We start from the raw sequence: 112329 nt of genomic DNA, 5'->3' as shown, positions 1-112329 counted from the left end.
AGCGGGGCGACCTCGACCGGTTCCTGTTCGAGCCGCACGACCTGGTGGTCGTGGTGGGGCAGGACGGGCTGGTGGCCAATGTCGCGAAGTACCTCGACGGCCAGCCGGTCATCGGCGTCGACCCCGAGCCGGGCCGCAACCCCGGGGTGCTCGTGCGGCACCGGCCCGCCGACGTCGGGCCCCTGCTGCAGGGGCGGGGGCGGATCGAGCCGCGCACGATGGTCGAGGCGCGGACCGACGACGGGCAGGTGCTGGTCGCGCTCAACGAGGTGTACGTCGGCCACCCCAGCCACCAGACCGCGCGCTACACGCTCGCCGCGCCCGGCGGTGCGCCCGAGCGGCAGGCGTCGTCGGGGCTGCTGGTGGCGACCGGTACGGGCGCGACCGGCTGGTGCCGCTCGGCCTGGCTCGAGCGCCGTTCGCAGCTGGCCCTGCCGGCGCCGACCGAGGCGCGGCTGGCGTGGTTCGTCCGCGAGGCCTGGCCCTCGCCGGCGACGGGCGTCTCCGCGACCGAGGGCGTCGTCCTCGTGGACCCGCTGTTGGTCACCGTCGAGACCGACGGCCTGGTGGCCTTCGGCGACGGGATGGAGGCCGACCACCTCGTGCTGCGGTGGGGACAACAGGTGAGCATCGGGGTGGCGGAGCGGGTGCTGCGGCTGGTGGTCTGAGGCCGCGGCCATAGCGAGACGAGTGCCGCCGAGGAGGCATGCGATGACGCTGGAGTTCGTCGACGACACCAGCGAGGCGACGTGGCTGCTGACGTGCACCACCGACCGCACGGCCGCCGAAGCCGTCCTGTGGTTCGGACCGCCGACGTTCGAGTCGTACGCCCGCGTGCTCCAGCTGCCCGACCCGCAGTTCGACCGGCAACCCGAGTCGGAGGTGGCTGACGAGGTGATCGACCACATGCTCACCGACGCCGAGGTCATCGGACGTACGGTCGCTGCTCTCCGGTCGCGCCCGGATCCACGACAGGTCCTGTTCTTCCTGCTGTGGGAGGGGTATCCGTACCGCCCGGCCCTCCCTGCCACCTCGCGGTTCGACGTCGCTGGTCTCCGGGTCTGCGCCCTCGCCATGGGGGCGCTGGACGACTGGACGGACTGGGGCGGCATGCCCGACGGGGGCCACGAGCGCGGCTTCGCCCCCGCGCTCGTCTGGCCGGCGGATCGGGCGTGGTGCATCGCTTTCGACGTCGAGTCGCACTTCGCCGGCGTGGGTGCGTCGAGCGGGGCGATCTCTCGTTTGCTCGAGACCGACGGGCTCTCGGCCGAGCGGGCGGCGTACGGCGTGCCTCGCAGGACCTACGGCTAGGACTCCCCTCCGCCGCGGTGGGGAGTCAGACTCGGGCGTGCCCGTGCGGCGGCGGCCGTGCGCCATGGGCGCACTGCTCCGGCTGGCGGTGTGAGACCCGGGAACCTCGTAGACGCGCGGACACAAGTGCTGGTCGGGCGACAGCCGCAGGCGTGGCCGGGATGCCGGGAACGCACTTGTGTCCGCGCGTCTGCGCCGGCTCCGCGCGACTGAGAGCGCGGTGTGGTCAGCTCAGTCGCAGTAGTCGCAGATGCCGGTCGCGGGCACGGCGGTGAAGCAGTTGGGGCAGAGCCGGATCGGCTTCTCCTCCGGCGCGGGGGCGGCGGTCTTGGAGGGGGCGACCTTGCGCGGGGGTGCCGACGATCCGGGGACGCGGGCGGGGGCCCGCTTGGCGGCGGCGGGCTTGGCCGCGGGGGCCTTGCGGGCCGGCTTGAAGTGGGCGGTGCGCAGCGGCGTGCCGCCGTCGCGGGGCAGGCCGACGGCCTCCCAGTGGCGGTAGCACGCGAGGCGCTCCTCTGCGGCGTGGCCGTCCGGGTCCTCGGGGCGTACGCCGCGGGCCCGCTCGACCGACTCGGCGTACCCCTCGCCCACGCTGCCCTGGATGCTCACGCACAGCGACGACAGCAGCGGCTCGTCGCGCGCGTGCGACTCCTGGGTGACGACGTCGAGGACGCCGCCGATCCACTGCGCCACCGGGCGGGCCGTCGTGATGCCGGTCGCGGCCTGCACGGCCGTCGAGAGCTGCTTGTAGGTCACCGTCGCGCGGTAGCGCCCCGCCGCCTCCAGCAGCACCGGTCGAGCGGCCTCGGCCCACGCGGCACGGGACGCCTCGGGCCCGACCTCGGAGGCATCGCGGGGCTCGGGGGCAGGGTCGGCGGGGGCGTCACTCACGCGTCCATGTCTACTCGACGCCCGGCCGTGGCCGTACGACGGGCCGCGGTCCGGCCCGCCCCGCACGCGGCCGCCAGCACCGCGACGCCGGCCAGGAGCACGAACGCCGCGGCCAGGTCGAGCCGGTCGGCGAGCAGGCCGGCGACGGCAGCGCCGGCCGACTGGCCCAGCACGAGGGCGACGAAGAGGGCGGCCGTGCCCTCGCCGGCGCGGTCCGGCAGCACGGCGGCCGCCCAGGCGATGAGGGCCGACGTGGCGGCGACGAACCCCCACCCGAACGCGGTCGCCGCCACCAGCGCCACCGGCAGCGTCCCCGCCCCGAGGCCGAGCGCGACGGTGGTCGCGGCGACCACCGAGGTGGTGAGCCGCCAGGCCAGGGTCGGGGGCAGGCCGCTCAGCCGGCGGGCCGTCACGACCGTCGCGGAGCCGCCGACCCCGATCGCGATCCAGACGGTCGTGGAGGCGCCCGCGCCGAGGCCCTGCTCGACCACGTGGGTGCGGGCGTAGGTCCACACCACCGCGGACGAGGTGCCCAGGAGGACGGCCGCGAGCGCGGGGGCGGCGAGGGCGGCGACCCTTCGAGACGGGACGTCGTCCCTCCTCAGGGACCGAGGGGGGCGGGTCCGACCTCCCGCGCCGGCGGTCGGACGGGGACCGCCGTCGAGCAGCAGGACGGCCGTGCCCGAGGCCGCGGTGGCGGCGGCCGCGACCACGAACCCGAGGCGCCAGTCGGGCAGCAGCGCCAGGGCGAGGAGGCCGGCGGCGACAAGGCCGGGGCCGGTGCCGGAGTTGACGACCGCCTGGGCGGCGTCGCGGCGCCTGGCAGGGACCGATCGGGACACGACGGTCACCAGGGCGGGGGAGGCGAGGCCGGCGCCGGCCGAGCTGACGACGGCGGCGGGCACGAAGAGCGCGACCCCGGGTGCCAGGGCCATGGCCAGCGAGCCGAGCGCAGCGGTGGCGACCGCGCCCACCACCAGCCACCGGGGGTGCCGGCCCAGGAGCGCCGCGACGACCGCGCCCGCGCAGTAGGCCATCGAGGCCCCGGACGCGACGTACCCCCCGGCCGCCGGCCCGAGGTCCAGCGAAGCGCTGACGTCGGGCAGGTAGAGGCCGTAGGCCAGCCGCACCAGCCCGTACGTCGCCGCCACCAGGCCGGTGCCCGCGACGACGAGGGCGGGCTCGCGACGCTCCCTCAACGAAAACGACCGTTTCATGTTGGCCACCCTAGGCTGTCCCCATGTCCGTGCGCCCCAGCAGCGAGAAGAAGCTGCTCGACGCCGCCGACGAGCTCCTCTTCACCCGGGGCGTCGCCGCCACCCCGGTTGACCGGGTCCTGGAGCGTGCGGGGGTCTCGTCCGCGACCCTCTACCGCGCCTACGGCAGCAAGGAGGGCCTGGTCGCCGCGGCCCTCGAGCGCCGCCACCGGTCCTGGCTGGAGGTGTGGGACGAGGTCGTCGCCGAGGCCGCCGACGACCGGGGCCGGCTGCTCGCCGTCTTCGAGGCGCTGGGCCGGTTCCGCAGCCGGCCCGACGGGGCCCGCTGGTGCGCCTTCCTCGGCACCGCGGCGGAGTACGCCGCCCCGCCGCCCGAGCTCGCCGCCGCCCTGGCGCGCGAGTCCGACTCGCTGCGCACGCGCCTGCGCGAGCTGGCCGAGCCGGTCGTGGGAGCGCGCGCCGAGACCGTGGCCGACGCCTTGGTGCTGCTGGTCTCCGGCGAGCTGGCGATGCGGCTGCGCGACGAGCACCACGACGCCACGGTCGCGCGCGAGGTCGCGGCGGCGGTCCTCGACGCCCCCCGGTCTACCCCACCTCGACGCTGACCGGTCGGACCCTGGTCGGCGGACGCCTGCGGGCCTAGTGTCCCGCGAAAGACCACCTTTCGGGAGGCGACATTGGACGTCAAGGACCTGGTGGGACGCGGGTACGCCAAGCTGTTCGCCCACGAGCGGACGCAGCCGGTCAACCACGCGCTCTACCACCTGGCGCTGCGCGGCATGGGCTACAACAACGGCTGGCAGCCGGAGCTGTCGGGCGAGGAGTGGTTCGTCCGCGAGGTGCTCGCCCCCGCCCGACCGCGGACCTGCTTCGACGTCGGCGCCAACGTCGGCGTCTACTCCGAGCTGCTGCTCCGCCACACCGACGCCGAGGTCGTGGCCTTCGAGCCACTGCCCGAGGCTGCCGCCCGGCTGCGGGCGATCAAGGCCGCCTCGCCCGACCACGACCGCCGCCTCACGATCCTCAACACGGCGGTGGGCTCGGTGGCCGGCACCGAGGAGCTGAGGTACGGCGACCCGACCACCGAGCACGCGTCCCTCTCGGAGAACGCGACGCGGATCGACTACGTGGCCGCGGGCAACACCCGCTCGATGCAGGTGGACGTCATCACCCTCGACGGCCTGCTCGAGACCGGCCCCTACGACCGGCTGCTCGAGACGCGGGCGCTCGACTTCGTCAAGATCGACGTCGAGGGCTACGAGTACGAGGTGCTCACCGGTGCGCAGCGGATGATCGCCGCCTGTCGGCCGAAGTTCGTCCAGATCGAGTGGAACCTGCACCAGCTGACGTCCAACACCTCGTTCCTCTCGGCGTGCGGGCTGCTGCCGGGCTACACGCCATACCAGCTGCTCCCGCACGGCATGCGGCGCGTCGATCCGATGACGCCGGACGCCAACACCTTCTGCTACGCCAACTTCGTGTTCGTCGACGACCGGGAGTCCTAGGGCCCCCGGCGCCGCTCCCCCCAGGACCGCGCGCCACCGCCTTCGGGACCGAGGTCCCTGTCACGGTCTTGGCGCGGGCCGGAGACTCGTGGTGGGAGTCGGGGCGAGGGGACCAGGGTTTGGACACGGGTGCGGTGCACGAGCAGTACGCCGGGTGGGTCGAGCGCGAGCTCAGCCGGATCGCGCGCGCGCTCGAGCGCGAGGCCGCTCGGGCCGAGACCGTCGACGAGGGCTCGGCCGCGACCGTCCTCGCGGCGGCCCTGGGCCGGGCCAGGCGGGAGGTGGCGCTGCTCGAGGCCACGGTGGCCGACCTGCCGGACGTCGAGGCCGCGGTCGGGGCCCTGGTGGACCGCTACGACCTCGACGTCGCTGCCGCCTTCTCGACCATCGCCTCGGCGTCGGCCAACTTCGGTCAGGGCCTGGGCGAGGTCTCCCGCCGGGTCCTGGAGTCCTCCCGCAGCGCCTCCGTCACCTGCGGACGCGGGCCCGGACGCGACGACGGCCCCGAGGAGTGATCCTCGGGGCCGTCTCGGTCCTGCGCGCCTGTAGGGATTCGAACCCCAAACCTTCTGATCCGTAGTCAGATGCTCTATCCGTTGAGCTACAGGCGCCCGTCCGCGCTCTCGCGAGGACTGGACAACCTTAGCGGACCCGCTCCGGGGGAGCGAATCGGGCCGGTGCGCGGGGGTGGGCGGCCCTTCGAGACGGGACTTCGTCCCTCCTCGGGGACCGAGGCCGGCCGGGGATGGGCGGCCCTTCGAGACGGGACTTCGTCCCTCCTCAGGGACCGAGCTCAGGGACCGGGGCCGGCGGGACTTCGTCCCTCCTCAGGGACCGAGACCACGGTCCTCGGTTTGTTGTCCACCTGCCAGTTACCGTTGAGTAAGCCGCACCACGACGGGGCAAAGTCCCTCCCCTATTTGTTGGGGGAGGGGCGCAAACCCCGCCCAGGCGTGGCTGGATCGATCAAATACCCGTGCTGTCAAGAGCGAGTTACATTTCCCGGCACAGCACGTCACGGGTGGTGCAACGGAGCGGCACCCAGCACCGACTCATTCGTCACACCCGTCGACCGCCGTCGACGGTCGGTCGGCCCTCGGAGCCGGCCGAGCACCGAGAGGGGCCACGCCCATGACCGCCGAACTGACCGACACCGCCGCACCCACGACCCACCAGGGCATCCTCGACTTCGTCTCCGAGGTCGCCACGATGACCACGCCCGACCGGGTCTACTGGTGCACCGGCTCCGACGAGGAGTGGGTCGAGCTCACCGACGCCCTGGTGGCCACCGGCACGTTCACGCGCCTGGACCCCGAGAAGAAGCCCAACTCGTTCCACGCGGCCTCCGACCCCACCGACGTGGCGCGCGTCGAGGACCGCACCTACATCTGCAGCGTCGAGGAGAAGGACGCCGGCCCCACCAACAACTGGATGGAGCCGAGCGAGATGAAGGACCTCATGCGCGGGCTCTACGCCGGCTGCATGAAGGGCCGCACGATGTACGTCATCCCCTTCGTCATGGGCCACCTCGAGGCCGAGCACCCGATGTTCGGCGTCGAGGTCACCGACTCGGCGTACGTCACCGCCTCGATGCGCGTGATGGCCCGCATGGGCACCCACGTGCTGGAGAAGATGGAGGAGCTGTCGGCCGACTTCGTGCCCGCGATCCACTCGGTCGGGATGCCGCTGGCCGAGGGCGAGGCGGACGTCGCGTGGCCCTGCAACGACACCAAGTACATCGTGCAGTTCCCCGAGGAGCGCGCGATCTGGTCCTACGGCTCCGGCTACGGCGGCAACGCGCTGCTCGGCAAGAAGTGCTACGCCCTGCGCATCGCCAGCGCCATCGCGCGCGACGAGGGCTGGATGGCCGAGCACATGCTGATCCTCAAGCTGACCAACCCCCAGCAGGTCACCAAGTACGTCGCCGCGGCCTTCCCCAGCGCCTGCGGCAAGACCAACCTGGCCATGCTCGAGCCCACCATCCCCGGCTGGAAGGTCGAGGCCATCGGCGACGACATCGCCTGGATGCGCATCGGCGACGACGGCCGGCTGTGGGCGGTGAACCCGGAGTACGGCTTCTTCGGCGTCGCCCCCGGCACCAACGAGCACACCAACCCCAACGCGATGAAGACCATCAACAAGGGCAACTCGGTCTTCACCAACGTCGCGCTCACCGAGGACGGCGACGTGTGGTGGGAGGGCCTGGAGAACATGCCGGCTCGCGCCACCTCCTGGAAGGGCCAGCCCTGGACGCCCGACTCCGAGGAGCTCTCCAGCCACCCCAACAGCCGCTACTGCACCCCGATCAAGCAGTGCGACATGCTGGCGAAGGAGTACGACGACCCGCGCGGCGTCCCGATCGACGCGATCCTGTTCGGCGGTCGCCGCAAGACGACCATCCCGCTCGTCACCGAGGCCCGCGACTGGACCCACGGCACCTTCATGGGCGCCACCCTGTCGAGCGAGACGACCGCGGCCGCCACGGGTGCGGTCGGCGTCGTGCGCCGCGACCCGATGGCGATGCTGCCGTTCATCGGCTACAACGCCGGCGACTACTTCAGCCACTGGATCAACATGGGCAAGCAGAACGACGCCGCCAAGATGCCCAAGATCTTCTACGTCAACTGGTTCCGCCGCGACGACGAGGGCGGCTTCCTGTGGCCCGGGTTCGGCGAGAACAGCCGCGTCCTGAAGTGGGTCATCGACCGCCTCGACGGCCAGGCCGCCGCGGTCGAGACCCCGATCGGCCACGTGCCGGCGCCCGGCGCGCTCGACGTGGAGGGCCTCGACGTCACCGAGGACGACCTGGCGCGGGCATTGGCCGTCGACGTGGACGAGTGGAAGGCCGAGATCCCGCAGATCACCGAGTGGTTCGAGAAGTTCGGCGACGACCTGCCGACCGTGCTCTGGACCGAGCTCGACGGCCTCAAGGCGCGCCTCGGCGCCTGAGCGACGCTGCTGACCCACCACCGCACCACCACGCCGGACCCGCGCCCCCAGGGGTGCGGGTCCTCGTGCGTCTTGTCCACCGGGGCGCCATGATGGCGTCCATGGACGGCGAGGGCGGGACCGGCAGGCGGACGCTCCTCGACGCCGAGGCCGGCCAGCTGTTCCGCGACGTGGTCCGCGAGGGCGTGCTGCGCCCCGACGACGAGCGGCTCGCCGAGGAGCACCCCGCCCACGCCTCGGTCCAGCTGCTGGTCGAGCTGGGGCTGCTGCGCCTCGACGACGAGCGGGGCGGCTGGCTGCCCGTCGACCCCGCCACCCTCCAGGCGGGCCTGGTGGCGCCGATGGGGCGCCAGGCCGTCGAGCTGCTGGCCGAGTCGGCGGCCTGGGCGGACACCCTGTCGTCGCTGGCCAGTGCGTTCCGGCGTACGCCCTCCAGCAGCGCGACCCACGAGGAGATCCGCGGCCTCGACGCCATCAACCGCTTCCTCGAGGGGGCCGTCGACGACGCCGAGGAGGAGCTGCTCACCGCGCAGCCGGCCGGACCTCGCCGGGCCCAGGCGCTGGCGATCGCGTCCTCGCGCGACCTGCGGGCGCTCGAGCGGGGCGTGCGGATGCGCACGCTCTACCAGCACACGGCGCGACGCAGCCGCTCGATGCGCGACTACGTCGACGTGATGCGCCAGAAGGGGGCGGAGATCCGCACCCTCGACGAGTTCTTCAACCGCCTCATCGTCATCGACCGGCGGCTCGCGATGATCCCCGGCGAGACCACCCAGACGGCGGTCATCATCCACGACCGCTGGCTGGTGGAGTACCTCATCGACGTCTTCGAGCGGTCGTGGGAGCGGGGCCGTGACTACGACAAGACCACCCGGACCACCGAGAGCGAGATCGCCGCGGAGATCCGGCAATTGACGGTGCGCATGCTGACCGAGGGCCACAGCGACTCGGCCAGCGCCAAGCGGGTGGGGGTCAGCACGCGCACCTATGCGTCGTACGTCGCCGCGCTCAAGGAGGAGTACGGCGTGCAGACGCGCTTCCAGCTCGGACTGGCGATGGGGCAGAAGGACACGGAGTCGGCCCCCGACAATTGACCGACTCGGCGATCCTTCCGCCCCGCGCCGTCCCGAGATCAGCGCCCGCCAGGCGACCCGGGATCAGTCCCAGGCGGTGTCGCTGGTGTGGGCGCCGCCACCCACTTTGGTGACGGTCGCGGCACCGGCGGGTGCGACACCGACGGAGAAGACCCCGACGGCGAGCAGAGCGGCGGCAGTGGACTGGGCGATGCGGCGAAAGCTCATGGGAAACTCCTTCTCGAGGGGGCGAGAAGATGATCCCCCGTTGCGCAGGCGTGCAACCCCGCCGACGGGCTGCACGAGTGCGCATTGCATGTTGATGCAGACATGGCCCGGCGGGGCACTGCCGAGCCGCCGGGCTGTTGGCACCCGACGATAGCCTCACCTGCGACGATCTTCACCACTCCACGACGGGGGACCCGTGAGCGCCGACCCAGCACCCGGAGCCGACGCACTGCCCTCGCTCAGCGTGGTGATGGCCTGCCGCAACGGTGCGGACGCCCTGCCCGAGACCCTCGAGGCGCTCGCGGCCCAGGTCTACCCGGGCTGGTGGGAGGTCGTGTTCGTCGACAACGGCTCCACCGACGACACGGTCGAGGTCGCGGGCCGCTACGCCGACCGCTTCGAGCGCTGGACGCTGCGCCGCAACCCCGACCCGGGCTACCAGCCCTCGGCCATCAACCACGGCATCGCGACCAGCACCGGCGAGGTCATCGCCTTCCTCGACGCGGACGACCTGGTCGAGACCGACTACCTGCTCCACCTCGGACGGGCCCTGCGCACCGCCGAGCTGGTCGGCGGCAAGGTCGACATCACCCGGCTCAACAGCCCCGAGGTGCAGCGTCGACGGCGTCCGCTCCAGACCGAGCGGATCGAGACCTACGACGACTACCTGCCCGCCGTGGTGGGGGCCGCGATGGGCTCGACCCGGGCGGCGATGGAGCTGGTGGGCGGCTGGGACGCCTCGCTGCCGACCCAGCACGACCTCGACGTCTGCTGGCGGCTGCACCGGGCCGGCGTACGCGCGGAGTTCGTGCCGGAGGCGGTGCTGCACTACCGCTACCGCGAGGGCGCCTCGCAGGTCTGGCACCAGGAGCTGGGCTACGGCGAGGGCGAGGTCGCGCTGTACCGGCGCCACCGCGCGCACGGCATGCCGCGCCGGGGGCCGGCGCAGGTGCTCGTCAGCTGCGCCCGGGTGCTGCTGGCGGTGCTCACCGCGTGGCGGCCGGGTGGCCGCGAGCGCGTCGCGACGCAGGTCGGGCACCAGGTCGGGCGGGTGCGGGGCAGCCTGCGCTACCGGACGCTGTTCCTCTGACCCGGGACGCCGCTCAGGCGGACTCCGCGGACTCCTCGGCCGCCTCGCGGGCGAACCGCTCGACGGTCCTGCCGGCCTCGCGCACGACGAGGAAGCCCCAGATCGGCAGCACCACGGTGAACGCCGCGGCGAAGCCCCACGCGGCACCCTGGGCACCGTGGAGGACGGCGCCGCCCACGCCGAGCAGGAACATCAGGGTCGCCTGCGGGACGTGGACGATCATGGTCAGCGGGGCGCGGTCCATGGCGTAGAGCGCCGAGGCGAAGCCGACCCCGAGGGCGGCGGAGAAGCTCTGCACGATGCCCGGGACCAGCACCGTCTGGGTCCCCGGCCAGGTGCTGCCGAGCAGGGTCTCGCCGACGACGTCGGGGGCGAGCAGGAAGAACAGGCCCCAGGTCAGGCCCAGCAGGGCCACCACGAGCGACATGCTGCCGGACCACACCAGCCACTGCCGGCGGTTGAAGCGGCGCCGTTGTCGTGACAGCTCGGGCACCGCGAAGCCGAAGGCGGCGACGGCCAGGATCGCCACCGGTCCCAGCAGGACCTGGGCGCCGCGCAGGGCGCCGATGGTGGCCAGCGAGCCGATCGTGGCGATCACCAGCAGCGCACCCTGCTGCAGGAACTGCAGGGTCGCGAACTCGGCCGCGACGTAGCCCGTGAGGTCGCGGTGGTCGCGCAACCAGCTCCTCGCACGCCGCACGTGCGGCCAGCTGCGGCCCTGGCGCACCCCGAGGAGCGCGGCCGCGGCGGCGGAGACGCCCCACGCCACGATCAGCAGGGCGACCGAGGAGGCGCCGGCCGTCACCAGGGCCACGACAGCCGCGATCTGGACGACCGCCCAGGCGCCGTCGTTGACCACCGCCGCCGCCGGACGCCCGGCGGCGATGAAGACGTAGCGCCAGGCGTCCTGGGCGAGCAGGCCCGGGAGCACGACGGCCAGGGCGAGCAGGCTCTGGCCGGCCACGCCGTCGACGAGCGCCGCTCCCACCAGCGCCAGCACCGAGCCGATGAGGCCCATCGTGACGGCGGTGCCCACGGCCGCGCCGGCGGCCGCCCGGTAGTCCCCCTCGGGGACGTCGCTGAAGCGGATGGCGAGCGGCGAGGTCGAGAACGCCCTGCTCAGACCGATGGCGAGCGAGAACACGGTGAAGGCCACCGCGAAGCCGCCGAAGCTGGTCTCGTCGACCGAGTTGGCCACGATGAAGGACAACGCGGCGTTGGTGCCGGCGGAGATGACCTGGTCGAGGAGGTTCCAGCCCGCCCGCCGAGCGGTGGGCGGGAGACGCAGGAGTCTGCCGAGGTGCATCTAGGCAGTCTGAGCGATGCCCTCCGCGCCGTCGGCAGCGGCCTCGAAGAACGACCGGATCCCCGACACCACCCGGTCGAGGGTCGCGGTGTCCATGTAGGGGTGCAGCGGCAGCGTCAGCACCTGCTGCGTGGCCAGCTCCGTCACGTCGAGCGGGCCCCGACGGGCGTCGGCGTAGAAGCTGAACTCGTGGGCGCCCAGGAAGTGGATGCCGGTCGCGACGCCGCGGCTCTTGAGGTGCTCGACGAGGTCCTGGCGCAGCTCGGGGTCGCGCACCCGCACGACGTAGATGTACGGCGCGATGCCCTCCCAGTCGGTCTCGAACAGCTGCAGGCCGTCGAGGTCGCCGAGCTGCGCGTCGTAGTAGCGGCAGTAGTCCTGGCGGTTGCCGATGAACTCGTCGACCATCGCCAGCTGGGCCAGCCCGATCGCGGACGGCACGGACCCGAGGTGGCAGCGGTAGCCCTGGCGGACGACGTCGAAGTCCCAGTTGCGCTGGTTGCGGTAGCGGGCGTCGGTGTCGGAGTCGATCCCGAGGTGGCGCAGCTCGCGCAGCACCTGGGTGTCGGCCGGGTCGCCGGTCACCACCGCGCCGCCCTCCAGGGTGGTCATCATCTTGACCGGACCGAAGCTGAAGCAGGTGATGTCGCCGAAGGAGCCCACGGGCCGTCCGTCGCTGAGGGTGCCGAAGGCGTGGGCGGCGTCCTCGATGACGCGCAGGCCGTGCTCGTGGGCGATCTGCATCAGCTCGTCGAGCTTGCAGGGCAGCCCGAGGTAGTCGACGGCGAGGATGGCGCGGGTGCGGTCGGTGATGAGCGCCCGCACCTGGTCGGGGTCGATGCACAGCGTGTCGGGCTCGACGTCGCAGAACACGATGTCGGCGCCGGTGCGGCTCAGCGCCTGGTGGCCCGCGACGTAGGTGAAGGAGGGGCAGATGACCTCGTCGCCGGGACCGAGCCCGATGAGGCGGGCCGCGATGTGGAGCGCCTCGGTGCAGGAGTTGGTCGACACCACGTGCCGGTCGGTGAGGCCGAGGTAGTCCTCGAGGCCGGTCTCGAAGTCGCGGCTGAGCTTGCCCATCCCCAGCCAGCCGGCCTCGAGGGCGGCGCGGGCGGCCTCCTGGACCTCCTCGCCGAGGTAGGGCCGGTAGACCGGGACGTGGACGGACGCGGTGGTGGCGGCGGTGGCGGTGATGACTGGCCCCTCACGTCGTGGTGGCCGCTCCAGGCCACGCCCGAGAAGGCGCCAGGCCGGAAGCATGACGCCGCGTCAATGATAGGCGTCTGTGAGCGCCCTGTGCGTGATTGGTCTGGACCACCTGGACGACATCGGCAGCCCCCTGGCCTGCGACAACAGGCACTGGGTGGACGGGTGTGCCGGCCCTGCGGCCCCACCGGAGGGGTCCGGGAGGCGCGGTCAGGTGGCGGTCAGGTGAGCGGTGCCTGCGCGACCGGCCCGGGACGAGGTCCGCCCCGGGCCCTCACGAGGAGGACCCGGGGCGGGGCTGGCGGAGGTGGCGGGATTTGAACCCGCGAGAGGGCACAACCCTCAACCCGCTTAGCAGGCGGGCGCCATAGGCCACTAGGCGACACCTCCCGAACAGCAGACGACAGGCTACCCATGCCGGGGCTGGCCGGGCGAATCGGGCTCGCCGGACCTTCCGGGACGCGTGCTCAGCGCAGCCGGCGGTAGCCGTGGCCGCGGTCGAGGTGGGCGGTCATCAGCTCGGTCAGCTCCTCGCGGTCGCCCTCGAGGGCGTCGACGGGCAGCGTGGTGGTGCGGCCGTCGCGCAGGCGCAGCACGAGGCACCGCGCGCCCTGCACGGTGGCGGCCTGGAGGTCCAGCACGTCGGTCCAGCGCGAGGACCGGGCCTGCGCCGAGCGCAGGCCCCGGACGCGGTAGCCGTCGGCGTCCATCCGCAGCACCCAGTGGCGGGGGCCCAGCAGTGCCAGCAGGGCGACGACGCCCAGGACGCCCAGGGCCACCAGGACGGTCACCGCGGCACCCGGGAGCGACACCAGCCAGCCGAGCAGCACCGCGACCAGCACCACCACCCCCACGACGACCAGGCCCGCGCCCAGGAGCCGGGCCCGCAGGGCGGGCGCGAGCGCGCGGCGCACGACGTCGTCGGTCAGGGGGGCGGGGGAGGGGGCCACGGTGTAATTGAACGCGCCGGGCGTGCCCACCCCAAATCCACCCTTGCCGGACGCACCCGCCGGGACCAGACTCGACGCACCGTCGGTGCGTCCGGCCGACGGGACCTCGGGGGAGGGGAGCAGCCATGAGCGACACCTCAGGACTCGAGGCAGCGGTCCGCGAGCTGCGGCACATCCTGGCCGCCGACACCACCTCGCCCGAGTGGCGGTGGAACGTGCGTCGCCGGCTCAGCGAGGTCCGCGACGCCCTCGGTCCCGACGCGGTCGCGGGCGAGGCCGGTCGGGTCCCCTCCCAGCAGCCCGAGCAGGGCGAGGAGTGGCTCACCGCCCGGGCGGTGGGCAGCGAGCGCCGCACCCGCCAGCTGCAGGCGCGGGCCGGCATGCTCGCCGTGGCGGTCCTCGACCGGCTCGACGCGCCGACGATCGTGCGGCAGGTGACCCGGCTGCTCCACGACCTCGAGCACCAGCTGCAGCGCGACCACGACCTGGCCTACGACGCCGTGGCGCTCGACCTCGGCGGCTCGGAGTAGCCGGCTCGGCTCAGCGCCGTGGCAGAGGGGGCGGGATTCGAACCCGCGGCTGACATCTCTGCCAGCGACCGCTTTCAAGGCGGTTCCGATCGGCCACTCCGGCACCCCTCCTCGGTCCCGGAGGACCGGACCCGAGTCTAGGGCGCGGCCTGCTCACATGCGGCGGTTGGCCAGCGACGGGTTGGTCCGGCGCACGTCGGCCACGGCGGAGCGCGTCAGCACCGCGTCCAGCTCGGCCTCGTCCGGGCCGGCCTCGACCACCACGTCGCCGTCGGGCGCCACCACCATCGAGTGACCGGTGTAGCGCGGTCCGGGCTGGCCCACCCCGACGACCCACACGGTGTTCTCGATCGCGCGTGCCCGCAGCAGCGTGCGCCAGTGCTCGACCTTGCGGTCCCCGGCGACCCAGGCCGCGGGCACGACCAGCGCCTCGGCCCCGCGCAGGGCCAGGGTGCGGGCCAGCTCGGGGAAGCGCAGGTCGTAGCAGGTCATCAGGCCGAGCGGGAAGCCCGCGACGTCGACCACGCTCGGCTCGAGCGCGCCGGGGCTGACGGTGGCCGACTCCTGGTAGCCGAAGGAGTCGTAGAGGTGGATCTTGCGGTACGCCGAGGTGGCCCCGCGCTGCGCCAGGACCAGCGTGTTGAGGGGTCGTGCCGGGTCGTCGGCCCGCTCGAACATTCCGCCCAGCCAGGCCGTGCCCGTCTGCTCGCCCAGCCGTCCCAGGTGGGTCGCGAACGGCCCGTCGAGGTCCTCGGCGAAGGGCGAGAGGTCCGAGCCCGCCTGGCCGAAGTCGCGCGCAAAGGCCTCGGGCAGCACCACCAGGTCGGGCGCTGCGGTCGCACCGTCGACGCGGAGCCGCTCGGCGACGGCGTCGAGGGTGGCCCGGTTGGCGGCGGGGTCCAGCGCCGAGGCCCGCTGGACCAGGTGCACCCGCAGGGATGCAGGATCGGCAGACGTCGGCATGGGCACCAGCGTGCCAGCCCGGCTGCCACACTTCGAGCCGTGAGCCCGGCCGCGTCCCCCAGCCGTCCCCCCAGCAGCCCCGACCTCGTGGCCGTCCTCCTGACCGGCGGCACCGGTCGCCGCCTCGACGGCGCCGACAAGTCCGCCCTGGAGCTGGGGGGCGCCACCTTCCTGGAGCGGGCGCTGGCGGCGCTCGCGGCCGTGCCCGACGTGGTGGTGGTGGGCGACGAGGTCGCGACGTCGCGACCGGTCCGCTTCGTCCGCGAGGACCCGCCCGGAGGCGGACCGGCGGCGGCGCTGCTGGCGGGCCTCGACGCCGTGGTCGGCGACCCCCCGACGGTCGTGGTGCTGGCCGTCGACATGCCCCTGGTGAGCGCGGCCACGGTCGACCGGCTGCTGCTCTCGGCGACCGGTGACGGCGCCCTGCTGGTCGATGCGGACGGGCGCCGGCAGCTGCTCTGCGGCGTCTACTCGACCCTCGCGCTGCGGGCGGCCGCCGGCGCGGTCGAGGGGCGCGACGGGCTGCCCGTGCGGCGGCTGCTGGCCGACCTCGACCTCGTGGAGGTCCCGGCGCTCGCGCACGAGGCGAGCGACGTCGACGAGTGGGCCGACCTGGAGCGGCTGCGTGCGGAGGTCGGCGAACCGCCGGCCTGACGCACCTGTGCCGAGCAGATCCGCCGAACCGGTTGCACAGGCGTCCGGGGCGTGCCGAGACTGGTGGGGTGAACCTGCACGACTGGATCGACGAGCTCTGCGACGAGCTCGACGTGGAGATCGACCTCGACGAGGCGCTGGTGCTCGACCTGGCCCGCGACGTGGCCCACCAGGTCGAACGACCCGCGGCGCCGCTGACCACCTTCCTGCTGGGGTACGCCGCGGCGTCGGCCGGGGGCCGCCCCGAGGAGGTCGAGCGGCTCGCCGGCCTGGCGACGGCGCTGGCCGCGCGGTGGGACAAGCCGGCGGGCGTCGACGACGACGAGGTGGCAGACCCCGTCGAGGCCGAGGACGACGCCGTGGTCGAGGAGGACGTCCTCGCCGACGAGGACTGACCGACGGGGACGGCCGACCAGGACCGGGCCGGCCGCTCGGCCGGGTCCTAGGGTGGCGTCATGCGTGCCGTCATCGCCCCGGAGCCCGGAGGGCCTGACGCCCTCGTCGTCGCCGACCTGCCCGACCCCGAGGCGGGTCCCGGCGAGGTCGTCATCGAGGTCGTGGCGAGCGCGGTCAACCGTGCCGACACGATGCAGCGCCAGGGCTTCTACCCGCCGCCGCAGGGTGCCAGCGACGTGCTGGGCCTGGAGTGCTCGGGCCGGATCAGCCAGGTGGGCGCCGGCGTCGAGGGCTTCGCGGTCGGTGACGAGGTGTGCGCGCTCCTCGCCGCCGGGGGGTACGCCGAGCAGGTGGCCGTCCCCGCCGGCCAGGTGATGCCGGTGCCGTCGGGCGTGGACCTCGTGACCGCGGCGGCGATCCCCGAGGTGGCCTGCACGGTGTGGTCCAACGTGTTCATGGTGGCCGGCCTGCAGCCCGAGGAGACCCTGCTGGTGCACGGCGGGGCGGGTGGGATCGGCAACGTGGCGATCCAGCTGGCCAAGGCGCTGGGCGCCCGGGTGCTGGCCACCGCCGGCTCGCCCGAGAAGGTCGCGTTCTGCGAGTCGCTGGGGGCCGACCGCGGCATCGACTACCGCGAGGAGGACTTCGTCGAGGTCGCCCGGGCCGAGGGCGGGGTCGACGTGATCCTCGACAACATGGGCGCCAAGTACCTCGACCGCAACGTCACCGCGCTGGCGACCGAGGGCCGCCTGGTCGTCATCGGCATGCAGGGCGGCACCAAGGGCGAGCTCGACCTGGGCAAGCTGCTGTCCAAGCGGGGCGCGGTCATCGCCACCTCGCTGCGGGCCCGACCGACCGAGGAGAAGGCCGCGATCTGCGCGGCCGTCGTCGAGCACGTGTGGCCGCTGGTGGCCGAGGGCAGGATCCGCACCACCGTGCACGAGACCGTCCCGCTGGAGGAGGCGAGCCGCGCCCACGCCCTCATGGAGTCCGGCACCCACAGCGGCAAGATCGTCATCACGGTCGCTCGGTAGGGTCGAGCGCATGTCGAACCACGACCACGAGTCCCCGCTGCAGCCCGGAGCCGGGCAGGCCGGTCATCCCGGCGCCGAGCACGTCATGGTGATCGGGCCGGACGGCCAGCCGGTCGCCGTGCCCGCTCCGGTGGACGACGAGGAGGGCGGCGAGCGCAACCTCACCGACCTGGTCGAGCAGCCCGCCAAGGTGATGCGCATCGGGCGCATGGTCCAGCAGCTGCTCGAGGAGGTGAAGGCCGCGCCGATCGACGAGGCCGGCCGCAAGCGCCTGGCCACGGTGGTCCACACCTCGATCGAGGAGCTCAAGGACGGCCTGGCCCCCGAGCTCGACGAGGAGCTCGACCGGCTGATCCAGCCCTTCGAGGGCGGCACCCCGAGCGAGTCGGAGCTGCGGATCGCCCAGGCCCAGCTCGTGGGCTGGCTCGAGGGCCTCTTCCACGGCATCCAGACCGCGATCTACGCCCAGCAGATGGCCGCTCGCGGCCAGCTCGAGCAGATGCGCCGTGCGCTGCCGCCCGGCGCGGTCCCCGGCCAGGCCCCCGGCCAGCCGGGCCAGCCCGGCGCCGAGGAGGACGACGGCTCCCACGGCAACCGCGGCGGGATGTACCTCTAGCCGAGCAGCTGCTCGACGACGACGGCCACGCCGTCCTCGTCGTTGCTCAGCGTGGTGCGGTCGGCTGCGTCGAGGACGCTGGGGTGGGCGTTGGCCATGGCGTAGCCGACGCCGGCCCAGCGCAGCATGGCCAGGTCGTTGGGCATGTCGCCGAAGGCGACGACGTGCTCGGCGCCGAGGCCGCGGGTCGCGCAGAGCCGCTCCAGCGTGGAGGCCTTGGTGACCCCGGGCGCGCTGATCTCCAGCAGCGAGTCGCTGCTGGACCACGTGACGACGGCGGCGTCGCCGACGGCCTCCACCACGCGGGCGGCGTAGTCCTCGGCGGTGACGCCCTCGTGGCGCACCAGCAGCTTGAGCACCTCGGCGTCGGCGATGTCGTCGAGCTCGCCGCGACGGGCGTCGACGGCCAGCGGGTGACGGGGCAGGAACCGGTGCTCCAGGGCGAAGCCGTCGACGGTCTCCAGCGCGAAGGCGACCTCGGGCACCTGGTCGCGGATCGTGCGGGCGACCTCGACCGCGACGTCGGGCGCCATGCCGCGGACCAGCTGGGCGCGGTCGCCGTCGACGTCCCACAGCAGGGCGCCGTTGGCCACGATCGCCAGGCCGTGGCCGCCGACGTGGTCGAAGACCTGGGCGGCCCAGCGCAGCGGACGACCGGTCACGAAGACGACGTCGAGGCCCTCGTCGTGGGCCCGGGCCAGCGCCGCGACCGTGCGCTCGGACAGGGTGCCGTCGCTGCGCAGCAGGGTGCCGTCGAGGTCGGTGGCGACCAGGCGGGTGCCGTCCGGCAGCGCGTCGCGGGCCGCGGTCATGCGGGCAGCGGCCGGACCATGACCAGCTCGCCCTCCAGGCCGGCGCCCCGCAGCTGGGTGAAGCCGCAGCGGGCGAGCACCTTGAGGGCGCGCGCGTCGGTGGGGGCGACCCCGGCGCGGACGCGGGTGCCGAGCCGGTCGGTCTGGGCGAGCAGTGCCGAGAGCGCCTCGGTCGCCGCGCCGTGACCGCGGGCGTCCGGGACCAGGCCGAAGCGGACCTCCACCTCGGGCACCTCGTCGTCGGCGGGCTCGGGCGGCCCGAAGAAGCCGATGGAGCCGACCGTGGTGCCGTCGCCGGCGCGCACCAGGTGGCGCATCCCCCAGCAGGCGTCGCCCTCGGGGGCCGTGCGCCGGACCATCGCCGCGGCGTCCTGGTCGGCACGCGAGGGGTAGTCGGGGTGCCAGGAGACCCGGCGCCTGCCGGCGAGCATGCCCTCGGCGTCCTCGGGGCTCACCAGCGGCAGTCGCAGCCGCGAGGTGGCGACCACGTCGGGCAGCCCGGGGGCGGGCAGCCCGGTGGCGGGCTGATCGGGGCCCGGCAGGGGGCTCACGAGCCGAAGTAGCGGGCGAGCTCGACGGCCACGCCCTCGTCGTGGACGCTCTCGGTCGTCGCGTCGGCGGCCTCGTGGACCTCGGGCACGGCCTGGCCCATGGCCACGCCGCGGCGGGCCCAGCGCAGCATCTCGATGTCGTTGCGGCCGTCGCCGATGGCGAGGACGTCGTCGGAGGTCAGGTCGAGGTGGCGGCACACGTGGTCGAGCCCGGACGCCTTGGAGACGCCGATCGGCTGCAGGTCGAGCCAGGCGGTCCAGCCGACGACGTAGTCGGTGCCGTGCAGCCCGAGCCGGCGTCCCAGGGCGACGAAGTCGTCGACCGAGGCCGAGGGGTCGCGGATGATGACGCGGCTGACGGGCTCGCCGACGATGTCGTCGATGGAGGTCTCGATCATGTCGCCGGACAGCTCGCCCTCCGGGAAGGGCCGGTTGACCTTGTAGCCGACGCCGCGCTCCTCGACGGCGACCAGCGCCTCGGGGTGCTCGCGCAGCACGGCGGCGACCGCGGCGCTGGCGTCGAAGGTCTCCTCGTGGAGGATCTCCAGCGGGGGGTAGCGGAACACCACCGCGCCGTTGGAGGCCACGACCCAGAGCCGGTCGGCGCCCTCGCGGGGCAGGTCGAGCAGGTCGGCGATGCCGGTCATGCCGTGCGGCGAGCGCCCGCTCGAGAGCACCACGTGGGCGCCGGCGTCGACGGCCCGCTGGATGGCGTCGTGGACCGGCGCCGAGATCTGCTCGTAGTGCTGGCCGGTGCCCTCGACCCACTTGAGGAGGGTGCCGTCGATGTCGAGCGCGACCAGCTTCGGCTGCCAGTCGTGGGGGACGGGGTCGACCACCCTCAGCCGCCGATCGGGGCGACGGGCTCGATGACCGTGCGGCCCTGGAGGTAGGGCTGCAGCGCCGCCGGCACGCGCACCGAGCCGTCGGCCTGCTGGTGGGTCTCGAGCAGCGCCACGATGGTGCGGGGGATCGCGGTCAGGGTGCCGTTGAGGGTCGCGATCGGGGCGACCTCGCCCTGCCCGTCGGCGCCCTCGGCCGCGGGGAAGCGGCCGCGGATGTCGAGGCGGCGGGTCTGGAAGTCGGTGCAGTTGGAGGTCGAGGTGAGCTCGCGGTAGCGGCCCTGGGTCGGGATCCACGCCTCGCAGTCGAACTTGCGCTGCGCCGAGAGCCCCAGGTCGCCCGCGGCGACGTCGATGACGCGGTAGGCGAGCTCGAGCTTGTCGAGCCACTCCTGCTCCCACCCGAGCAGCCGCTCGTGCTCGGCGGCGGCGTCCTCGAGGGTGGTGTAGGTGAACATCTCGACCTTGTCGAACCAGTGCACCCGGAAGATGCCGCGGGTGTCCTTGCCGTGCGAGCCGGCCTCCTTGCGGAAGCACGGGCTGAACGCGACGTAGCGGCGCGGCAGGGTGGCCGCGTCGAGGATCTCGTCGGAGTGGTACGCCGCGAGCGGCACCTCCGAGGTGCCCACGAGGTAGGTGTCCTGGCCCTCGATCCGGTAGACGTCGTCGGCCGCCTGGCCGAGGAACCCGGTGCCCTCCATGGCCCGCGGCCGGACCAGCGCCGGCGGGATCATCGGGGTGAAGCCGGCCGCGCGGGCCTGGTCCATCGCCATGTTGACCAGGGCGAGCTCGAGGTCGGCACCGACGCCGGTCAGGTAGTAGAACCGCGAGCCGGACACCTTGGCGCCGCGCTCGATGTCGATGGCGCCGAGGATCCGGCCCAGGTCGACGTGGTCGCGCGGCGTGAAGCCCTCGGCCTCGAAGTCGCGCTTGGTGCCGTGCTCGGAGAGCACGACGTAGTCGTCCTCCCCGCCCGCGGGCGCCTCGTCGGCGGCGGGGTTGGGGATGGCCAGCAGCGCCTCGCGCCACTCCTGCTCGGCGGCGGCCTGGTCGGCCTCGGCGCTCTTGACGCCCGCGGCCAGGGTCTTGGTGCGGGCCAGGAGGTCGGCCTTCTCGTCGCCCTGCGCCTTCGGGATCAGCTTGCCGAGCTGCTTCTGCTCGGCACGCTGGCGCTCGAACTCCGCGATCGCCGTGCGCCGCGAGGTGTCGGCCGCCAGGGCCCGGTCCACGACGTCGGAGGAGAGGCCTCGCTTGTCCTGGGCGGCACGGATCCGGTCGGGGTCGTCGCGAAGCAGGCGTGGGTCGATCACGCTCGCGAGGATAGTCGCCGCGCCCGCGCCCGCCCGCACCGTGGCCCGCGCGCTGTGGACGGAGGTCTTGATGGGCTTGGATGTGGGCGTGCCCGACCAGCCGCGCGACCCGTCCGCCCACCCGTGGTCCGCCCGCACGCCCGACCTGGTGCTCGTGGCCGGCGTGGAGGTGGAGGGCCGGCCCCGGCTGCGCGAGCAGCTGCGTGCGGACCGCGCCGCGGGGACGTACGTCGTGCAGCTCGACCCGCTCGACGGGGCCGCCGGTCCGGGTGGCCGCCGCCGGGCGTGGCACGAGACGCTGCGCCGCGACTGGCGCGACGAGCTGGTGCAGCTGCGGGCCGGGAGCGACCAGCTGCTGCTGGCGTGGCTGTCGCGGCTCACGCTCGAGGCGGGGGCCACCGACGCGCTGCACGTGGCGCGGCGCACGACCGGCCTGGAGGCCTTCCGGGCCCGGCTCGAGACGCTGGTCCTCGGCGACCGGGCCGCCGCCACCGGGGTGCCGGACGGGCAGCTCGAGGCCCTGGCGCGGCGCTACCGCCGGGCCGGGCTGGTCCACGCCCACTGGGGCCGGGGGGTCACCGGTCAGCGGGACGCCGCGGCGGTGGTGGCCGAGCTGGTCGGCCTGCTGGCGCTGCGCGGCCACCCGGTGCCGGGTGACCCCGCGGTCGTCGCGCTGCCGGACGCGCCCGTCGCGCCCGTCGAGGTCCCGCGGGGCAGCCTGCTCCTGGCCGCGCTCCACGACCACCACGCGCTGGTCGCTGCCGCACGCCACGACGTGCGCCGCGACCTGCTGGACCACCGCTGGGTCTCCGGGCGCGGCTCGCGGGTGGTGCTGGTCGACGCGGTCGACCGCGAGACCCTCGGCATCGCCGAGGAGGAGGTGCTCGACGTCGTGGCCGCGGGGACCGACGGCGACGAGGGGCGGGTCCGCGACGTGCAGGTGGTGGACGCGCCGCTGGCCCGCGGCTCGGTCGTGGCCTCGGTCGAGGTCGTGGCCGACCTGCTGGGTCCCGACCCCGAGGTGGCGCCGATGAGCCGCGTGGTGGTCCTCGAACGGCACCCCGACGCCGACTGAGGTGCTCCCGCGGTGACGGCTGCCTGTCATGCTTGCGGCTGCTCCGGACCGACCCGCAGGTCCGGACGAGGACGAGGAGCGCCCCACCAGTGACCGAGCACGCGGAGCTGCGCTCCCGCCGGATCGTCCTCGCCGTCGCCTGCCTGGCCGGGTTCGCGCTCCTGGCCGTCCTGGTCTCGACGCCGTGGTCCCCGCTGCCCGAGCTCGACACCGACTTCGGCTCGTGGCCGGAGTCGTTCACCGCGCGCCACGAGTCCGTCTACTGGTTCTGGCGCGCCGTGAGCATCGCCTTCGCGACCGTCCCGCTGACGGTGGCGACGGTCGTGACGGCGGTGGCGCTGTTCGCCAAGTCCTACCGCCGCGCCGCGGGGTGGACGGTCGGCGTGATGGCCACCGTCGCGCTGGCCACCTGGGGACTGAAGAACCTCGTCGGCCGCGAGCGCCCGGTGTGGGAGGACCCGCTGGTGACGCTGTCCAGCTACTCCTTCCCCTCCGGCCACGCGACCGGCACGGCGGGCGCGGCCGGGGTGGCGATCGTGCTGACCCACCTGCTGGTCCGCCGTCGCGGCGTGCGCCGGGCGGTGACCGGGCTCGCCGTCGCGGTCACCCTGCTGGTCGGCGCGGACCGGATCTTCCTGGGCGTGCACAACCTCTCCGACGTGGTCGCGGGCTACCTGCTCTCGACCGCGATCGTGCTGCTGTGGCTGGCGGCGTACGACCCGACGCCGCGGACCATCGCCCAGGCCGCCTCGCTCGCGCCCGCCCTGCCCGACCCGCTGCCCGCCCAGCGCAAGAAGCTGGCCGTGATCCTCAACCCGATCAAGGTCGACGACGTCGGCCAGTTCGAGGCGCTGGTGGAGTCGATGGCGGCCGAGTCGGGCTTCACCGGTGGCGTGGCGTGGTGGCAGACCAGCGTCGAGGACACCGGCTACGGCATGGCCCACGAGGCCGCGGTCAGCGGCTGCGACGTGGTGGTGGCGGTCGGTGGCGACGGCACCGTCCGCGCCGTCTGCGAGGAGCTCGCGGGCACCGGGATCCCCGTCGGGATCGTGCCCGCCGGCACCGGCAACCTGCTCGCCCGCAACCTCGCGGTCCCGCTCTACCTGCGCTCGGCGGTCGACGTGGCCCTCAACGGCCAGGACCGGGCCATCGACATGGTCGAGGTCAGCGGCGACAAGATGGAGGACGCCACCTTCCTGGTGATGGCCGGGATGGGGTTCGACGCCGCGATCATGGAGGGCGTCAACGAGGACATCAAGGCCAAGGTGGGCTGGCTGGCCTACGTGCTCTCGGCGCTGAAGTCGCTGATGTTCCCCGCGATCCGGGTGGAGGTCTCCGTCGACGGCGCGCCGTTCACCCGGCACCGCGCCCGCACCCTGGTGGTGGGCAACGTCGGACTGCTCCAGGGCGGCATGCCGCTGATCCCCGACGCCGTCATCGACGACGGCCAGCTCGACGTGGTGCTGCTCTACCCCCGCCGCTTCCTGTCCTGGGTCCCGCTGGCCGCGCGGGTGCTGACCCGCAGCGGGCGCACCGACGAGCTGATCACCCGGATGACCGGCCGCGAGGTCGTGGTCCGGGCCAACACCGACGCCCCGCGCCAGCTCGACGGCGACCTGATCGCCCCGGGCCGCGAGATCATCGCCCGCTGCGTGCACGGTCGGCTGCTGGTGCGCGTCCCCCGCTGAGCGGGCAGGGGCGCCCCCTCAGGGACGGGCGTGGGAGATCGCGTCCTCCTCCTCGGGAGACAGCTGGGTCTCGGAGGTCCACGAGTCGACGTTCTTGGCGTAGGTGCGCGACTCGTTGCGGCCCTGGATCGAGGTGACCACCACGCCGCTGCCGCCGTCGTCGAGCAGGGCCAGCGACCAGGAGAGCTGGCCGCCGGTGTCGGTGAACGCGTCGTACCGCACGACGGAGAGGTGGCGCAGCGACTGCCCCGACTCGGCCTTGAGCGCGGCCACCTCCTGGCGCAGCGCGCGGGCGTCCTCGGGCAGGTCGCTCGGGGTCTCGGCGGCGCTCCGCGGTGCCGTGCGCCGGCCGGTGAGCGCCACGGCGAGCGCGGCGAGGGCGACCAGGAGGGCCAGAACAGCGAGGGTGGTCGTCACGCGCCGAGCCTAGAGAGCGGCCGTTCTCGCGGGGTGACGACGCGCGGGGCCCGCGACCCGGCCGTGGGAAACTCGGCCCCGTGACCGACTCGCCGCGCCGTCGGATCGCCTACCAGGGCGAGCCGGGCGCCAACTCCCACATCGTGTGCAAGCAGGCCTACCCCGACTGGGAGCCGGTGCCGTGCGCGTCGTTCGAGGACGTCTTCGCGGTCGTCGAGGGCGGCGACGCCGAGCTGGCCATGATCCCGATCGACAACTCGATCGCCGGCCGGGTCGCCGACATCCACCACTTCCTGCCGACCTCGTCGCTGCACATCGTGGGCGAGCACTTCCTGCGCATCCGGTTCGCGCTGATGGCGCTGCCGGGCGCCACCCTGGAGTCGCTGGAGACCGTGCACAGCCACGTCCACGCGCTCGGGCAGTGCCGCAAGGTGATCCGCGAGCACGGCCTGCGCCCGGTCATCTCCGGCGACACCGCGGGAGCGGCGCGCGAGGTGGCCGAGGCCGGCGACCTCACCCAGGGCGCGATCTCGCCGCCGCTGGCCGCCGACACCTACGGCCTGCGGATCCTGCAGGACGACGTCGAGGACGAGGACCACAACACCACCCGCTTCGTGGTGCTCTCCCGCGACCTCGTCGAGGCGCCCCGGGGCGGCGGCCCGGTCGTGACCAGCTTCATCTTCAACGTGCGCAACCTGCCGGCCGCGCTCTACAAGGCGCTCGGCGGCTTCGCCACCAACGGCGTCAACATGACCAAGCTCGAGAGCTACATGGTCGACGGGCAGTTCACCGGCGCCACCCAGTTCCTCGCCGAGGTCGACGGGCATCCCCTCGACCTGCCGCTGGAGCGGGCGCTCGAGGAGCTGGCGTTCTTCACCACCGACGTGAAGATCCTGGGGGTCTACCCCGCCGACGCCTTCCGGTTCGACGGGGATCGCGGCGTTTGACCAGGTCAGCGGACCAGTCCAGCTGACACCCGGGGCGTATCTGCGTTGCGCGCCCACGCCTCCTGACGCTGCCCTGTCCGGGTAGCCCACGTCCACAGGAGGCCCCCATGCGTGCTGCCTACCGCTACCTCGCCTACACCATCGACGCCCTGATCCTGCTCCAGGCCGCTGCCATCGCCTGGGCGGTCTTCGGCCTGTCCGCCTGGGTCGAGGACGGCAACACCCTGTCCACCGCGACCATGGAGAGCGACGAGACCCCCTTCCCGGAGGTCCTCGGGTTCGCGATCCACGGCATCAGCGGCACCGTGCTGATCCCGCTCGTGGCCCTGGTGCTCCTCGTCGTGTCGTTCTTCGCCCGCGTGCCGAAGGGCGCGGCGTACGCCGGCATGGTGTTCGGCGGGGTGGTCGTCCAGGTGCTGCTCGGCATGTTCGCCCACGGCGTCCCGTTCCTCGGGTTCGTGCACGGGTTCTGGGCGCTGCTGCTCTTCCTGGTGGCCCTGCGGGCGGCGCGCCAGGCCGGCGTCGCCGACGAGCCCGTCGAGCGGTCGGCGGGGGCCGCCGCCGTCGGGTGAGCGCCCGGGACCGGGGTCGAGCCGGTGATCGGCTCGGCGGCCGTGTCGGGGGCCGGGTCGGGGGCCGGACCCGCCTCCTGGTGGCGGTCGCCCTCACGCTGGCGCTGGTCGGACCCCTGGCGTGGCTGTGGTGGTCGAGCCTGCTGCCCGCGTCGTACTCCGCGGCGGAGATGGGCGAGATGGACCTCGGGGGCGGCCCCGGGAGCAGCAGCCACGGCGGCCACGGCAGCACCAGCGTCGCCGAGCTGTCCGGGCCCCGGACGGGGGAGCCCGACGTGGTCGTCGACCTCACGGCCCGGCAGGGCACCGTGCGGCTCGCCGACGGCGAGCAGGTCGAGGGCTACACCCTCGACGGCTCCTCGCCCGGCCCGCTGGTCGAGGCGGAGGTCGGCGACCTCGTCGAGGTGACGCTGCGCAACGCCGACGTGGCGGGCGGGGTGGCCCTGCACTGGCACGGCGTCGACGTGCCCAACGCCGAGGACGGCGTCGCGGGCGTGACCCAGGACGCCGTCGCGCCGGGGGAGTCCCACACCTACCGCTGGGTGGCGCCGGACGCCGGGACCTACTGGTACCACTCCCACCAGCTCTCCCACGAGCAGGTCGTCGGCGGGCTGCTCGGCCCGCTCGTGGTCCACCCGCGGGGCGACCGGGGGCCGCGCGACGTGCTCGCGCTGGCCCACCTGTACGCCGGGAAGCCGACCGTCAACGGCCGCCACGGCGTCGAGGCGGTCGTCGCGGACCCCGGCGAGCGCGTCCGGGTGCGGGTGGTCAACACCGACGACGGGCCCACCGCGGTCTGGGCGGGCGCGGCGTACCGCCTGGTGGCGGTGGACGGCACCGACGTCCACCGCCCCGGCGTGGTCCGCGACCGCGCGGTCGCGGTGCCGGCCGGTGGCCGGGTCGACCTCGAGCTGGACGTGCCCGCCGACGGCAGTGCCGTGCGGGTCTCCCTGCCCGGGGACGTCGGGCTGGTCATCGGTCCGGAGGGCGCGAGCGCCCCCGAGGTGCCGGAGCCGGGGGACCGCGTCGACCTGCTGACGTACGGCGAGCCCGCCGACCTGGGCCTGGACCCCGATCGGGCCGACCGCCGGTTCGGCTACTCCATCGGCCGCCGGCCGGGCTTCCTCGACGGGCGCCCCGGGCTGTGGTGGAGCGTCAACGGCCGGCTGCTGCCCGACATGCCGATGTTCGTCGTGCGCGAGGGCGACGTGGTGCGGGTGTCGATCTCCAACCACAGCGGCACGGTCCACCCGATGCACCTGCACGGCCACCACACCGTCGTGCTCTCCCGCGACGGCGTCGCGGCCAGCGGCAGCCCCTGGTGGTTCGACTCCCTCGACGTGGGCGACGGGCACCGCTTCGAGGTGGCGTTCGTGGCCGACAACCCCGGGATCTGGATGGACCACTGCCACAACCTGGCGCACGCGCGGGAGGGCCTGGTCACCCACCTCATGTACGACGGCGTCACCACGCCCTACCGCCTCGGCGACGACGGCGGCAACGTCCCCGAGTAGGCCCGGGGCCACCGGCGATAGCGTGGCCCGCGTGACTGCGACCGGCGAGCCCCCGAGCGACCGCGTCGAGGACCTCGGCTACGCCCGGGTCGACCTCGACCGCGCCGGTCGCACCGGTGACCCCGAGGTCGTCTACGGCGCGGGCAAGACGCCCGCCCAGGTCGTCGGCATCCTGCGCACCCTCCACGAGCGCCACCCCGACCGTGCCGTGCTCGCGACCCGGCTGGACGAGGACGCGCTGGCCCACGTCGCCGCCGAGCTGCCGGACGCCCGCACCGACGCGGTCGCGCGCTGCGCCTGGCTCGGCCCGCTGCCCCCGGCGCGCGGACGGGTGCTGGTGCTGAGCGCCGGCACGTCGGACGCCCCGGTCGCGGCGGAGGTGGAGCTCGCCGTGCGCGTGCACGGCGCGGGCGTCGAGCAGGTCCGGGACGTCGGCGTCGCGGGCCTGCACCGCCTGCTGGCCGTGCGCGACCGGCTGGACACCGCCGACTGCCTGGTCGTGGTGGCCGGCATGGAGGGCGCCCTGCCCAGCGTGGTCGGCGGGCTCACGGGCGTGCCCCTCGTCGCGGTGCCGACCAGCGTCGGCTACGGCGCCTCCCTCGGCGGCGTCGCCGCCCTGCTCGGCATGCTGAGCTCGTGCGCCCCCGGGGTGACGGTGGTCAACATCGACAACGGGTACGGCGCCGGCGTCCACGCCGCCCGCGTGGCCCGCAACGCCCGGGGCGCCGTCGATGGCTGAGGCCCGGCGGGTCGCCTGGGTCGACGCCTCCTCGGGCGCCAGCGGCGACATGCTGCTCGGGGCGCTGGTCGGGGCCGGGGTGCCCGTCGGCGTGATGGCCGAGGCCGTCGACAAGGTGGCGCCGGGCCAGGTGCGGCTCTCCTCCGAGCGCGTCACCCGCGGCGGGTTCGCCGCCACCCGCTGCCACGTGGAGGTCGCCGACCCGTCGGTCGACGACGTCCCGCACCGCACCTGGCGCGACGTCGAGCGGCTGCTGGCCGGCGCCGGCCTCCACGAGGACGTCCGCTCCTGGGCCCACGACGTCTTCGAGCGGCTGGCCGAGGCCGAGGCACGGGTGCACGGCACCGAGCCGGCCGACGTGCACTTCCACGAGGTCGGGGCGCTGGACGCCATCGCCGACGTCGTCGGGGTGGTCGCGGGCCTGGTCCACCTCGAGCTGGGCAGCCTGGTCGCCTCGCCGGTCGCGGTCGGCGGCGGCACGGTGCGCACCGCCCACGGCGTGCTGCCGGTCCCGCCGCCGGCGGTGGTCGAGCTGCTGCGCGGCGTCCCGTCGTACGGCGGGCCGGTGGACCTCGAGCTGTGCACCCCCACCGGGGCCGCCCTGCTCACCACCCTGGCCGACGAGTTCGCCGCCCAGCCGCCGATGCGCGTGGAGCAGGTGGGGGTCGGCGCCGGCGGTCGCGACCCCGCCGGCCACGCCAACGTGCTGCGGCTCCTGGTGGGGGTCTCGACGGCCGCGGCCGGCGAGCAGGCCCCGATCGGCGCGCTCGGCACCGGTGACTCCCGGCCCGTGGTGCTGGAGACCAACGTCGACGACCTCGACCCACGGCTGTGGCCCGGCGTGCTGGCGGCGCTGCTGGCGGCCGGGGCGAGCGACGCCTGGCTGACCCCGATCCTCATGAAGAAGGGCCGCCCGGCCCACACCCTCAGCGTCCTGGTCACCCCCGAGCGGGGCGAGGAGGTGCGGCGCGAGGTCTACCGCCACACCTCGACCATCGGCATGCGCGAGCACCGCGTGGGCAAGCACGCCCTCGACCGCGAGATGGGCCTGGTGCACGTCGACGGGCAGCGGGTCGCGGTCAAGCTGGCCCGCCTCGACGGCGAGCTGCTCACCGCCCAGCCGGAGTTCGAGGACGTCGCCGCCGCAGCCCGGGCCCTCGGGCTCCCCGCCCGCACCGTGATGGCCCGCGCGGTCGCCGCCGCGACCGACCGCTTCACCGACCCCCCGCCTCAGGAGCCCTGATGGACCTCGCCGTCGTCGCCGTCGTGTTCGGCGCGATCTTCCTCGTCGAGCTGCCCGACAAGACCTTCATCGCCGCGCTGGTGCTCTCCACGCGCTACCGGCCGCTCATGGTCTGGATCGGGGTCGGCCTGGCCTTCCTGGTCCAGACCCTCATCGCCGTGCTGGCCGGCCACTTGACAACGTACCTGCCGGACTGGGTGGTCACCAGCGTCGCGCTGGTGATCTTCCTGGCCGGCGCGGTGCTGTTGTTCCGCGCGGCCCCGGGCGCCGACGCCGGCGAGCAGGAGGCCGAGGACGAGTTCGCGGCCAAGGCGACCGAGACCCGCACCGGCCTCAAGGCGGTCGGGGCGTCGTTCCTCGTGCTGTTCGCCGCCGAGTGGGGCGACCTCTCGCAGCTGCTGACGATCAGCCTGGTGGGTCGCTACCGCGAGCCGCTGAGCGTGTTTGTCGGCGCCTGGGGCGCGCTGCTCGCGGTGTCGGGCCTCGCGATCCTGGTCGGTCGGGTGCTGCTCAGGCACGTCCGGCTCTCGACGATCCACTACCTCGGCTCCGGCGTGTGCCTGCTGCTGGCGGCCCTGACGGCGTACGAGCTGCTGGCCTGACGCGGACCACCCGGGTCACCTCCGCTGGCCCTAGGCTGCCGCCATGAGCGACGCGTCCTCCGCCACCCCCGCCACCTCCACCCGCCCGCCCGGGGTCTCGAGCGAGGTCGGGCGGTTGCGCACGGTGATGCTGCACCGGCCCGGCCCCGAGCTGCAGCGCCTGACGCCGCGCAACAACGACCAGCTGCTCTTCGACGGCATCCCGTGGGTCAGCCGGGCCCAGGAGGAGCACGACGCCTTCGCCGACGCGCTGCGCTCGCGCGACGTCGAGGTGCTCTACCTCACCGAGCTGCTCACCGAGACGCTCGCCAGCGAGGAGGCGCGCGCCCGGGCGGTGGCCGGCGTCACCCAGTCGCTGCGCCTCGGCGACACCCTGCGCGACCACCTGCGCGGCTGGCTGGGCGAGCTGTCGCCGGCCGAGCTGACCGACGCGCTCACCGCCGGCCTGCGCAACGACGAGGTGCGCGGCGGCTTCGGGCTGGTGACCAGCCTGCTGCACAGCGACGACTTCCTCATCGACCCGCTGCCCAACCTGCTCTTCACCCGCGACTCGAGCGTGTGGATCCGCGACAAGGTCGCGGTCACCTCGCTCGCGATGCCCGCCCGCGACCGCGAGACCCAGCTGACCGAGCTGATCTACACCCTGCACCCCCGCTTCTCCGGCATCGAGACCATCCACGGCTGGCACCGCGAGCACGTCGAGGGCGGCGACGTGCTGCTGCTCTCGGCCGGCGTGGTGGCCGTGGGCGTGGGCGAGCGCACCACGCCCGCCGGCGTCGAGCGCCTGGCCCGCCAGCTGCTCGCCGACGGGGGTGCCCACACCGTGCTCGCCGTCCCGATCGCCCAGGAGCGGGCGACCATGCACCTCGACACCGTCTGCACGATGGTCGACGTCGACAAGATCGTGATGTACCCCAACGTCGCCGACCACCTCGCCGCCCACACGGTCACCGCCACCGAGGACGGCCAGCTCCAGGTCTCCGACAGCGCGCCGTTCCTGGTGGCCGCCGCCCGCGCGATGGGCATCGACGCGCTGCACCAGATCGACACCGGCCTCGACCCCGTCACCGCCGAGCGCGAGCAGTGGGACGACGGCAACAACACCCTGGCCGTCGCGCCGCGGGTGGCGGTCGCCTACGAGCGCAACGTCGAGACCAACGCCCGCCTCGAGGAGGCCGGCATCGAGGTGATCGCGATCTCCGGCTCGGAGCTCGGCTCGGGTCGTGGCGGCCCGCGCTGCATGTCGTGCCCGATCGCCCGCGACGAGCTGTGAGCCGCCGCTAGGTTGGTGCCATGAGCACCAAGCAGGAGCTGATCGCAGCCGTCCGCGCCCGCACCGAGGGCACGCCGTACAAGCTCGAGGAGACCGCCGACGGGTTCGACGTCGGCATCGACCTCGCCGACGCGACGTACTACACGCTGATGTACCAGAAGAAGCTCGAGAAGACCTTCACCTACCGGGTCAAGCTCGACGAGGCCTCGCAGACGATGTCGATCACCGACGACAGCTACGAGCTCACCTGGAAGCGCGGCGCCGACGTCAGCGGCGGCACCCCCGTCCCGACCATGGGCGCCCGGCTGTCGCGCTCCATGGGACGCCTGGAGTCCAAGAGCTTCGAGAAGACGTACGCCGTGAACCAGGACGGCGACTTCGGCAAGGTCGTCGACTACAGCTTCGACTCCAGCGAGGGCCGCAAGCTGATCCGCGAGCCCGCCCAGCAGCAGGGCTGGAAGGAGCAGGCCGGCACGCAGCAGAAGATCGGCATCGCCTTCGCGGTCGGCGCCCTCGTGCTGGTGCTCGTGGTCGTCGTGCTGCTGCTCGTCCTGCTCTGACCCGCGACGCGTCGTCCGAGCCGCCCGGGCGGGCTCAGCCCGCCTGGGGGCCCGGGCGCAGCGTGCGCAGGAACTGCTGGAACTCCGGCAGGTAGACGTCGTGCTGGCCCCGGGTGGTGCTGAGCACGACCTTGGCGACCGCGCGACGTGACGGGTCGTCCACGTCGGTGAGCTCGATCAGCGCCTGCAGCTGCCGGATGTCGCGCGGACCGTCCTCGGTGGAGATCTGGCAGTCCAGCTGCTGCAGCAGGCCCGGCGTGGTCTGGCTGCCGTACGTCGCCCGCTTCACCAGCCGCACGTCCTCGGCCTGGGACGCGAGCACCTCGACGGCCGCGTCGGCGACCTGCTCGAGGCTGGCCCCGTCGTCGAGGACGTCCCCGCTGAGGGTGATGGTCGGGGCGTAGCCGCTGCCGACGTGCTCGCGGCGCACGGCCAGGAAGGCCGCGTTGGTGACGCCGAGCGACTCCGGCTGCACCGCCTGCCAGGCGTCGTCGGGCAGCCGGAAGGAGATCGGGATCGGGAAGGTGGTGGGCATGGTGGCTCCTGGGTGGTGGGTCGTGGGGTGCTAGAGGCCGAGCCAGCCGCCGACGGTCTCGGCGCCGTCGGCGAGGGCGCCACCGGCGTCCTCGGCGAAGTCCCCGACCCCGTCCGCGATGTCGCCCACGGTGTCGACGACCTCCTCGGGATCGATGGTGATCTCACCACCGATCTGGCCGCCGATGCCGAGACCGACGCCGAAGTGGCCGCCGATCGTGAAGGAACCGTCGTCGTTCATCCCGGCGTTGACGTCGGCGCTCGCGCCCACGCCCGCCCAGGCCTCGCCGGTGACGGCGCCGCCGACGCCGCCGACGTCGCCGCCGATCGAGCCCTCGGCCTGCGCCCCCGCGAAGACCTCGCCGCTGGCGTGCACGCCGTCGGTGCCCACGCCGATGGTGCCCTCGGCGGTGGCGCCGGCCATGGCGCTGCCCTCGGCCTCGACGCCGAGGTAGCCGTACTCGGCGCTGGCCGAGCCGCTGGCCGAGACCCCGACCGTCGCGCTCGCGGTGGCCTCGACGCTGGTGTCGGTGACGTTGATGCCGGCGTCGGCCTCGGCCCCGAGGAAGACCTCGCCCTCCGCGGCGTAGTCGATGCCGTGGTAGTTGCCCTCGGTCGAGCCCGACACCTGGGCGAGGTACGCCGACCCGGAGATCGAGCCGAGGGAGAGCGAGGCGGAGTAGCCGTCCTCCCCGGGCTTCTTCCACGGCTTGTCGTCGCCGCCGAAGGCGTTGGGGTCGGAGTGGCTGAACGACGGCCCGTCGACCTCGCCGTCGACCCCCGGGCCCTCGACGTCGCCGGTGCTCTCGTTCCACGACAGCCCGCCGAGCTCGGCGAGCGTGCCGGCGTTCTGCAGGCCGGCCTCGTCGAGGGCGGTGGCGGCGTCGTCGAGGATCTGCTGGGCCTCCTCGCGCAGGGCGTCGCCCGGGTCGGAGAAGGGGCCGGGCGGCAGCGAGAAGCCGCCGTTCTCGATCGTGGTGTTGTGCTTCTCGACGCGGTCGTTGTAGGCGGTGGTGGCGGTCTGCGTCGCCTGCTCGCCCTCCTCCCACTTGTCGATGGCGTCCTGGGCCTTGTCCTGGGCGGTGCGCAGCGCGCCGGCCTGGTCGCGCAGCGCGGCCTCCGACGTGGTCATGACGTCGGCGATGGCCTGCCAGACCTGGGGCTCGGCGCCGAAGAACATCCAGAAGCCGTCGCTGGCCGCCCCGGTCCACGAGGGGGTCTTGACGGCCTTGAGGTCGAGGCCGACGTCGCGGATCTTCGTGGCCTCGGTCTTGAGCTTGTCGGCGGCGCTGTCCAGGCTCGACGCGTCTCCGACGACGAGGGCCTTGGGGTCGCTGGTGGAGCCGAGCGCGGCCCCCTTCGGGATGCTCACGGCGTCACCCCCGGGATCCCGAAGCCGCCGAGGTAGGCGCCGGCCGTGGTGTCGGTCGTGTCGTACGTCGTGGCGCTGGAGTCGAGGTCCGCCGCCGCCTGCGTCGTGCCCTCGGCGGTGCTCGTCACCGTCTCGGTGAGCTTGGCGCACAGGTCGACGTACATCTGGGCCACCTGGTCGTGCCCGAAGCTGGTCGCGCTGGCCCCGTCGGACGGCATCGTCCAGCCCGCGACGGAGGCGACCGCCGCCCTGATGTCGCTCGCGGCGGCGCGCAGCTCGCCCGTGTCGACGTCGAACTCACCTGACATGTGCTCGTGCCCCCCGGCTCGATGGTCGATTCGCCCGGGATCAGCCCGAAAGGCGACCCGAGTCACGCTACGTTGTCCCCGGCCGCCGCACGCGCCAAACCTCACACCTCGGCGGTCACCCGACATCGGAGGAAACCATGCGTCGCACGTTCTCGGTCCTGGCTGCGTCCCTCGTCCTGCTGTCCGCCGCTGGGTGCTCCGCGGGCACCAAGCCCGAGGCGGTCAGCGGGAGCGAGCTGGAGAAGCAGGTCTCGGCCGCGCTGGAGAAGCAGGTCGGTCAGGCGCCCGACGACATGTCGTGCCCCGACGAGCTCAAGGCCGAGAAGGGTGCCACCACCGAGTGCACCCTGACGGCGGGCTCGGACAAGCTCGGCGTCACCGTCACCACGACGTCGGTCACCGACGCCGGCAAGGTGAACTTCAACGTCAAGGTCGACGACCAGGTCCAGTGACCTCGGGGCCGGGAGACCGGCCACCCCCGACCTGGGCCGGGCACGAAAGTGCCCGGCCGGTGTTGACGGGGGGGACAACATCGGCCGGGCACCTCGAATGTACGGCATCCGCCGGGCCACCGACAACTGCGGTCGGCCCAGTGCGGCGGGTCAGCGGATGGTGAGCTGGCGGCTCGCCAGGCCGGAGCGCGCGGAGCGCTCCTCCGACGTCAGCGGGCTGGGGTCGGCGAGCAGCTCCTCCAGCCGCGCGGCGACGGCCCCGAGGCGCTCGTCGACCGCGTCGGGGCCGGTGCCGCGAGGCAGGTCCCACACCGGCACGACCAGGCCGTGCGCCCGGAACATCCCGATCAGCCGGTCGCCCTCGACCAGCGACTCGTCGCCCAGGACGTGCATGCGCGCGAGCGCGTCGAGCACGGCGTCCTCGGGGTGCGGCAGCACCCAGCGGAGGTACTCGCGCTCGCCCATCCGCGTCCAGTACGCCGCCGCGGCCGACGTCATCCGCTGCGTCGGCGCGGCCGCCTCGTTGGCCTGGGCCAGGGCACCGGCCATGGTGCCGTCGGGGTCCTCGACGTCGGCGACCCAGTAGTCGAAGCCGTCGTGGACGGTGATCTCGAGCGGCTCGTCGACCACGAGGTCCTCCAGGCGCGGGCCCTCGCCGGGCGGGGAGGTGAGGCTGACCAGGCTGCCGGGCTCGGCCTCCAGGGCCTCGAGCAGCACGGCCCCGAGGTCGCGGCTCGGGTCGCCGTAGCCGTGCTGGACCTGCAGGCCCAGCCAGACGCTGCCGTCGTCGCGGACCATGGCCGGCGCGGCGCCGGGCAGCAGCGAGCACACCTGCACCGAGCGCTCGTGGGGCTCCCGGAGCCGCAGCGGTGCGGTGGCGGCGGGGACGAACTCGCGCAGGGCCACGAGGTCGGACTCGGCGGCCAGGCCGTCGAAGGGGCGGGCGACGTACGGCGAGGAGCTGTCACCGCTGCCGTGGCAGGCCTTGTAGCGGCGGCCCGAGCCGCAGGGGCACGGCTGACGCGGCCCGACCGCGTCGGGCGCGGTCTCGACGGTGGCGGTGGAGCGGTGCTTGATGCGTGACTTCTTGCCCATGGGGCGACAGCCTAGGCGCCGCCGGGATCAGGTCAGGCTGAGGACGGCGTGCACGGTGGTGCGCGAGCGGGTGGACTCGACCCACCAGCTGCTGGCCAGGGTCTCGACGATCGACAGGCCACGGCCCGACAGGTCGGACACCGAGGAGTCGACCCGGCGCGGGGCGGTCACGGAGCCGCCGTCGGTGACGGCGATGGCGAGCGCGCTCTCGTGGCGGTCGAAGGCGACCTGGAGGGTGTCGTCGGCCAGTGGGCGGGCGTGGCGCACGGCGTTGCCGACGAGCTCGCTCACGAGCAGGCGGGCGTCGTCGAGCTGGTCGAGGCCGGCGCCGAGGGCGTCGAGCCAGTCGCGCAGCCGGTGGCGGGCGACGGCCGCGCTCTCGGGGGCGAAGGGGAGCGCGAGCGCGACGGGGTCCACGGGGGCAGGGCCTGCGTGGGAGGAGGTCATTGTCATCGTCGTCCTCGGGTCGGGGGTCACCGCGCGGCACGGTGCTCGGGAGGGTGCCCCGCACGGACCAGGACGAAACGCACCGGCGTCGGCAGCCACGGTCACGCCCCCGATCCCGCCAGGTGCCGTCCGACGGCACCCGGGGTGTCGGTGATGACGGCCTCGATCCCCAGGTCGCGGCACAGCTCCACGTCGTCCGGCTCGTTGACCACCCAGCAGTGGACGCGGCGCCCGTGCAGCTCGATCATCCGGCGCACCAGGTCGGGGTGCTCGCGCACCAGCTCGATGCCCGGACCGGCGACGGCGTCGGGCTCGAGGAACGGCTTGGCGCGGTACCACTGCTGCCGGTTCTCGACCAGCATCACCAGGTCGAGATCCGGGGCCAGGCGGCGGACGCGGCGCAGGGCCAACCAGGAGAACGACATCACCCGCACCGGTGCGTCGGCCCCGGTCCACCCGAACTCCTCCAGCAGCTCGACCAGCCGCTTCTCCACCAGCCCGGCGTAGCGCGTCGGGTGCTTGGTCTCGATCGCCAGCTCGACCGGCCGGTGGTAGTCGGCGACCGTCTCGAGCAGCCGACGCAGCGTGAGCACCTTGCCCAGCTCGGGGTCGGTGTCGGGCCGCTCGTCGTCCATCTCCGCCCAGGGCGTCTTCCACGACGACACGTCCAGGCTCTCCAGGTCGGCCAGCTCCATGGCCGACACCACGTCGGCGCGGCTCGCGGTGCGCCGCATGCTCCGGTCGTGGACGCACACGAGGTGGCCGTCGGCGGTCAGCCGGACGTCGCACTCCAGGGCCTCCGCGCCGTCGTCCAGGGCGGCGACGTAGGCCCCCAGGGTGTGCTCGGCCTTGACGGCGCTGGCTCCGCGGTGCGCGACCACCTGGGGCCGTGGCTTGACCATGGCTCCATCTTGCACCCGCACCGCCGCCCTGGGCAGCACCTCGCGGGTCGCCGTGGGTCGACCTCGACTCGTCCGGGGGCCGTCGCACCTCAGGGACCGGGGCGGATCAGGACCCGGGCTTCCAGGGGGTCACGAAGGGGTTGCCGGGGAGGTCGCGCTCGCCGTGGTGGAGCTCGATGGCGGTGGCGCCGTCGAGCTGCTCGCGGATGATGTCGGCGTGGCCGGCGTGGCGGGCCAGCTCCTCGACGTGGTGGACGAGGTAGAAGCGCTCGTGGATGGGGGTGGGCTCGAGGATGCCGTCCCAGGGGGCTGGCGGCTCGATGCTCTCGGCGCCGGGGTCGACGGCACGGACCTCGGCGAGGTAGGCGGCGACGGCGGCGTCGTACGCCGCGAGGGTGCCCTCGAGGGTCTCGTCGTCGCGCAGCGCGAAGCTGTCGGTGAACAGCGCCTGGGTCTCGGGGGTGATCTCCTCGCCGGACTCGCGGCGGGCCCGGGCGGTGATGACGTAGATCGCGTGCTTGAGCAGCCCGCCGACCGACAGCGCGCTGCGGGTCGGGGTGGCACGGGCCTGCTCCTCGGTGAGGCCGAAGGCAGCCGTGCGCAACGACTCCAGCTGGGCCTCGAGGTAACCCGCGAGGGTCTCGCTCTCGGTGTGACGACCTGGTGCGAACACGGCTGGCTCCCTTGCTCGGTGCGGCCCGTCGACGGGCCGGCTCGACGACGTGGCACCAGGATGCGACCGAGCACCGACAGCCCGCCAGCCTCGACGACCTCAGGCCGGCTGCTCGCGGGCCACGTCGAGGCCCGTCACCTCCACGTCGTACGCCGCGGCGACGGCGGCCAGGCAGGTCTCGAGCTCGGAGCGGCGCGGTCGCCGCGTCCCGGCGAACCACGCGACCTCGCAGCGGCGGCGCCGGCCCGAGCCCTCCAGCCGCCAGTGGCCGGTGAGCCGCCCGTCGACCAGCACGGGCGCGAGCAGCAGGCCGTTGTCCTGCACCCACAGCCGTCGGTAGTGGGCGGCGTCGACGAACCGGGTGCGGGCCTTCGGGTCGTAGGCGCAGAGCAGGGCGTCGAACTCGGGGAGCAGGTGGGTGCCGGGCAGGTCGACCGGCCCGGGGGCGTCCGCGAGGTCGACGACCACCGAGCCGTCGGGGGCGTCGTCCTCGACCAGGTCGGAGGCCAGGCGGGAGAGCGAGGCGTCGACGGTGCGCAGGCCCAGGCCCGACCACCAGGCCAGGTCGCGGCGGCTCGCGGGGCCGTGGCAGCCGAGGTGGCGCCGCAGCAGGGCGTCGACCGCCCCGTCGGGGTCGGCCAGCACGGCGGAGCGGTCGCCCAGCACGGCCGAGGCGGTGCGGTAGCCCGCCCTGCCCTGGCCGGACCAGCCACCGCCGAGGGGCCGCCGGAGCAGGCCGCCGTGGCCGAAGGCGAGGTAGCGGCCCTGGGTGTCGTCCAGCCGCGGCTCGGCTCCCGGGTCGTGCTCGGCGAGCCAGCCGCGGAGGTGGTCGTGCAGCTCGGCGGCGGTGCGCCAGTCGTCGGCCGCAGACGCCTCGATGCCGGCCCACACCTGCTCCAGCGTCGTGTCCTGCAGCCGCAGCGTGCGGGCCCACAGCGCGCGCTGCCCGAGCCGGGTGACCACCTCCATGAGGGCGTGGTCGGCGGGCGTCGAGGTGTGCACGGTGCCGCGCAGGTTGCTGCCCCGCACGACCGCGTGGTCGTCGTGCGCCGCGGCGATCGCGTGGTGCTCCACCCCGGGCAGCCGCGCGGCCAGCGACAGGAAGGGAGATCGGGCGGTCTGCGACTGCACCGGCCCGGCCAGGTCGAGCACCCGCTCGACGGCGGCGGCGTCGCGGCCCGCGACCGCCGGGAACTGGCGCGCCAGGGTCCGGGCCGCGAGCTCCTCCCAGGCCAGGGTCATCGTGTCGGGGTCATCGGGCCGGGGGCGTCGCGTCAGCGCTGGGCGCGCAGGAAGCGGCCGAAGTGGGGGACGGTGAAGGCGACGGTGCCGCGCTCGGCGGAGAACACCAGGCCCTTCTTGATGAGGCCGTCGCGGGCGGGGGAGAGCGACTGCGGCTTGCGGTCGAGCAGCCGCGCCACCTCGGCCGTGGCCACCGCGGAGTCGCCGGTGTCGCCGCCCAGGTCGGCCATCGCGACCATGTAGTCGCGCTCGGCCGGCGTCGCCCGGTCGTAGCGCGCCCCGAAGAAGCCCACGGCCAGCTCGGCCTCGGCCTCGGGGGCGGCCTGCATGACGTCGTTCCAGGTGATGGGGGTGTCGAGGGCGACGTCCCAGGTGACCTTGCCGTAGGCCTGCACGAAGTAGGGGTAGCCGTCGGTCAGCCGGTAGAGCTCCTCCAGCGCCGCCCGCTCGTAGGTCGCGTCCTCCTCGGCGGCCGGCACCCGCCAGGCCCGCTCGGCCATGTCGCGGGGGAGCCGGTCGACGCGGACGTAGCGGAACAGCCGCTCGGCGTACGACTTGGAGCTGGCGAGCGCGACCGGCAGGTGCGGCAGGCCCGCGCCGACGACGACGAGCGGGGCGCCCTGCTGGCTGATCTCGTGGACCGCGCCGCACAGGGCGGCCAGCTCGTCGGTGGCGATGTCCTGCATCTCGTCGACGAACAGCGCCACCCCGACGCCGAGGTCGCCGGCCAGCGAGGCGACGTCGGTGAACAGCTCGACCAGGTCGAGCTCGAGGTCGCCCGAGTCGGCGCGGCCGCGGACCGCGTCGACGTCGGTCGGGGGCTGCCAGCGGTGGGGGCCGGCGGCCTTGCGGTCCTTGAGCTCGGCGCGCAGGGCGAAGGCCTTGACCACGCCGTTGACGTGGTCGACCCGCTCGGGGTCGCGGTGGCGGTGGGCGACCTCGCGGACGGCGGCGTGCACGGCCTGGGCGATCGGGAGCCGCAGCGACTGCTCGGGCCGGGCCTCGATCTTGCCGGTGCCCCAGGCCCGCTTCACCGCCAGGCTGCGCAGCGCGTTGAGCAGCACCGTCTTGCCGACGCCGCGCAGGCCGGAGAGCACCAGGCTGCGGTCGGGGCGGCCGGCGGCGACCCGCTCCAGCACGACCTCGAACTGCTGGAGCTCGCGGTCGCGCCCGGCCAGCTCGGGCGGTCGCTGGCCGGCGCCGGGGGCGTAGGGGTTCCTCACGGGGTCCACCCCCGTGACGCTACCGAGGTCTCTAGCAGATCCCGTAGACGTCGGTAGCGAGTCGCAGACGCATCAGGCGCGCTGCTGGACGTCGTACGCCGGGTCGAGGCCGGCCTGGAGGGTGGCCACGAGGGCGGCGACCTGGTCGTGGGGCAGCCGGAAGGTGGCGGTGCACTCCTCGCCGCGCCACAGCGAGAGCACGACCAGGTCCTCGCGGTGGTGCCAGGTGGCCCGCAGCAGGCGTCCCTCGCCACGGTCGTCGGCGAAGCACGCCGAGCCGTGGGGGAGGTGGACTACCGAGCTCATGGCCCAGTCTGACCCGAGGCTCCTCGGTTTGACCAGGGATCGCGGGCCTCCCGTGGGCGCCGCCCAGCCCGTAGGGTCGGGGCGTGCCCGAGCTGCCCGAGGTCGAAGCCCTCGCCAGCGACCTGTCGCGTCGCCTGGCGGGCCGTGCCGTCATCCGCGTCGACATCGTCGCCATCAGCTGCCTCAAGACCTACGACCCGCCGATCTCGGCGCTGTCGGGGGGCCTGGTCGACGGGGTCCGCCGCTACGGCAAGTTCCTGGACCTCGACATCGGCGGCACCCACCTCGTGCTCCACCTGGCCAAGGCCGGCTGGGTGCGCTGGAAGGACACCGTGCCGGCCACCCCGCCGCGTCCGAGCATGAAGTCGCCCCTGGCTGCCCGGGTGGTGCTCTCCCCGGGTCCCGAGGGCGGGGAGGAGGCCGCGCTCGACATCACCGAGGCCGGCACCCGCAAGGGGCTGGCGCTCTACGTCGTGCGCGACCCGCAGCAGGTCGAGGGCGTGGCCCGGCTGGGCCCGGACCCGCTGGCCGACAACTTCACCCCCGAGGTGCTCCAGGGCATCCTGCAGGCGGCCGGGCGGGCGCAGATCAAGGGCGTGCTGCGCTACCAGAGCAACATCGCCGGCATCGGCAACGCCTACTCCGACGAGCTGCTCCACGCCGCCCGGCTGTCGCCCTTCAAGCCGGCCAACAGCCTGACCGAGGGCGAGCTCGAGACGCTGTGGACCGCGATCCGCGAGGTGCTGGGCGAGGCGGTGCGCCGCTCCGCCGGCCTCGACGCCAGCAAGCTCAAGGGCGAGAAGAAGACCAACCTGGCGGTGCACGGCCGCACCGGCGAGGCCTGCCCGGTCTGCGGGGACACCGTGCGCGAGGTCAGCTTCGCCGACTCGAGCCTGCAGTACTGCCCCACCTGCCAGACCGGGGGCAAGCCGCTGGCCGACCGGCGGATGTCGCGCCTGCTGAAGTAGGTTGGCGACCATGATCGAGGTCCCCACCATCGAGGTCGCCCAGGTGCCCGACCCGCTCCCGGCCGGCGTGACCGTCCTCGACGTGCGCGAGCCGATCGAGTGGCAGCACGGCCACATCGAGGGCGCGCTGCACGTCCCGCTGACGCAGGTCCCCGACCGGGTCGACGAGCTGCCCTCGGACCAGCAGCTGCTCGTGGTCTGCAAGGTGGGCGGCCGCTCGGCCCAGGCGACGGCGTTCCTGCGCGAGAAGGGCCTCGAGGCGATCAACCTCGCCGGCGGCATGCTCGACTGGTCCGACGCCGGCCGGCCGATGGTCGCCGAGGGCGACGCCGACCCGCTCGTCGTCTAGGCGCCGTCCCCCGGGCCGCCGAAGGCGCCGGGCAGGGGCAGCTCCAGCGCCCGTCGGAGCTGCCGCAGGTACGTCGACCGCGGGACCTCCAGCACCCCCAGCGTCCCGAGGTGCGGGGTGAGCCACTGCGTGTCGAGCAGCCGCTCCTCGGCGTGGGCGTCGCGCAGCAGGCCGACCAGGCCGACCAGGGCCACCTTGGACGCGTCGCGGACCCGGGCGAACATCGACTCCCCGGCGAACAGCCCGCCGACGGCGACGCCGTACAGCCCGCCCGCGAGCTCGCCGTCGCGCCAGGCCTCCACGCTGTGGGCCCAGCCCAGCCGGTGCAGCTCGACGTACGCCGCCGCGATCTCGTCGTCGATCCAGCCGCCGTCGCGCGACGGGTCGGCGCAGCCGGCGACGACCTCGGTGAAGCAGGAGTCGACGCGGACCTCGAAGTGGGCGGCCGACTGCCGCAGCGAGCGCGAGACCCTGAGCCGTTCGAGCGGCAGCACGCCGCGCGGGTCCGGCGACCACCAGGCCATCCGGCCGGGCAGCTCGGACAGCGCCATCGGGAAGAGCCCCTGGCGGTACGCCGCGAGCAGCGTGCCCGGCGCCAGGTCCGCGCCGACCGCGACGAGGTCGTCGGCGACCGAGTCCGCAGGCGGGAAGGCCCACGGGGTCGGTGACGGTTCGACGGGCACGCCCCCATGGTGTCGCACCGCCCCCGCAGCGTCGGGGCCGGACCGTAGGCTGGCACCATGAGTCTGAGCAGGCGCCTGGGCCGGGCGGCCCAGCAGCTCGGGCCCAGTGTCTCCGAGCTGGCCCCGCAGTACGCCGCCACGTTCGTGCAGCAGGCCCTCGACCGCGCCGTCCACGGGTTCGGCCCGCTGGACGGCGCCGCGCTGGTCGCCGAGCGCGAGCGCGACGCCCAGGGGGGTGACCTCGAGGCCACCGTCACCCGGCTGATCGAGGACCACGTCCGGCTGGCCGGGGCCCAGGGCTTCGTCACCAACCTCGGCGGGCTGGCCACCATGGCGGTCGCCGTGCCGGCCAACATCGCCGGTCTGGCGATGCTCCAGTGCCGCCTGGTCGCCGCGATCGCCCACCTGCGCGGCTACGACCTCGCCGACCCGCGCACCCGCAACGCCGTGCTCACCGCGCTGCTCGGCGAGGAGAAGCTGCACGAGCTGGTGCGCCGCCGCCAGCTGCCCGGCACGCCGATGGTGCTGGCCACCGCGCCGGTCCACGACCCGCACCTCGACACCCTGGTCGCCAACGAGGTCGCCTCGGAGCTGATGACCCGCGTGGCCGGCAAGCGCCTGGCCTCCACCGTCGGCCGCCGGGTCCCGGTCGTCGGCGGGCTCGTGGGCGCGAGCACCGACGGCTACGCGACCTGGAAGATCGGCCGCTACGTCGACCGCGAGCTGCTGCCGCGGCGCACGCCCTGAGGGTGGCGGTGGGGGTGTCCCTGGGGGTTCCTCACGGTGTTCTCCGGGTGTCCTCCCAGGGGGTTCAGGGTCTTCTCGGGGTGTGCGGGGCCTGAGAAGTCCATGAATCACCGGGTACCCGGTGGTTCCGCGACGCCGGCAGGACATCCCGGTCGTACGCCGCATCTCGGGCCATTGCTCAGGGACTCCCTGGACTTCTCGGCCGTTGCAATGCCCCCGGAGTCCATGAACCACCGGGTACCCGGTGGTTCCGGACTACCCCGCCGGGCTGAGCGCCTGCACCACCCGGGAGGGGCTGGGACGACCCAGGACGCCGGCCATCCAGGTGCTGGTCGCCACCAGGGCGTCGAGGTCGACGCCGGTCTCGACGCCCAGTCCCCGGAGCAGCCAGACGAGGTCCTCGGTGGCGAGGTTGCCGGTGGCGCTCTCGGCGTACGGGCAGCCGCCGAGGCCGCCGGCGCTGGCGTCGAAGGTGGTGATGCCGTGCTGGAGGGCGGCGTGGGCGTTGGCGAGCGCCTGGCCGTAGGTGTCGTGGAAGTGCACCGCGAGGACGTCGCTGCCGAGGCCGGCGTCGTCGAACGCCGCGAGCAGGGCGCGGACGTGGCCGGCGGTGCCGACGCCGATGGTGTCGCCGAGGGAGAGCTGGCTGGCGCCGAGGTCGAGCATCCGGCGGCCCGCCGCGACGACCTGGTCGATCGGCACCGGGCCCTCCCAGGGGTCGCCGAAGCACATGCTGAGGTAGGCCCGGACGTCGGCGCCGGCGTCGCGGGCCCGCCGCACGGTCGGCTCGAACATCGCGAACTGCTCCTCGAAGGAGCGGTTGAGGTTGCGCTGGGCGAAGGTCTCGGTGGCGCTGCCGAAGACGGCGACGTGGCGGCAGCCGCGCTCCAGCGCCCGGTCGAGGCCCCGCTCGTTGGGCACCAGCACCGGCAGCTCGCGGGCGGTGTCGCCGAGGTCCGCCGCGAGCAGGTCGAGCAGCTCGCCCGCGTCGGCCAGCTGCGGCACCCAGCGGGGGTGGACGAAGCTGGTGGCCTCGACCACCGGCAGGCCGGCGGCGAGCAGGCGGCGCACGAACTCCGCCTTGGCGGCGGTCGGCACCAGGCCGGACTCGTTCTGCAGGCCGTCGCGCGGCCCGACCTCGTAGATCGTGACGCGGGCGGGCAGGTCCGGCTCGCGCCCGGGGGCGTCCGGGGTCTCAGTCATCGTCGGCCTCCACCTCGAAGAGCACGTCGCCGAGCCCGACCTGGCCCCCGGCGGGGGCACCCACGGTCGTGACGGTGCCGGCGAAGGGCGCGGTGAGCGTGAGCTCCATCTTCATCGCCTCGAGCACGCCGAGCCGCGCGCCCGACTCGACGCGGTCGCCGGTGGCCACGTCGACGGCCAGGACCGTGCCCGGCATCGGCGCGGTCAGGGTGCCGGCGCCGGCGGCCGGGCCGTGCTGCAGCGTGACGTCGGGACGCGCGAAGACGAAGCGCTGGCCCTGGTGGACCACCTCCACGGCGTGGCGGTCGGCGTGGACGACGGCCTGGTGACGCTGGCCGTCGAGGTCGAGGCGCACCACGTGGGGCCCGTCACGAGGCGGCGCGGGACGAGCCGTGGCGACGGGGTCGGCCAGCAGCTGCCGCACCACGACGTCGTCGACGCGGCCCGTCGCGCCGCCGGGGTCGCGGTGCACCCGGACGGTGCGGTCGAGCTGGACCAGGAAGGGCGCCGCGGGGGCCGCGAGCCGGAACCCGTCGGCCCGGAAGGGCCCGGTGCGGCCGAGGTCGGCGCGCAGCATCGCGTCGGTCCAGGCTGCGAGGACGCGCGCGACGTCGGCGGTCGGCTCGACCACCTCGGCGGTGTCGAGCCACGCCGTGTCGATCGTCGCGTCGCGGAACTCCTCGCCGGCCACCAGGGCCCGCAGGAAGCCCGCGTTGGTGGTGAGCCCGAGGATCGCCGTGTCGTCCAGCGCCGCGACCAGCGCCTGCCGCGCCGCCTCGCGGGTGGGGCCGTGGGCGACCACCTTGCCGAGCATCGGGTCGTACGCCGTGCTGACGACCTGGCCGCTCTCCAGCGCGTGGTCGACCCGCACCCGGTCGGGCCAGCGCACCAGGGTCGCCCGGCCCGCCTGGGGCAGGAAGCCGTGGAACGAGTCCTCGGCGTAGACCCGCGCCTCGATCGCGTGGCCGCGCAGGTGGAGGTCCTCCTGCCGCAGCGCCAGCGGCTCGCCGGCGGCGACCCGCAGCTGGTGCTCGACCAGGTCGATCGCCCCGCCGCTCGGCCCCGTCGACACCACGCCCTCGGTCACCGGGTGCTCGACCTGGAGCCGGGTGTTCATCTCCAGGAAGTAGGCCTCGCCGGTGTCGACGTCGAGCAGGAACTCGACCGTGCCGGCGTTGCGGTAGCCCACCTCGCGGGCCAGGTCGACCGCGGCGCTGGTGATCCGCTCGCGGGTGGCCTCGTCGATGGTCGGGGCGGGCGCCTCCTCCAGCACCTTCTGGTGGCGGCGCTGGGTGGAGCAGTCGCGCTCGAAGAGGTGCACGACCGCGCCGTGGTGGTCGGCCAGCACCTGGACCTCGACGTGGCGGCCGCGCTCGACGTACTTCTCGACCAGCAGGGTGTCGTCGCCGAAGGACGAGGCGGCCTCGCGGCGCGCGGCGGCGAGGGCGTCGGCGTACTCGCTGGTGCTGCGGACCACGCGCATGCCCTTGCCGCCGCCACCGGCCGCGGCCTTGACCAGCACCGGCATCGCGAAGTCGGCGGGGTCGTCGTCCACGGCGTACGACGGGACGACGGGGACCCCCGCAGCCATCGCGACCTCGCGGGCGTGGTCCTTGCGGCCCATCTGCTCCATCACCGCGGCGGTGGGTCCCACCAGGGCGATGCCGGCGTCCTCGAGCGCCTGGGCGAAGGCCGAGCGCTCGGAGAGGAAGCCGTAGCCGGGGTGCACGGCGTCGGCGCCGGCGCCCACCGCGGCGGCGACCACCTCGTCGACGTCGAGGTAGGACCCGACCCGGACGGCCTCCCCGGCGGCGCGCACGTGGGGCGCGGTGGCGTCGAGGTCGGTGTGGATGGCGACCGACCGGATGCCGAGGCGGTCGCAGGTGCGGATCACGCGGAGCGCGATCTCGCCGCGGTTGGCGATCAGGACGGTCTGGATGCTCGTCACCTCCCCCTCACATCCTGAAGATGCCGTAGGAGGGATCCGGGGTCGGCGCGTGCGCGGCGGCCTCGAGGCCCATGCCGAGGACGCGGCGGGTGTCGACGGGGTCGATGACGCCGTCGTCCCACAGCCGCGCGGTGGAGTAGTAGGGCGAGCCCTGGTGCTCGTACTGGTCGCGGATCGGCGCCTTGAAGGCCTCCTCGTCCTGCGCCGACCACTCCTGGCCGCGGGCCTCCATGCCGTCGCGGCGGACGGTGGCCAGCACGCCGGCGGCCTGCTCGCCCCCCATCACCGAGATCCGGGCGTTGGGCCACATCCACAGGAAGCGGGGGTCGTACGCGCGGCCGCACATGCCGTAGTTGCCGGCGCCGAAGGACCCGCCGATGACCACGGTGAACTTCGGCACGACCGAGCAGGCCACCGCGGTGACCAGCTTGGCGCCGTCGCGGGCGATGCCGTTGTTCTCGTACTCCTTGCCGACCATGAAGCCGCTGATGTTCTGCAGGAACACCAGCGGGATCCCGCGCTGGTTGCACAGCTCGATGAAGTGGGCGCCCTTGCGGGCCGACTCGGCGAAGAGGATGCCGTTGTTGGCCACGATGCCGACCCGGTGGCCCCAGATCGAGGCGAACCCGCAGACCAGCGTCTCGGCGTACAGCTGCTTGAACTCGTGGAAGCGGCTGCCGTCGACGATCCGGGTGACGACCTCGCGGACGTCGTACGGCGTGCGGGTGTCGGCGGGCACCACGTCGTAGAGCTCCTCGGGGTCGCCCAGGGGCTCCTCGACCTCCGCGTCGGTCGGGCCCGCCGCGGTCCGCGGCAGGGTCGCGACGATCGAGCGCACGATGGCGAGCGCGTGGGCGTCGTCCTCGGCGAGGTGGTCGACGACGCCGGACAGCCGGGCGTGGACCTCGCCGCCGCCGAGCTCCTCGGCGGTCACGACCTCGCCGGTCGCGGCCTTCACCAGGGGCGGGCCGCCGAGGAAGATCGTGCCCTGGTCGCGCACGATCACGGTCTCGTCGGACATGGCCGGCACGTAGGCGCCGCCCGCGGTGCACGAGCCCATCACCGAGGCGATCTGCGGGATGCCCTCGCGCGAGAGGTTGGCCTGGTTGAAGAAGATCCGCCCGAAGTGCTCGCGGTCGGGGAAGACGTCGTCCTGCATCGGCAGGAACGCCCCGCCGGAGTCGACGAGGTAGACGCACGGCAGCCGGTTGGCGCGGGCCACCTCCTGGGCGCGCAGGTGCTTCTTGACCGTCACGGGGTAGTAGGTGCCGCCCTTGACCGTGGCGTCGTTGGCGACCACCACGCACAGCCGGCCCTCGACCGTGCCGAGCCCCGTGACGATACTGGCGCTGGGCACCGCGAAGTCGTCGGGGGCGTCCTGGGCGTCGGGGCCGCGATCGGGCGCGTACATGCCGTACGCCGCCAGCGGGCTCAGCTCGAGGAACGAGCTGCCCGGGTCGAGCAGGGCGTCGACCCGCTCGCGGGCGAGCAGCTTGCCGCGGTCGGTGTGCTTGCGCCGGGCCGCCTCCGAGCCGCCCTGGCGCACCCGCTCGGTGCGCTGCCGGAGCTCGTCGACGAGGGAGCGGAGGTCACCGGGGGAGGAGGTCACCCGCTGAGGTTAGCGATCGTTAACACGCGGCGCCAGCCGGGTCGCACGAGGTCACCAGCCGGTCCGCGCGTCCGTCCGTGGTGAGCGACCGATAACCTCGGACGAATGAGCGAGCGTCGGCAGCAGATCCTGGCCATCGCCGCCGAGCTCTTCGCCGAGAAGGGCTTCCACGGCGTCTCGATCGCCGAGCTGGGCGCCGCCTGCGGCTTCTCCGGCCCGGCGCTCTACCGCCACTTCCGCTCCAAGGACGCGGTGCTCGCCTCGATGCTGGTCAACATCAGCGACGAGCTGCTGACCGAGGGACGGCGCCGCGTCGCCGCCGCCGGCTCGCCCCGCGAGGCGCTGCTCGGGCTCATCGACTGGCACGTCGCCTTCGCCCTGGAGCACCAGGCCCTCATCGTCGTGCAGGACCGCGACTGGGGCGCGCTGCCGCTGGAGGCCCGCGAGAAGGTCCGCGAGACCCAGCGGGCCTACGTCGACGTCTGGGCCGACCAGCTGCTCGAGCTCGACGCGCACCTCGGGCGCCAGCAGGCCCGCGCCACCGTCCACGCCACCTTCGGCCTGCTCAACTCCACGCCCCACAGCGCCTTCCTCGAGACCGACGAGATGCGCGCGCTGCTCTCGACCATGGCCGAGCGGGCGCTGCTGCAGCCCTCGTTCGCCGCCACCTCGCCCTCGACCTGAGGCTGGTCGCAGCCGTCAGCGCACCACGAGGTAGCCGCCGTTCGTGGCCTGGCCGGACGTGAAGGCCACCCACCCGGTGCCGATCAGGTGGTCGGCCGGGGCGTACGTCGTCTCGTGGGCCCGGTCACGCAGCGTGACCTCGACGACGTAGCGTCCCGGCGGCGTTCCACCGAGGACGTCGAGGGGGACGCGCCAGGTCCCGTCCTGTGGGGTGCCTTCGTGGGGGAAGGCCCAGTAACGGCTCTGCAGGACGGTCCTGCCGTCCTCGTGGTAGACGCTCACCAGGATGTCTCCCTGGTCGAGCCCCTCGACGTCGGTGGCGCGGACGTACACGTAGGCCCGACGCGCGCCGGCGGAGGCGTCCACCACCGCGGGGCTCACGGTGACCGTGCCCAGCACGGGGGCGTTGACGTCCTCGCCCAGGCCGACCACCTCGAGGGTGCCGCCGCCTCCGGGGAGGAGGGGCGCCGTGACCGGCCAGCCCCGCGAGCGCCGGTAGTCCGCCTCGGCCTGGCTGATCCAGCACGTCGTCCGGTCCGTGTGGGCGCGGTCGCTCGTGCAGATCCTGAAGGCGTAGGTCCCGCTCGGGGCCCGGCGCGACATCTCGAAGTGGATGTCCCAGAAGCTGTCCGTGGCGGTGCCGCTGGTGCGAGGGGTGCCCCAGCAGTGGTCGGTGCCCTGTCCGTAGCCCTGGTCGGTGAGGGGTTCGGCGCACGCCAGGACGTCGTGGACCCCGGACGCGTCGTCGGTGATGCGCGTCCGGACGGCCAGGGAGGCCGGCGCCTGCCGGACGTCCACGCGGGTCCGGGTGGCCGCGAACGACCGCACGACCGGTGCGGCGAGGTCGGGGTGGTCGTCGACGACGGTCAGCTCGGGGGTGACCTCGGCGCCCCCGGCGCGCATCAACCGGTCCTGCAGGGAGGCCTGGAGGTCCCACGTCGCGCTGGGCAGGAAGCGCGGCACCTCGAGGCGGACCCGCCACCACCCGTCGCGCGGCGTCCCGCTCGTCCGCGTGCGTGAGCTGGCCAGCAGCCTGTTGGCGCCGTCGTGCGAGGTGGCCTCGAGCGTCACGACGAGGATGCCGGTGTCGTCGACCGCGTGGACCATGACGGTGACCACCTGGGCGGCAGTGCTGACGTCGACGCTCGACCGGTCGGGACGGACCTCCAGGATGCGGGGTGCCTCCTGGTCGACCGTGCAGGCCGTCTGGCGGTCCTCGGACGGCTCGTCGCAGTAGTTCGTGCCTGCTCCGCCGTCGACGTCGTCGCTGCCGGTGCCTCCCAGCAGGTCGTCGTCGCCCGTGCCACCGAACAGCGCGTCGTCGCCGGGGCTGCCCTCGATCGTGTCGTCGTCGTCGCCCCCGACCAGCCGGTCGTCCCCTGACGACCCGGTGACCACGTCGCGACCGGAGCCGGCGTACACCCGGTCGTTGCCCGTGCCGGCGTCCACCCGGTCGGCGCCCGAGCCACCGTCGATGACGTCGTTGCCGCCCCCGCCGGTGATGACGTCGTTGCCGCCGCGGCCGCAGATCACGTCGTTGCGCGAGGTGCCCACCAGGCGGTCGGCACGGGCCGTTCCGACCTTCGTGCAGCGCTGTCCCGAGGACGAGTACGTCGCGGCCTCGGCCGGCGCGGTGACGCTCAGCAGGGCTGCGGCCATCGTGGTGGCGGCGAACGCGGCCAGCGAACGGGACATGGTGCCTCCGAGGTCAGCGCCACCGGACCCCCCAGCAGGCACGCTCAGGGTAGGGACGCAGCCTGCCCACCGCTGGGGTTTCGCCCGACCGGCACCGGCCGGGACCTCAGAGCAGCCGGGCCACGGCCTCGTCGTACGCCGCCACGGCCGCGTCGGCCAGCCCGTGACCGGTCGGGGAGTCCTGGGCCAGCGCCAGCACCTGGGCGGCGCGGCGGCGGGCCTCGTCGCGCTCGGCGGCGCCGGGCGAGAGCGTGCCGGCGGCCAGCTCGTGGACCTCGGCGAGCAGGTGCTCGCGGGTGCGGCCTCGCAGGAGCAGCAGCACGTAGGGGTCGCGGTCGACGTGCCAGGCGAGCAGGTAGAGCAGGGCGAGCGCGTGGACGCAGGGCTGCGCCCAGCCGTCGCACTCGCAGGCGCTGTCGAGGTCGGAGGCGCCGGGGAGCAGCTCGACGCCCGCCTCGTCGGCGTGCTCGACCAGGTCGACGGGCAGCGAGCCCACCTCGAGCGCGGCGGTGAAGCCGCTCTCGCGGGCCGCCTCGCGGGCGAAGGTCGTCCAGCCGGCGGCGTCGAGGCGCTCGACCTTGAGCTGGGTCATGAGCGGCTGCTCGCTGGCGGGGTCGAGGACGGCCGAGGCCATCGCCTCGAGCACCACGATGGCACCGAAGCGGCCCGACCGGGCCAGCGACCGGGCGGTCACGAGGTCGGCGGCGTCGAGGGCGAGCTCCTCGAAGGAGCGCACGAACGCCCGGCCCCACCAGGTGTCGCTGCGCGCCACCGCACCCCGCCGGCGCGGGCTGCGGGGCAGGACCAGCGGGTCAGGCATCGGGATAGAGGCCCGTGCGGCGCAGGGAGACGAGGTCGTGCAGCTCGGCGTCGGACAGCTCGGTGAGGGCGGCCTCGCCCCGTCCGAGCACGGCGTCTGCCAGCGAGCGCTTGCGGGCGAGCAGCTCGCCGACGCGCTCCTCGATGGTGCCCTCGGTGATGAGCCGGTGCACCTGCACCGGGCGCGTCTGGCCGATCCGGTGGGCCCGGTCGGTGGCCTGGTCCTCGACCGCGGGGTTCCACCAGCGGTCGACGTGGACCACGTGGTCGGCGCGGGTCAGGTTGAGGCCCGTGCCACCGGCCTTGAGCGAGAGCAGGAACACCGGGGCGGCCCCGGCCTGGAAGTCGCGGACGAGCTGCTCGCGGGTGGCGACGGGCGTGCCGCCGTGGAGGAAGAGCGTGGGCGTGCCGGCGGCGGCCAGGTGGCGCTCGAGGAGGCGGGCCATCTCGACGTACTGCGTGAAGAGCAGCACCGCCCCGCCCTCGGCCAGGATGGTCGCGAGCAGCTCGTCGAGCAGCTCGAGCTTGTGGGAGCGCCCGCGCAGCCGTCCGCCGGGCTGGCGCAGGTAGTGGGCCGGGTGGTTGCAGATCTGCTTCAGCCCGGTGAGCAGGGCCAGCACCAGCCCGCGCCGGGTGTCCTCGTCGGCGTCCTCGATGCGGCGCATCGACTCGCGCACGAGCGTCTCGTAGAGCACCACCTGCTCGCGGGTCAGGCCCACGACGTGGTCGGTCTCGGTCTTGGCGGGCAGCTCCGGCGCGATGCCGGGGTCGGTCTTGCGCCGGCGCAGCAGGAAGGGCTCGACGAGCTGGGCGAAGCGGCGCGCGACCGAGGGGTCGACCCCGCTCTCGATGGGGGCGGCCCACACCTTGCGGAAGGCGTTGCGCGACCCCAGCAGCCCGGGCGTGGCCCAGTCGAGGATCGCCCACAGCTCGGTGAGGTCGTTCTCGACCGGGGTGCCGGTGAGGGCGACCCGGCACCGGGAGGTGAGGGTGCGCAGGTTGCGGGCGGTGGTGGAGCGGGCGTTCTTGACGTGCTGCGCCTCGTCGGCCACCACCAGGTCCCACCCGACCGCGGCCAGGTCGCCGCCGTGCTCGGTGGAGGTGTCGGCGCGCATGGTGCCGTAGGTGGTGAGCACGAACCCGTCGCCGACGCCGACCAGGGAGCGCGAGGCGCCGTGGAAGCGGCGTACGTCGACCCCGGGGGCGAAGCGCCGGATCTCGGCCTTCCAGTTGCCCAGCAGGCTGGCGGGGCACACCACCAGGGTCGGGCCCGCCAGCAGCCCGCGGTCGCGCCGGTGCAGGTGGAGCGCGATCAGGGTGACCGTCTTGCCCAGGCCCATGTCGTCGGCCAGGCAGGCCCCGAGCCCGGCCCCGGTCAGCTCGGCCAGCCAGGTGACCCCCTGGCGCTGGTAGTCGCGCAGCGTCGCCCGCAGCCCCGGCGGGTCGGGCAGCGGCGCCGCGGTCGCGGCCCCCACCACGCGGTCGCGGACCTTCTCCAGCGTGGCGCCGGGGTGCACCTCCATGGCGCCGCCGTCGAGGTAGAGCCGGCCGGTGAGCGCGGCCTGGAGGGCGGCGGCGGGCGCGATCGGGCGGTCGGCCTGGTCGAGCCCGGCCTTGACGCGCTTGCGGGCGCGGCGGGCCACCACGGGGTCGATGACGACCCAGTTGTCGCGCAGCCGGATCACCGGCGTGGTGGCCTCGGCGAGCGCGAGCATCTCCTCGTCGCTCAGCTGCTGGCCCGCCAGCGCCAGGCGCCAGTCGAAGCGGAACAGCGAGTCGGGTCCGAAGAGGCCGTCCATGAGGGGACCCTCGCGGGGCCCGCTGTCGACCTCGACGCGCCCCTGCGGGACCAGCTCGCTGCGCAGCCCGCGCGGCCAGAAGACGTCGACCCCGACCGCGTCGAGGGCCTCCAGCCCCCCGTCGAGCAGGGCGGTGAGCTCCTCGCCGTCGAGCAGCAGCTGGTCGGGCACCTGCTCGCGCAGCAGCCGGCCCAGCGGCTCCCAGGCCTGGGCCGCCTCGCCGAGCGCGACGGTGGCCGAGAGCCGGGCGCGCGCGGAGAAGCCGTGCTCCTCGGGGCCTTCGCGCCACAGCCGGGCGACGTCGACGAAGACGGTCTCGTCGTCGAGGTCGTGGGCCTGCGGCACCAGCACCACCCCGCCGCCGGCCAGGACCTCCTCGGGGGCCTCGAGGCGCAGCGTGACGCGGACCCGGTCGGGCAGGCCGTCGGGCTCGGGGTCCTCCGCCTCCGCCTGGGCCGCGGCCAGGCGCTCGGCCCACCGGACCCGGGTCCGAGCCGGTGCCCCGTCGGGGCCGGCGGTGGCGACCGAGGTCGCGCCCGGGGCCCGGACCATGGTGTCGGCCACGGCGTCGAGCAGCTGCCGGATCACCTCCTCGGCGTCGTCCACCGTGGTGCCGGCGTGGGCGCGGGAGGTGGCCAGCGCCCGGACCCGGTCGTCGTCGTCGGGCTGGAGCGGACCGATGCGCCACGCGTCGCCGGCCTCGGTGCGGCGCACCCGTCCCGCCGCGACCAGCTTCATCGCCAGCAGCGTGGCGCCGCTCAGCAGCCCGACCGAGGGGTGGGCGTCCTCGACCCGCACGGCCCGCGTCAGCACCGGGATCGCCCCCTTGAGCGGCAGCCGCACGCTGCGCCGGGGACCGGAGAACTCGACCTCGCTGTGCCGCGCCGGCTGCTGGGGCAGCCAGGTCGCCTGGCCCTGCAGCGGTACGAAGCTCACCGGAGGAACCTAGCCCGCCCCGCCGACAGGCCCGGGTCGTGAGGGTGAGGGGGCGCCCCGGCGCCCGGTGACCCCCACGACGCGGGCGGGTCGGCGTGGGAGGGTGCCCGGGTGCCGACCTACGTCGCCCTGCTCCACCAGTCCCCGCCGCCCGACCTGGCCGCCGCGACCAACCGCAACGCCGAGGTCGTCGGCGAGCTCGCCGCCCGCTGGAGCTGACGACCCCTACGCGCCGAGCACGTCGCGCAGCTCTTGCTCCACCTCGTCGACGACGCGACGCACCTCGTCGGGGCTGTCGACCGGCTCCGGCGGCTCACCGACGTACGCCGCCCCGAGCCGGCCGCGCGCGGCCAACCGGGCCACGAGCTCCGCCCTGGCCGCCGCCCGGTCGACCCCGTCGGGGATCCGGCAGGCGTGGACGTCGAGGGCCTCGGTGGCCGCACCGGGGTGGCGTGCCGCGACCCTCCCGACCGCCGGGTCGTCGTGGTGCAGGTGCAGCCAGGTCCGGACCTGGGGTGCCAGCCCGGTGCCGCCGACGTGGACGACCTCGCCACCCGCCCGCACCCAGACGTAGAGCCACGACCCGGCGTCCTCGACCTGTCCGTCGCGGACCCGCAGGTGGATCGTGTCCATGGTGGCCTCCCGGGTGGGTCGGGGTGGGGTGGGCGTCCATCATCGGGCCTAGCGTGGGCCCGTGCCGCACCCCCCGATCGAGCCGTACGTCGCCGGCCTGCTCACCGTTGACGACGGGGCCGAGCTCTACTGGGAGTGCTCCGGCAACCCCGAGGGCCGCCCCCTGGTGTGGCTGCACGGCGGGCCCGGGAGCGGGCTGGGCGGCGGAGGCTACCGCCGGCGTCCGGACCCGGCGGTGTGGCGCATCATCGGGCTCGACCAACGCGCGTGCGGACGGAGCCGACCGCTGGTGACCGAGCCCGGGTTCGACCTCGACGGCCTCACCACGCAGCGGATGGTGGCCGACCTGGAGGCCGTGCGCGAGCACCTCGGGGTGGCGTCCTGGCTGGTCTCGGGCGGGTCTTGGGGCACCACGCTGGCCCTGGCGTACGCCGAGGCGCACCCCGATCGCGTGACCGGGCTGGCCCTGGTCGCGGTCACCACCGGGTCGCGCCGCGAGCTCGACTGGATCAGCCGGGGGATGGGGCGGGTATTCCCCGAGGCCTGGTCCGCGCTCGACGCGGCCTCCGGCCGGGCGCCGGGGCAGCCGCTGCTGGAGGCCTACCTGTACAGGCTCACCCACCCGGACGCCGAGGTGCGGCTGACCGCCGCCCGGGCGTGGTGCGCCTGGGAGGACACCCACGTGCGGGTCGGCGTCGTGGCCGCGGGGGAGCAGGCGTCACCGGGGCTGGTAGACCTCGCCGACGAGGAGCAGCTCGGCTTCGCGCTCCACGTGGTCCACTCCTGGGCCCACGACTGCTGGCTCGGCGAGCGCGGGGTGCTGGACGGGCTCGCCCGGATCACCCACCTGCCGGCCGTCCTGGTGCACGGGCGGCTCGACGTCAGCGGACCGGTCGAGACGCCGTGGGAGCTGCACCGACGGTGGCCGGCGAGCCGACTCGTCGTGGTCGAGGACGAGGGGCACGGGGGTCCCCGGATGTCGGCCGAGCTGGAGGCGGCCTACGCCTGGTTCGCGACACGGGCTCCCTCCGACGACGCGAGCCCTGGGAGTCGACCACGCTCGGGATGAAGTAGCTGGCGTCGAGCACACCACGACGACAGGCCCGGGCCGGCGTGGGAGGGTGCCCGGGTGCCGACCTACGTCGCCCTGCTGCGCGCGATCAACCTCGGGGCCCGCCGGAAGTTCCCCAAGGGCGACATCGTGCGCGTCGTGGAGTCCGTGGGCGGGCAGGACGTCGAGACCCACATCAACACCGGCAACGTGCGGTTGCGGCTGCCGCTGCGGTCGGCGGCGCGGGTGGAGCAGCGGCTGGAGGCGGCGTTCCTCGCCGACCGGGGCTTCGAGGTGCCGACGATCGTCCTCTCCCCGGCCGAGCTGGCGGCGGTGGCGGCCGACGCGGCGGCGTACGCACGACCGGGCCGGCACTACGTCGAGCTGCTGCGCGAGGCCCCGCCGCCCGACCTGGCCGCCGCGATCGAGGCGACCTCGGGCGGGGGCCGCGAGGTCCACGTGAGCGGCCGCGCGGTGCACCTGCTGGTCGAGGACGACGTCGCGGCCGGGGCGTTCCTGCCGCCCGGTCTCACCCGCCTGCTGGGCGTCTCGACCAACCGCAACGCCAAGGTCGTCGGCGAGCTCGCAGCCCGCTGGAGCTGACGTGCGCTCCGCGCCGCCGGCGCAGGGGCGTCCACGGTGTGGGCACTGCGTCGTGACCGGTCCGGACCCCCGTCGTTGGGTCGGTCATGGCTGGCCGACGACGCCAACGAGACCGAAGGCCGCAGACCCTCCGGCAGGCCCTGGGGCTCGGGCTGGGGCGCCCCCTGTGGTTCCTGGTGGGCTTCGCGGCCGTGATGGTCGTCGGGCTGGGGACCGTGGTCGCGGCCAGGGGCACCTACTCCGGCCTGCCGATCATCGGCGGGCGGCCCACCTCGGACCAGACCCCCGGCGCCACGAGTCCCGAGCAGGTGGCGCGGCTGGTCCGGGACCACGGCTGCTGGACGCGCAGCGCGCCGCCGGACATGGCCGGACGCATCCCGGGCCACGTCGTGCTCACCGTCCGGGGGGACGACGGACCGGTCACGACGTACGCCGGGGCGCGCTGGGTCGGACCGGCCCTGGCCCACGTCTTCGAGGGTGGGCACCCCGAGGTGCTCCACGTGCACGCGTTCTGCCGCTGAGCCGTGGCCTCTCGGCTGGGTCGGGCCTCAGATGCCCTGGATCGCCCGGGCGACCGCCTTGGGCACCTTGGAGTCGAACACGCTCGGGATGATGTAGCTGGCGTTGAGCTCCTCGTCGCTGACGCAGTGCGCGATCGCGTCGGCGGCGCGCAGCAGCATCTCGACGGTGACGTCGCTGGCGCGGGCGTCGAGCAGGCCGCGGAAGACGCCCGGGAAGGCCAGCACGTTGTTGATCTGGTTGGGGTAGTCGGAGCGGCCGCTGGCCACCACGGCGGCGTGCGGCGCGGCCTCGGCGGGGTCGATCTCGGGGTCGGGGTTGGCCAGCGCGAAGACGATCGGGTCCTTCGCCATGTCGGGGATCCACTCGGCCTGGAGCACGCCCGGGGCGCTGACGCCGATGAAGACGTCGGCGTCGGTGAGGGCGGTGTGGAGGTCACCGCTGACCCGGCGCGGGTTGGTGCGCGCGGCCAGGTCGGCCATGGCCGGGGAGAGGGACTCGTCGCCCTCGGCGAGGGCGCCGTCCTTGTCGCACACCACGACGTCGGCCGCACCCGCGGCGAGCAGCAGGGTGACGATGGCGGTGCCGGCCGCACCGGCACCGGCGACCACGACGCGCACCGAGGCCAGCTCCTTGGACACGCACCGCAGCGCGTTGGTCAGGGCCGCGAGCACCACGATCGCGGTGCCGTGCTGGTCGTCGTGGAAGACGGGGATGTCGAGGCGCTCGCGCAGCCGGCGCTCGATCTCGAAGCAGCGGGGCGCGGCGATGTCCTCGAGGTTGATGCCGCCGAAGCCGGGGGCGATCGCGGCCACCACGTCGACGATGCGGTCGGTGTCCTGGGTGTCGAGGCAGATCGGCCAGGCGTCGATGTTGGCGAAGCGCTTGAACAGCGCGGCCTTGCCCTCCATCACCGGCAGCGCGGCGCCGGGCCCGATGTTGCCCAGGCCGAGGACGGCGGAGCCGTCGGTGACGACCGCGACGCTGTTGCCCTTGACGGTGAGGCGGGCGACGTCGGAGGGGTTCTCGGCCAGCGCCAGGCTGACCCGCCCCACGCCGGGGGTGTAGGCCATCGAGAGGTCGTCACGGGTGCGGAGCGGGACCTTGGAGGTGACCTCGATCTTGCCGCCGATGTGGAGCAGGAAGGTGCGGTCGGAGACCTTGTGGACGGTGATGCCCTCGAGGGTGCGGAGGTGGTCGACGATCTCCGTGGCGTGCTCGGAGTCGGTGGCCGAGCAGGTGACGTCGTAGACGATCCGGTCGTGGCGCGACTCCGCGACGTCGAGGGCGGTGACGATGCCGCCCTCCGAGGCGATCGCGGTGGCGATCTGGCCCACCAGGGCCGGGTCGACCTCGGTGAACAGTCGCACCGTGATGCTGTAGGACCCGCTGGTTGCTGCTCTGCGCTTCTTGTCGGCCATGTCGGGCATCCTCCACCTCGGGACCGGTTACCCGCGAGTCCGTGAGGTCGGTCACGTCGTGAACACTACGAACACAACCGGCTGGCGGGCCTGGGCCGGGCGGAACACGGGCGAAACACGGGCGGCCTAGGGTCGCGGGCCATGAGCCCGGCGATCGATGCGCTGCCCTGCGGCGAGGGGCCCGTCCGCGGGTCGACGTACGTCCCCTCGACGCCCGACCACGTCCTGTGGGGCCGGCTGCCCTGCGAGGCCGACGACCCGGTGGCGCGGGTCGAGCCGGGGGCCGAGGTCACCTTCGACACCCTGAGCCACGAGGGGATCCTGGAGGACCAGGGCCGGGACCCGCGCGCGTTCTTCGGGGCCCACGACGTGGCGCACGTCCTCGACGACGCCGTCGCCCTGTGCGCCACCGACGAGCGCACCCACCCCCGCACCTTCGGCGTCGACGGCCCCCACGTGGTGTCGCGGCCGGTGCACGTCGAGGGCGCCCGACCCGGCGACCTGCTCGCGGTCACGGTGCGCGAGACGCTCCCGCGGGTGCCGTACGGCGTGGTCTCCAACCGCCACGGCAAGGGAGCGCTCCCGGGGGAGTTCCCGCTCGACGGGGCGCCGGTGTTCAGCGCGTTCGCCTCGGTCGACGACACCGGGACCCGCGGGCAGCTGCCGCTGGTGGCCGGGGGCGAGCGGCTCGTGGAGTTCGAGCTGCACCCCTTCCTCGGCATCATCGGGGTCGCCGTGGCCGGCGACCGGCGTCCCCACTCGGTGCCACCGGGCCCGCACGGCGGCAACATCGACATCAACCTGCTGACCGTCGGCGCGACGCTCTACCTGCCCGTCCAGGTCGAGGGCGCCGGCCTCTACGTCGGCGACCCCCACTTCGCGCAGGGCGACGGCGAGGTGGCGCTGACCGCGATGGAGGCGTCGCTGCGGGCCACCCTGCAGGTCGACGTGGTGCCCCACGAGGACGCCGTGCGCCGCTTCGGCGAGCTCGCCGGACCGCTCGCGGAGACCTCGGAGTTCCTGGTGCCCACCGGGATGGACGAGGACCTCGACGTGGCGGTGGCCGACTGCGTGCGCGCTGCCGTCGCGCTGCTGCAGGCGCGGTGGGGGATGGACCCGAGCCTGGCGCTGGCCTACCTCTCCGCCGCCACCGACTTCGACATCTCGCAGGTCGTCGACGTGGTCAAGGGCGTGCACGCGCGCGTCCGCAAGTCCGACTTCGCGCGGGTCGACCGGTGACCGGGCCGACGGGGCAGACCGGGCCGACGTGGCCCGTCGGGCTCGAGGAGGCGTTCGCGGCCTACGAGCAGGCGCTGATGGCCGATGACGTCCCCACCCTCGACCGGCTCTTCGCTCCGGGGCCCGGCACCCTGCGCGGCGACGCCGCCGGCCTGCTCGTGGGCCACGACGCCATCGCGGCCTTCCGGGGCGGGCGGGGTGGCGCGCCCGCGCGGCGCCTGGTCGAGACCCGGGTGCAGGTGCTCGGCGAGGCCCACGCCGTCGTGGTGGCGGTGACCGAGCTGCTGCGCGGCGGTCGCGGCCTGCAGACCCAGGTCTGGGAGCGGCAGCCGTCCGGCTGGGTGGTCACCGCGGCCCACGTCACGGTCGCGGCGCCCGCGCTCGACGACCGGGTCTGGCGGGTGGTGGGGGCGCCGCTGGTGCCGACGACCACGACCGACGGCGAGGGGCTGCTCGCGGGCGAGGGCGTCGCCGTGAAGGACCTGTACGCCGTCGCGGGCCACCGCGTCGGCGCCGGCAACCCCGCCTGGCTGGCGGCCGCGAGCCCGGAGCCCGACCACGCCTGGGCGGTGGCGCGGCTGCTCGAGGAGGGGGCCGACGTCACCGGCATCGCCCGCACCGACGAGCTGGCCTACAGCCTGGCCGGCACCAACGCCCACCACGGCACCCCGCCCAACCCCCGCGCCCCCCGGCGCATCCCCGGCGGCTCGTCGTCGGGCTCGGCCAGCGCGGTCTCCCTGGGCCACGCGAGCATCGGCCTGGGCACCGACACCGGCGGATCGATCCGGGTGCCCGCGGCGTACCAGGGCCTGTGCGGGCTGCGCACCACCCACGACGCCGTCCCGCGCACGGGCCTGCTGCCGCTGGCGCCGTCCTTCGACACCGTGGGCTGGCTGGCCCGCGACACCGAGACGCTGCGACGGGTCGGCGAGGTGCTGCTCCCGACGCACGACGGGCCCGAGATCGACCCGAGCGCGCTGGTGACCGTGCCGGCGCTGCTGGCGCTCGCCGAGCCGGACGTGCGCGCGGCCGTGACCGGCTTCGCCGAGCGCCACGGGGCCGACGCGCTCGACTGGCGCCCCGAGGACCTCGCCGGGTGGCTCGTGGCCTTCCAGACCCTGCAGGCGTGGGAGGCCTGGGACTCCCACGGCGCGTGGCTGGAGCCGCGGCTCGACACTCTCGGCGCCGACGTCCGCAGCCGCTTCGAGCGCGGCGCGCGGACCACCGCGGGCGAGGCCGACGACGCGCGGGCGGTGCTGGCCGGTGCCCGCGCCGAGGTCGACGCGCTCGTGGGCGACCACGTGCTGGTGCTGCCCTCGGCGTCGTCGGTGGCGCCCCCGCTCGGCCCGGGCCTCGCCGACCGGCTGCAGGCGACCCGCGACGCGACGATGCGGCTCACCTGCCTGGCCGGGATCGCCGGCCTGCCCGCGCTCGGCGTGCCGCTGGTCACCGCGGCCGGCCTGCCCGCCGGCGCCTGCCTCGTCGCCGCCCGCGGCCGCGACCTGCCGCTGCTCCGGCTGGCCGAGGAGCTCTCGTCACAGACCCGAAACATCGCTGGTCCACGCCCGTAAAGACCGCGTCCTAGCGTCCGGTCGGAGGCCGGGGGAGCACCGCCGGTCGGGGTGAGGGACGGGACCGACGTGGACATCTCGGAGTTCGACGCGCTCGACGAGGCCGCGGCGCGCGCGCTGCTGCTCGGCTGCGCCGACGTCCCGCGCTGGGCCGAGCAGGTCGTCGCCGCCCGGCCGTACGCCGACCCCGCCGCCCTCCTCGCCCACGCCGACGAGCTGGCCGCCGGGTGGAGCGGCGCCGAGGTCACCCGGGCCCTGGCCGACCACCCGCGGATCGGGGAGCGCCACGCCGGGGCCGGTGCCGCGGCCGACCACTCGGCCGCCGAGCAGGCCGGGGTCGACGCCCGCGACGCCGACCTCGCCGCGCGGCTGGCGGCCGGCAACCGGGCCTACGAGGAGCGCTTCGACCGGATCTTCCTGGTGCGCGCCGCCGGCCGCAGCGCCGGCGAGATCCTCGAGCTGCTCGAGCAGCGGCTCGACCACGACCCGGCCACCGAGCTCGCGGTCACCGCCGGGCAGCTGCGCGAGATCGCCGTGCTGCGGCTGCGCGGCCTGGTCTCCGGCCTGGTGGACGCATGACGACCGTGAGCACCCACGTCCTCGACGCCGGGCTGGGCGCCCCCGCGGCGGGCATCGCGGTGGCGCTGACCGGCCCGGGGGGCGAGCTGGTCGAGGACGCGGTCACCGACGCCGACGGGCGGGTGCGGTTCGTGCCCGACCTGGCCGCCGGCACCCACCGGCTGCGGTTCGCGACCGGCGCGTGGTTCGACGCCGCCGGGCGCGAGCACGTCCACCCCGAGGTGGTCGTCGCGTTCACGAGCGGCCCCGACGCCCACCTGCACCTGGCGCTGCTGCTGGGCCCGTGGTCCTACACCACCTACCGAGGGAGCTGACATGGCGCGTGGAGACGTGGTGCTGGGGGCCAACCAGTACGGCAAGGCCGAGTGCCGCCTGGTGCGGATCACCCGCGACACCGACCGGCACGAGATCGAGGACCTCAACGTCACCTCGCAGCTGCGCGGCGACTTCACCGCCTGCCACACCGAGGGCGACAACAGCCGCGTGGTCGCCACCGACACCCAGAAGAACACCGTCTACTCGCTGGCCCGCGAGCACGGCGTGCACAGCCCCGAGCAGTTCCTGCTGACGCTCGGGCGCCACTTCGTCGCGGAGTACCCCTGGATCGACGGCGGCCGCTGGGAGGCCGAGTCCTTCGGCTGGGACCGGATCCCGGTCGGCGGCACGCCCCACGACCACGCGTTCGTGCGCACGGGCCAGGAGACCCGGACCACGCTCGTGCAGGTGGACGGCGAGGACGTCCACGTCCTGGCCGGCTTCAAGGACTGCGTGGTGCTGAAGTCGACCGGCTCGGAGTTCCACGGCTTCCCGCGCGACCGGTGGACCACCCTGGCCGAGACCGACGACCGGATCCTGGCGACCTCGATGACGGTGTGGTGGCGCTACACCGAGGAGGCCGTCGCGGCCGGCCTCGACTTCGCGACGGCGTACGACGAGGTGAAGGCGCTGCTGCTCGAGACCTTCGCGAGCGTCCACTCGCTGGCCCTGCAGCAGACCATCTTCGCGGCCGGCAAGGCCGTGCTCGAGGCACACCCCGAGATCGGCGAGGTCAAGCTCAGCTGCCCCAACAAGCACCACTTCCTGGTCGACCTGGCGCCGTTCGGCCAGGACAACCCCGGCGAGGTCTTCCTCGCCGCCGACCGCCCCTACGGACTCATCCAGGCGACCGTGCAGCGCGAGGGCGTGCCGGTCGTCGAGGAGGCCTGGGCGACGCTGCCCGGCTTCTGCTGACCCCTCCCGAGCACGACACAGGACCCGGAGGTCCGCCATGAGCGACACCCCGCACACCCCGCAGGAGGCCGGCCGCAACGTGGTGAGCTCGCCGCAGAGCCGCCCCCGACGTCCCGAGGACGAGCACCTCCCCGCCGCCCAGCTGGTGGGGTACGGCGTGCAGCACATCCTCGCGATGTTCGGCGGCGTCATCGCCGTGCCGTTCATCATCGGCGGGGTCGCCGGGCTCCCGCCCGAGCAGACCGGCCTGCTCGTGTCCGCGGCGCTGTTCGTCAGCGGGCTGGCCACCGTGCTGCAGACCATCGGGGTGCCGTTCTTCGGCTCGCAGCTGCCGCTGGTGCAGGGCATCTCCTTCGCCAGCGTCTCGACGATGGTCACCATCATCCTGGCCGAGGGGGAGGGCAACGGCGAGCGCGGCCTGCGGGTCGTCTTCGGCGCCGTGATCGTCTCGGCGGTCATCGGGCTGCTGATCGCGCCGGTGTTCTCGCGCATCGTGCGCTTCTTCCCGGCGGTGGTGACCGGCTCGGTCATCCTCGTCATCGGCCTCTCGCTGCTGCCCGTCGCGGGCGGCTGGATCACCGACCAGGAGGAGACCGCCTCCGGCAGCTCGGTCGCGCTGGCCGCGGTGTCGCTGGCCTTCGTGCTGGTGCTGAGCAAGGTGCCGGTGCTCTCGCGGCTGGCGGTGCTGCTGTCGCTGGTCGCCGGCACGGTGGTGGCCGCGATCTTCGGGCTGACCACCTGGAACGGCGACGACGCCGCCGTCGTGGCCGTCCCGACGCCCTTCGAGTTCGGCACCCCGATCTTCCAGGTCGGCGCCATCGTGTCGATGACCATCGTGATCCTGGTGATCATGGTCGAGACGACCGCCGACATCCTGGCCGTCGCCGAGGTCGTGGGCACCGACGTCGACAACAAGCGCATCAGCAACGGCCTGCGGGCCGACATGGTCAGCTCCGCGATCGCCCCGGTGTTCAACTCCTTCCCCGCGACCGCGTTCGCGCAGAACGTCGGCCTGGTCGCGCTCACCGGCATCCGCAGCCGCTTCGCGGTCGCGGTCGGCGGCGGCGTGCTGTTCGTGCTCGGCCTCTCGCCGTGGCTGGCCGCAGTGGTGGGCCTGCTGCCGCTGCCCGTGCTCGCGGGCGCCGGCGTCGTGCTCTTCGGGTCGGTCGCCGCGAGCGGGGTGCGGACGCTGGGCAAGGTGACCTACGACGGCACCAACAACATCGTCGTCGTCGCGGCCGCCGTCGCCTTCGGCGTGATCCCGATCGCCTGGCCGGAGTTCTGGGGCGCCTTCCCGCAGTGGTGGCAGACCATCTTCGACTCCGAGATCAGCGCCGCCGCCATCGTGGCCTTCACGCTCAACCTGTTCTTCAACGTGCTGCTGCCCGGCGTGCCGGAGGAGCCGTCCGGGCTCACCGCCGCCCCGGCCCTGGAGGTGCGCCCCGACGAGGCCGAGGTGCTGGAGGAGGGCGGCTCCTTCCGCGGCGGCAGCCCCGTCGCCGGGCCGGACCAGGGATGAGGGTCGACGCCGTCCAGGCGCGGCGGGTGCTGGTCGACGACGCGTTCGTCCCGGCCACGATCACGCTGCACCGCGGCACCGTCGCCTCGATCGAGCCCTTCGAGCACGACGCCGAGGGCCTGGTGCTGCGGGCGCCCGACTCGGCGTACGTCGTCCCGGGGATCGTGGACACCCACGTCCACATCAACGAGCCGGGCCGCACCGAGTGGGAGGGGTTCGTCTCGGCCACCGAGGCCGCCGCGCTCGGCGGCGCCACCACCCTGGTCGACATGCCGCTCAACTCGATCCCGCCGACCACCACCCTGGCCGGGCTGCGCGCCAAGCAGGCGGCGGCGAGCGGCGAGCTGATGGTCGACGTCGGCTTCTGGGGCGGCGCCGTCCCGGGCAACCTCGGCGACCTCGAGCCGCTGTGGGAGGCCGGGGTGTTCGGCTACAAGTGCTTCCTGTCGCCCTCGGGGGTCGACGAGTTCCCGCCGCTGGCCCCCGACGAGTTCCTGCTGGCCCTCAAGGAGGTGGCCCGGCTCGACGCGCTGATGATCGTGCACGCCGAGGACGCCGCCGTGCTCGACGCCGCCCCCGCCGCGCCGAGCCGCTCCTACCGCGACTTCGTGCGCTCGCGTCCCGACGGCGCCGAGGTCGCGGCCATCACCCAGGTCCTCGACGGCGCCCGCGAGACCGGCGCCCGGGTGCACGTGCTGCACCTGTCCTCGGCCCGCGCCCTCGACGCCATCGCCGCCGCCCGCGACGAGGGCCTGCCGGTGACGGTCGAGACCTGCCCGCACTACCTGTGCTTCGCGGCCGAGACCATCCCCGACGCCGCGCCGCAGTTCAAGTGCTGCCCGCCGATCCGCGACTCCGGCAACCGCGAGGAGCTCTGGTCGGCGCTGCGCGCCGGCATCATCGACGCGGTCGTCAGCGACCACTCGCCGGCCACCGCCGCCGAGAAGCAGAAGGGCGACGGCGACCTGCAGCAGGCGTGGGGCGGCGTCTCGGGGCTCCAGGTCGGCTTCAGCGCGGTGGCCCAGGAGGCCCGCCGCCGCGGCATCGGCCTGGCCCAGGTGTCGCGCTGGATGTCGCGCAACACCGCCGACCTGGTCGGGCTGACCCGCAAGGGCCGGATCGCGCCCGGGGCGGACGCCGACCTCGCGATCTACGACACCGGGGTCGACTTCCGCATCGAGGCGACCCGGCTGGCGCACCGCAACCCGATCTCGGCGTACGACGGGCTGCGGTACGGCGGCCGCATCACCCGCTCGGTCGTGCGCGGCAACGCCATCGACGTCGAGCGCCCCGACCACGGCTGGGGCCAGCAGCTGCTGCGCCCCTGACCCGCCCCGGGGACCGAAACCGGGGTGGTGCGCCGGTGAAACGCCGGCGAAACGACCGCGACCTAGCGTGCGCCGGGTGACGTCCTCACCGATCGCACGACCTGTCGACCCGCCCCCGCGGCTGCTCATGGGGCCGGGTCCCATCAACGCCGACCCGCGGGTGCTGCGGGCGATGTCGAGCCAGCTCGTCGGGCAGTACGACCCCTGGATGACGACCACGATGAGCGAGACCTCGGAGCTCTACCGCGGGGTCTTCCGCACGACCAACGAGCAGACGTTCGTCGTCGACGGCACCTCCCGCGCCGGGATCGAGGCGGCCCTGGTCAGCCTGCTCGAGCCCGGCGACAGCGTGCTGGTCCCGGTCTTCGGACGCTTCGGCCACCTGCTGACCGAGATCGCCGAGCGCTGCGGGGCGAAGGTGCACACCATCGAGGTGCCGTGGGGCGAGGTGTTCGCGCCGGAGGTCGTCGAGCAGGCCGTGCGCGACGTGCGGCCCAAGGTGCTCGCCGTCGTGCAGGGCGACACCTCGACCACGATGTGCCAGCCGCTGGAGGACCTCGGCGAGATCTGCCGGCGCCACGACGTGCTGCTCTACTGCGACGCCACCGCCAGCCTCGGCGGCAACCCGTTCGAGACCGACGCCTGGGAGGTCGACGTCGTCACCGCCGGCCTGCAGAAGTGCCTGGGCGGCCCCTCGGGAAGCGCCCCGATCACGATCGGTCCGCGCGCCGTCGAGGTCATCGAGGGCCGCAAGCACGTCGAGGCGGGCGTGCGCGAGGCCGGCGACGTCGAGCGCGGCGTGCGGATCGCGTCGAACTACCTCGACCTCGCCATGGTCATGGACTACTGGGGGCCGCGGCGCCTCAACCACCACACCGAGGCCACCACCATGCTGTACGGCGCCCGCGAGTGCGCCCGGATCCTGCTCGAGGAGGGGCTGGACGCCGCCGTCGCGCGGCACCGGCTCCACGGCGGCGCGATGCTCGCCGGCGTGCGGGGCCTGGGGCTGGAGGTCTTCGGCGACGTCGCCCACAAGATGACCAACGTCGTCGCGGTGCACATCCCCGACGGGATCGACGGCGACGCGGCGCGCGCGGCCGTGCTCCACGACTACGGCATCGAGATCGGCACGTCCTTCGGCCCGCTCCACGGCAAGGTGTGGCGGATCGGGACCATGGGCCACAACGCCCGGCGCGACGCCGTGCTGACGACGCTGGCGGCCCTGGAGCAGGTGCTGCGCGCCGGGGGCGCCCCGGTCACGGCCGGTGGCGGGGTCGGCGCCGCCCTCGAGGTGTACGCCGCATGACGCTCACCCGCACCGCCCACGACGCCCCCGCGCTCGACGGCACCACCGCCGCGGCCGTGCTGGCCCGCTGCGCCGAGCTCGACGCGTTCTCCTCCTCCAGCCGCGGCCTGGAGCGGGTCTACCTCACCCCCGAGCACGCCGCCGCCAACGCCCGCGCCGCCCACTGGATGCGCGAGGCGGGGCTGCGGACCTGGCAGGACGCGGCCGGCAACGTCTGGGGCCGTCGCGAGGGCCGCGAGCCCGGGCTGCCGGCCCTGGTGCTGGGCTCCCACCTCGACACCGTGCCCGACGCGGGCAGCTACGACGGCATGCTCGGCGTCGTGATGGCGATCGCCGTCGTCGAGCGCCTCGCCCGCGGCGGCCGCGACCGGGTCGCCGAGCTGCCGTTCGCGCTCGAGGTGGTCGGCTTCAGCGACGAGGAGGGCGCCCGGTTCGGCACCGCGCTGCTCGGCAGCAAGGCCGTGGCGGGGCTGTGGGACGAGGCCGACTGGGACCTGCGCGACCGCACCGGCACCACGCTCTACCGCGCGTTCCGCGAGTTCGGCCTCGACCCCGCGCTGGTGCACGACGCGGCCCGGCCGCCGGAGGGGATCGTGGGCTACCTCGAGGCCCACATCGAGCAGGGCCCCTTCCTGGAGGCGGCCGACGCCTCGCTCGGCTACGTGACCACGATCGCCGGGGCCCGCCGGTTCCGGCTCTCGGTGATCGGGGAGGCTCGCCACGCCGGCGGCACGCCGTACCCCCGCCGCAGGGACGCGCTCGTCGGCGCCAGCGAGGCGATCGCGACCATCGAGCGCATCGGGCGCGGCGGCGACGGCATCGCCACCGTCGGCCGCATCGAGGTGTGGCCCGGAGCGGTCAACGTGATCCCCGGTCGGGCCGACTTCAGCCTCGACCTGCGGGCCGAGACCGACGAGGAGCGCGACGCGCTGTGGCTGCGGATGCAGGCCGAGATCGGGGACGCCTGCACCGCCCGCGGCCTGCGCTTCGAGCACGTCGAGCACCACGAGGCGGCGGCCGCCCCGTGCGCGCCGTGGCTCCAGGAGGCGGTGGTCGAGGGCATCCGCAGCACCGGCGACGCCGCCCCGATGGCGCTGTGGAGCCGCGCCGGTCACGACGCGATGGCGATGGCGTCGGTCGCCGACATCGGGATGCTGTTCGTGCGCTGCTTCGACGGCATCAGCCACCACCCCGGCGAGGACGTCCGGGAGGTCGACGTCGCCCGGGGCCTCGACGCCTTCGAGCAGACCGTGCTGGCCGTGGCCCGCCGCGTCGAGGAGGCGTGATGGACCTCGTCGAGGTGGCCTCGTGGCGCTCCGCGTCCCAGCGCTCCGACCTCAGGCTGGCGCCGGGGGAGCGGGTCGTCGGCGGCGGCACCTGGCTGTTCTCCGAGCCCCAGCCGGGCACCACCGGCCTGGTCGACCTGACCACGCTGGGCTGGGCGCCCTGGACCCGCACCGGGGAGGGGCTCGAGCTGGCCGCCACGTGCACCGTCGAGGAGCTGCTCGCGCTGCCCGACGACGTGCTCGGTGCGGCGGCACCGCTGGCGCGGGCCTGCGCCGACGCCTTCCTGATGTCCTTCAAGGTCGCCCACCTGGCCACGCTCGGCGGCAACGTCTGCCTGGCGCTGCCGGCGGGGGCGATGACCTCGCTGCTGGTGGCGCTGGACGCGACCGCGGTGGTGTGGAGCGGCTCCGACGGCGTGCGCCGCCAGCCCGTGGCCGACCTGGTCACCGGGGTCCGGACGACCACGCTGGCCCCCGACGAGGTGGTCCGGGCCTTCGAGGTGCCCGCGGCCGCCCTCGGCGCGACGCACGCCTTCCGGCGGCAGTCGCTCGCGCCCCACGGCCGCTCCAGCGCCGTCGTCACCGCCTCCCGCCGGGGCTCCCGCTCGGGGTCGGCGGTGCGTGTCGCGGTCACCGCCGCGACCACCCGCCCGGTCGTGCTCGACCTGCCGGTCGAGGGCTGGGCGGCCGCGCTGCACGACGCGGTCGCGGCCCTCGACTGCTGGTACGCCGACGCGCACGGCGCCCCCGACTGGCGCGCGGCCATGACGGCCCGGCTCGCCGTCGAGGCCGTCGAGGAGGTGCTGGCGTGACCGAGCTCGACGACCGCCCGGAGGTCGAGGCGCGCACCGTCCCGGTGCGGGTCAACGGCACCGACCTGCCCGGCGACCCGGCGCCCGGCCAGTGCCTGCGGACCTGGCTGCGCCGCCACGACCACCTCGAGGTCAAGAAGGGCTGCGACGCCGGTGACTGCGGCGCCTGCACGGTCCTGGTCGACGACCGACCGGTCCACTCGTGCGTCTTCCCGGCCGCCCGTGCGGCGGGACGCGAGGTCACCACGGTCGCCGGCCTCGGCACGCCCGAGCAGCCGCACCCGGTGCAGCAGCGGTTCACCGCCGCCCAGGGCTTCCAGTGCGGCTTCTGCACGGCCGGGTTCGTCACCACCGCCGCCGCGCTCGCCGACGACGAGGGCCGGGTCGGGGACGACCCCGAGGCGCTGGCCCGGGCGTTCAAGGGCAACCTGTGCCGCTGCACGGGCTACCGCTCGATCCGCGACGCGCTCGCGGGCCGCACCAACGTCGAGCCCGCGGCCCCCGGCGAGGGCGGCGCCTTCGGCTGCTCGGTCGCGGCCCCCGCCGGCCCGCGGCTGGTGTCGGGGCAGGAGCGCTTCACCCTCGACGAGCCCGAGGCGGGCGTGCTCCACCTGGCGCTGCTCCAGAGCCCGGTCGCCCACGCCCGCATCACCCGCATCGACACCGGTCGGGCCGAGGCGCTGCCCGGCGTCCACCTGGTGCTGACCCACCGCGACGTGCCCGACGTGCGCTACTCCACGGCCCGCCACGAGTCGCGCACCGACGACCCCGACGACACCCGCATGCTCGACGACGTGGTCCGCTTCCGCGGCCAGCGGGTCGCGGCCGTCGTCGCCGACACCCCCGCCCTCGCGGCGCGGGCCCTGGACCTCCTCGTGGTCGAGTACGACGAGCTGCCCGTCGTGCTCGACCCCGAGGCGGCTCGCCTCCCCGGCGCGCCCCTGCTCCACCCCGACCTCGACCCGGTCGCCTCCCGGGTCTCCGAGCCCGGGCGCAACGTCGTGGCCCAGACCCACGGCGAGGTCGGCGACGTGGCCGCCGGGCTCGCCGCCGCCCACGTCCGGGTGGCCGGCACCTGGCGCACCGGGCGGGTCAACCAGGCCGCGCTCGAGACCCACGGCGCCCGCGGCTGGCTCGACGACCAGGGCACGCTCGTGATCCGCAGCAGCACCCAGGTGCCGTTCCTGGTGCGCGACGAGCTGGCCCACGTCTTCGGGATCCGCCGCGAGCAGGTGCGCGTGGTCGCCGCCCGGGTCGGCGGTGGCTTCGGGGGCAAGCAGGAGCTGCTCGTCGAGGACCTGGTGGGGCTCGCGGTGCTGCGCCTCGGCGTGCCCGTCCAGCTCGAGCTGACCCGCGAGCAGCAGTTCACCCTCGTCCCCGGCCGCCACCCGATGCGGGTGAGCGTGGAGCTCGGCGCCGGTGCCGACGGCGTGCTGACCGCGATGAAGCTCGACGTCCTGACCGACACCGGCGCCTACGGCAACCACGCCCCGGGCGTGATGTTCCACGGCTGCCACGAGTCGATCGCGCTCTACCGCTGCGCCAACAAGCGGCTCGACGCCGAGGCCGTCTACACCAACCACGTGCCCTCGGGGGCGTTCCGCGGCTACGGCCTGGGCCAGGTGGTCTTCGCCATCGAGTCGGCCCTCGACGAGCTGGCCCGCGAGCTGGGTCTGAGCCCGTTCGACGTGCGCCGGCGCAACGTCGTGGTCCCCGGCGACCGGTTCGTGGTCAACGGGCCGCCCGACACCGACCTGGTCTTCGGCAGCTACGGCCTCGACCAGTGCCTCGACCTCGTGGAGGCGTCCCTGGCCCGCGACGACCTGCCCGCAGCACCCCCCGGCTGGCGGACCGGGACCGGGGCGGCCGCCTCGATGATCGCCACCATCCCGCCGCGCGGCCACCACGCGGAGGCGACGGTGACGATGCACCCCGACGGCCAGGTCGTGGTCGCGGTGGGGAGCGCGGAGTTCGGCAACGGCACCGCAACGGTCCACACCCAGATCGCCGCCGCCGAGCTCGACGTGCCGGTGGACCGGGTGGTGCTGCGCACCTCCGACACGGCCACGACCGGCTACGACACCGGCGCCTACGGCTCGACCGGCTCGGTGGTCGCCGGCCGGGCCGTGGCCCAGGCCGCCCGGTCGCTGCGCTCGCTGCTCGACCCGATGCAGGGCCCGCTGCTCGGTCCGGTCTCGGCCACCGGCACCCACCACGGCTCCCCGCGCTCGGTCGCCTTCAACGTCCACGGGTTCGTCGTCGCCGTCGACCCCGGCACCGGCGAGGTCCGGGTGCTGCACTCGGTCCAGGCCGCCGACGCCGGCGTGGTGATCAACCCCGAGCAGCTGCGCGGCCAGGTCGAGGGCGGGGTGGCCCAGGGGATCGGGTCGGCGCTCTACGAGGAGGTGGTGGTCGACGACGGCCCCGGGGGCGACGGCCACGTCACCAGCCGGGTGCTGCGCGACTACCGGTTCCCCCAGATGGGCGACGTGCCGACCACCGAGGTGCTGCTCGCCGACACCTGGGACGAGCTGGGCGTGCGCGGCGCCAAGTCGATGAGCGAGGCGCCGTACAACCCGGTCGCCCCGGCCCTGGCCAACGCGGTGCGCGACGCGCTCGGCGTACGTCCCCACGAGCTGCCGATGAGCCGCGACCGCCTCTGGCGGCTGCTGCAGGAGGAGGACGCATGACGCAGACCCCCGGAGACCACCGCTGGCTCGACCAGGCGGTTGCGCTCGCGACCCGCAACGTCGCCGAGGGCGGTGGGCCGTTCGGTGCGCTCGTGGTGTGCGGCGGCGAGGTCGTCTCGACCGGCGTCAACCGCGTCACCCGCGACAACGACCCGACCGCCCACGCCGAGGTGGTCGCGATCCGCGGCGCGTGCCGGGAGCGGGGTGACTTCGCCCTGGCCGGCTGCGTGCTGTTCACGTCGTGCGAGCCCTGCCCGCTGTGCCTGTCCTCGGCGCTGTGGGCCCGCCTGGACCGCGTCGTGTACGCCGCCGACCGCGACGACGCCGCCCGGGGCGGCTTCGACGACCGTGCCTTCTACGACCTCTTCGGGCAGGAGCGCGACGCCTGGCCGCTGCCGATCCAGGAGCTGCGGCTCGACACCGCGGTCATGCCCTTCGACGCCTGGCTGGCCGACGCCGCGCGCACCCACTACTGAGCGCGCACGACCTCCAGGTCACCGGTCTGCACGGCCCACAGCTGGGCGTACGCCCCGCCGGCGGCGACCAGCTCGTCGTGGGTGCCCGACTCGCTGATCCGCCCCGCGTCGAGGACCCAGATCCGGTCGGCGTGGCGGACCGTGGAGAGCCGGTGGGCCACCACCAGGGCCGTCCGCTCGGCGGTCACCAGCCCCAGCGAGCGCTGGATCGCGGCCTCGGTCTCGTTGTCGACCGCCGAGGTGGCCTCGTCGAGGACCAGGACCGCGGGGTCGCGGAGCAGGGCGCGGGCCAGGGCGAGCCGCTGCCGCTGGCCGCCCGAGAGGGTGACGCCGCGCTCGCCGACCGGGGTGTCGTAGCCCTGCGGCATCGCCTCCACGAAGGCGGCCGCCTCGGCCGCGCGAGCCGCCTGCTCGACCTCCTCGCGGGTCGCGTCGGGGCGGCCGTAGGCGATGTTGTCGGCGACGCTGCCGGCGAAGAGGTAGACGTCCTGCGACACGTAGCCCAGCGCCCCGCGCAGCGTCGCCCAGTCGAGGTCGCGGGTGTCGGTGTCGTCGAGCAGGACCTGGCCCGCCCGGGTGTCCTCGAAGCGCAGCACCAGGCGCAGCAGCGTCGACTTGCCCGAGCCGGTCGGCCCGACCACGGCGTGGGTCTGGCCCGCGGGGACGACCAGGTCGATGCCGTGCAGGACGTCGGGCCCGTCGGCGTACCCCGCCCGGACGCCGCGCAGCTCGATCCGGCCCGCGGGCTCGTGCAGCAGCACCTCGCCCGGCTGCACCGTGACCGGCTCGTCGAGCAGCCGCAGGATCCGGCCGGCCGACGCACGGCCCCGCTGGTAGAGGTCCAGCACCTCCGCGACCGCCGTCAGCGGCCACAGCAGCCGCTGGGTCATGAAGACCAGCACCGAGTAGAGCCCCACCTCGAGGGTGCCGTCGAGCACCTGGAAGCCGCCGATGAGCAGCGTGCAGGTGAAGCCGGCCAGGATCGCGACCCGCACCAGCGGCACGAACGCCGCCGAGCTGCGGATCGCCGCCTCGTTGGCCGAGCGGTAGGCCAGCGAGGCCTCCTCGACCCGCTGCCGCTCGCGGTGCTCGGCGGTGAACGCCTTGATGGTGGTGATGCCGCCCAGGTTGGCGCTGAGCGTCCCGGACAGGTCGGCCACCGTCTCGCGCACCCGGGCGTAGAGCGGGTCGAGCCGCTTCTGGAACAGCAGGCTGCCCGCCACGATGAGCGGGATCGGGGCGAAGGCGAGCAGCAGCAGCGTCACCGACGACAGCGCGAACACGGCCCCGACCAGGAGCACGTTGAGCACCGTCTGCAGGATCGCCGGCGCGCCGACGTCGAGGAACCGCTCGAGCTGGTTGACGTCGTCGTTGAGCGTGGCCAGCGTCGTGCCCGCCGGCCGGGTCTCGTGCCAGGACACGTCGAGGTGCTGCACGTGGGAGTACGCCTCCACCCGCAGGTCGTGCTCGATCGACTGGGCCAGGTTGCGCCAGGTCAGGGCGGCGAGGTACTCGCTCGCCGACTCGACCAGCCACACCACCGCGTTGACCACCGCCAGCCACACCAGCTGCTCGTAGCGCGACTCAGCCCCCACGACGTCGGCCACGAACGACTGGTCGCCGCGCACCACGACGTCCACCGCCGCGCCGATGAGCAGCTCCGGCACCACGTCGGCCACCTTGTTGACCGTCGACAGCACGACCGCCGCCACCAGCCGGGCGCGGTAGCCGGCGTACCGCCTCGAGAGGGCGCGCAGCGGGGACGTCGGGGCGGCGGCAGGGGTCGTCACGAGGTCAAGGTTAGGTTCCCCTAACTCCACGCGCCCACCTCGGTCCCTGAGGAACGACGGGCCAGGCCGTTCGGTCCATGAGGACGACGGGCCAGGCCGTTCGGTCCCTGAGGAACGACGAAGTCGTGTCTCGAAGGGTCGGTCGGCTTCGAGACGGGCCGGGCGGCCCTCCTCAGCCAGCGACCGGCTCCGGTCCCTGAGGAGGGACGAAGTCCCGTCTCGAAGGGCCGCGCACCTCTTGGCCCCTGAGGGCGGCCCCTCGGTCCCTGAGGAACGACGGAGTCGTGTCTCGAAGGGCCGGTCCGCACCCCTCCGGGCGCGCCGGTAGCCCGACCAGCAGCGGGCTGGTCGGGTCCGGAGTGCTCAGGGTCGTCGCTGCCGCGGGATCGGTGGCGGGCTCGGGACGGTCGAGGCTGGCGACCGATCGGGCGGCCGCCGTGGGTGGGGCCGGGTCTCGTGGGTGTGCCCGGTCGGGCTGGTCCACCTGTACGACCCGTCGGGTCGGCGCTCGTAGCTCCAGTCGGTGTGGGTCTTGGCGCGGTGGTGGGTCCGGCACAAAGGCGCCAGGTTCGACAGGCGCGTCTGGCCCGGAGGGCCGCCGTCGTCCGGTGCGACCCAGGGCTCGATGTGGTCGAGGTCGGCGCGCCGTGAGTCGCGGCGGCAGCCGGGGAAGACGCAGGTGGCGTCGCGCAGGACGGCGGCCTCGCGCATCCAGCTCGGCGGGTCGTGGGCGTCGACTTCGCGGTGAGCAGTCAGGCCAGCAACGGATCCGGCGCTGGCGGCTGCGGCGTCGCTGGTCGGGATGGTGAGCACGGGTCGGATCCGGATGGTCCCGGTGCGGCCGGTGGTCCGGCGGACCCAGTCGGCGAGGACCTCGGTGGTGACCGCGCCGAGCCGTTCGACGGTCGCGGCGCCGGCCCCGGTGTCGTCGGCGGGTGCGAGGTCGGCGGGCGTGACGTGGACGACCAGCTCGACGGACCCGAGCGCGCCCCGGACGTGGTCGAGGTCGGTGGTCTCGCCGGCCAACAGGTCCAGGGCTTGCTGGGGGCTGGCGAGGAGTCCGGCGGCTCGGGCGCGACGGATGTCGAGGGTGTCGCGGTCGCCGAGGCGTCCGAGCTGGGTGGCGAGGTCGCTGAGGGTGTCGTCGAACGCGATCGCGTCGGGGGTGTCCATGGTCATGAGCACGTCGGTCGTCGCTGGGCTGGCCCCGGTGCGGAGCCACACACCACGGTGGGCGAGCTGGCGGCGTTCGTCCTCGCACGCGCGGTCGGGGTCGAAGTAGAGGCGGGCTTCGTCGACGAGGCGGCGGGCGTCGATCTTGCTGATCCTCGTGGGGGTGGCGGAGATGAGCCGGTCGGCGTGGGCGACGGCGTCGGGGCCGAGGTCGCGTGAGTCCTGCGCGATCCGCCGTGCCCGCCACGGCTCCACCCGCCCGGCCTGGAGGTGCGCCCACAGGCGAGGCAGGCGGTGGGTCAGGTCGAGGCCGTCGGCGATCAGGGCCCGGCCCGCGTCGAGGGTGATGCCGAGGGCGGCGGCGAGCTCGACGGGCGCGAACTCCGCACACTCCGGAGCACCCTCGCCGGCCAGCCTGGACGATCCCTCGGCCCAGAGGCCACCGCTCTGCGACCAGTCCGCGGCGTAGCCGTCATCCGGGACGGGGTGGAGCAGGGCCCACTCGACGGCGAGCTCGAGCTGGCGGACCTCGGCGGCATGGGCGGTCTGCCTGGCGCGGCGTGCTTCGTGGATGACCTGGTCTGCGGCGCCCCGGACCGGCGCACCACAGGCCTGCGGCACGGTGGGTGCCGGGCGGGTCGCGGTGGTGGCGGGCATGGCCCGATCCTAGCGCTTGGCGCCGACAATATCGATCACGTGTTCGATATGTGGGAGGCGGTCTGAGCGTGTTCTGGGGCGAGGGGTGGGCCCTTCGAGACGCGACTTCGTCGTTCCTCAGGGACCGAGGGGGGCTTGACTGTGTGGTCTCTTTCGAGACACGACGTCGTGGTTCTCAGGACCTCGACGCCTGCCCTGGTCCCTGCCTGCCGGCGCCAGTCTGGGCCGACGTGGGTCCCGTCCGCGGATCGTACGTACCTGTTGCGTGCGATCCGCGGACCAGGTGGTCGGGCCCTTCGAGACACGACTTCGTCGTTCCTGAGGGACCGAGAGGTGGCCCTTCGAGACGGGCCCAGCGGCCCTCCTCAGGGACCGAGGGGTGGGGGCCCTGCTCAGGGACCGAGGGGTGTGGGGGCCTTCGGGGGACGGCTTCGTCGTTCCTCGGGGACCGAGGGGCGGGGCGTGGACCAGACCACCCGGTGGCTTAACGCCGGCGAAACCTGGGGCATCCGGGGGCGAAACGCGGCCGACCTAGGTTCCTCGCACTCGGGTCACCTGTCCACGCCCCCACGTCGAGGAGCACCACTTGTCGCGCACGACCCCCTCCCTCCGTCCCGCCCGCACCACGAGCCGGGGGCGTCGCCACGCGATCACCGGTCTGCTCGCGGCCGGCGCCCTGGTGCTCACCGGCTGCGGGTCCTCGGACTCCGAGGAGAGCGCCTCCGGCGACTCCGGCAGCTCGGAGAAGGCCGACTTCGGCGACCTCACCCTGCAGCTGTCGTGGATCAAGAACGCCGAGTTCGCCGGTGAGTTCTTCGCCGACAGCAAGGGCTACTACACCGACGCCGGCTTCTCGAAGGTCGCGCTCGACCCGGGCCCGGGCCCCATCGAGACGCTGGTCGCGACCGGCGACGCCGACTTCGGCCTGAGCAACGCGGTCGCGACGGCGCAGGTCGTCTCCGAGGAGGAGGCGCCGCTGAAGATCGTCGGCACCAAGTTCCAGAAGAACCCCTTCACGATCCTCTCGCTCAAGGACGGCGCCGACATCACGACGCCCGAGGACCTGGTCGGCAAGAAGATCGGCGTGCAGGCCGGCGGCAACGAGACGCTGTTCGACGCGCTGCTCAAGGTCAACGGGATCGACCCGTCCGACGTCACCAAGGTGCCGGTGGAGTACGACTCGTCGCCGCTGGTCGACGGCGAGGTCGACGGCTTCCTGGCCTACCTGACCAACGAGTCCATCACCGTCTCGATGGACGGCAACGAGGTCTCCAACCTGCCCTTCGCCGACAACGGGCTGCCGTTCGTCGCCGAGAGCGTGATCACGACCGACGAGATGATCGCGGACGAGCCGGAGAAGGTGAAGGCCTTCCTCGAGGCCGAGATCCGCGGCTGGCAGGACGCGCTGGCCGACCCCGACGCGGGCGCGAAGCTCGCCGTCGACGACTACGGCAAGGACCTCGACCTCGACCTCGCCAAGGAGACCGAGCAGGCCGAGGTGCAGAGCGGCCTCATCGTCACCCCGGAGGTCGAGGACAACGGGCTGTTCACGATCTCCGACGACCTCGTCGAGGCCAACATGAAGACGCTGGAGGCGGCCGGGATCGACATCGAGGCCGACCAGCTCTTCGACCTCTCGCTGCTCGACGAGCTGCTGAAGGACAAGCCGGAGCTGACCGAGGTCCCCTGACCGGGCCCGACCCGACCGCCACGCCTACCCGGAGGACTCACCCGTGTCCGACACCCTGCACCACCACGCCGCGGCCGGTGCCGCGGGAGCCACCGGCTCCCGCGGCACCGGGGTGCGCATCGAGCACCTGACCAAGACCTTCAAGGTCGGCCGCGGCAGCGTCACCGCCCTCCAGGACACGACGCTGTTCACCGACAAGGGCAGCTTCCTGTCGCTGCTGGGCCCCTCGGGCTGCGGCAAGTCGACGATCCTGCGGATCCTGGCCGGCCTGGAGAAGCCGACGTCGGGCTCCGCCCTGGTCGAGGGGCGCACGCCGCTGGAGCTGCGCCGCGACCACAGCCTCGGCATCGCCTTCCAGGACTCCGCGCTGCTCCCGTGGCGCTCGGTGCTGTCCAACATCCGGCTGCCCTTCGAGGTGTCCGGCGCCAAGCCCGACGACGCGCTGGTCGCGGAGCTGGTGCGCCTGGTGGGCCTGGAGGGCTTCGAGAAGGCCAAGCCCGCCCAGCTCTCGGGCGGCATGCGCCAGCGGGTCTCGATCGCCCGCGCGCTGGTGGTGCAGCCCTCGGTGCTGCTGCTCGACGAGCCGTTCGGCGCGCTCGACGACATGACCCGCCAGCGCCTCAACGTCGAGCTGCTCCGCATCTGGACCGCGAAGCCCGCGACCACGCTCATGGTCACCCACGGGATCTCCGAGGCGATCTTCCTCTCCGACCGGGTCGCGGTGATGAGCGCGCGACCGGGCCGCGTGGTCGAGGTCATCGACGTCGACCTGCCCCGCCCCCGGCTGCCCGAGATGATGCGCACGCCGGAGTTCCACGCGCTGCACGACCGTGCCTCCGAGCTGCTCTTCGGCGCCCCGCAGGCGGGCTCGCCCGAGCAGCCGTCCGCCGAGCCGGTGTCCGGATGAGCGGCCTGCTCCCCGGCCGCGACACGCTCCGCTCGCTCGGCACCAGCCTGGCCGGTCTGGTCGCGCTGGTCGCCCTGTGGTGGCTGGGCACGCTGACGGTGCTCTCGGGCCTGCGGATCCCGTCGCCGGGTGCCGTGGTCGGCTCCGCCGTCGACGACGGCTGGTCCTTCTACGCGCTGCACTTCTCGATGACCCTGCAGGAGGCGGCCGTCGGGTTCGCCTACGGCACGATCGCGGCCGTCGTGCTGTCCTCGGTGGTGCTGCTGCTGCCCGTGCTCGAGCCGGTGATCATGCAGGTGGCCGTCATCAGCTACTGCATCCCGCTGGTCGCGATCGCCCCCGTGCTGTTCATCGTCATCGGCAACCCCGACGAGGGCACCCGCTCGGGCACCGCGACCGCCCTGGCCGCGATGTCGGTCTTCTTCACCACCGTCGTCGGCACCGTGCTCGGCCTGCGCTCGGCCGACCGCGCCAGCCTCGACGTCGTGCAGGTGTACGGCGGGGGCCGGCTCCGACAGCTGGTCACCGTGCAGCTCGTGGCCGCCCTGCCGGCCATCCTCGCGGCGCTGCGGATCGCCGCCCCGGCCGCCTTCCTCGGCGCGATCCTGGGGGAGTACGTCGGCGGCGTCGAGCGCGGTGTCGCCCTCATCCTCAAGATCGCCCAGCAGAACGTCGACGTCGAGCGCGCCTGGGCCGTCGGCATCGGCTGCGCGGTCGTCGCAGGCGTCGCGTTCGCGTTCTTCGGGCTGCTCGCGCGGCTGGTCACGCCGTGGTCGCGCGGAGCGGTCTCGTGAGCACCGCGCTGCTGCCCGGCGCCCCCGACCTCGGCGCGGCCGGCGGCTCGGGAGGCCCCGGACCGGGTCGCTCGGCCGGTCGGGCGCTGCTGCGCTCGGTGGTCGGCGCCGTGGCCACGATGGCGCTCGTGCTCGGCATCGTGGTGCTGCTGTGGGTGGCCGCGCTGCGGGTCTTCGACGTGTCGACGTACGTCGGGAAGGGTCCCGGCGAGGTCTGGACGATCCTCTTCGGCGAGGACGACTCGGCCGAGCTGCGGGGCGAGATCGCGGTGCTGCTGCGCGAGACGCTGGTCGACGCCGGCATCGGCTTCGTGGCCGGCATGGTCTCGGCGGTGCTGCTGGCGGTGGCGGTGGTCCGCTACCGCACCCTGGAGAGCGCCGTGATGCCCGTGGCGCTGATCCTGCAGACGGTGCCGCTCATCGCGCTGGCACCCCTGCTGATCCTGCTGGTCGGGCGGGGCTACGCCATCGTGGCGATGATGAGCACGATCGTGGTGCTCTTCCCGGCGCTGGTGAACATCGTGCTGGGGCTGCGCTCGGTCACCCCGCAGATGCGCGACCTGGTGCTCGTCTACGGCGGCTCGCCGACCACGGTGATGCGCAAGGTGGGCTTCCCCTCGGCGCTGCCGGCCTTCTTCGCCTCGGTCCGGATCGCCATCCCCGGCGCCATGACGGGGGCGCTCCTCGCGGAGTGGCTGGCCACCGGCAAGGGCATCGGGTACGCCGTCGTCTCGGCCGCCAGTCGGTCGCAGAACGGCCGCACCTGGGCGCTGGTCGTGGTCGTGACGCTGACCGCGCTGCTGCTCTACCTGGTCGCCCAGCTCGTCGAGGCGGTCGTGCTGAGCCGCTTCGGCGACGCGGCCGGCCGCTCCTGAGGCCACCGCCGTGACGTCACGCAGCCGTAACACCGCCGTCCTAGGCTCCTGCTCGCCCCACAGTTCCAACGGACACGATGGCGTCGACCGGCGCCGGGACACGGACACCTCCGGGAGCACGTCCCCCAGGAGAGCCATGTCCACGTTCACCGTCCCCACCGTCGACCTCGCGGCGTACGTCGCCCCGGCCAGCCGCGCCGCCCGGGCCGCGGTCGCCGCCGACCTCGACCGCGCCTGCCGCGAGGTCGGCTTCGTCCAGGTGCAGGGCCACGGCGTCCCCGCCGAGGTGATCGCCGGTCTGGCCTCGGCGATCGACGACTTCTTCGCCCTCGACGAGGTGGCCAAGCTGGCCGTGCGGGTCGACCCGGCCCTCAACCGCGGCTACACCCCGCCGCGCTCGGAGAGCCAGAGCCTCAGCCTGGGGGTGCAGCCGGCCAACCGGATGAACGACTTCTTCGAGGCCTTCGGCGTCGGCCGCGGTCTGGCCGACCACCCGGACGTGCCGGGGCTCGCCGCGCACGCCGGCCACTACGCCGAGAACACCTGGCCCGACGAGGACGTCCTGCCCGGCTTCCGGGCGCGGGTCGAGGCCTACCTGTGCGAGGCCGAGCGGGTGGCCACCACCCTGGTCGCCGTCGCCGAGGACGCCCTCGGCCTCGCCCGCGGCCGGCTGCAGGAGCTGAGCGACCACACCATCGGCGCCATGCGCCTGATCAACTACGCCCTGCCCGAGGACACCGACGTCGTGCTCGACGGCGACCTGCGGGGGATGGGTGAGCACACCGACTACGGCCTGCTCACCGTGCTGTGGGCCGACCGGGTGCCGGGCCTGCAGGTGCTGGGCCGCGACGGGGCGTGGCACGACGTGCAGCCCGACCCGGGCGCGCTGCTGGTCAACCTCGGCGACCTGACCGCGCGGCTGACCAACGACCAGTGGTCCTCGACGCTGCACCGCGTGGCCCCGCCCGTGGTCGACGGGCGGGTGCTGCGGCGCCGGTCGGCGGCGTACTTCCACGACGGCAACGCCGACGCCCGGGTCGCGCCGCTGCCCGGCTTCGTCGACGCCGAGCACCCCGCGCGCTACACCGAGGTCAGCGTCGACGAGCACGTATGGGCCAAGGTCGAGGGCTCCAACCTGGGCCGGCTCAACACCGCTGCGGGCCCCGAGCGCGCGCGGGTGCTGGGGGCGGCGCGATGACGGTCCCGACCGACGCCCCGTCGTACTCCCGCCCGACCGACCACGACCCCGAGGTGGAGCTGCTGGTCGCCGCCCTGCCCAAGATCAGCCTGCACTGCCACCTGATCGGGTCGGTCGCGGCGACCACCGTGGTCGACCTGGCCCGCAAGCACGGCGTCGGCCTGGAGGGCCGGACCGCGGACGACCTCTACGACCACGACAGCTACGAGGACCTCGGCGAGTTCCTGCGGGTGCTCGACCTGGTCGGCTCGGTGGTGCGCGACGTGGACGACTTCCACCGGATCACCTACGAGTCGCTGACCGACGGCGGCGCCGCCCACGGCGTGCTCCACCGGGAGATCCACCTCAGCCCGCCCGGTCACCCGGGCGTCGCCTACCCGACGATCCTCGACGGCGTGGTCGCCGGCATGCGCGACGCGCAGGCCGACACGGGCATCACCAGCGGCCTGGTCGTGGGGCTGTGCCGCGAGCGCAGCGGCGCCGACGCGCTCTCGCTCGTCGAGGAGGTGGTGCGCCACCGCCGCGACGAGGTCTGGGGCGTCGGCCTGGACTACGAGGAGGTCAAGGGCCCACCGGGCCTGTTCGTCGAGGCCTTCGCCGCGGCCGGTCGCGCCGGGCTGCGACGCACGGCGCACTCCGAGTCCGGCCCGCCGGCCCACGTCCTGACCCTGCTCGACGAGCTGGGCTGCGACCGGGTCGACCACGGCTACCACGTCGTCGACGACCCGGAGATCACCGCGCGCTGCGTCGAGGAGCGGGTGCCGTTCACCTGCACGCCTGTCAGCTCCGACATCGGCCGCTACTCCGGTTCCGGTGACGGCAGCCACCGCCGGATCGCCGAGATGGTCGAGGCCGGGCTGCTGGTGACGATCGACTCCGACGACCCGCCGATGTTCGGCACCGACCCCACCCACGACCACCGCGTGCTGGCCCACGCCCTGGGCTGGCGGCGCGAGGAGCTCGCGCAGCTGACGCTCAACGGCGTCGAGGCCAGCTGGCTCGACGCCAGCGGCCGGGCCGACCTGCGGGCCCGCGTCGAGGCGAGACTGGCCCTGACGCGCCCGACCGACGACACCCACGCTGAGGAGCAGCCATGAGCACGCCCGGTTTCCACGTCCCGACCGTCGACCTGTCCGCCTGGGTGGAGGAGGGGGACGAGGCCGCGAAGCAGGCGGCGGCGCAGGCCTTCGACGAGGCGGCGCGCACGGTCGGCTTCGTGCAGGTGGTGGGCCACGGGGTGCCCGAGGCCGTGCTCACCGACTTCGCCGCCGCGCTCGACGGCTTCTTCGGACAGCCGCTGGAGGCGAAGAAGCAGCTGCGCACCCCGCCCGAGGTCAACCGCGGCTACTCCCCGCCGAAGACCGAGTCGCTCTCGCTCAGCCTCGGTGTGGCCCCCTCCAACCGGATGCACGACTTCTTCGAGGCCTTCAACGTCGGCGTGGCGGTCTCCGACTTCCCGGGGCTCGACCTGCCGGTCGAGGACTACCCGGAGAACGTCTGGCCCGAGGTGCCCGGCTTCCGCGAGGCGGTCTCGGCGTACTTCGACGAGGCCTCGCGGGTCGCGGTCACCCTGACCGCGCTGTTCGAGGCGGCGCTGGGGCTGCCCGAGGGGTACGTCGACGCGTTCACCGACCACAGCGTCGACGTGCTGCGGATGAACAACTACGCCCTCGACCCCGGCGAGGTCGTCCTCGACGGCGAGCTGACCGGGATGGGCGCGCACACCGACTACGGCATCGTCACCGTGCTGTGGGCCGACCAGGTCGCGGGCCTGCAGGTGCTGGGCCACGACGGGGCCTGGAACGACGTGCTGCCGGCCGACGGCGCGCTGCTGGTCAACCTCGGCGACCTGATGGCGCGCTGGACCAACGACGCGTGGCGCTCCACCGTGCACCGCGTCAAGCCGCCGATCGTCGACGGCACCATCCGGCGGCGGCGCAGCGCGGCGTACTTCCACGACGGCAACATCGACGCCCTCATCTCCACGCTGCCCACCTGCGTCGGCGCGGGGTCGCCGTACGAGCCGATCACCGTCGGGGAGCACCTGCGGGCCAAGCTCGCCGGGTCGCGGGCGGGCGTCGCCAACACCGCCGCCGAGCGCGAGGCGGCCCGGGTGCTGGCCTCGGGCAGCCCCGGCTGAGCCGCCCGCGATGGCCTCGACCGCGCCCCGCAGGCGCTCGCTGTTCACCTCGCGGCTGGTCAACACCGCCGCCGAGGGCGAGCAGCCCGCGGTCGTCGAGGACCTCCGGCACGCCATCCTCGCGGGCGACGAGCCGCCCGGCACGCCGATCCCGATCGACGCGGTCGCGCGCTTCTTCGGCGTCAGCCCGATCCCGGTGCGCGAGGCGCTCAAGGTGCTCCTGGGGGAGGGGCTGGTGGAGCACGTCCCGCGCGTGGGGTACGCCGTGGCCAAGCTCGCCTTCGCCGAGTTCGCCGAGCTGTACGACGTGCGCGCGGCGCTGGAGGCCTCGGCGCTGCGGCAGTCGGTGCTGCGGGCGACGGCGGCCGACGACGTGGTGGTCCACGAGACCCACGCCGCGATGGGACGCGCCATGGCCAGCGGCGACGAGCGCGGCTACCACGCCGAGTCGCGCCGCTTCCACGTCGCGCTGATCGGGCCGGCCGGGATGCAGCGGCTGACCCACATGTACGAGTCGGCGTGGAACATGACCGAGCCCGCCCGCCCGATGTCGCGCGTCGAGGCCGGAGGTCGCTCGGTGTTCTACGACGACCACGACCGGATGCTGCACGCCTTCGTGGCCCGCGACGCCGACACCCTGGTCGCGGAGTCGGGCCGCCACTTCGGTCACCTCCGCGAGGCCATCGCGGCGTTTCGTGACGATCCAGACGTGTTCCGCCCGGTGTGACCGGCTCGTATATCCGTCCCGTGACACCGGGTTCACACGGGGCGCGCCGAGTCGAAACAGCCGCTTCCTAGCGTGCGACCACCGGGCCCCGAGGTGGGTCCCCCGCGATCGGCAGGTGTGGCCGTCGCGGTCCGTCGTCCCTCTCGAGGAGCACCCATGACCGAGCTCAGGCCGCAGGCCCCCGGAGTCCTCTCCGGCGTCCTGCCCGACGCCGCGCTGCGACCGGCAGCCGCCCCGCCCGGGGGTGCCGTCGTCAAGCCGGCCTACGACCCCCGGCTGACCAACGAGGACCTGGCGCCGCTCGAGGAGCAGACCTGGTCGACGTACAACATCTTCGCGTTCTGGATGAGCGACGTGCACAGCGTCGGCGGCTACGTCACCGCCGGCTCGCTGTTCGCGCTGGGCCTGACCAGCTGGCAGGTCTTCGTCTCGCTGATCGTCGGCATCCTGATCGTGCAGTTCTTCTGCAACCTGGTCGCCAAGCCCAGCCAGGTCGCGGGGGTGCCCTACCCGGTCATCAGCCGCGCGTCGTTCGGCGTCCTGGGCGCCAACATCCCCGCGATCATCCGGGGGCTGATCGCCGTCGCGTGGTACGGCGTGCAGACCTTCCTGGCGGCCGGCTCGCTCAGCATCGTGTTCCTCAAGCTGTGGCCCGGGCTGACCCCGTGGGCCGACGTCGACCAGCACGGCTTCCTCGGCCTCTCGGCACTGGGCTACCTGTCCTTCGCGATCCTGTGGGTCGCCCAGGCGGCGGTGTTCTGGCGCGGCATGGAGGCGATCCGGAAGTTCATCGACTTCTGCGGGCCCGCGGTCTACGTCGCGATGATCGCGGTCTGCCTCTACATGCTGGTCAAGGCCGACTGGGACGTCAGCTTCACCCTGTCCGACGACTCGCTCACGACCGGCCAGACGATCACGGCCATGCTCGGCGCGATCGCGCTGGTGGTCTCCTACTTCTCCGGCCCGATGCTCAACTTCGGCGACTTCAGCCGCTACGGCAAGAGCTTCGAGACGGTCAAGAAGGGCAACTTCTGGGGCCTGCCGGTCAACTTCTTGTTCTTCTCGGTCCTCGTGGTCGTCACGGCCTCGGCCACCGTGCCGGTCTTCGGCGAGCTCATCACCGACCCGGTGCACACGGTCGAGCGCATCGACACCTACACCGCGGTCCTGCTCGGCGGCCTCACCTTCGTGATCGCCACCGTCGGCATCAACATCGTGGCCAACTTCATCAGCCCGGCCTTCGACTTCTCCAACGTCGCGCCGCAGCGGATCAGCTGGCGGATGGGCGGCATGATCGCCGCCGTCGGGTCGGTGCTGCTGACCCCGTGGAACTGGTACTCCAACCCCGACGCCATCTTCTGGACCCTGGGCATGCTCGGCGCCCTCATCGGCCCGCTGTTCGGCATCCTCATCGCCGACTACTACGTGATCCGCAAGCAGCACGTCGTGGTGGACGACCTGTTCACCCTCGACGAGGGCGGGCGCTACTACTACTCCCGCGGCTACAACCCCGCCGCCGTGGTCTCGGTCGTGGTCTCCGGCGTGCTGGCCATCGTCTCGGTCGTGGTCCCCAAGCTCGGTGGTGTGGTCACCTGGCTGCCCGACTACAGCTGGTTCCTCGGCTGCGCGCTCGGCTTCGCGACGTACGTCGTGCTGGCCCGGCGGATGGGCGTCGGCGAGGTCGAGGCCACCGCGGTGCCGGCCCAGCGGGTCTCCGACTGATGCGGGTCCTGGTCGTCAACCCGAACACCACGGCGTCGATGACCACCGCGATCGGCGCGTGCGCCCGGGCCGTCGCCGGCCCGGGCGTCACCGTCGACGCGGTCAGCCCGGTGGCCGGGCCGGTCTCGATCGAGTCGCACCACGACGAGGTGATGGCCGCGCCCGGCGTGGTCGCCCGCGTCCTGGAGGGCGAGCTCGACGGGTACGACGGGTACGTCGTCGCCTGCTTCGGCGACCCGGCCCTGCTCGCCTGTCGCGAGGTGGCGCGTGGCCCGGTCGTGGGGATCGCCGAGGCGGCGATGCGCACGGCCGGCTACCTCGGGCGCTCCTTCAGCGTGGTGACCACCCTGGCCCGGACCATCGGGCACTCGCGCGACATCGCCCGCTCCTACGGCGTGGACGCGCTGTGTGCCGGGATCCACGCCTGCGAGGTCCCCGTCGTCGAGCTCGAGACCGACCCCGCTGCCCGGGCGCGGGTGCGCGACACCTGCCGGCGGGCGCTGGCCGCCGACGGCTCGGAGGTGCTGGTGCTGGGCTGTGCGGGCATGGCCGACCTCGCCGACGAGCTCTCGGTCGAGCTGGGCGTGCCGGTGGTCGACGGCGTCCGCGCGGCCGTCACCACCGTGGAGCAGCTGGTGCGCCTGGGCCTGCGGACCAGCAAGGTCGGCGAGCTGGCCCCGCCACCGGTGAAGGCCTACGCCTGAGCCGAGGCGACGTCCGGGTCCGCGGCCGTCTCCTGCGCGGCGGCCCGGGCGCTGGCCCGCGCGTGCAGCCACCCGACCAGCACCACGAGCAGCACCAGGCCGCCCTCGACGAACAGCCCGAGCGCGAGGCCCAGACCGAGGTCGAAGCGCAGCAGGGCCGCGCCGCTGAGGGCACCGAGGGTGATCAGCACGACCGCGGCGAGGCGGCGGCCGGTGCCGCCGCCCCGGCCGCTGCCGAGCACGGAGTCGGCGGCCAGGCCGGTGATGGTGGAGGTGACCACCACGGTGGTGACGTCCTTGACGGCGACGAAGCGGGCGGTGGCGGCCTGGACGCCCATCGCCGCGCCGAGGACGCCGGTGACCGAGAGCAGCACGGGCTCGGCCGGGTCGGGCACCAGCAGCAGCGCGACCGCCAGGCCGAGGACCAGCACGCCGACGAGGGCCAGCAGCACCGACGTGCGGCCGGTCCAGGCGTGGGCCGCGCCCTTGAGCACCCGGCCGCCCAGGGCGGCGCCGAGCATGAAGCCGCCGAGCGCGACCAGCGGACCGACCACGGGGAGGCCGTTGCCGCCGACCAGGGCCATGCCGAGGATGACCACGTTGCCGGTCATGTTGCCGGTGAAGACCCGGTCGAGGCCGAGGTAGCCGACGGCGTCGACGACCCCCGTGCCGAAGGTGAGCACCAGCATCAGCACGAGGTGCATGCGGTCGGCGGAGACGCGGGCGAGCAGCGGGGGGCGCGAGGTCACGCGAGGATCATCGCCGGTGACGAAGGCCACCGGAAACTCGCTGGGCCGGTGTCGGCGCCCGGCCGTACGCTTCTTCGGTGAGCCAGGACACCGACCTCGACCGCCCCGCCCCGACGCCCGGGGGCGGAGGTCCCGCCGGTGGCGGCCTCGACCGCGAGGTGCTCATGGTGGCCGGCGTCGTCGTGCTCGGCGCCATCATGTCGATCCTCGACATCACGGTCGTCTCGGTCGCGCTGCGGACCTTCCAGACCGAGTTCGACGCCACCGCCGCGCAGGTCGCCTGGACGATGACCGGCTACACCCTGGCCCTGGCCAGCGTGATCCCGCTGACCGGCTGGGCCGCCGACCGCTTCGGCACCAAGCGCCTCTACCTGCTGGCGGTGGGGCTGTTCACCGCCGGGTCGGTGCTGTGCGCCGCGGCCGACACCCTGGAGACGCTGGTGGCCTTCCGGGTGCTCCAGGGCCTCGGCGGCGGCATGCTGATGCCGCTCGGCATGACCATCCTGACCCGCGCGGCCGGCCCGGAGCGGATCGGTCGCGTGATGGCCGTCCTGGGCGTCCCGATGCTGCTCGGACCGATCTTCGGCCCCATCCTCGGCGGTTGGATGATCGACGCGTTCTCCTGGCACTGGATCTTCCTCATCAACCTGCCGATCGGCGCCGCGGCCCTCGTCTACGCCTGGGTCGTGCTGCCCGCCGACTCGGTGCAGCCGTCGGAGTCCTTCGACTTCGTGGGCATGCTGCTGCTCTCGCCCGGCCTGGCCGCCTTCCTCTACGGCGTCTCCTCGATCCCCGAGACCGGCACCTTCTTCGCCGCCCGGGTGATGGTCTGGACGCTCCTCGGCGTCGCCCTGATCGCCGCCTTCGTGCCCTGGGCGCTGCGCCGGGCCAACGTGCACCCGCTCATCGAGCTGCGGCTGCTGAAGAACAAGAACATGACCGTGGCCGTGATCGCGATGATGCTGTTCGCGATCGCGTTCTTCGGCGCCAGCCTGCTGTTCCCGCTCTACTTCCAGGAGGTCCGTGGCGAGTCGGCGCTGCGCTCGGGCCTGCTGCTCGCCCCGCAGGGCCTCGGCGCGATGCTGACGATGCCGCTCGCCGGCATGCTGGCCGACAAGATCGGGCCCGGCAAGATCGTGCTCACCGGCATCGGGGTCATCACCGTCGGCATGGGCCTGTTCGCGATGTTCGTCGGCGACGGCGCGAGCTACCTCGCGCTGATCGTGGCGCTGTTCGTGATGGGCTTGGGCATGGGCGCGACCATGATGCCGATCATGACCGCGGCCCTGGCCACGCTCTCGGCGCGCAACGTCGCCCGCGGCTCGACGTTCCTCAACATCACCCAGCAGGTGGCGGCCTCGATGGGCACCGCGCTGTTCTCGGTGCTGCTGACCAACGGGTTCAAGGACAGCCGGGCCATCTCGCTGGGCGGCGCCGTGCAGTCGCTGCGCGAGCAGCCCGACCTGCTGGCCCGCTTCCTGCGCGAGCAGGGCCTGACCCAGGCCGACCTGGCCGGCCTGCCCGCCCGCATCGTCACGGACATGGCCGACACCTTCAGCTGGGTCTTCTGGGTGGCGACCGCGCTGGTGGCGCTGTGCCTGGTGCCGGCCTTCTTCCTGCCCCGCACCAAGATCGAGCACGCCGAGACCGAGCAGCCCCTCCTCGTCGGTCACTGAGACCCGGCCCCACGACCGCTGTCGGGGGACGGGGCTAGGAGTCCAGGCCCAGGGCGAGGGGCAGGACCGGCCCCGAGCCGGCCCGGCGCAGCGCCCGGGCGGCCAGCGTCATGGTCCAGCCGGTGTCGACGAGGTCGTCGACGAGCAGCACCGGGCCCCCGTCGAGGTCGCCGTCGACCGCGAGCCGGAACCGCCGGTCGACGGCCGCCACGCGCTGCGCCGAGTTGGCCGAGCCGCGGCCGGGGCCGACCTGGGGGTCCACGATCTCGAAGCGGGCGACGAGCGGGATTCGCATGGTGCGGGCCATGCCCTCGGCCAGGTCGCGGGTCAGGGTGGGGCGGCGCTCGGACTCGACGTACGCCACGCCGGTGGGGCGCGCGGGCCACGCCGGGCTCCAGTCGCGCATCACCTCCATGACCGCATCGACCAGGGAGCGGGGGACCTCGCCGTCCTGGGCGTCGGCGGCGAACAGGCGGCGCAGCGCCTGGCCGTGGCCGAGGTCGGTGAGCCGGCCGACGGCCCGTCCCTCCTCGGCGGCCTGGTCGATGCGGCCCTTGAGCTCCAGCCCCATGGTCGGCAGCGCGGTCGGCCACATCTTGCGGGGCGCGATCGTGACGCCGGGCCGGCGCAGCTGCTCGCCGGCGGCCTCGACGGCGGCACCGGAGACGTCGGCGGGCAGGGTGAGCCCGCCGCAGTTGTCGCAGCGCCCGCAGTCGGCCGCGTCGGGGTCGTCGAGCTGGTCGCGCAGGAAGCGCATCCGGCAGCCCTCGGTGGCGACGTAGGCCAGCATCGCGGCCTGCTCCTCGCGGCGGGCCGCGGCGACCCGGTCGAATCGCTCCTGGTCGTAGACCCACTCCTGGCCCGTCGCGGTCCAGCCGCCGCGGACCCGGTCGACGGCCCCGTCGACGTCGAGCACCTTGAGCATCGTCTCGAGACGGGTGCGGCTCAGGTCGACCTGGGTCTCGAGCGCCGCGGTCGACATCGCGCCGCCGGCCGAGGACAGCGCGCCGAGGGTGGCGCGCACGTGCTGCTCGCCCGGGAAGGCCAGGGAGGCGAAGTAGCGCCAGATCTCGCGGTCCTCGAAGGCGGGCAGCAGCACCACGGTGGCGTCGTCGGTGCCGCGGCCGGCGCGGCCGACCTGCTGGTAGTAGGCGACCGGGGACGCGGGCGCTCCGACGTTGACGACGAACCCCAGCCGGGCGTCGAAGCCCATCCCGAGCGCGCTGGTGGCGACCAGGGCCTTGAGCCGCCCGGCCAGCAGGTCCTGCTCGAGGGAGAGCCGCTCGGTCGCCTCGGTCTGGCCGGAGTAGGCCGCGACCTGGTGGCCCCGCGAGCGCAGGTGCTCGGCGATCTCCTGGGTCGCAGCGACGGTCAGGGTGTAGACGATCCCCGAGCCCGGCAGCTCGTCGAGGTGGTCGGCCAGCCAGGCGAGGCGGTGCTCGGGTCGCTGCAGCTCGACCACGCCGAGGTGGAGCGACTCGCGGTCGAGCGTGCCGCGCAGCACCAGGACGTCCTGGCCCAGCTGCTCGGCGACGTCGTGGGTGACCCGGGAGTTGGCGGTCGCGGTCGTGGCCAGCACCGGGATGCCGGGCGGGAGGGTGGCCAGCATCTGCCGGATGCGGCGGTAGTCGGGCCGGAAGTCGTGGCCCCAGTCGGAGATGCAGTGGGCCTCGTCGACGACCAGCAGGCCGGCGGTCTCGGTCAGCTGCGGCAGCACCTGGTCGCGGAAGGCCGGGTTGTTGAGCCGCTCGGGGCTGACCAGCAGCACGTCGATCGCGCCGGCGTCGACCTGGGCGCGGATCGCCTCCCAGTCCTCCATGTTGGTGGAGTTGATGGTGGCGGCCTTGATGCCGGCCCGGTCGGCGGCCTCGATCTGGTTGCGCATCAGCGCCAGCAGCGGCGAGATGATGACGGTGGGGCCGGCCCCGAGCTCGCGCAGCAGGGCCGTGGCGACGAAGTAGACCGCCGACTTGCCCCACCCGGTGCGCTGCACCACGAGCGCGCGCCGCTGCTCGACGACCAGCGCCTCGATCGCGGACCACTGGTCGTCGTGGAGCCGGGCGTCGTCGGAGCCCACCAGGGCTCGCAGGTGGCGCTCGGCCTCGTCACGGGTGTCCATGCCGTCGGTTGTATCAACAGGCGGTGACAGCGGGACGGCTGCGTCCACAGCCCCGGCTCCCAGGTGGACCCCGGAGCCCTGCCGGCGGTGGCAGGTCGGCTCAGCCGCGGCGCACGACGACCGCGCCGGTGCTGGTCGCCACGGCGAGCAGCGAGGGGGTGAGCGCCACCTGGTAGGGCCAGTACGTCGTGCTGACGCCGTCGGTGGGCAGCGGCAGCGAGCGGCGGGTGCCGTCGCGCAGGTCGACAACGTGCAGCGCGCGGGTGCCGGCGACCAGCACGTGGTCGGCGTCGAGCAGCGGCACCGCGGCGAGGTCGGCGCCGTACGGCAGGAACTGCGGGGAGCGCGGCACCCGGAAGCCCCAGAGGCGGCGCCCGTCGTCGGTGGCGTACGCCGACCACCGTTCGCCGGCCCGCACCAGCACGCGCCCCGCCCGCACCGTGGCGTCGAAGGCCGCCCCGCCGGCGGGCAGCACCGACCAGGTCTGCCGGCCGCGGTCGTCGAGCGCGGCCAGCCGGACCTCGGTCCGGCCCCCGCGCCGTGCGGTCCAGCGGGCCACGACCGCGCGGTCGGCCGCCTCGTCGACGCCGACGACGTGCAGGCCGGACCCCCGCGGCTCGCTCCGCGTCCACCGGGCCTCCCCGGTGCGGGCGTCGAGCAGCCGCAGCGCCTCGCCCGCCGGGCGGCTCGCGAGCGCCGCCGGGTCGAGCAGGTCGTCGACGGCGGCGCCCCCCAGCAGCAGCCGGTCGGGGCCCCAGGAGGTCAGGGTGTCCGCGTCGCCGCTCGCCTGCTGCTCCCAGCCGGGCCCGTCGGCGCCCAGGCGCGCCAGCCGACCGCCCGCGCGCACGACCAGGCCGTCGTCGAGCAGCTGCGTCGAGACGGAGGCCGCCTCCGGGAGCGCCCCGCCGTCGAGCCGGGCGCACCACTCGCGACGGCCGGTGTCGGCGTCGAGCACGACCACCTCGGGGGCGCGGTCCTCGGGGCGGGTGACCACGACGTAGCGCTCCGCGTCCGCGTCGTACGCCGAGCGCTGCGTGCCCACCGCCACCCGCCAGCGCGGCGCCAGCGTGGTGTCGTCGAGCAGCGTCAGGTCGGGCGAGTCGCGCAGCCGCACCCCGAGGCCCTGCTCGAACCCGTCGACGCGCACCAGCTGCTCGTAGTCGTAGCCCACGGCCCCCAGCACCTCGCCCACCGGCGCAGCGTCGCGGGCCAGGGTGCGGACGAGCCGGTCGCGCCGCGGGTCGGGGTCGGCCCGCCGCTGGGCGGCGTCGAGGAAGGGGCTGCGGGCGTCGACGGCGGCGTACGACGTGACCTCGGCGCCGCAGGCCGGCGTCGGCTCGCGACGGGTCAGCCAGGTGCCGACACCGGCCCCGAGGACCGCCAGCACCAGCGCCACCACCAGCCACCGCCCCCGCACGGGGGTCAGCGTAGGGGCAGCCCCGGCGAGGGGGTCAGCCCCGACGGCGCCGGATCTCCTCGTTGATCGCCGGGACGACCTCGTGCATGTCGCCGACCACGGCGTAGGTCGCCTTGGTCATCATCGGCGCGTCGGGGTCGGTGTTGATGGCCACGATCACCTTGGAGCTCGCGCACCCGGCCCAGTGCTGGATCGCCCCGGAGATGCCGCACGGGAGGTAGACCTCGGGCGCGATCCGGCTGCCGGTCTGGCCGACCTGCTCGTGGTGGGGCCGCCAGCCGAGCGAGGTCACCACGCGGGAGACGCCGAGCTGCCCGCCGAGCAGCTCGGCGAGCTCGCTGACGTCGGCGAACCCCTCGGGCCCGCCCGCGCCGCGGCCGGCGCCGACCACGACGCGCGCCGACTTGAGGCTGTCGGCGCCGTCGGTGTCGACCGGCTCGGTCGAGACCGCCCGCACCACCAGGTCGGCGGGCGAGAGCTCGACCTCGAGCGGGGTGAGGGTGGCCGGGCCGGCCTGGTCGGCGGTCGCGGCCTCGACCGCGTGGCCGGCGACGGTGAACACCGCCGGGCGCTGGGAGAGCCGGACCTCCTCGAAGGCGGCCCCGCCGACGACCTGGCGGGTCACGGTGAAGGGCGAGAGGCCGCCGAAGGCGACCACGTTGGGCGCCATCGCGACGTCGAGCCGGGTGGCCACGCGGGCCATGACCTCGTTGCCGCGGTTGGTGCCGCCGGCGAGCAGCACCACCGCGCGGGTGGCCTCGCGGGCGGCCAGCACCGCGGAGGCGGCCGCGGCGCCGGAGAAGGCGTCGAAGTCGGGCGAGCCGGCGTGCAGCACGGTGCGGACGCCGGCCTCGGCGAGCTCCTTGGGCACCGAGTCGCCGATGGGTCCGGCCACGAGGGCGTCGACGGGGATGCCGCCACCGGCCTGCGCCAGCGACCGGGCGAGGGTGAGGGCCTCCAGGGAGACCTCGGCGACCACGCCGCCGGTCGTCTCGACGTACACCACGATCATCGGGCCACCCCCAGCTGGTGCAGCAGGTCGACGACGGCGGGTGCCGCCTCGGGTCCCTCGCCGAGCACGGTCGCGCTCGACGAGGTGGTCTCGGGCAGGGTCAGCCGCACCCGGCCGCTGCCGACGGGCTCGCCGGTCAGGGCACGCTGCTCGACGGCGATCTTCTTGGCCTTCATCCGCCCGGTGATGGTGGGGTAGCGCGGCTCGACCCCGCCCTCGAGGACGGTGACGACGGCGGGCGTCGGGACGGCGTACGTCTCCCGGCCCAGGGCGCCCTCGCCGACCAGCGTGGCGGTGCCGTCGGCCAGCGCGACCGACTTGATGCCGGTGACCACGGGCCGCTCGAGCTGGTGGGCCAGCCGGATGCCGACCTGGAAGTCGCCCGAGTCGGCGGCGTCGTTGCCGAGCAGGACCAGGTCGTAGGGGCCGTGCTCGGCCTCGTGGTCGCGCACGACCGCCGCGATCTCGCGGGCGACGTCGGCCGGGCCCAGCGCGACCGGGTCGGCCTCCACCAGGGTCGCCGCCGTGCAGCCGACCCCCAGCGCCGTGCGGAGCTGCTCGACCGCGTCGGCCGACCCGACGCTCAGCACGGTCGCCGAGCCGTCGGTGGCAGCGGCCAGCTGCACGGCGGTCTCGACGGCGCACAGGTCGTGGTTGGACAGGGTGTAGCCCACGAACCGGGCGTCGGCCGACTGGGCGTCCTCGCTCAGCAGCACCTCGCCGGAGAAATCCGGGACCCGCTTGACGCAGACCAGCACGCGCGCCATCAGCGCAGCCGCTCGTTGGCCGCGTCGAGCAGCGGCGTGGAGTCCACCGAGCCGACGGTGACGGGGTAGAGCTCCTCCATGTAGGACACCGCGAGCTCGTTGCCGAGACGGGCCTCCGCGGCGGGCAGGTACGCCAGCAGCACGTGCTTGCCCAGCGACGGCGCCGAGCCGGCGCTGGTGACGTAGGGGTGGTGGCCGTGCCCGTCGGTGAGGGTGCCGCCGTCGCGGGTCAGGATCGGCTCCCCGCCCAGCATGTAGCGCTTCACGCCGCTGGCCGAGGTGTGGTCGTCCACCGTCAGGGTGCACAGCGCGGTGGCAGGCTCCTGGTCGCGCTGCGCGAGGTAGGCCTCCTTGCCCACGAAGTCGGCGGCCTTCACCTTGGGCCGCTGCATGCCGGCCTCGACGATGGTGCGCTCGGCGTCGAGCTCGGCCCCGAAGGCGCGGTAGCCCTTCTCCAGGCGGCCGGTGGTGCCGTAGACGCCGATGCCGACCGGGCGGGCGCCGTGGTCGCGGCCGGCGGTCAGCAGCGCGTCCCACAGGGCGGCCGCCGCGCCGAACGGCACGTAGAGCTCCCAGCCGAGCTCCCCGACGTAGGAGATGCGCGAGGCCAGCACGGGGGCGTCGACGCCCTTGACGGTGATCTCGCGCGAGGTGAGGAAGCCGAAGCCGGCGGCGCTGAGGTCGTCCGAGGACAGCGAGGAGAGGATCTCGCGGGCCGCGGGACCCCACAGGCCGATCGTGGAGACCTGCTCGGTCACGTCGGCGAGCTCGGCGCCCTCGGCCAGGTGGTCGGTGAAGTGCTTGCGGTCGGCCATGCCGTGGGCGCCGCCGGTGACGACCCGGAAGTGGTCCTCGCCCAGCCGCATCACGGTGAGGTCGGAGACGAAGCCGCCCTTGGCGTCGAGGACCGGCGTGTAGACGACCTTGCCGACGGCCACGTCGCACTGCGCCACGCAGGTCTGCTGCACCGAGGCGAGCGCGCCCGGTCCGGTGACGTCGAAGATCGAGAACGCCGTCAGGTCGATGACGCCGGCGCGCTCGCGCATCACCAGGTGCTCGGCGTTGACGATCGGGCTCCACCAGCGGGAGTCCCACTCGTGCTCCCGGGGCATCACGCGGTCGGCGTACGTCTCGAGGAGGTCGGCGTTGGAGTCGTACCACCACGGCCGCTCCCAGCCGACGGTCTCGTGGAACACCGCGCCCAGCGCCTTCTGGGAGTCGGCCATGGGCGAGAAGCGGACGTCGCGGTCGGAGGCGTACTGCTCGCCGGGGTGGACGATGCCGTAGGTCTTGTTGAACGCCTCGCTGGTGCGGGCCCGGACGTGCTCGCGGGTGGTCTCGTGGGGGTGGAAGCGCGCGATGTCGCTGTGGTGCACGTCGATCTCGGAGTGGCCGTGGGTCATCCACTCCGCCACCGCGCGCCCGACGCCGGGCCCCTCCTTGATCCAGACCGCGGCCGAGACCCACAGCCCCTCGACCTCGCTCTCGCCGAGGATGGGGTTGCCGTCGGCGGTGAGCGACAGCAGGCCGTTGATGGCGTAGCGGATCTCCGCGCCCTCGGCGCCGAGCAGCTCCGGCATCAGCTCGAGGGCCTCCTCGAGCTGCTGGTCGAAGTCGTCCTCGGTGAACGGCATCTCCGTGGGCGAGAGCCGGGCCTGCTCGATCGAGGGGATCTCCTCGGGCTCGTGCAGGATCGGCCGGTGGGCGTAGGAGCCGACCTCCATGTCGGCGCCGTGCTGGCGCTCGTAGCAGAAGGTGTCCATGTCACGGATGATCGGGAAGGAGATCTCGCCCTCCTTCTCGGCCAGCTGGGGGCAGGGCCCGACCGAGATCATCTGGTGGACCGCCGGGGTCAGCGCGATCCGGATGCCCGCCATGTCGCCGAGCTTGGGGCTCCACACGCCGGCGGCGATCACGACGTACGACGCCTCGATGGTGCCCTGGTCGGTGACGACGCTGCGGATGCGTCGTCCGTGCTCGCCGTCCTCGACCACCAGGTCCTCGACCTCGGCGCCCGCGACGACGGTCAGCTCGCCGGTGGCCAGCGCCTGCTCGCGCATGATCGTGCCGGCCCGGAGGCTGTCGACCACGCCGACCGTGGGCGTCCAGAAGGCGCCGATGATCTGGTCGGGGTCGAGGAACGGCACCTTCTCGGCGACCTGCGCCGGGGTGACCAGCTCGGACTCGATGCCCCACGCCCGGGCGCTGGACATCCGGCGCCGCAGCTCCTCCATGCGCTCCTCGGTCCGGGCCACCTCGAAGCCGCCGGACTGGGTGAACACGCCCATCTCCTGGTACTGCCGGACCGAGTCCATCGTCAGGTCGGTGATCTCCCGGGAGTGGTCCACCGGGAAGATGAAGTTGCTCGCGTGGCCGGTCGAGCCGCCCGGGTTGGGCAGCGCTCCCTTGTCGAGCTGGACGACGTCCTTCCACCCCAGGCGGGTCAGGTGGTGCACCAGGCTGTTGCCGACGATGCCGGCCCCGATGACGACGACGTTGGCACGGGCGGGGACTCTGGCCACGGTGGCTCCCTAGCGGTGACGAGTTGCGTATGACGCAATGCAGTGCGTCATGTGGAACGACACGTCCATCGTCACCCCGCCCCGCGGAGGGTGTCAAGGCTCCGCGCCCCACGAGGCCGCCCGGCGGGCTCGGTCCCTCAGGAGGTCGCCGACCCCGGTCCCCGAGGAGGTCGCGGACCGGCCCCACCCTCAGGGACCGGCCCCACCTCAGGGACCGAAAAAGGCGGTGCCCCGCTGCCGGGTGTCGACAGCGGGGCACCGCGCTCGGTGCGTGGCGTGGGTCAGCTGCCCATCCATGCGTCGACCTTGTCGGGGTTCGCCTCGATCCACTTCTGGGCGGCGGCCTCGGGCTCGAGGCCGTCCTTGGCGATGTACTTGGCGACCTCGTTCTGGTCGTCGTTGGTCCAGCTGAAGTTCTTCACCAGGTCGACGGCGGGGGAGCCCTCCTCGACCCACTTCGTGGAGGCGATCTTCTTCAGCGTGGTCTCGGGGTAGTCGCAGGCGACCTTGGCGGGGTCGTCCTGGCAGCCGGCGGTGTAGTCGGGGAGCTTGACCTTCTCCAGCGGCACCTCGGCGAAGAGCCACTGCGGCTCGTAGAAGTAGCCGATGAGGAACTCCTTGTTCTTCTCCGCCTTCTCGAAGGCCTGGATGCTGGCGGCCTCGGAGCCGGAGAAGACGACCTTGAAGTTCAGGTCGAGATTGCTGACGATCGCCTCGTCGAACTGGACGTACGACGGGTCGGCGCCGAGGAACTGGCCCTTGTCGCCGGACTCGGAGGTCTTGAACTGCTCGGCGTACTTGTTGAGGTTCTGGTAGTCCAGGATGTCGGGGTACTTCTTCGCGAGCCACGGCGGGACGTACCAGCCGATGATCCCCTTGTTGCCGGTCGGGCCGAGGTCCTCGGCGCTGCCGTCGCCGGACTTGGCGAAGAACTTCTTCTCCAGGTCGGGGTGGCCCCAGTCCTCGATGACGACGTCGACGTCGCCGGTGCCGAAGCCCTGCCAGGAGACGTCCTCCTTGAGGTCCTTGTAGTTGACCGTGCAGCCGAGCTTCTCCTTGGCCAGGGTGCCGACCACGTAGGCGTCGGCCTGGAAGCCGACCCACGGGTTGACGGCCATGTTGAGCTCGCCGCAGTCACCGCTGGCGGCGGCGTTCTTCTCGTTCTCCTGGGTCTGCTCGTCGATCGAGCCGCCACTGCCGCAGCCGGCGAGCGCGAACGCCGCGCAGGCCATGAGCGCCGTGACGCGTCCGACCCTCCTGTTGGTCCTCATGGGTTCTCCGTCTCCTGGTCGAGATGACCGTCTGGTTGTTGCGACACCTGTGCGGCGAGGGGCGCCGCGCCCGAGAAGCTGGTCATCCTGCGACGGCGCTCGACGGACGTCTCAGAGGGACCTTCACGCCCTCACCCGTCCGCGCCGCCGCCCGCTGCCCGATCCGGTCGAGCATGATGCCGAGCAGGACGATCGTCAGGCCCGCCGCCGCGCCCTTGCCCCACTCCTCGCTGCGCGAGAAGCCGAGCACGACGTCGTAGCCGAGCGCGCCCGCGCCGACGAGGCCACCGATGACGACCATGGCGAGCACGTAGAGCAGGCCCTGGTTGGCGGCCAGCACCAGCGAGCCGCGGGCCATCGGCAGCTGCACCTGGGTGATCTCCTGCCACGAGGTGGTGCCCGTCGAGCGGGAGGCCTCCAGCGTGGTCTCGGGGACCGCCTTGACGCCGTCGGCGACCAGCTTGATGGCGGCGGGAGCGGCGTACACCAGGGCCGCGACGATGGCGGTGAACCGGGTCGAGCCGAACAGCGCCAGCACCGGGATCAGGTAGACGAACGCCGGGATCGTCTGACCGGCGTCGAGCAGCGGTCGCAGGGTGACGTCGACCCGGTGGCTGCGGGCCATCCAGACGCCGAAGACGATCGCGATCAGCATCACCAGGATGGTGGCGACCAGCACCATGTTGAGCGTCACCATGGCGTCGTTCCACAGGTCGAAGAACCAGATGCCGGCCAGGCAGACCACGGCCGGCAGCAGCGCCCGCAGGCCGCCGAGGGCGGCGGCGACCAGGGCGATGGCCAGGGCGGCCAGCCACCACGGCGACTCGGCCAGCAGGCTCTGCATCGGGTTGAGCAGGCCGTAGGTGACGGCGTTCTTGAACACCTCGCCGGGGCCGTCGAGCGCGCCGACGACCGAGCCGACGAAGGAGTCCAGGCCGTTGGCCAGGCTGGTGCCCCAGCCGGTCTCGGGGAACTCCGCGAGGTCGAGCACCGTGCGGGAGAGGTAGACGCAGACCAGCGCGACCACGGCGACGACGGCCAGCAGCACCTGGCGGGTGCGCCCGGTGAGGCCGTGGCCGCGGGCCGCGAGGTCGGCGCGCTCGCTGGCGGCGGTCGTGGTGCGGTCGAGCATGATCGCGGTCAGCACGATCAGCAGGCCCGGCACCAGGGAGCTGCCGACGTCGTTGCGGATCAGGCCCTGGAGGACCGGCTTGCCCAGCCCCGGCCCGTTGACGTACGACGCGATGATGGCCATCGAGAGCGCGGCCATCGTGGTCTGGTTGAGCCCGACGATGATCGTCTTGCGGGCCATCGGCAGCTGCACCTTGAGCAGCCGCTGCCAGCTGGTCTGGCCGGTGGAGTCGGTGGCCTCGATGGTCGTCGTCGAGACCGCGCTGATGCCGTAGCCGCCGATGCGGATGAGCGGCGGCAGGGCGTAGACGAGCGTGCAGACCACCGCGCCCGAGACGCCGATGCCGAAGAACAGCACGACCGGGATCAGGTAGACGAAGGTCGGCATCGTCTGCATCGCGTCGAGGACCGGGGTGATGACGGCCTTGGCCCGTCGGCTGGTGCCGACGGCGACCGCGAGCGGCATCCCGATCAGCACCGTGACGAAGACGGCGAGGCCGGTGACGAGCAGCAGGTCGATCGAGTCGGACCAGAAGCCCAGCAGGCCGTAGGCCAGGAAGGTGCCGGTCACCAGCAGCGAGATCCGCCAGTTGGCGACGGCGAGCGCCACCCAGGCGGCCAGCGCGGTGACGCCGAGCCAGCCGACCTGCGGCACCGGCCGGGGGAAGGCCGGCACCGAGACCAGGCGCTGCAGGAAGTCGAAGACGTTGCGGAAGCCCTCGGCGATGGCCGTCGTCAGCCCGATGACCGGGTTGGTGTCGCGGCTGGCCAGCACGGCGTCGCGGAAGCCGGTCAGGTCGTCGTGCAGCGGCGTGGAGTCGCGGCCGCGCAGCACCAGCGTGTCCTGGCCCCGGAAGACCGACCACAGCGCCACCCAGGCCACCACGACCGCGATCACGAGCACCCAGCGGGGGATGCCGCCGCCGAGGTCGCCGGAGCGGTCGGTCTCCTCCTTCTCCTGGGCGCGCACGGCGGTCCCCGCGGTCGTGCTCACCGGTGCGTCCCCGCCCCGGCGCCGCGGGTGCGCTGGGAGGGTGGCGCCTCCTCGGCGACGACCACCCGCAGGATCGCGTCGTCGTCGACGATGCCGACCAGCTTGCCGTCGTCGACCACGCGGACCGGGTGGTCCGAGGCGAGCGCGGCCTGCGCGGCCTCGCGCACGATCGTCGACGAGCTCATCACCGGGCCCTCGGAGGAGTCGTCGGGCCGCGGGTCGCGCATCACCCACTTGAGGGTGAGCACGTGGGAGCGCGGGACGTCGGAGGTGAAGTCGGCGACGTAGTCGTCGGCCGGGGCCCCCACCACCTCGTCGGGGGTGCCGATCTGCACGACCTCGCCGTCGCGCAGGATCATGATCCGGTCGCCGAGCTTGAGCGCCTCGGCGAGGTCGTGGGTGATGAAGACCATCGTCTTGCCGACCTCGTGGTGCAGCCGGATGACCTCGTTCTGCATGTCGCGGCGGATCAGCGGGTCGAGCGCCGAGAACGGCTCGTCGAACAGCAGCATCGAGGGGTCGCCGGCCAGCGCACGGGCCAGGCCGACCCGCTGCTGCATGCCGCCGGAGAGCTGGTCGGGGTAGCTGGTCTCGTAGCCCGCGAGGCCGACCAGCTCGACGACCTCGGCGGCCTTGGCGCGCCGCTCCTTCTTGCCCAGGCCGCGCACCTCGAGGCCGTAGGCGACGTTGTCGATGACCTGCTTGTGGGGCAGCAGGCCGAAGTGCTGGAAGACCATCGAGACCTGGGTGCGGCGCAGCTCGCGCAGCTGGGCCTCCGAGCAGCTGGTGACCTCGTCGTCCCCGATCCGCACGGTGCCGTGGGTGGGCTCGATGAGCCGGGTCAGGCACCGCACCAGGGTCGACTTGCCGGATCCCGAGAGGCCCATGACGACGAAGACCTCGCCGGGGTGGACGTCGAAGGAGACGTCCTTGACGCCCACCACGCAGCCGGTCTTGGCCTTGAGGTCGGCGCGGGAGAGCACGGCGTCGGGCGTGCCGATGATCTTGTCGGCCCGGGGCCCGAAGATCTTCCACAGGTTGCGGACCTCGAGCCCCGCGCTGCCGGAGCCGGAGCCACGGACGGCCGGGCCGGAGGTCTCGGGGGAGGGGCGGGCGTCGGTCGCGGTCATGGCGTGTCCTCACCGGTGGCGGAATGGGCGTCGGGCTGCAGGTCGTCCTGCCGGGCGGCGTGCGGGTGCTCCCGGGGGTGGATCGAGGGCGCGAAGGCGGCGGCGACGCGCGCGGGCGCGGGCTCGCCGTTGCGGGGGTCACCGGGCGGGAAGAGCGGCGAGTCGTCGCGGTGGCGGTAGTACGGCGTGTCGTCCGGCGCCAGGGGGGTGTTGCCGAGGATGAGGTCGGCGGCCTTCTCGGCGACCATCATCACGGGGGCGTAGATGTTGCCGTTGGTGACGTAGGGGAAGACGCTGGCGTCCACCACCCGCAGGCCCTCGACGCCGTGGACCCGCATCGAGTCGGGGTCGGTGACCGACATGTCGTCGACGCCCATCTTGGCCGTGCACGAGGGGTGCAGCGCGGTCTCGGCGTCCTTGCGGACCCAGTCGAGGATCTCCTCGTCGGACTCCACGCCCGGTCCCGGCGAGAGCTCGCCGCCGTTGAAGGGCGCGAAGGCGGGCTGGTTGAGGATCTCGCGGGCCACCCGGACCGCCTCGACCCACTCGCGGCGGTCGTTGGGGGTGGTGAGGTAGTTGAACAGCATCCGGGGCTTGTGGCGGGGGTCGGTGTCGTGGATGCGGACCCAGCCGCGGGTGTCGGCGTACATCGGGCCGATGTGCACCTGGTAGCCGTGGCCCTGGGTCGGCGCCGACCCGTCGTACCGGATGGCGACGGGGAGGAAGTGGAACATCAGGTTGGGCCAGTCGACGTCGTCGTTGCTGCGCGCGAAGCCGCCGCCCTCGAAGTGGTTGGTGGCGCCGAGGCCCTGGCGTCGGAAGAGCCAGTTGGCGGCGATGCCGGGCCGCTTGGGCCAGGTCAGGCCGGGGGCGATGGAGACGGGCAGCTGCGAGGCGTACTGGATGTAGACCTCGAGGTGGTCCTGGAGGTTCTCGCCGACGCCGGGCAGGTCGTGGACCACCTCGACGCCGAGCGGCTGCAGGTGGGCGGGGTCGCCGATGCCGGAGAGCTGCATCAGCTGCGGGGTGTTGATGGCGCCGCCGCACAGCACCACCTCGCCGGCGCCGACGTGGCGCTGGCTGCGCCCGGCGCGCAGGTAGTCCACGCCCGTCGCGCGGGTGCCCTCGAAGGTCACCCTCGTCGCCAGCGCGAGCGTCTCGACGCGCAGGTTGGGGCGGTCGAGGACGGGGTGGAGGTACGCGCGGGCCGCCGAGAGGCGGCGGCCGCGGTGCACGTTGCGGTCGAAGCGGGCGAAGCCCTCCTGGCGGTAGCCGTTGACGTCGTCGGTCAGCGGGTAGCCCGCCTGCTGCGCGGCCTCGAAGAAGGCGCCGAACAGCGGGTTGGTCGCCGGGCCGCGCTCGAGCACGAGCGGGCCGCTGCCCCCGCGCCAGCGGTCGGCGGCGCGGCGGCCGTCGACCATGAGGGTCTCCATGCGCTTGAAGTAGGGCAGGCAGTGGCGGTAGTCCCACTGCTCGAGGCCCTTGTCGCCGGCCCAGCGCTCGTAGTCGAGCGGGTTGCCGCGCTGGAAGATCATGCCGTTGATGGAGCTCGAGCCGCCGAGCACCTTGCCGCGTGCGTGGTAGACGCGGCGGCCGTGCATCTCGGGCTCGGGCTCGGTCTCGTAGCGCCAGTCGTAGAGGCGGCTGCCGATCGGGAACGGCAGCGCCGCCGGCATGTGCACGAAGGGGTCGATGCGCCAGTCGGAGTGACCCGCCTCGAGGACCAGCACGCTGGTGCCCGGGTCGGCGGAGAGCCGGTTGGCCAGCGCGCAGCCGGCCGAGCCACCGCCGACGATGACGAAGTCGTAGCGGTCGCGCCGCCGGCTCACGAGGTGCCGCCGAACCACTCGGACGCCGCCGGGGCGATGTTGTGCCACACGTGCTTGGTCTCCTGGTACTCCGCGAGGCCGTGCTGCCCGAGCTCGCGCCCGATGCCCGACTGCTTGTAGCCGCCCCACTCGGCCTGGGCGACGTAGGGGTGGTAGTCGTTGATCCAGACCGTGCCCATCCGCAGCCGAGCCGCGACCCGCTGCCCCCGGCCGGCGTCCTGGGTCCACACCGCGCCGGCGAGGCCGTAGATCGAGTCGTTGGCGATCCGGACCGCCTCGTCCTCGCCGATGAAGGTCTCGACGGTCAGCACCGGGCCGAACGACTCGTCCTGCGCCACGCTCATCCCGGAGTGGACGTCGCCGAGCACGGTGGGGGCGAAGAAGAACCCCTTCGCCAGGTCGCCGTCGGTGACGCGGTGGCCGCCGACCAGGACCGTGGCGCCCTCGGCGACCCCGGCCTCGACGTACGCCGTCACCTTGTCGAGGTGGGCCTGCGAGATCAGCGCCCCGGTCTCGGCGTCCTCGTCGAAGGGGCCGCCGAGCCGGATGTCGGCCGCCCGGCGGACGACCTCGGCGACGAAGTCCTCGGCGATCGTGTCCTCGACGAGCAGGCGGGCCCCGGCCGAGCAGACCTGGCCGGAGTGGAGGAAGACCGCGGTGAGCGCCATGTCGAGGGCGGCCTCGCGGTCGGCGTCGGCGAACACGACGTTGGGGTTCTTGCCGCCGAGCTCGAGGGCGATCTTCTTCACGGTCCCGGCGGCGGTGGCCATGATGCGCTTGCCGGTCTCGAGGCCGCCGGTGAAGGAGACCAGGTCGACGCGGGGGTCCTCGCTGAGGGCGGCCCCGGCGTTCGGCCCGTCACCGAGGACGAGGTTGCCGACGCCCGCGGGCAGCCCGGCCTCGTCGAGCAGCCGCACCAGGTGGACGGCGGTGGTGGGGGAGAGCTCGCTGGGCTTGAGCACGAAGGTGCAGCCCGCGGCCAGGGCCGGGGCGACCTTCCAGGAGACCTGCAGCAGGGGGTAGTTCCACGGGGTGATGAGCCCGCAGACGCCGACCGGCTCGTGGACGACCCGGCTGACGACACCGGGGTTGCCGGTGTCCACGACGCGGCCGGCGTCGGCGTCGGCGACGTGGCCGAAGTGGCGGAAGACGCTGGTGACGTCGTCGATGTCGAGCTCGCTCTCGACCAGCCGCTTGCCGGTGTCCAGGGACTCCATCCGGGCCAGGTCGGCCTTGTCGCGCTGCAGCAGGTCGGCGACGCGCAGCAGCAGGTCGCCGCGCTCGCGGGCGCTCGTGCGGGGCCAGGGCCCGTCGTCGAAGGCCGCGCGCGCGGCCGCGATCGCCGCCTCGGTGTCGACCCGGGTGGACTCGTCGACGCGCGCGACCAGCTCGCCGTCCGCCGGGCACCGGATGTCGCGGTGGCCGCCGTCCTTCGCAGCCACCCAGGATCCGCCGATGAAGTTCTCGGGCATGTCGGTCCGTCCTCGCCGACGTTGCGTCAGTCGCAACAGCTCGGCGTCATGTGAAACACAATGGTCAGGGGAGGGGGTGCCGTCAAGGCTCGACATCTGATCGGTACACACCGTTCTGGACCGGTGGTCGCGTCATCGGTGCCCCCATCCCAGCCGGTGGGACAGCTCGTCGGCCGCCTCGAGGAGCATCGGGACCACGGTCCCCATCCGCTCGTCGGTGAGCCGGAAGGTCGGGCCCGAGACGCTCAGCGAGCAGATGACGTCGCCGTGGGCGTTGCGCACCGGCGCCGCGATGGCGGCCAGGCCGACCTCGAGCTCGTCGACCGCGAGGGCGTACCCCTGGTCGCGCACCACCTCCAGCTCCTTGCGCAGCGCGCTGCGCGAGGTGATGGTGAGGCCGGTGTAGGACGGCAGCCCGCCGAGCAGCCGCTTGAGCTCGGCGTCGTCGAGCCAGGCCATCAGCACCTTGCCGTTGCTGGTCGCGTGCAGCGGGATGTGCTGGCCCACCCAGTTGTGGGGCTGCAGCGCGCTGGGGCCGGCCACCTGGTCGAGGTAGAGCGCGCTGCCGCCGCTCAGCGTCGCGATGTTGACGGTCTCGCCCGTGTCGGCGGCCAGCTGCTTGCACAGCGGCCGCGCCTCCTGCACGACGTCGAGCCGGGCGCTGGTCGCACCGGCGAGGCGGAGCAGCCCGACGCCGAGGCGGTACTTCCCCCGCCCCTCGACCTGCTCGACGAGGCCGTGCTGCTCCAGGGTCGCCACCAGCCGGAACGCCGTGCTCTTGTGGACCTCGAGCGCCCCGGCGATGTCGGTGACCCCCGACTCCCCCGAGCGGGCCAGGATCTCCAGGATCCGCAGCGCCCGGTCGACCGACTGCACGCCCCCCGCCGCCGGGCTCTCGACCTCCGCGTTGCTCATCACGCGAACCTAGACCGTGATGCGCAACCGTGGCTATGGGTGGCTGGGCGGGCAGTTTCCCCGGTCGACCGGGGAAACTGCCCGCGGAGTCGGACATGTCGCCCGCGAACGGGCAGTTTCCCCCGTCCAGACCGCCCGGTTCGTCCCGTCGTACGTCGGGCCGGGAGAATGGCGCGCATGCTCGCCCGCTACGCCACCCAGTGTGCCGCCTGCCAGTCCCGGATCGGGGTGGGGGAGGAGATCGTCCGGCCCGCCGGCGGCGCCGGCTGGGTCCACGTCGGCTGCCGGGGCGCGGCGGTCGAGGCGCCCGCGGGTGCCCCGGCGAAGAAGGCTGCGGCCCGGAAGAAGGCGCCGCGCGTGCAGGAGCCCGACGCCCCGGTGCCGGCCGGCACGACCGTGGTCTTCACCGACGGTGCCTGCCGCGGCAACCCCGGCCCGGGCGGTTGGGCGTGGGCGGTGCAGGACGGCCCCGAGGGCTCGGGCCACGACCCGGCGACGACCAACCAGCGCATGGAGGTGCGGGCGGCGTACGAGGCCATCGTCGCGCTGCCGGGGCCGCTGGTGGTGGTGAGCGACTCGACGTACGTCGTCAACTGCTTCAAGAACAGCTGGTGGGTCGGCTGGCGAGCGCGGGGCTGGGTCAACTCCGCCAAGAAGCCGGTGGCCAACCGCGACCTGTGGGAGCCGCTCATCGACCTCGTCGAGGAGCGGGGCGACGTGGAGTTCCGCTGGGTCAAGGGCCACTCCGGCCACCCGATGAACGACCGCGTCGACCAGCTCGCGGTCGAGGCGAGCCACCGGGCGGAGTAGCCGGCTATCGCGCAGACGCGCGGACACAAGTCGGGCGAGGCGCCCGCCAGACCGGGGTCAACCGGGCGATACCGGGCTTGTTGCGGAACTTGTGTCCGCGCGTCTGCGAGGCTCGGGGGCCTGCGGACCGGGCGCATCGGCCCCCACCGGGGGCGACCCGGCGGCGCCGAGGGGCAGCGTGAAGTGGAACGTCGAGCCGGTGCCGCACTCGCTCTCCACCCAGATCCGGCCGCCGTTGGCCTCGACGATGCGGCGCGTGATGGACAGGCCGAGGCCGGTGCCGGCGTGCTGGCGGGCGTCGTCGGGCTCGACCTGGTGGAAGCGGTCGAAGATCGCGTCGAGCTCGGTGGCGGGGATGCCGCGGCCGGTGTCGGTGACCGAGACCCGCCAGGCGTCGCCGTCGCAGGTGGTGGAGACGGTGACCGAGCCGCCGGGCGGGGTGAACTTCAGGGCGTTGCCGAGCAGGTTGACCACGGCCTGGGTGACGCGGTCGCCGTCGCACACGACGCGGGCCTCGACCGGCTCGACGCTCAGCGAGACGCCGGCCTCGCGGGCGAGGGGGGCCAGGGAGCCGGCGGCGTCGGTCAGCAGCAGGAAGACGTCGTGGCTGGCGGGGTCGAAGCCGAAGTCACCGCTCTGGAGCCGGTCGAGGTCGATGATGTCGTCGACGAGGCGCGACAGGCGCTCGCTGCCGCGGCTCGCCATCTCCACCACGGGCCGGGCGCGCTCGGGCAGCTCGCCCGCGTCGCCGTCGACGAGCAGCTCCAGGGAGCCGCGGATGGCGGTGAGCGGGGTCCGCAGCTCGTGGCTGACGGCCGAAACGAACTCCTGCTTCATGCCGTCGAGGCGGGCGTGCTCGGCGGTGAGGGCGCACAGCTCCTCGGTGCGCTCGGCGACCCGGCGCTCGAGGTCGCGGCGCAGCCCGAGGTTGTGCGTGGTCACCCTCAGCTGGCGCAGCCCGGTCAGCGCGAGCACCACCGCGGCCAGCGTCGCCTGGACGTCGTCGGCGATCCCCGCGACGAGGGCGGCGCCGAGCGCCACGAACGCCGCCAGGTCGGGCAGCAGCGGGGCGACCGGGCCGGACAGGTGGCGCTCGAGCACCCGGGAGCGGGTGTCGAGGGTGGCGGCCGCGAGGGCCGCACCGGCGAGCAGCAGCGCGGCGACGACGTACCCGAGCAGGTACTCGAGCCCCAGGTCCTCCCCGCGCACGCTGCTGAGCGCGAAGCCCTGGTCGGCGACCGCGAACGCGCAGAACGACAGCCCGATGAGGGCCACGTCGGCGCGCACCCGCCCGGTGCCGCGCAGCAGCAGCGCGGCCACCAGCGACAGGATCAGCACGTCCATCACCGGGTAGACGAGGAAGACGAAGGCCCGCGTGCCGGTCAGGGTGCGGGCCACCTCGCTGAGGCCGAGCAGGGTGCTGACCAGCAGCGCCGACGAGCCGACCACCAGCGCGTCGAGCAGCACCGCGCGCCAGGCGCGGCCCAGGCCGATCGCCATCGGGTACCCCACCAGGGCGTACGCCGCGGGCACGGCCGCCACGAGGTAGAGCGCGTCGGCCCACGACAGGGCGCGGTCGCCCTCGGACCCGCCGGCGGCCAGCCACTGGGTGGCGCCGACGGTGTTGAGCAGGATCATGGCGCACAGCAGCAACCAGGAGCGCCGCATCGCGCCCGAGCTGCGGCGGGCGGCGTACAGCGTGCAGGCGGAGGCGAACGCCGAGGTGACGACCGCGACCGAGTCGCTGGTGACCGGGCCCCAGCGGTGGTCGCCCAGGACCACGACGGAGGAGAGCGCGAGCAGCGCGAGGAGGACGAGCGCACCCGCGCCGAGCACGACCCGGTCGCGCACCGTGGCGGACCGGGGATCCACCGCCGTCATGGGTCCAGGGTGGCACCCGAAACACCCGAACAGTCCGAAATCTGACGAATAGTACGTTGGTGCCAACCCGACGGGGTGGCGTCCTCAGCGGAAGACGACGGTACGGTGCCCGTCGAGCCGCACCCGCGACTCGGAGTGCCAGCGCACGGCGCGCGAGAGCACTGCCGCCTCGACGTCACGGCCTGCGGCCACCAGCTGGGCCTGGTCGTGGTTGTGGTCGACGCGGATGACGTCCTGCTCGATGATCGGCCCCTCGTCGAGGTCGGCCGTGACGTAGTGCGCGGTCGCCCCGATCAGCTTCACGCCCCGGTCGAAGGCCTGGTGGTAGGGCTTGGCGCCCTTGAAGCTCGGCAGGAACGAGTGGTGGATGTTGATCGCCTGGCCCGAGAGCCGGCGGCAGACGTCGTCGGAGAGCACCTGCATGTAGCGCGCCAGCACGACGAGGTGGACGTCGAGCTCCTCGTGCAGCGCCATCAGCTCGGCCTCGGCCTCGGCCTTGGTGTCGGGGGTGACCGGGATGTGGCGGAACTCCAGGCCGTAGGACTCGACGAGCCGCTGGGCGTCGCGGTGGTTGGACACCACCACCGGGACGTCGACGTGCAGCGACCCGGTGGAGTGCCGGAAGAGCAGGTCGTTGAGGCAGTGCAGGTGCTTGCTGACCAGGATCATCGTGCGGTACGGCGCCTCGGCGTCCCACAGCTCGAAGGTCATCTCGAAGCGCCGCGCCACCTCGGCGAAGGCCACCCGGAGCGCCTCGGCCGTGGGCCGGGAGCCGGAGACGGCGGACGCCTCGGGGGTCATCGCGAAGTCGATGCGCATGAAGAACCGGCCGTTGAGCCGGTCACCGAACTGCTGGCTCTCCACGATGTTGCCGCCGTGCTGGACCAGGAACCCGGTGACGGCGTGGACGATGCCGGGTCGGTCGGGACAGTCCAGGGCGAGGACGAAGTCCCCCGAGGGGGGTCCGGCGTTCGCGGACGGGGGCGTGACCATCAGTCCCCGAGCTCCTTTCGGCGGCGTACGACGAACTCTTCCATCTCCTCGCGGATCGCCTCGTCGAGGGGCGGCTGCTCGTAGCTCGCCAGCTTGTCCTGGTAGATCTTCGTCGCCCGGGCGGCCGCGTCGTTGCCGCCGTTGCGCATCCACCGCTCGTAGTTCTCCGACGACGACAGCAGCGGCCGGTAGAAGCAGGTCCGGAAGCGCTCCATGGTGTGCATCGCGCCGAGGAAGTGGCCGCCGGCGCCGACCTCCTCGTGGGCGCCGAACGCCAGCGAGGCCTCGTCGATCTCGAGCGGGGTGAACTCCGCGTGCATCATCTGCAGCAGCTCGATGTCGACGATGAACTTCTCGTAGCCCGCGACCAGCCCGCCCTCGAGCCACCCGGCGGAGTGCATCACCCAGTTGGTGCCGGCCAGGAACGTCGGCAGCAGCGTCATCAGCGCCTCGTAGCCGGCCTGCGCGTCGGGCACCTGCGAGGAGGTGAGCGTGCCGCCGGAGCGGAACGGCAGCCCGAAGTGGCGGGCGATCTGGCCGGTGCACAGCAGGCCCATGCCGGACTCGGGGGTGCCGAAGGTGGGCGACCCGGACTGCATGTCGATGTTGGACAGGAACGACCCGAACACGACCGGGCAGCCCGGCCGGATCGTCTGGGCCAGGGCGATGCCGGTGAGCGCCTCGGCGATCTGCTGGACCAGCGCCGCCGGGATCGTCACCGGGCTCATCGCGCCCATGAGGATGAAGGGCGTGAGCACGACCGCCTGGTTGGCCTCGGCGTACTCGAACAGCGAGTCGAGCATCCGGTCGTCCCAGCGCAGCGGGGAGTTGCAGTTGATGAGCGAGATCAGCGCGGGGGTCTGCTCCATCCTGGCGCGGCCGGCCTCGCGGCCCTGGCCGCCGCCGAGCAGGATCGAGGTCAGCTCGATGGTGTCGATCGCGTTGGGGCCCGAGACGACGTTGCCCATGAAGGGCTTGTCGGTCAGCGTCGCCAGCGCGTAGGTCATGTCGAGGTGGCGGCTGTCGAGCGGGGCGTCGTTGGGCTCGCAGATGACGCCGCCGGCGGAGTCGAGCGTGGGGAACGACTGGGCCAGCTTGGTGAAGTTGCGGAAGTCCTCCATGGTGGCGTCGCGCCGCACCTGCCCCTCGCGGACGAACGGCGGGCCGTAGACCGCGCCGAAGGCCATCGCGTCGCCGCCGATGTGCAGGTCGTGCGCGGGGTTGCGGGCCTGCAGGTCGAACTCCCGGGGCGCCTTGGCCACCTGCTCGAGGATCCAGTCGGGGTCGAAGAAGACCTTGTCGCCCTCGATCTTCTGGCCGGCGGCGCCGAGCAGGTCGAGCGCGCGCTGGCTCATGAACTCCACCCCCAGCTCGGACACGAGCCGTCGCCACCCCTTGTCGAGGGTGGCCATGGCGTCCTGCGAGAGGACCTCGTAGCGGGGCATGCGGTTGCGGAACATGTCGGCTCCTGAACTGGCGCGGCTCGAGTGCTTGACCCTGGCTGTGCAGGAAACCTAGCCTCACCATGTGGGCAATGAGTTCCACATCGTGGGAGTCCCTGCGGGACAACCTTGGACCGGACCACGGAGGGCGGTCAAGCGTGACGGGCAGACCAGAGGCGATCGGCGCGAGCGGGACCCAGGCGGTCGACCGCGCGGCAGCGCTGCTCACCCGGGTCGTCGAGGCCGACGCCGCGGTCACCTTCGCCGAGCTCAGCGAGTCCTCGGGGCTGGCCCGGTCGACGACGTCGCGGTTGCTCGCCGCCCTGGAGCGCACCCGGCTGGTCACCCGCACCGCGCACGGGGAGTACGTCGGCGGCCCGCTGTTCGTGCTGTACGCCGCCCGCCACGACCGCCACCAGCAGCTCACCCGCCTGGCGCAGCCCGTCCTGGAGGAGGTGGGCGCCGCGACCGGCGAGACCGTCCACCTCGCGGTCGACAACGGCGGCCGGGTCGAGCACGTCGCCCAGGTCGACGGCACCTACCTGCTCGGCGCCCGCGACTGGAACGACGTCGAGGTCCCGCTGCACTGCTCGGCCCTGGGCAAGGTCCTGCTCGCCTGGAAGGTGCTCGAGCTCCCGGCCGGTCGGCTGCTCCAGCTGACCGACCAGACCATCACCACCCGCGTCGACCTCGAGGGCGACCTCGAGTGGGCGCGGCAGCGCGGCTACGCCGTCACCCACGACGAGCTCGAGGTCGGGCTCTCCGGTGTCGCCGCCCCTGTGTTCGGCCCCGACGACGACGTGGTCGCCGCGGTCGGTGTGTCCGGTCCCACGGCGCGGCTCGAGGCGCGCGCCGAGGAGATCGGACAGCTCCTGATCGACCACACGCAGGCGCTGACGAGGCGCCTGCGACCCGGCAGCTCCACCGGCAGCAGCACGAAAGGCGTGAGATGACACCCGAGGAGATCCTCAAGGGGCTCTACGACGAGACCCTGGTCGGCAACGGGCCCAAGGTCCTCGACCTGACCCAGGAGGCCCTGGGCCTCGACATGGAGCCGCAGTCGCTGCTCTTCGACGCGCTCATCCCCTCGCTGGAGGAGGTGGGGGCCCGCTTCGAGCGCGGCGACTTCTTCGTCCCCGAGATGCTCATCGCCGGCCGAGCGATGGCCGGGGCGATGGAGGTGCTGCGGCCGCTGCTGGCCGACACCGGCGTCGAGACCGTCGGCAAGTTCCTCATGGGCACCGTCAAGGGCGACGTCCACGACATCGGCAAGAACCTCGTCAACATCATGCTCGAGGGCGCCGGCTTCGAGGTGATCGACCTCGGCGTGCAGGTGGCCCCGGAGACGTTCCTGGCCAAGATCGAGGAGCACCAGCCCGACATCGTCGGCTTCTCGGCGTTCCTCACCACGACGATGCCGATGTTCAAGGCCAATATCAACGCGCTGCAGAAGGCCGGCATGCGCGACGAGGTGATCGTCATGGTCGGAGGTGCCCCCGTC

104 protein-coding genes, 3 tRNA genes and 1 pseudogene (2 of these 108 running past the window's edge) are annotated in these 112329 nt (G+C 73.8%); 57 read left to right on the top strand and 51 right to left on the bottom strand.

The annotated features are described in order from the left end of the window. Together BLU55_RS13285 and BLU55_RS13280 are read left to right on the top strand one after the other, a co-directional pair. Positions 1 to 668 carry the 3' portion of an NAD(+)/NADH kinase gene (locus BLU55_RS13285; RefSeq protein ID WP_091730513.1) on the top strand. 214 nt of this gene lie to the left of the window's left edge, so 668 of the gene's 882 nt are visible here — the last part of the coding sequence; the start codon falls outside the window, past its left edge; it ends in the stop codon at positions 666 to 668. A gap of 43 nt (positions 669 to 711) precedes the next feature. Continuing rightward, on the top strand, positions 712 to 1311 hold the full coding sequence (locus BLU55_RS13280; RefSeq protein WP_091730511.1) for a hypothetical protein: 600 nt from the start codon (positions 712 to 714) through the stop codon (positions 1309 to 1311). A gap of 231 nt (positions 1312 to 1542) precedes the next feature. Here BLU55_RS13280 and BLU55_RS13275 read toward each other — a convergent pair whose 3' ends face one another. Both BLU55_RS13275 and BLU55_RS13270 read right to left on the bottom strand, forming a co-directional pair. Further along, positions 1543 to 2202, bottom strand: a complete 660-nt coding sequence (locus BLU55_RS13275) for a hypothetical protein (protein ID WP_091730508.1) — start codon at positions 2200 to 2202, stop codon at positions 1543 to 1545. After that, the gene (locus BLU55_RS13270; RefSeq protein WP_157682852.1) at positions 2199 to 3401 is read right to left on the bottom strand and encodes an MFS transporter; all 1203 of its coding nucleotides are present in this window, start codon (positions 3399 to 3401) and stop codon (positions 2199 to 2201) included. The genes BLU55_RS13275 and BLU55_RS13270 overlap by 4 nt, the downstream gene beginning before the upstream one ends. Positions 3402 to 3442: 41 nt before the next feature. On the opposite strand from BLU55_RS13270, the gene BLU55_RS13265 reads away from it, so the two are divergent. The 3 genes from BLU55_RS13265 (at position 3443) to BLU55_RS13255 (ending at position 5439) form a co-directional block, all read left to right on the top strand. Further along, complete coding sequence (locus BLU55_RS13265; protein ID WP_091730503.1) at positions 3443 to 4024, top strand: TetR/AcrR family transcriptional regulator; 582 nt, start codon at positions 3443 to 3445, stop codon at positions 4022 to 4024. Between the two features lie 72 nt (positions 4025 to 4096). Beyond that, positions 4097 to 4924, top strand: a complete 828-nt coding sequence (locus BLU55_RS13260; protein ID WP_091730500.1) for an FkbM family methyltransferase — start codon at positions 4097 to 4099, stop codon at positions 4922 to 4924. A 134-nt stretch (positions 4925 to 5058) separates the two neighbouring features. After that, entirely contained in the window at positions 5059 to 5439 is a 381-nt protein-coding gene (locus tag BLU55_RS13255) for an ANTAR domain-containing protein (RefSeq protein WP_091730497.1), read from the top strand. A 23-nt stretch (positions 5440 to 5462) separates the two neighbouring features. Here the strand turns inward: BLU55_RS13255 and BLU55_RS13250 are convergent. Continuing rightward, positions 5463 to 5535: transfer RNA gene (locus BLU55_RS13250), tRNA-Arg, on the bottom strand. 520 nt (positions 5536 to 6055) lie between these two features. On the opposite strand from BLU55_RS13250, the gene BLU55_RS13245 reads away from it, so the two are divergent. Together BLU55_RS13245 and BLU55_RS13240 are read left to right on the top strand one after the other, a co-directional pair. Beyond that, the gene (locus tag BLU55_RS13245; protein WP_091730494.1) at positions 6056 to 7873 is read left to right on the top strand and encodes a phosphoenolpyruvate carboxykinase (GTP); all 1818 of its coding nucleotides are present in this window, start codon (positions 6056 to 6058) and stop codon (positions 7871 to 7873) included. A 101-nt stretch (positions 7874 to 7974) separates the two neighbouring features. Continuing rightward, positions 7975 to 8967 carry a phospholipase D-like domain-containing protein gene (locus BLU55_RS13240; protein ID WP_091730491.1) on the top strand — a complete coding sequence of 331 codons (993 nt, stop codon included), beginning with the start codon at positions 7975 to 7977 and terminating at the stop codon, positions 8965 to 8967. Positions 8968 to 9030: 63 nt separating this feature from the next. On the opposite strand, the gene BLU55_RS19500 is transcribed toward BLU55_RS13240, so the two are convergent. Further along, positions 9031 to 9174 (bottom strand): hypothetical protein, encoded by a 144-nt coding sequence (locus BLU55_RS19500; protein ID WP_157682851.1) that lies wholly within the window; start codon positions 9172 to 9174, stop codon positions 9031 to 9033. Between the two features lie 196 nt (positions 9175 to 9370). Between BLU55_RS19500 and BLU55_RS13235 the strand changes: the two genes are divergently transcribed. Then, the gene (locus BLU55_RS13235) at positions 9371 to 10264 is read left to right on the top strand and encodes a glycosyltransferase (protein WP_091730488.1); all 894 of its coding nucleotides are present in this window, start codon (positions 9371 to 9373) and stop codon (positions 10262 to 10264) included. Positions 10265 to 10277: 13 nt separating this feature from the next. On the opposite strand, the gene BLU55_RS13230 is transcribed toward BLU55_RS13235, so the two are convergent. The 4 genes from BLU55_RS13230 to BLU55_RS13215 all read right to left on the bottom strand — a co-directional run bounded on the left by BLU55_RS13230 (position 10278) and on the right by BLU55_RS13215 (position 13726). Beyond that, the gene (locus BLU55_RS13230; RefSeq protein ID WP_091730486.1) at positions 10278 to 11570 is read right to left on the bottom strand and encodes an MATE family efflux transporter; all 1293 of its coding nucleotides are present in this window, start codon (positions 11568 to 11570) and stop codon (positions 10278 to 10280) included. Next, a complete protein-coding gene (locus BLU55_RS13225) occupies positions 11571 to 12830 on the bottom strand; it encodes a DegT/DnrJ/EryC1/StrS family aminotransferase (protein WP_091730483.1) in 1260 nt (419 codons plus the stop codon). 245 nt (positions 12831 to 13075) lie between these two features. After that, a tRNA-Ser gene (locus tag BLU55_RS13220) sits at positions 13076 to 13166 on the bottom strand. A 77-nt stretch (positions 13167 to 13243) separates the two neighbouring features. Beyond that, on the bottom strand, positions 13244 to 13726 hold the full coding sequence (locus tag BLU55_RS13215; protein WP_157682850.1) for a hypothetical protein: 483 nt from the start codon (positions 13724 to 13726) through the stop codon (positions 13244 to 13246). A gap of 125 nt (positions 13727 to 13851) precedes the next feature. On the opposite strand from BLU55_RS13215, the gene BLU55_RS13210 reads away from it, so the two are divergent. Then, positions 13852 to 14256 (top strand): hypothetical protein, encoded by a 405-nt coding sequence (locus BLU55_RS13210; RefSeq protein ID WP_091730478.1) that lies wholly within the window; start codon positions 13852 to 13854, stop codon positions 14254 to 14256. 19 nt (positions 14257 to 14275) lie between these two features. On the opposite strand, the gene BLU55_RS13205 is transcribed toward BLU55_RS13210, so the two are convergent. Next, a tRNA-Ser gene (locus tag BLU55_RS13205) sits at positions 14276 to 14367 on the bottom strand. Between the two features lie 42 nt (positions 14368 to 14409). Further along, entirely contained in the window at positions 14410 to 15219 is an 810-nt protein-coding gene (locus BLU55_RS13200) for a carbon-nitrogen hydrolase family protein (protein WP_091730476.1), read from the bottom strand. Positions 15220 to 15258: 39 nt separating this feature from the next. Between BLU55_RS13200 and mobA the strand changes: the two genes are divergently transcribed. The 4 genes from mobA (at position 15259) to BLU55_RS13180 (ending at position 17919) form a co-directional block, all read left to right on the top strand. After that, entirely contained in the window at positions 15259 to 15873 is a 615-nt protein-coding gene (mobA, locus tag BLU55_RS13195; protein WP_231916870.1) for a molybdenum cofactor guanylyltransferase, read from the top strand. Between the two features lie 68 nt (positions 15874 to 15941). Then, positions 15942 to 16268 carry a DUF6457 domain-containing protein gene (locus BLU55_RS13190; RefSeq protein WP_091730473.1) on the top strand — a complete coding sequence of 109 codons (327 nt, stop codon included), beginning with the start codon at positions 15942 to 15944 and terminating at the stop codon, positions 16266 to 16268. A gap of 60 nt (positions 16269 to 16328) precedes the next feature. Continuing rightward, the gene (locus BLU55_RS13185) at positions 16329 to 17303 is read left to right on the top strand and encodes an NAD(P)H-quinone oxidoreductase (protein WP_091730470.1); all 975 of its coding nucleotides are present in this window, start codon (positions 16329 to 16331) and stop codon (positions 17301 to 17303) included. Positions 17304 to 17313: 10 nt separating this feature from the next. Beyond that, positions 17314 to 17919: a bacterial proteasome activator family protein gene (locus BLU55_RS13180; protein ID WP_091730468.1), complete on the top strand. Its 606-nt coding sequence runs from the start codon at positions 17314 to 17316 to the stop codon at positions 17917 to 17919. Here the strand turns inward: BLU55_RS13180 and BLU55_RS13175 are convergent. The 4 genes from BLU55_RS13175 to serS are packed head-to-tail and all read right to left on the bottom strand — an operon-like array spanning position 17916 to position 21434. Next, on the bottom strand, positions 17916 to 18731 hold the full coding sequence (locus BLU55_RS13175; protein WP_091730466.1) for a Cof-type HAD-IIB family hydrolase: 816 nt from the start codon (positions 18729 to 18731) through the stop codon (positions 17916 to 17918). The two genes, BLU55_RS13180 and BLU55_RS13175, sit on opposite strands and share 4 nt — an antisense overlap. Next, the gene (locus tag BLU55_RS13170; protein WP_231916869.1) at positions 18728 to 19282 is read right to left on the bottom strand and encodes a GNAT family N-acetyltransferase; all 555 of its coding nucleotides are present in this window, start codon (positions 19280 to 19282) and stop codon (positions 18728 to 18730) included. Before BLU55_RS13170 ends, BLU55_RS13175 begins: the two co-directional genes overlap by 4 nt. Continuing rightward, positions 19279 to 20121, bottom strand: a complete 843-nt coding sequence (locus tag BLU55_RS13165) for an HAD family hydrolase (RefSeq protein WP_172833913.1) — start codon at positions 20119 to 20121, stop codon at positions 19279 to 19281. The genes BLU55_RS13170 and BLU55_RS13165 overlap by 4 nt, the downstream gene beginning before the upstream one ends. Before the next feature lie 2 nt (positions 20122 to 20123). After that, positions 20124 to 21434, bottom strand: a complete 1311-nt coding sequence (gene serS, locus BLU55_RS13160) for a serine--tRNA ligase (protein ID WP_091730464.1) — start codon at positions 21432 to 21434, stop codon at positions 20124 to 20126. 88 nt (positions 21435 to 21522) lie between these two features. Here serS and BLU55_RS13155 point away from each other — a divergent pair, with 88 nt between their 5' ends. Further along, positions 21523 to 22509: a molybdopterin-binding domain-containing protein gene (locus BLU55_RS13155; protein ID WP_157682849.1), complete on the top strand. Its 987-nt coding sequence runs from the start codon at positions 21523 to 21525 to the stop codon at positions 22507 to 22509. A gap of 89 nt (positions 22510 to 22598) precedes the next feature. Then, complete coding sequence (locus tag BLU55_RS13150; protein WP_172833912.1) at positions 22599 to 24197, top strand: diacylglycerol kinase family protein; 1599 nt, start codon at positions 22599 to 22601, stop codon at positions 24195 to 24197. An 18-nt stretch (positions 24198 to 24215) separates the two neighbouring features. On the opposite strand, the gene BLU55_RS13145 is transcribed toward BLU55_RS13150, so the two are convergent. Further along, positions 24216 to 24614: a DUF4446 family protein gene (locus tag BLU55_RS13145; protein ID WP_091730457.1), complete on the bottom strand. Its 399-nt coding sequence runs from the start codon at positions 24612 to 24614 to the stop codon at positions 24216 to 24218. Positions 24615 to 24694: 80 nt separating this feature from the next. Between BLU55_RS13145 and BLU55_RS13140 the strand changes: the two genes are divergently transcribed. The 8 genes from BLU55_RS13140 to BLU55_RS13105 all read left to right on the top strand — a co-directional run bounded on the left by BLU55_RS13140 (position 24695) and on the right by BLU55_RS13105 (position 32064). Further along, on the top strand, positions 24695 to 25561 hold the full coding sequence (locus BLU55_RS13140) for a prephenate dehydratase (protein WP_091730455.1): 867 nt from the start codon (positions 24695 to 24697) through the stop codon (positions 25559 to 25561). A 107-nt stretch (positions 25562 to 25668) separates the two neighbouring features. Then, positions 25669 to 26133 carry a hypothetical protein gene (locus BLU55_RS13135; RefSeq protein WP_091730454.1) on the top strand — a complete coding sequence of 155 codons (465 nt, stop codon included), beginning with the start codon at positions 25669 to 25671 and terminating at the stop codon, positions 26131 to 26133. 80 nt (positions 26134 to 26213) lie between these two features. Continuing rightward, on the top strand, positions 26214 to 27647 hold the full coding sequence (locus BLU55_RS13130; RefSeq protein ID WP_231916868.1) for a multicopper oxidase family protein: 1434 nt from the start codon (positions 26214 to 26216) through the stop codon (positions 27645 to 27647). Between the two features lie 31 nt (positions 27648 to 27678). After that, complete coding sequence (gene larB / locus BLU55_RS13125; protein WP_091733905.1) at positions 27679 to 28386, top strand: nickel pincer cofactor biosynthesis protein LarB; 708 nt, start codon at positions 27679 to 27681, stop codon at positions 28384 to 28386. Then, complete coding sequence (gene larC, locus BLU55_RS13120; RefSeq protein WP_091730452.1) at positions 28379 to 29629, top strand: nickel pincer cofactor biosynthesis protein LarC; 1251 nt, start codon at positions 28379 to 28381, stop codon at positions 29627 to 29629. The genes larB and larC overlap by 8 nt, the downstream gene beginning before the upstream one ends. Continuing rightward, positions 29629 to 30231 (top strand): TMEM165/GDT1 family protein, encoded by a 603-nt coding sequence (locus tag BLU55_RS13115; RefSeq protein ID WP_091730451.1) that lies wholly within the window; start codon positions 29629 to 29631, stop codon positions 30229 to 30231. The genes larC and BLU55_RS13115 overlap by 1 nt, the downstream gene beginning before the upstream one ends. A 43-nt stretch (positions 30232 to 30274) precedes the next feature. Then, positions 30275 to 31504, top strand: a complete 1230-nt coding sequence (locus BLU55_RS13110) for an arginine deiminase (protein WP_091730449.1) — start codon at positions 30275 to 30277, stop codon at positions 31502 to 31504. 20 nt (positions 31505 to 31524) lie between these two features. After that, positions 31525 to 32064 carry a hypothetical protein gene (locus BLU55_RS13105; RefSeq protein WP_091730448.1) on the top strand — a complete coding sequence of 180 codons (540 nt, stop codon included), beginning with the start codon at positions 31525 to 31527 and terminating at the stop codon, positions 32062 to 32064. 34 nt (positions 32065 to 32098) lie between these two features. Here BLU55_RS13105 and BLU55_RS13100 read toward each other — a convergent pair whose 3' ends face one another. From BLU55_RS13100 to BLU55_RS13090, 3 genes are read right to left on the bottom strand one after another with little or no spacing between them, the layout of a single operon-like run. Then, positions 32099 to 32599: a hypothetical protein gene (locus tag BLU55_RS13100; RefSeq protein ID WP_091730446.1), complete on the bottom strand. Its 501-nt coding sequence runs from the start codon at positions 32597 to 32599 to the stop codon at positions 32099 to 32101. Between the two features lie 30 nt (positions 32600 to 32629). Next, complete coding sequence (locus BLU55_RS13095) at positions 32630 to 33970, bottom strand: putative T7SS-secreted protein (RefSeq protein ID WP_091730444.1); 1341 nt, start codon at positions 33968 to 33970, stop codon at positions 32630 to 32632. Continuing rightward, on the bottom strand, positions 33967 to 34278 hold the full coding sequence (locus BLU55_RS13090) for a type VII secretion target (RefSeq protein WP_157682848.1): 312 nt from the start codon (positions 34276 to 34278) through the stop codon (positions 33967 to 33969). Before BLU55_RS13090 ends, BLU55_RS13095 begins: the two co-directional genes overlap by 4 nt. Before the next feature lie 137 nt (positions 34279 to 34415). Between BLU55_RS13090 and BLU55_RS13085 the strand changes: the two genes are divergently transcribed. Beyond that, positions 34416 to 34730: a DUF4333 domain-containing protein gene (locus tag BLU55_RS13085; protein ID WP_091730441.1), complete on the top strand. Its 315-nt coding sequence runs from the start codon at positions 34416 to 34418 to the stop codon at positions 34728 to 34730. A gap of 150 nt (positions 34731 to 34880) precedes the next feature. Here the strand turns inward: BLU55_RS13085 and BLU55_RS13080 are convergent, their stop codons facing one another. The 7 genes from BLU55_RS13080 to BLU55_RS13050 form a co-directional block, all read right to left on the bottom strand. Next, entirely contained in the window at positions 34881 to 35825 is a 945-nt protein-coding gene (locus BLU55_RS13080) for a DUF5926 family protein (protein ID WP_091730438.1), read from the bottom strand. A gap of 27 nt (positions 35826 to 35852) precedes the next feature. Next, the gene (locus BLU55_RS13075; RefSeq protein WP_091730435.1) at positions 35853 to 36272 is read right to left on the bottom strand and encodes an ATP-binding protein; all 420 of its coding nucleotides are present in this window, start codon (positions 36270 to 36272) and stop codon (positions 35853 to 35855) included. 101 nt (positions 36273 to 36373) lie between these two features. After that, on the bottom strand, positions 36374 to 37174 hold the full coding sequence (locus BLU55_RS13070) for a glycerophosphodiester phosphodiesterase family protein (RefSeq protein ID WP_091730433.1): 801 nt from the start codon (positions 37172 to 37174) through the stop codon (positions 36374 to 36376). A 106-nt stretch (positions 37175 to 37280) separates the two neighbouring features. Next, positions 37281 to 37847, bottom strand: coding sequence for a mycothiol transferase (locus tag BLU55_RS13065; protein WP_091730430.1), 567 nt, complete (start codon positions 37845 to 37847; stop codon positions 37281 to 37283). Positions 37848 to 37946: 99 nt separating this feature from the next. Beyond that, positions 37947 to 39089 carry a winged helix DNA-binding domain-containing protein gene (locus BLU55_RS13060; protein WP_091730428.1) on the bottom strand — a complete coding sequence of 381 codons (1143 nt, stop codon included), beginning with the start codon at positions 39087 to 39089 and terminating at the stop codon, positions 37947 to 37949. A gap of 32 nt (positions 39090 to 39121) precedes the next feature. Continuing rightward, positions 39122 to 40321, bottom strand: a complete 1200-nt coding sequence (locus tag BLU55_RS13055; protein WP_091730425.1) for an ATP-binding protein — start codon at positions 40319 to 40321, stop codon at positions 39122 to 39124. A 63-nt stretch (positions 40322 to 40384) separates the two neighbouring features. Beyond that, complete coding sequence (locus BLU55_RS13050; RefSeq protein WP_091730423.1) at positions 40385 to 40618, bottom strand: hypothetical protein; 234 nt, start codon at positions 40616 to 40618, stop codon at positions 40385 to 40387. A gap of 83 nt (positions 40619 to 40701) precedes the next feature. Between BLU55_RS13050 and BLU55_RS13045 the strand changes: the two genes are divergently transcribed. Together BLU55_RS13045 and BLU55_RS13040 are read left to right on the top strand one after the other, a co-directional pair. Then, positions 40702 to 41586 carry an Fpg/Nei family DNA glycosylase gene (locus BLU55_RS13045; protein WP_091730420.1) on the top strand — a complete coding sequence of 295 codons (885 nt, stop codon included), beginning with the start codon at positions 40702 to 40704 and terminating at the stop codon, positions 41584 to 41586. Between the two features lie 10 nt (positions 41587 to 41596). Then, positions 41597 to 41935: a rhodanese-like domain-containing protein gene (locus BLU55_RS13040; protein WP_091730417.1), complete on the top strand. Its 339-nt coding sequence runs from the start codon at positions 41597 to 41599 to the stop codon at positions 41933 to 41935. Here BLU55_RS13040 and aat read toward each other — a convergent pair. Next, entirely contained in the window at positions 41932 to 42618 is a 687-nt protein-coding gene (gene aat / locus BLU55_RS13035) for a leucyl/phenylalanyl-tRNA--protein transferase (protein ID WP_091730415.1), read from the bottom strand. The genes BLU55_RS13040 and aat overlap by 4 nt on opposite strands. A gap of 57 nt (positions 42619 to 42675) precedes the next feature. Here aat and BLU55_RS13030 point away from each other — a divergent pair, with 57 nt between their 5' ends. Continuing rightward, complete coding sequence (locus BLU55_RS13030) at positions 42676 to 43365, top strand: EcsC family protein (RefSeq protein ID WP_091730412.1); 690 nt, start codon at positions 42676 to 42678, stop codon at positions 43363 to 43365. 255 nt (positions 43366 to 43620) lie between these two features. Here the strand turns inward: BLU55_RS13030 and BLU55_RS13025 are convergent, their stop codons facing one another. The 3 genes from BLU55_RS13025 to BLU55_RS13015 are packed head-to-tail and all read right to left on the bottom strand — an operon-like array spanning position 43621 to position 48125. Next, a complete protein-coding gene (locus tag BLU55_RS13025) occupies positions 43621 to 44568 on the bottom strand; it encodes a hydroxymethylglutaryl-CoA lyase (protein WP_091730410.1) in 948 nt (315 codons plus the stop codon). Further along, a complete protein-coding gene (locus BLU55_RS13020) occupies positions 44561 to 46516 on the bottom strand; it encodes an ATP-binding protein (protein WP_091730407.1) in 1956 nt (651 codons plus the stop codon). Before BLU55_RS13020 ends, BLU55_RS13025 begins: the two co-directional genes overlap by 8 nt. Before the next feature lie 7 nt (positions 46517 to 46523). Further along, positions 46524 to 48125: a carboxyl transferase domain-containing protein gene (locus BLU55_RS13015; RefSeq protein ID WP_091730405.1), complete on the bottom strand. Its 1602-nt coding sequence runs from the start codon at positions 48123 to 48125 to the stop codon at positions 46524 to 46526. 105 nt (positions 48126 to 48230) lie between these two features. On the opposite strand from BLU55_RS13015, the gene BLU55_RS13010 reads away from it, so the two are divergent. Continuing rightward, entirely contained in the window at positions 48231 to 48809 is a 579-nt protein-coding gene (locus BLU55_RS13010; RefSeq protein ID WP_091730402.1) for a TetR/AcrR family transcriptional regulator, read from the top strand. Positions 48810 to 48824: 15 nt separating this feature from the next. On the opposite strand, the gene BLU55_RS13005 is transcribed toward BLU55_RS13010, so the two are convergent. The 4 genes from BLU55_RS13005 to BLU55_RS12990 form a co-directional block, all read right to left on the bottom strand. Then, positions 48825 to 50504 (bottom strand): hypothetical protein, encoded by a 1680-nt coding sequence (locus BLU55_RS13005; protein ID WP_091730399.1) that lies wholly within the window; start codon positions 50502 to 50504, stop codon positions 48825 to 48827. 106 nt (positions 50505 to 50610) lie between these two features. Continuing rightward, on the bottom strand, positions 50611 to 51324 hold the full coding sequence (locus tag BLU55_RS13000; protein WP_091730397.1) for an SWIM zinc finger family protein: 714 nt from the start codon (positions 51322 to 51324) through the stop codon (positions 50611 to 50613). Further along, a complete protein-coding gene (locus BLU55_RS12995) occupies positions 51317 to 54058 on the bottom strand; it encodes a DEAD/DEAH box helicase (protein WP_091730394.1) in 2742 nt (913 codons plus the stop codon). The genes BLU55_RS13000 and BLU55_RS12995 overlap by 8 nt, the downstream gene beginning before the upstream one ends. Before the next feature lie 225 nt (positions 54059 to 54283). Next, positions 54284 to 54691, bottom strand: coding sequence for a hypothetical protein (locus BLU55_RS12990; protein ID WP_091730392.1), 408 nt, complete (start codon positions 54689 to 54691; stop codon positions 54284 to 54286). Between the two features lie 61 nt (positions 54692 to 54752). On the opposite strand from BLU55_RS12990, the gene BLU55_RS12985 reads away from it, so the two are divergent. The 3 genes from BLU55_RS12985 (at position 54753) to BLU55_RS12975 (ending at position 56866) form a co-directional block, all read left to right on the top strand. Next, the gene (locus BLU55_RS12985) at positions 54753 to 55760 is read left to right on the top strand and encodes an alpha/beta fold hydrolase (RefSeq protein ID WP_091730390.1); all 1008 of its coding nucleotides are present in this window, start codon (positions 54753 to 54755) and stop codon (positions 55758 to 55760) included. 60 nt (positions 55761 to 55820) lie between these two features. Then, positions 55821 to 56345 (top strand): DUF1697 domain-containing protein, encoded by a 525-nt coding sequence (locus tag BLU55_RS12980; RefSeq protein ID WP_091730389.1) that lies wholly within the window; start codon positions 55821 to 55823, stop codon positions 56343 to 56345. A gap of 176 nt (positions 56346 to 56521) precedes the next feature. Next, entirely contained in the window at positions 56522 to 56866 is a 345-nt protein-coding gene (locus tag BLU55_RS12975; protein ID WP_091730387.1) for a hypothetical protein, read from the top strand. A gap of 27 nt (positions 56867 to 56893) precedes the next feature. On the opposite strand, the gene BLU55_RS12970 is transcribed toward BLU55_RS12975, so the two are convergent. Then, a complete protein-coding gene (locus tag BLU55_RS12970) occupies positions 56894 to 58285 on the bottom strand; it encodes an NAD-dependent malic enzyme (protein ID WP_197680987.1) in 1392 nt (463 codons plus the stop codon). A 141-nt stretch (positions 58286 to 58426) separates the two neighbouring features. Here BLU55_RS12970 and BLU55_RS12965 point away from each other — a divergent pair, with 141 nt between their 5' ends. The 12 genes from BLU55_RS12965 (at position 58427) to BLU55_RS12910 (ending at position 72321) form a co-directional block, all read left to right on the top strand. After that, positions 58427 to 59524, top strand: coding sequence for an acetamidase/formamidase family protein (locus BLU55_RS12965; RefSeq protein ID WP_091730381.1), 1098 nt, complete (start codon positions 58427 to 58429; stop codon positions 59522 to 59524). Further along, the gene (locus tag BLU55_RS12960) at positions 59521 to 61095 is read left to right on the top strand and encodes an AtzH-like domain-containing protein (RefSeq protein ID WP_231916867.1); all 1575 of its coding nucleotides are present in this window, start codon (positions 59521 to 59523) and stop codon (positions 61093 to 61095) included. Before BLU55_RS12965 ends, BLU55_RS12960 begins: the two co-directional genes overlap by 4 nt. A gap of 69 nt (positions 61096 to 61164) precedes the next feature. Next, complete coding sequence (uraD, locus tag BLU55_RS12955; RefSeq protein WP_091730378.1) at positions 61165 to 61674, top strand: 2-oxo-4-hydroxy-4-carboxy-5-ureidoimidazoline decarboxylase; 510 nt, start codon at positions 61165 to 61167, stop codon at positions 61672 to 61674. Then, positions 61671 to 61988 carry a hydroxyisourate hydrolase gene (gene uraH / locus BLU55_RS12950; protein ID WP_091730375.1) on the top strand — a complete coding sequence of 106 codons (318 nt, stop codon included), beginning with the start codon at positions 61671 to 61673 and terminating at the stop codon, positions 61986 to 61988. The genes uraD and uraH overlap by 4 nt, the downstream gene beginning before the upstream one ends. 1 nt (position 61989) lies before the next feature. Then, entirely contained in the window at positions 61990 to 62904 is a 915-nt protein-coding gene (pucL, locus tag BLU55_RS12945) for a factor-independent urate hydroxylase (RefSeq protein WP_091730372.1), read from the top strand. Positions 62905 to 62941: 37 nt separating this feature from the next. After that, entirely contained in the window at positions 62942 to 64423 is a 1482-nt protein-coding gene (locus tag BLU55_RS12940; protein ID WP_091730370.1) for a nucleobase:cation symporter-2 family protein, read from the top strand. Then, positions 64420 to 65751, top strand: a complete 1332-nt coding sequence (gene allB, locus BLU55_RS12935; protein ID WP_091730367.1) for an allantoinase AllB — start codon at positions 64420 to 64422, stop codon at positions 65749 to 65751. Before BLU55_RS12940 ends, allB begins: the two co-directional genes overlap by 4 nt. Before the next feature lie 76 nt (positions 65752 to 65827). Continuing rightward, positions 65828 to 67057 carry a pyridoxal-phosphate-dependent aminotransferase family protein gene (locus BLU55_RS12930; protein ID WP_231916866.1) on the top strand — a complete coding sequence of 410 codons (1230 nt, stop codon included), beginning with the start codon at positions 65828 to 65830 and terminating at the stop codon, positions 67055 to 67057. Next, positions 67054 to 68343: an allantoate amidohydrolase gene (locus BLU55_RS12925; RefSeq protein ID WP_091730362.1), complete on the top strand. Its 1290-nt coding sequence runs from the start codon at positions 67054 to 67056 to the stop codon at positions 68341 to 68343. The genes BLU55_RS12930 and BLU55_RS12925 overlap by 4 nt, the downstream gene beginning before the upstream one ends. Next, positions 68343 to 69155 carry an FAD binding domain-containing protein gene (locus BLU55_RS12920; protein WP_091730361.1) on the top strand — a complete coding sequence of 271 codons (813 nt, stop codon included), beginning with the start codon at positions 68343 to 68345 and terminating at the stop codon, positions 69153 to 69155. Before BLU55_RS12925 ends, BLU55_RS12920 begins: the two co-directional genes overlap by 1 nt. Then, positions 69152 to 71845, top strand: a complete 2694-nt coding sequence (locus tag BLU55_RS12915; RefSeq protein ID WP_231916865.1) for a molybdopterin-dependent oxidoreductase — start codon at positions 69152 to 69154, stop codon at positions 71843 to 71845. The genes BLU55_RS12920 and BLU55_RS12915 overlap by 4 nt, the downstream gene beginning before the upstream one ends. Then, positions 71842 to 72321 carry a nucleoside deaminase gene (locus tag BLU55_RS12910; RefSeq protein ID WP_091730358.1) on the top strand — a complete coding sequence of 160 codons (480 nt, stop codon included), beginning with the start codon at positions 71842 to 71844 and terminating at the stop codon, positions 72319 to 72321. Before BLU55_RS12915 ends, BLU55_RS12910 begins: the two co-directional genes overlap by 4 nt. Here the strand turns inward: BLU55_RS12910 and BLU55_RS12905 are convergent. Next, complete coding sequence (locus tag BLU55_RS12905; RefSeq protein WP_091730356.1) at positions 72315 to 74111, bottom strand: ABC transporter ATP-binding protein; 1797 nt, start codon at positions 74109 to 74111, stop codon at positions 72315 to 72317. The two genes, BLU55_RS12910 and BLU55_RS12905, sit on opposite strands and share 7 nt — an antisense overlap. A 363-nt stretch (positions 74112 to 74474) precedes the next feature. Next, positions 74475 to 75941 (bottom strand): HNH endonuclease signature motif containing protein, encoded by a 1467-nt coding sequence (locus BLU55_RS12900; RefSeq protein WP_091730352.1) that lies wholly within the window; start codon positions 75939 to 75941, stop codon positions 74475 to 74477. Between the two features lie 586 nt (positions 75942 to 76527). Here BLU55_RS12900 and BLU55_RS12895 point away from each other — a divergent pair. The 10 genes from BLU55_RS12895 (at position 76528) to BLU55_RS12850 (ending at position 86698) form a co-directional block, all read left to right on the top strand. Continuing rightward, positions 76528 to 77631 (top strand): ABC transporter substrate-binding protein, encoded by a 1104-nt coding sequence (locus BLU55_RS12895; protein WP_197680985.1) that lies wholly within the window; start codon positions 76528 to 76530, stop codon positions 77629 to 77631. Positions 77632 to 77674: 43 nt separating this feature from the next. Then, the gene (locus BLU55_RS12890) at positions 77675 to 78538 is read left to right on the top strand and encodes an ABC transporter ATP-binding protein (protein ID WP_197680984.1); all 864 of its coding nucleotides are present in this window, start codon (positions 77675 to 77677) and stop codon (positions 78536 to 78538) included. After that, entirely contained in the window at positions 78535 to 79332 is a 798-nt protein-coding gene (locus BLU55_RS12885; RefSeq protein ID WP_091730349.1) for an ABC transporter permease, read from the top strand. Before BLU55_RS12890 ends, BLU55_RS12885 begins: the two co-directional genes overlap by 4 nt. Then, complete coding sequence (locus BLU55_RS12880) at positions 79329 to 80207, top strand: ABC transporter permease (RefSeq protein WP_197680983.1); 879 nt, start codon at positions 79329 to 79331, stop codon at positions 80205 to 80207. The genes BLU55_RS12885 and BLU55_RS12880 overlap by 4 nt, the downstream gene beginning before the upstream one ends. A 136-nt stretch (positions 80208 to 80343) precedes the next feature. Beyond that, a complete protein-coding gene (locus tag BLU55_RS12875; RefSeq protein ID WP_091730347.1) occupies positions 80344 to 81405 on the top strand; it encodes an isopenicillin N synthase family dioxygenase in 1062 nt (353 codons plus the stop codon). Next, a complete protein-coding gene (gene add / locus BLU55_RS12870; protein WP_091730344.1) occupies positions 81402 to 82502 on the top strand; it encodes an adenosine deaminase in 1101 nt (366 codons plus the stop codon). Before BLU55_RS12875 ends, add begins: the two co-directional genes overlap by 4 nt. Next, positions 82499 to 83545 carry an isopenicillin N synthase family dioxygenase gene (locus tag BLU55_RS12865; RefSeq protein WP_091730342.1) on the top strand — a complete coding sequence of 349 codons (1047 nt, stop codon included), beginning with the start codon at positions 82499 to 82501 and terminating at the stop codon, positions 83543 to 83545. The genes add and BLU55_RS12865 overlap by 4 nt, the downstream gene beginning before the upstream one ends. Positions 83546 to 83555: 10 nt before the next feature. Next, complete coding sequence (locus BLU55_RS12860) at positions 83556 to 84272, top strand: GntR family transcriptional regulator (RefSeq protein WP_091730339.1); 717 nt, start codon at positions 83556 to 83558, stop codon at positions 84270 to 84272. A gap of 156 nt (positions 84273 to 84428) precedes the next feature. Continuing rightward, positions 84429 to 85994: an NCS1 family nucleobase:cation symporter-1 gene (locus BLU55_RS12855; RefSeq protein WP_091730336.1), complete on the top strand. Its 1566-nt coding sequence runs from the start codon at positions 84429 to 84431 to the stop codon at positions 85992 to 85994. Then, positions 85994 to 86698, top strand: a complete 705-nt coding sequence (locus BLU55_RS12850) for an aspartate/glutamate racemase family protein (protein WP_091730333.1) — start codon at positions 85994 to 85996, stop codon at positions 86696 to 86698. Before BLU55_RS12855 ends, BLU55_RS12850 begins: the two co-directional genes overlap by 1 nt. Here BLU55_RS12850 and BLU55_RS12845 read toward each other — a convergent pair. Next, positions 86689 to 87447: a DUF1275 family protein gene (locus BLU55_RS12845; protein WP_231916863.1), complete on the bottom strand. Its 759-nt coding sequence runs from the start codon at positions 87445 to 87447 to the stop codon at positions 86689 to 86691. The two genes, BLU55_RS12850 and BLU55_RS12845, sit on opposite strands and share 10 nt — an antisense overlap. Before the next feature lie 77 nt (positions 87448 to 87524). On the opposite strand from BLU55_RS12845, the gene BLU55_RS12840 reads away from it, so the two are divergent. Beyond that, positions 87525 to 89123 carry a DHA2 family efflux MFS transporter permease subunit gene (locus tag BLU55_RS12840; RefSeq protein ID WP_331713525.1) on the top strand — a complete coding sequence of 533 codons (1599 nt, stop codon included), beginning with the start codon at positions 87525 to 87527 and terminating at the stop codon, positions 89121 to 89123. A 34-nt stretch (positions 89124 to 89157) separates the two neighbouring features. On the opposite strand, the gene BLU55_RS12835 is transcribed toward BLU55_RS12840, so the two are convergent. From BLU55_RS12835 to BLU55_RS12785, 11 genes are all read right to left on the bottom strand, one after another. Beyond that, the gene (locus tag BLU55_RS12835) at positions 89158 to 91242 is read right to left on the bottom strand and encodes a RecQ family ATP-dependent DNA helicase (RefSeq protein ID WP_091730330.1); all 2085 of its coding nucleotides are present in this window, start codon (positions 91240 to 91242) and stop codon (positions 89158 to 89160) included. 100 nt (positions 91243 to 91342) lie between these two features. Further along, positions 91343 to 92659, bottom strand: coding sequence for an outer membrane protein assembly factor BamB family protein (locus tag BLU55_RS12830; protein ID WP_091730327.1), 1317 nt, complete (start codon positions 92657 to 92659; stop codon positions 91343 to 91345). A 34-nt stretch (positions 92660 to 92693) separates the two neighbouring features. Beyond that, positions 92694 to 93671, bottom strand: coding sequence for an electron transfer flavoprotein subunit alpha/FixB family protein (locus BLU55_RS12825; RefSeq protein ID WP_091730325.1), 978 nt, complete (start codon positions 93669 to 93671; stop codon positions 92694 to 92696). Beyond that, on the bottom strand, positions 93668 to 94438 hold the full coding sequence (locus BLU55_RS12820) for an electron transfer flavoprotein subunit beta/FixA family protein (protein WP_091730322.1): 771 nt from the start codon (positions 94436 to 94438) through the stop codon (positions 93668 to 93670). The genes BLU55_RS12825 and BLU55_RS12820 overlap by 4 nt, the downstream gene beginning before the upstream one ends. Next, the gene (locus BLU55_RS12815) at positions 94438 to 96960 is read right to left on the bottom strand and encodes a GcvT family protein (RefSeq protein WP_091730320.1); all 2523 of its coding nucleotides are present in this window, start codon (positions 96958 to 96960) and stop codon (positions 94438 to 94440) included. The genes BLU55_RS12820 and BLU55_RS12815 overlap by 1 nt, the downstream gene beginning before the upstream one ends. Before the next feature lie 281 nt (positions 96961 to 97241). Next, positions 97242 to 98231, bottom strand: coding sequence for an ABC transporter substrate-binding protein (locus tag BLU55_RS12810; protein ID WP_197680982.1), 990 nt, complete (start codon positions 98229 to 98231; stop codon positions 97242 to 97244). Positions 98232 to 98313: 82 nt separating this feature from the next. After that, entirely contained in the window at positions 98314 to 100356 is a 2043-nt protein-coding gene (locus BLU55_RS12805; protein WP_231916862.1) for an ABC transporter permease, read from the bottom strand. Beyond that, positions 100353 to 101486 carry a quaternary amine ABC transporter ATP-binding protein gene (locus tag BLU55_RS12800; protein ID WP_091730314.1) on the bottom strand — a complete coding sequence of 378 codons (1134 nt, stop codon included), beginning with the start codon at positions 101484 to 101486 and terminating at the stop codon, positions 100353 to 100355. Before BLU55_RS12800 ends, BLU55_RS12805 begins: the two co-directional genes overlap by 4 nt. Continuing rightward, the gene (gene betA, locus BLU55_RS12795) at positions 101483 to 103315 is read right to left on the bottom strand and encodes a choline dehydrogenase (RefSeq protein WP_091730312.1); all 1833 of its coding nucleotides are present in this window, start codon (positions 103313 to 103315) and stop codon (positions 101483 to 101485) included. Before betA ends, BLU55_RS12800 begins: the two co-directional genes overlap by 4 nt. Beyond that, positions 103312 to 104787, bottom strand: a complete 1476-nt coding sequence (locus BLU55_RS12790) for an aldehyde dehydrogenase family protein (RefSeq protein ID WP_091730309.1) — start codon at positions 104785 to 104787, stop codon at positions 103312 to 103314. The genes betA and BLU55_RS12790 overlap by 4 nt, the downstream gene beginning before the upstream one ends. A gap of 132 nt (positions 104788 to 104919) precedes the next feature. Further along, complete coding sequence (locus BLU55_RS12785; protein ID WP_091730307.1) at positions 104920 to 105702, bottom strand: IclR family transcriptional regulator; 783 nt, start codon at positions 105700 to 105702, stop codon at positions 104920 to 104922. A 177-nt stretch (positions 105703 to 105879) separates the two neighbouring features. On the opposite strand from BLU55_RS12785, the gene BLU55_RS12780 reads away from it, so the two are divergent. Further along, positions 105880 to 106512: a ribonuclease H family protein gene (locus BLU55_RS12780; protein ID WP_172833911.1), complete on the top strand. Its 633-nt coding sequence runs from the start codon at positions 105880 to 105882 to the stop codon at positions 106510 to 106512. Positions 106513 to 106569: 57 nt separating this feature from the next. Here the strand turns inward: BLU55_RS12780 and BLU55_RS12775 are convergent, their stop codons facing one another. From BLU55_RS12775 to BLU55_RS12765, 3 genes and pseudogenes are all read right to left on the bottom strand, one after another. Continuing rightward, entirely contained in the window at positions 106570 to 108393 is a 1824-nt protein-coding gene (locus BLU55_RS12775; protein ID WP_091730303.1) for a sensor histidine kinase, read from the bottom strand. An 84-nt stretch (positions 108394 to 108477) separates the two neighbouring features. Beyond that, entirely contained in the window at positions 108478 to 109386 is a 909-nt protein-coding gene (purU, locus tag BLU55_RS12770; RefSeq protein ID WP_091730300.1) for a formyltetrahydrofolate deformylase, read from the bottom strand. Next, positions 109386 to 110855 (bottom strand): annotated as a pseudogene (locus BLU55_RS12765) (trimethylamine methyltransferase family protein); the annotation flags it as partial. The pseudogene BLU55_RS12765 and the gene purU, both read right to left, overlap by 1 nt. A gap of 131 nt (positions 110856 to 110986) precedes the next feature. Between BLU55_RS12765 and BLU55_RS12760 the strand changes: the two are divergent. Continuing rightward, on the top strand, positions 110987 to 111781 hold the full coding sequence (locus BLU55_RS12760; RefSeq protein WP_197680981.1) for an IclR family transcriptional regulator: 795 nt from the start codon (positions 110987 to 110989) through the stop codon (positions 111779 to 111781). Continuing rightward, positions 111778 to 112329: the 5' portion of a corrinoid protein gene (locus BLU55_RS12755; RefSeq protein WP_091730291.1), read on the top strand. The gene runs 114 nt beyond the window's last position; 552 of the gene's 666 nt are visible here — the first part of the coding sequence; its start codon is at positions 111778 to 111780; its stop codon lies off the right edge, out of view. The genes BLU55_RS12760 and BLU55_RS12755 overlap by 4 nt, the downstream gene beginning before the upstream one ends.

The sequence above is a fragment of the Nocardioides scoriae genome (assembly GCF_900104965.1).
Taxonomy (GTDB): Bacteria; Actinomycetota; Actinomycetes; order Propionibacteriales; family Nocardioidaceae; genus Marmoricola; species Marmoricola scoriae.
This window is presented reverse-complemented; position numbering and strand designations above follow the sequence as displayed.

Coding starts and splice junctions, on each gene's coding strand:
- BLU55_RS12990 (WP_091730392.1), bottom strand. CDS start 54,691: ATGGACACGATCCACCTGCGGGTCCGCGACGGACAGGTCGAGGACGCC.
- add (WP_091730344.1), top strand. CDS start 81,402: ATGACGGTCCCGACCGACGCCCCGTCGTACTCCCGCCCGACCGACCAC.
- larC (WP_091730452.1), top strand. CDS start 28,379: ATGGCTGAGGCCCGGCGGGTCGCCTGGGTCGACGCCTCCTCGGGCGCC.
- BLU55_RS12835 (WP_091730330.1), bottom strand. CDS start 91,242: ATGGACACCCGTGACGAGGCCGAGCGCCACCTGCGAGCCCTGGTGGGC.
- BLU55_RS13245 (WP_091730494.1), top strand. CDS start 6,056: ATGACCGCCGAACTGACCGACACCGCCGCACCCACGACCCACCAGGGC.
- BLU55_RS12940 (WP_091730370.1), top strand. CDS start 62,942: ATGAGCGACACCCCGCACACCCCGCAGGAGGCCGGCCGCAACGTGGTG.
- BLU55_RS13010 (WP_091730402.1), top strand. CDS start 48,231: ATGAGCGAGCGTCGGCAGCAGATCCTGGCCATCGCCGCCGAGCTCTTC.
- BLU55_RS12970 (WP_197680987.1), bottom strand. CDS start 58,285: ATGGCCGACAAGAAGCGCAGAGCAGCAACCAGCGGGTCCTACAGCATC.
- BLU55_RS12925 (WP_091730362.1), top strand. CDS start 67,054: ATGACGCTCACCCGCACCGCCCACGACGCCCCCGCGCTCGACGGCACC.
- BLU55_RS12875 (WP_091730347.1), top strand. CDS start 80,344: ATGTCCACGTTCACCGTCCCCACCGTCGACCTCGCGGCGTACGTCGCC.
- BLU55_RS13050 (WP_091730423.1), bottom strand. CDS start 40,618: ATGAGCTCGGTAGTCCACCTCCCCCACGGCTCGGCGTGCTTCGCCGAC.
- BLU55_RS13180 (WP_091730468.1), top strand. CDS start 17,314: ATGTCGAACCACGACCACGAGTCCCCGCTGCAGCCCGGAGCCGGGCAG.
- BLU55_RS13100 (WP_091730446.1), bottom strand. CDS start 32,599: ATGCCCACCACCTTCCCGATCCCGATCTCCTTCCGGCTGCCCGACGAC.
- uraH (WP_091730375.1), top strand. CDS start 61,671: ATGACGACCGTGAGCACCCACGTCCTCGACGCCGGGCTGGGCGCCCCC.
- BLU55_RS12850 (WP_091730333.1), top strand. CDS start 85,994: ATGCGGGTCCTGGTCGTCAACCCGAACACCACGGCGTCGATGACCACC.
- BLU55_RS13230 (WP_091730486.1), bottom strand. CDS start 11,570: ATGCACCTCGGCAGACTCCTGCGTCTCCCGCCCACCGCTCGGCGGGCG.
- BLU55_RS19500 (WP_157682851.1), bottom strand. CDS start 9,174: ATGAGCTTTCGCCGCATCGCCCAGTCCACTGCCGCCGCTCTGCTCGCC.
- BLU55_RS13060 (WP_091730428.1), bottom strand. CDS start 39,089: ATGACCCTGGCCTGGGAGGAGCTCGCGGCCCGGACCCTGGCGCGCCAG.
- BLU55_RS13115 (WP_091730451.1), top strand. CDS start 29,629: ATGGACCTCGCCGTCGTCGCCGTCGTGTTCGGCGCGATCTTCCTCGTC.
- BLU55_RS12820 (WP_091730322.1), bottom strand. CDS start 94,438: ATGGCGCGCGTGCTGGTCTGCGTCAAGCGGGTCCCGGATTTCTCCGGC.
- BLU55_RS13200 (WP_091730476.1), bottom strand. CDS start 15,219: ATGCCGACGTCTGCCGATCCTGCATCCCTGCGGGTGCACCTGGTCCAG.
- BLU55_RS12810 (WP_197680982.1), bottom strand. CDS start 98,231: ATGAGGACCAACAGGAGGGTCGGACGCGTCACGGCGCTCATGGCCTGC.
- BLU55_RS13185 (WP_091730470.1), top strand. CDS start 16,329: ATGCGTGCCGTCATCGCCCCGGAGCCCGGAGGGCCTGACGCCCTCGTC.
- BLU55_RS12910 (WP_091730358.1), top strand. CDS start 71,842: ATGACGCAGACCCCCGGAGACCACCGCTGGCTCGACCAGGCGGTTGCG.
- BLU55_RS13105 (WP_091730448.1), top strand. CDS start 31,525: ATGAGCACCAAGCAGGAGCTGATCGCAGCCGTCCGCGCCCGCACCGAG.
- BLU55_RS13005 (WP_091730399.1), bottom strand. CDS start 50,504: ATGTCCCGTTCGCTGGCCGCGTTCGCCGCCACCACGATGGCCGCAGCC.
- BLU55_RS12885 (WP_091730349.1), top strand. CDS start 78,535: ATGAGCGGCCTGCTCCCCGGCCGCGACACGCTCCGCTCGCTCGGCACC.
- BLU55_RS12790 (WP_091730309.1), bottom strand. CDS start 104,787: ATGCCCGAGAACTTCATCGGCGGATCCTGGGTGGCTGCGAAGGACGGC.
- BLU55_RS12785 (WP_091730307.1), bottom strand. CDS start 105,702: ATGAGCAACGCGGAGGTCGAGAGCCCGGCGGCGGGGGGCGTGCAGTCG.
- BLU55_RS13030 (WP_091730412.1), top strand. CDS start 42,676: ATGAGTCTGAGCAGGCGCCTGGGCCGGGCGGCCCAGCAGCTCGGGCCC.
- BLU55_RS12800 (WP_091730314.1), bottom strand. CDS start 101,486: ATGACCGCGACCGACGCCCGCCCCTCCCCCGAGACCTCCGGCCCGGCC.
- BLU55_RS12900 (WP_091730352.1), bottom strand. CDS start 75,941: ATGCCCGCCACCACCGCGACCCGCCCGGCACCCACCGTGCCGCAGGCC.
- BLU55_RS13175 (WP_091730466.1), bottom strand. CDS start 18,731: ATGACCGCGGCCCGCGACGCGCTGCCGGACGGCACCCGCCTGGTCGCC.
- BLU55_RS13070 (WP_091730433.1), bottom strand. CDS start 37,174: ATGGTCAAGCCACGGCCCCAGGTGGTCGCGCACCGCGGAGCCAGCGCC.
- BLU55_RS12860 (WP_091730339.1), top strand. CDS start 83,556: ATGGCCTCGACCGCGCCCCGCAGGCGCTCGCTGTTCACCTCGCGGCTG.
- BLU55_RS13110 (WP_091730449.1), top strand. CDS start 30,275: ATGAGCGACGCGTCCTCCGCCACCCCCGCCACCTCCACCCGCCCGCCC.
- BLU55_RS13090 (WP_157682848.1), bottom strand. CDS start 34,278: ATGTCAGGTGAGTTCGACGTCGACACGGGCGAGCTGCGCGCCGCCGCG.
- BLU55_RS13000 (WP_091730397.1), bottom strand. CDS start 51,324: ATGCCTGACCCGCTGGTCCTGCCCCGCAGCCCGCGCCGGCGGGGTGCG.
- BLU55_RS12920 (WP_091730361.1), top strand. CDS start 68,343: ATGGACCTCGTCGAGGTGGCCTCGTGGCGCTCCGCGTCCCAGCGCTCC.
- BLU55_RS13040 (WP_091730417.1), top strand. CDS start 41,597: ATGATCGAGGTCCCCACCATCGAGGTCGCCCAGGTGCCCGACCCGCTC.
- BLU55_RS12965 (WP_091730381.1), top strand. CDS start 58,427: ATGAGCCCGGCGATCGATGCGCTGCCCTGCGGCGAGGGGCCCGTCCGC.
- BLU55_RS13280 (WP_091730511.1), top strand. CDS start 712: ATGACGCTGGAGTTCGTCGACGACACCAGCGAGGCGACGTGGCTGCTG.
- BLU55_RS13025 (WP_091730410.1), bottom strand. CDS start 44,568: ATGACTGAGACCCCGGACGCCCCCGGGCGCGAGCCGGACCTGCCCGCC.
- BLU55_RS12775 (WP_091730303.1), bottom strand. CDS start 108,393: ATGACGGCGGTGGATCCCCGGTCCGCCACGGTGCGCGACCGGGTCGTG.
- BLU55_RS12825 (WP_091730325.1), bottom strand. CDS start 93,671: ATGATCGTGGTGTACGTCGAGACGACCGGCGGCGTGGTCGCCGAGGTC.
- BLU55_RS12865 (WP_091730342.1), top strand. CDS start 82,499: ATGAGCACGCCCGGTTTCCACGTCCCGACCGTCGACCTGTCCGCCTGG.
- pucL (WP_091730372.1), top strand. CDS start 61,990: ATGGCGCGTGGAGACGTGGTGCTGGGGGCCAACCAGTACGGCAAGGCC.
- BLU55_RS13135 (WP_091730454.1), top strand. CDS start 25,669: ATGCGTGCTGCCTACCGCTACCTCGCCTACACCATCGACGCCCTGATC.
- BLU55_RS13240 (WP_091730491.1), top strand. CDS start 7,975: ATGGACGGCGAGGGCGGGACCGGCAGGCGGACGCTCCTCGACGCCGAG.
- BLU55_RS13080 (WP_091730438.1), bottom strand. CDS start 35,825: ATGGGCAAGAAGTCACGCATCAAGCACCGCTCCACCGCCACCGTCGAG.
- BLU55_RS13265 (WP_091730503.1), top strand. CDS start 3,443: ATGTCCGTGCGCCCCAGCAGCGAGAAGAAGCTGCTCGACGCCGCCGAC.
- BLU55_RS12855 (WP_091730336.1), top strand. CDS start 84,429: ATGACCGAGCTCAGGCCGCAGGCCCCCGGAGTCCTCTCCGGCGTCCTG.
- BLU55_RS13075 (WP_091730435.1), bottom strand. CDS start 36,272: ATGACCTCCTCCCACGCAGGCCCTGCCCCCGTGGACCCCGTCGCGCTC.
- purU (WP_091730300.1), bottom strand. CDS start 109,386: ATGGTCACGCCCCCGTCCGCGAACGCCGGACCCCCCTCGGGGGACTTC.
- BLU55_RS13085 (WP_091730441.1), top strand. CDS start 34,416: ATGCGTCGCACGTTCTCGGTCCTGGCTGCGTCCCTCGTCCTGCTGTCC.
- BLU55_RS13225 (WP_091730483.1), bottom strand. CDS start 12,830: ATGCTTCCGGCCTGGCGCCTTCTCGGGCGTGGCCTGGAGCGGCCACCA.
- BLU55_RS13210 (WP_091730478.1), top strand. CDS start 13,852: ATGAGCGACACCTCAGGACTCGAGGCAGCGGTCCGCGAGCTGCGGCAC.
- BLU55_RS12780 (WP_172833911.1), top strand. CDS start 105,880: ATGCTCGCCCGCTACGCCACCCAGTGTGCCGCCTGCCAGTCCCGGATC.
- allB (WP_091730367.1), top strand. CDS start 64,420: ATGAGGGTCGACGCCGTCCAGGCGCGGCGGGTGCTGGTCGACGACGCG.